This window comes from Methanofollis fontis, from assembly GCF_004297185.1.
Taxonomy (GTDB): domain Archaea; phylum Halobacteriota; class Methanomicrobia; order Methanomicrobiales; family Methanofollaceae; genus Methanofollis; species Methanofollis fontis.
This window is the reverse complement of sequence record NZ_PGCL01000001.1, coordinates 57,672-173,014: the sequence shown is the minus strand read 5'-3', so window position 1 is coordinate 173,014 and position 115,343 is coordinate 57,672. Positions and strand designations below refer to the sequence as shown.

Annotated in this window: 104 protein-coding genes and 4 tRNA genes (2 of these 108 cut by a window edge); 69 read left to right on the top strand and 39 right to left on the bottom strand. The window is 60.0% G+C overall.

Features of this window, described 5'->3' with window-relative positions; translation table 11 throughout:
• The 6 genes in view from CUJ86_RS00780 to CUJ86_RS00755 are tightly spaced (at most 6 nt apart) and all read left to right on the top strand, a layout consistent with a single transcriptional unit that may run on beyond the window.
• Positions 1-256 carry the 3' portion of an ABC transporter substrate-binding protein gene (locus CUJ86_RS00780; protein WP_130645662.1) on the top strand. 917 nt of this gene lie to the left of the window's left edge, so only the last 256 of its 1,173 coding nucleotides appear in the window; its start codon lies beyond the left edge, outside the window; the stop codon is at positions 254-256.
• Positions 253-1,125 (top strand): DUF4350 domain-containing protein, encoded by an 873-nt coding sequence (locus tag CUJ86_RS00775; protein ID WP_165394714.1) that lies wholly within the window; start codon positions 253-255, stop codon positions 1,123-1,125. Before CUJ86_RS00780 ends, CUJ86_RS00775 begins: the two co-directional genes overlap by 4 nt.
• Before the next feature lie 6 nt (positions 1,126-1,131).
• On the top strand, positions 1,132-2,100 hold the full coding sequence (locus CUJ86_RS00770) for an AAA family ATPase (RefSeq protein ID WP_130645660.1): 969 nt from the start codon (positions 1,132-1,134) through the stop codon (positions 2,098-2,100).
• Between the two features lie 3 nt (positions 2,101-2,103).
• A complete protein-coding gene (locus CUJ86_RS00765) occupies positions 2,104-3,393 on the top strand; it encodes a DUF58 domain-containing protein (RefSeq protein ID WP_130645659.1) in 1,290 nt (429 codons plus the stop codon).
• Positions 3,394-3,849, top strand: a complete 456-nt coding sequence (locus tag CUJ86_RS00760) for a hypothetical protein (RefSeq protein ID WP_130645658.1) — start codon at positions 3,394-3,396, stop codon at positions 3,847-3,849.
• A complete protein-coding gene (locus tag CUJ86_RS00755; RefSeq protein ID WP_130645657.1) occupies positions 3,846-4,610 on the top strand; it encodes a hypothetical protein in 765 nt (254 codons plus the stop codon). Before CUJ86_RS00760 ends, CUJ86_RS00755 begins: the two co-directional genes overlap by 4 nt.
• Here the strand turns inward: CUJ86_RS00755 and CUJ86_RS00750 are convergent.
• Together CUJ86_RS00750 and CUJ86_RS00745 are read right to left on the bottom strand one after the other, a co-directional pair.
• The gene (locus tag CUJ86_RS00750; protein WP_130645656.1) at positions 4,591-5,571 is read right to left on the bottom strand and encodes a DUF1616 domain-containing protein; all 981 of its coding nucleotides are present in this window, start codon (positions 5,569-5,571) and stop codon (positions 4,591-4,593) included. The two genes, CUJ86_RS00755 and CUJ86_RS00750, sit on opposite strands and share 20 nt — an antisense overlap.
• 15 nt (positions 5,572-5,586) lie before the next feature.
• Positions 5,587-6,765: a hypothetical protein gene (locus CUJ86_RS00745; protein WP_130645655.1), complete on the bottom strand. Its 1,179-nt coding sequence runs from the start codon at positions 6,763-6,765 to the stop codon at positions 5,587-5,589.
• Between the two features lie 191 nt (positions 6,766-6,956).
• Here CUJ86_RS00745 and CUJ86_RS12315 point away from each other — a divergent pair, with 191 nt between their 5' ends.
• Genes CUJ86_RS12315 through CUJ86_RS00725 form a run of 4 tightly spaced genes read left to right on the top strand, consistent with a single transcriptional unit; the run spans position 6,957 to position 20,431 of the window.
• Positions 6,957-12,227, top strand: a complete 5,271-nt coding sequence (locus CUJ86_RS12315; RefSeq protein WP_130645654.1) for a S8 family serine peptidase — start codon at positions 6,957-6,959, stop codon at positions 12,225-12,227.
• Between the two features lie 12 nt (positions 12,228-12,239).
• A complete protein-coding gene (locus CUJ86_RS00735; RefSeq protein WP_130645653.1) occupies positions 12,240-16,064 on the top strand; it encodes a PEGA domain-containing protein in 3,825 nt (1,274 codons plus the stop codon).
• Positions 16,065-16,073: 9 nt separating this feature from the next.
• Entirely contained in the window at positions 16,074-16,838 is a 765-nt protein-coding gene (locus CUJ86_RS00730; protein ID WP_130645652.1) for a hypothetical protein, read from the top strand.
• Positions 16,835-20,431: a PKD domain-containing protein gene (locus CUJ86_RS00725; protein WP_130645651.1), complete on the top strand. Its 3,597-nt coding sequence runs from the start codon at positions 16,835-16,837 to the stop codon at positions 20,429-20,431. Before CUJ86_RS00730 ends, CUJ86_RS00725 begins: the two co-directional genes overlap by 4 nt.
• Before the next feature lie 399 nt (positions 20,432-20,830).
• Here the strand turns inward: CUJ86_RS00725 and CUJ86_RS00720 are convergent, their stop codons facing one another.
• Entirely contained in the window at positions 20,831-21,523 is a 693-nt protein-coding gene (locus CUJ86_RS00720) for a metal-dependent hydrolase (RefSeq protein ID WP_130645650.1), read from the bottom strand.
• A gap of 153 nt (positions 21,524-21,676) precedes the next feature.
• Here CUJ86_RS00720 and CUJ86_RS00715 point away from each other — a divergent pair, with 153 nt between their 5' ends.
• The 5 genes from CUJ86_RS00715 to CUJ86_RS12235 all read left to right on the top strand — a co-directional run bounded on the left by CUJ86_RS00715 (position 21,677) and on the right by CUJ86_RS12235 (position 24,575).
• Positions 21,677-22,351 carry an ABC transporter ATP-binding protein gene (locus CUJ86_RS00715; protein ID WP_130645649.1) on the top strand — a complete coding sequence of 225 codons (675 nt, stop codon included), beginning with the start codon at positions 21,677-21,679 and terminating at the stop codon, positions 22,349-22,351.
• Positions 22,348-23,511: an ABC transporter permease gene (locus CUJ86_RS00710; protein WP_130645648.1), complete on the top strand. Its 1,164-nt coding sequence runs from the start codon at positions 22,348-22,350 to the stop codon at positions 23,509-23,511. Before CUJ86_RS00715 ends, CUJ86_RS00710 begins: the two co-directional genes overlap by 4 nt.
• Before the next feature lie 336 nt (positions 23,512-23,847).
• Positions 23,848-24,177: a hypothetical protein gene (locus CUJ86_RS00705; protein WP_130645647.1), complete on the top strand. Its 330-nt coding sequence runs from the start codon at positions 23,848-23,850 to the stop codon at positions 24,175-24,177.
• Positions 24,178-24,316: 139 nt separating this feature from the next.
• Entirely contained in the window at positions 24,317-24,445 is a 129-nt protein-coding gene (locus tag CUJ86_RS12240) for a hypothetical protein (protein WP_268878231.1), read from the top strand.
• A gap of 7 nt (positions 24,446-24,452) precedes the next feature.
• Complete coding sequence (locus tag CUJ86_RS12235; protein ID WP_268878230.1) at positions 24,453-24,575, top strand: hypothetical protein; 123 nt, start codon at positions 24,453-24,455, stop codon at positions 24,573-24,575.
• Between the two features lie 101 nt (positions 24,576-24,676).
• Here the strand turns inward: CUJ86_RS12235 and CUJ86_RS00700 are convergent, their stop codons facing one another.
• The 3 genes from CUJ86_RS00700 to CUJ86_RS00690 form a co-directional block, all read right to left on the bottom strand.
• The gene (locus tag CUJ86_RS00700; protein WP_130645646.1) at positions 24,677-26,827 is read right to left on the bottom strand and encodes a hybrid sensor histidine kinase/response regulator; all 2,151 of its coding nucleotides are present in this window, start codon (positions 26,825-26,827) and stop codon (positions 24,677-24,679) included.
• A 554-nt stretch (positions 26,828-27,381) separates the two neighbouring features.
• The gene (locus tag CUJ86_RS00695; protein WP_130645645.1) at positions 27,382-27,849 is read right to left on the bottom strand and encodes a chemotaxis protein CheW; all 468 of its coding nucleotides are present in this window, start codon (positions 27,847-27,849) and stop codon (positions 27,382-27,384) included.
• 18 nt (positions 27,850-27,867) lie between these two features.
• Positions 27,868-29,895: a methyl-accepting chemotaxis protein gene (locus CUJ86_RS00690; protein ID WP_165394713.1), complete on the bottom strand. Its 2,028-nt coding sequence runs from the start codon at positions 29,893-29,895 to the stop codon at positions 27,868-27,870.
• Between the two features lie 511 nt (positions 29,896-30,406).
• On the opposite strand from CUJ86_RS00690, the gene CUJ86_RS00685 reads away from it, so the two are divergent.
• Positions 30,407-30,607: a hypothetical protein gene (locus CUJ86_RS00685; protein WP_130645643.1), complete on the top strand. Its 201-nt coding sequence runs from the start codon at positions 30,407-30,409 to the stop codon at positions 30,605-30,607.
• A 104-nt stretch (positions 30,608-30,711) separates the two neighbouring features.
• Positions 30,712-31,740, top strand: coding sequence for an FIST signal transduction protein (locus CUJ86_RS00680; RefSeq protein WP_235855536.1), 1,029 nt, complete (start codon positions 30,712-30,714; stop codon positions 31,738-31,740).
• A 505-nt stretch (positions 31,741-32,245) separates the two neighbouring features.
• On the opposite strand, the gene CUJ86_RS00675 is transcribed toward CUJ86_RS00680, so the two are convergent.
• From CUJ86_RS00675 to CUJ86_RS00660, 4 genes are all read right to left on the bottom strand, one after another.
• A tRNA-Ser gene (locus CUJ86_RS00675) sits at positions 32,246-32,330 on the bottom strand.
• Positions 32,331-32,350: 20 nt separating this feature from the next.
• A tRNA-Ser gene (locus CUJ86_RS00670) sits at positions 32,351-32,435 on the bottom strand.
• A 65-nt stretch (positions 32,436-32,500) separates the two neighbouring features.
• Positions 32,501-33,427: an RNA-guided pseudouridylation complex pseudouridine synthase subunit Cbf5 gene (locus CUJ86_RS00665; RefSeq protein WP_130645641.1), complete on the bottom strand. Its 927-nt coding sequence runs from the start codon at positions 33,425-33,427 to the stop codon at positions 32,501-32,503.
• The gene (locus CUJ86_RS00660) at positions 33,420-34,112 is read right to left on the bottom strand and encodes a uroporphyrinogen-III synthase (RefSeq protein WP_130645640.1); all 693 of its coding nucleotides are present in this window, start codon (positions 34,110-34,112) and stop codon (positions 33,420-33,422) included. Before CUJ86_RS00660 ends, CUJ86_RS00665 begins: the two co-directional genes overlap by 8 nt.
• A 92-nt stretch (positions 34,113-34,204) precedes the next feature.
• Between CUJ86_RS00660 and CUJ86_RS00655 the strand changes: the two genes are divergently transcribed.
• Positions 34,205-35,413 (top strand): tripartite tricarboxylate transporter permease, encoded by a 1,209-nt coding sequence (locus tag CUJ86_RS00655; RefSeq protein ID WP_130645639.1) that lies wholly within the window; start codon positions 34,205-34,207, stop codon positions 35,411-35,413.
• On the opposite strand, the gene CUJ86_RS00650 is transcribed toward CUJ86_RS00655, so the two are convergent.
• Positions 35,410-36,327: a calcium/sodium antiporter gene (locus tag CUJ86_RS00650; protein WP_130645638.1), complete on the bottom strand. Its 918-nt coding sequence runs from the start codon at positions 36,325-36,327 to the stop codon at positions 35,410-35,412. The genes CUJ86_RS00655 and CUJ86_RS00650 overlap by 4 nt on opposite strands.
• A 71-nt stretch (positions 36,328-36,398) precedes the next feature.
• On the opposite strand from CUJ86_RS00650, the gene CUJ86_RS00645 reads away from it, so the two are divergent.
• Genes CUJ86_RS00645 through CUJ86_RS00635 form a run of 3 tightly spaced genes read left to right on the top strand, consistent with a single transcriptional unit; the run spans position 36,399 to position 38,590 of the window.
• Entirely contained in the window at positions 36,399-37,244 is an 846-nt protein-coding gene (locus tag CUJ86_RS00645) for an NOP5/NOP56 family protein (protein ID WP_130645637.1), read from the top strand.
• On the top strand, positions 37,241-37,846 hold the full coding sequence (locus tag CUJ86_RS00640; RefSeq protein ID WP_130645636.1) for a fibrillarin-like rRNA/tRNA 2'-O-methyltransferase: 606 nt from the start codon (positions 37,241-37,243) through the stop codon (positions 37,844-37,846). Before CUJ86_RS00645 ends, CUJ86_RS00640 begins: the two co-directional genes overlap by 4 nt.
• A gap of 21 nt (positions 37,847-37,867) precedes the next feature.
• Positions 37,868-38,590, top strand: a complete 723-nt coding sequence (locus CUJ86_RS00635) for a DUF1614 domain-containing protein (protein ID WP_130645635.1) — start codon at positions 37,868-37,870, stop codon at positions 38,588-38,590.
• 7 nt (positions 38,591-38,597) lie between these two features.
• Here CUJ86_RS00635 and CUJ86_RS00630 read toward each other — a convergent pair whose 3' ends face one another.
• The 3 genes from CUJ86_RS00630 to CUJ86_RS00620 all read right to left on the bottom strand — a co-directional run bounded on the left by CUJ86_RS00630 (position 38,598) and on the right by CUJ86_RS00620 (position 40,343).
• The gene (locus CUJ86_RS00630; protein ID WP_130645634.1) at positions 38,598-39,443 is read right to left on the bottom strand and encodes a TIM barrel protein; all 846 of its coding nucleotides are present in this window, start codon (positions 39,441-39,443) and stop codon (positions 38,598-38,600) included.
• Between the two features lie 50 nt (positions 39,444-39,493).
• Positions 39,494-39,566: transfer RNA gene (locus CUJ86_RS00625), tRNA-Gln, on the bottom strand.
• A 51-nt stretch (positions 39,567-39,617) separates the two neighbouring features.
• The gene (locus CUJ86_RS00620; protein WP_130645633.1) at positions 39,618-40,343 is read right to left on the bottom strand and encodes a thymidylate synthase; all 726 of its coding nucleotides are present in this window, start codon (positions 40,341-40,343) and stop codon (positions 39,618-39,620) included.
• A gap of 317 nt (positions 40,344-40,660) precedes the next feature.
• Between CUJ86_RS00620 and CUJ86_RS00615 the strand changes: the two genes are divergently transcribed.
• From CUJ86_RS00615 to CUJ86_RS00580, 8 genes are all read left to right on the top strand, one after another.
• On the top strand, positions 40,661-43,066 hold the full coding sequence (locus tag CUJ86_RS00615; RefSeq protein WP_130645632.1) for an MEMAR_RS02690 family S-layer glycoprotein: 2,406 nt from the start codon (positions 40,661-40,663) through the stop codon (positions 43,064-43,066).
• Positions 43,067-43,263: 197 nt separating this feature from the next.
• Positions 43,264-44,808: an AMP phosphorylase gene (locus CUJ86_RS00610; RefSeq protein WP_130645631.1), complete on the top strand. Its 1,545-nt coding sequence runs from the start codon at positions 43,264-43,266 to the stop codon at positions 44,806-44,808.
• On the top strand, positions 44,798-46,204 hold the full coding sequence (locus CUJ86_RS00605) for a carboxypeptidase regulatory-like domain-containing protein (RefSeq protein ID WP_130645630.1): 1,407 nt from the start codon (positions 44,798-44,800) through the stop codon (positions 46,202-46,204). The genes CUJ86_RS00610 and CUJ86_RS00605 overlap by 11 nt, the downstream gene beginning before the upstream one ends.
• A gap of 167 nt (positions 46,205-46,371) precedes the next feature.
• Positions 46,372-49,482: a hypothetical protein gene (locus CUJ86_RS00600; RefSeq protein WP_130645629.1), complete on the top strand. Its 3,111-nt coding sequence runs from the start codon at positions 46,372-46,374 to the stop codon at positions 49,480-49,482.
• Between the two features lie 341 nt (positions 49,483-49,823).
• Positions 49,824-52,799, top strand: coding sequence for an Ig-like domain-containing protein (locus tag CUJ86_RS00595; RefSeq protein ID WP_130645628.1), 2,976 nt, complete (start codon positions 49,824-49,826; stop codon positions 52,797-52,799).
• 266 nt (positions 52,800-53,065) lie between these two features.
• The gene (locus tag CUJ86_RS00590) at positions 53,066-55,948 is read left to right on the top strand and encodes an Ig-like domain-containing protein (RefSeq protein ID WP_165394711.1); all 2,883 of its coding nucleotides are present in this window, start codon (positions 53,066-53,068) and stop codon (positions 55,946-55,948) included.
• A 180-nt stretch (positions 55,949-56,128) separates the two neighbouring features.
• Positions 56,129-59,197: an Ig-like domain-containing protein gene (locus CUJ86_RS00585; RefSeq protein WP_130645626.1), complete on the top strand. Its 3,069-nt coding sequence runs from the start codon at positions 56,129-56,131 to the stop codon at positions 59,195-59,197.
• Between the two features lie 468 nt (positions 59,198-59,665).
• Positions 59,666-62,563, top strand: a complete 2,898-nt coding sequence (locus tag CUJ86_RS00580) for an Ig-like domain-containing protein (protein WP_165394710.1) — start codon at positions 59,666-59,668, stop codon at positions 62,561-62,563.
• 86 nt (positions 62,564-62,649) lie between these two features.
• On the opposite strand, the gene CUJ86_RS00575 is transcribed toward CUJ86_RS00580, so the two are convergent.
• Positions 62,650-62,721: transfer RNA gene (locus tag CUJ86_RS00575), tRNA-Arg, on the bottom strand.
• A gap of 125 nt (positions 62,722-62,846) precedes the next feature.
• On the opposite strand from CUJ86_RS00575, the gene CUJ86_RS00570 reads away from it, so the two are divergent.
• Both CUJ86_RS00570 and CUJ86_RS00565 read left to right on the top strand, forming a co-directional pair.
• Positions 62,847-63,287 carry a dCTP deaminase gene (locus CUJ86_RS00570; protein WP_130645624.1) on the top strand — a complete coding sequence of 147 codons (441 nt, stop codon included), beginning with the start codon at positions 62,847-62,849 and terminating at the stop codon, positions 63,285-63,287.
• On the top strand, positions 63,284-64,237 hold the full coding sequence (locus CUJ86_RS00565) for a DUF128 domain-containing protein (protein ID WP_130645623.1): 954 nt from the start codon (positions 63,284-63,286) through the stop codon (positions 64,235-64,237). Before CUJ86_RS00570 ends, CUJ86_RS00565 begins: the two co-directional genes overlap by 4 nt.
• Here CUJ86_RS00565 and CUJ86_RS00560 read toward each other — a convergent pair.
• On the bottom strand, positions 64,230-66,032 hold the full coding sequence (locus CUJ86_RS00560; RefSeq protein WP_130645622.1) for a tubulin/FtsZ family protein: 1,803 nt from the start codon (positions 66,030-66,032) through the stop codon (positions 64,230-64,232). The genes CUJ86_RS00565 and CUJ86_RS00560 overlap by 8 nt on opposite strands.
• Before the next feature lie 254 nt (positions 66,033-66,286).
• Between CUJ86_RS00560 and CUJ86_RS00555 the strand changes: the two genes are divergently transcribed.
• On the top strand, positions 66,287-67,276 hold the full coding sequence (locus CUJ86_RS00555; protein WP_130645621.1) for a 5,10-methylenetetrahydromethanopterin reductase: 990 nt from the start codon (positions 66,287-66,289) through the stop codon (positions 67,274-67,276).
• Positions 67,277-67,375: 99 nt separating this feature from the next.
• Positions 67,376-68,302 (top strand): galactose-1-phosphate uridylyltransferase, encoded by a 927-nt coding sequence (locus CUJ86_RS00550; protein WP_130645620.1) that lies wholly within the window; start codon positions 67,376-67,378, stop codon positions 68,300-68,302.
• A gap of 151 nt (positions 68,303-68,453) precedes the next feature.
• Here CUJ86_RS00550 and CUJ86_RS00545 read toward each other — a convergent pair whose 3' ends face one another.
• Positions 68,454-69,296: a F420-dependent methylenetetrahydromethanopterin dehydrogenase gene (locus CUJ86_RS00545; protein WP_130645619.1), complete on the bottom strand. Its 843-nt coding sequence runs from the start codon at positions 69,294-69,296 to the stop codon at positions 68,454-68,456.
• A gap of 131 nt (positions 69,297-69,427) precedes the next feature.
• Between CUJ86_RS00545 and CUJ86_RS00540 the strand changes: the two genes are divergently transcribed.
• From CUJ86_RS00540 to cmk, 28 genes are all read left to right on the top strand, one after another.
• Entirely contained in the window at positions 69,428-69,832 is a 405-nt protein-coding gene (locus CUJ86_RS00540) for a Tfx family DNA-binding protein (RefSeq protein WP_130645618.1), read from the top strand.
• Between the two features lie 581 nt (positions 69,833-70,413).
• A complete protein-coding gene (locus CUJ86_RS00535; RefSeq protein ID WP_130645617.1) occupies positions 70,414-71,427 on the top strand; it encodes a 50S ribosomal protein L3 in 1,014 nt (337 codons plus the stop codon).
• A gap of 6 nt (positions 71,428-71,433) precedes the next feature.
• Complete coding sequence (gene rpl4p / locus CUJ86_RS00530; RefSeq protein ID WP_130645616.1) at positions 71,434-72,174, top strand: 50S ribosomal protein L4; 741 nt, start codon at positions 71,434-71,436, stop codon at positions 72,172-72,174.
• Positions 72,175-72,179: 5 nt separating this feature from the next.
• Positions 72,180-72,428 carry a 50S ribosomal protein L23 gene (locus CUJ86_RS00525; protein WP_130646193.1) on the top strand — a complete coding sequence of 83 codons (249 nt, stop codon included), beginning with the start codon at positions 72,180-72,182 and terminating at the stop codon, positions 72,426-72,428.
• A 10-nt stretch (positions 72,429-72,438) separates the two neighbouring features.
• On the top strand, positions 72,439-73,155 hold the full coding sequence (locus tag CUJ86_RS00520) for a 50S ribosomal protein L2 (RefSeq protein WP_130645615.1): 717 nt from the start codon (positions 72,439-72,441) through the stop codon (positions 73,153-73,155).
• A 9-nt stretch (positions 73,156-73,164) separates the two neighbouring features.
• Complete coding sequence (locus CUJ86_RS00515) at positions 73,165-73,578, top strand: 30S ribosomal protein S19 (RefSeq protein WP_130645614.1); 414 nt, start codon at positions 73,165-73,167, stop codon at positions 73,576-73,578.
• 5 nt (positions 73,579-73,583) lie between these two features.
• Positions 73,584-74,045: a 50S ribosomal protein L22 gene (locus tag CUJ86_RS00510; protein ID WP_165394709.1), complete on the top strand. Its 462-nt coding sequence runs from the start codon at positions 73,584-73,586 to the stop codon at positions 74,043-74,045.
• A gap of 1 nt (position 74,046) precedes the next feature.
• On the top strand, positions 74,047-74,757 hold the full coding sequence (locus CUJ86_RS00505; protein ID WP_130645612.1) for a 30S ribosomal protein S3: 711 nt from the start codon (positions 74,047-74,049) through the stop codon (positions 74,755-74,757).
• Complete coding sequence (gene rpmC / locus CUJ86_RS00500; protein WP_130645611.1) at positions 74,758-74,970, top strand: 50S ribosomal protein L29; 213 nt, start codon at positions 74,758-74,760, stop codon at positions 74,968-74,970.
• Positions 74,967-75,245, top strand: coding sequence for a ribonuclease P protein component 1 (locus CUJ86_RS00495; protein WP_130645610.1), 279 nt, complete (start codon positions 74,967-74,969; stop codon positions 75,243-75,245). The genes rpmC and CUJ86_RS00495 overlap by 4 nt, the downstream gene beginning before the upstream one ends.
• 10 nt (positions 75,246-75,255) lie before the next feature.
• The gene (locus CUJ86_RS00490; protein ID WP_130645609.1) at positions 75,256-75,576 is read left to right on the top strand and encodes a 30S ribosomal protein S17; all 321 of its coding nucleotides are present in this window, start codon (positions 75,256-75,258) and stop codon (positions 75,574-75,576) included.
• A 1-nt stretch (position 75,577) separates the two neighbouring features.
• The gene (locus tag CUJ86_RS00485) at positions 75,578-75,976 is read left to right on the top strand and encodes a 50S ribosomal protein L14 (protein ID WP_130645608.1); all 399 of its coding nucleotides are present in this window, start codon (positions 75,578-75,580) and stop codon (positions 75,974-75,976) included.
• 10 nt (positions 75,977-75,986) lie between these two features.
• The gene (gene rplX, locus CUJ86_RS00480) at positions 75,987-76,352 is read left to right on the top strand and encodes a 50S ribosomal protein L24 (protein ID WP_130645607.1); all 366 of its coding nucleotides are present in this window, start codon (positions 75,987-75,989) and stop codon (positions 76,350-76,352) included.
• A complete protein-coding gene (locus tag CUJ86_RS00475; RefSeq protein WP_130645606.1) occupies positions 76,353-77,078 on the top strand; it encodes a 30S ribosomal protein S4e in 726 nt (241 codons plus the stop codon).
• Positions 77,078-77,587, top strand: a complete 510-nt coding sequence (locus CUJ86_RS00470; RefSeq protein WP_130645605.1) for a 50S ribosomal protein L5 — start codon at positions 77,078-77,080, stop codon at positions 77,585-77,587. The genes CUJ86_RS00475 and CUJ86_RS00470 overlap by 1 nt, the downstream gene beginning before the upstream one ends.
• On the top strand, positions 77,587-77,745 hold the full coding sequence (locus CUJ86_RS00465; protein WP_130645604.1) for a 30S ribosomal protein S14: 159 nt from the start codon (positions 77,587-77,589) through the stop codon (positions 77,743-77,745). The genes CUJ86_RS00470 and CUJ86_RS00465 overlap by 1 nt, the downstream gene beginning before the upstream one ends.
• Before the next feature lie 9 nt (positions 77,746-77,754).
• Complete coding sequence (locus CUJ86_RS00460; protein ID WP_130645603.1) at positions 77,755-78,147, top strand: 30S ribosomal protein S8; 393 nt, start codon at positions 77,755-77,757, stop codon at positions 78,145-78,147.
• 10 nt (positions 78,148-78,157) lie between these two features.
• Positions 78,158-78,682: a 50S ribosomal protein L6 gene (locus tag CUJ86_RS00455; RefSeq protein ID WP_130645602.1), complete on the top strand. Its 525-nt coding sequence runs from the start codon at positions 78,158-78,160 to the stop codon at positions 78,680-78,682.
• Positions 78,683-78,687: 5 nt separating this feature from the next.
• On the top strand, positions 78,688-79,119 hold the full coding sequence (locus tag CUJ86_RS00450) for a 50S ribosomal protein L32e (RefSeq protein WP_130645601.1): 432 nt from the start codon (positions 78,688-78,690) through the stop codon (positions 79,117-79,119).
• On the top strand, positions 79,112-79,564 hold the full coding sequence (locus CUJ86_RS00445) for a 50S ribosomal protein L19e (RefSeq protein WP_130645600.1): 453 nt from the start codon (positions 79,112-79,114) through the stop codon (positions 79,562-79,564). The genes CUJ86_RS00450 and CUJ86_RS00445 overlap by 8 nt, the downstream gene beginning before the upstream one ends.
• Before the next feature lies 1 nt (position 79,565).
• The gene (locus CUJ86_RS00440) at positions 79,566-80,093 is read left to right on the top strand and encodes a 50S ribosomal protein L18 (protein ID WP_130645599.1); all 528 of its coding nucleotides are present in this window, start codon (positions 79,566-79,568) and stop codon (positions 80,091-80,093) included.
• Between the two features lies 1 nt (position 80,094).
• Entirely contained in the window at positions 80,095-80,712 is a 618-nt protein-coding gene (locus CUJ86_RS00435; RefSeq protein WP_130645598.1) for a 30S ribosomal protein S5, read from the top strand.
• 1 nt (position 80,713) lies between these two features.
• Complete coding sequence (locus tag CUJ86_RS00430; RefSeq protein ID WP_130645597.1) at positions 80,714-81,175, top strand: 50S ribosomal protein L30; 462 nt, start codon at positions 80,714-80,716, stop codon at positions 81,173-81,175.
• A gap of 5 nt (positions 81,176-81,180) precedes the next feature.
• The gene (locus CUJ86_RS00425; RefSeq protein WP_130645596.1) at positions 81,181-81,606 is read left to right on the top strand and encodes an uL15 family ribosomal protein; all 426 of its coding nucleotides are present in this window, start codon (positions 81,181-81,183) and stop codon (positions 81,604-81,606) included.
• Positions 81,607-81,629: 23 nt separating this feature from the next.
• Positions 81,630-83,063, top strand: coding sequence for a preprotein translocase subunit SecY (secY, locus tag CUJ86_RS00420; protein WP_130645595.1), 1,434 nt, complete (start codon positions 81,630-81,632; stop codon positions 83,061-83,063).
• Positions 83,064-83,636: an adenylate kinase gene (locus CUJ86_RS00415; RefSeq protein WP_130645594.1), complete on the top strand. Its 573-nt coding sequence runs from the start codon at positions 83,064-83,066 to the stop codon at positions 83,634-83,636.
• A 2-nt stretch (positions 83,637-83,638) separates the two neighbouring features.
• Positions 83,639-84,238: a DUF106 domain-containing protein gene (locus CUJ86_RS00410; protein ID WP_130645593.1), complete on the top strand. Its 600-nt coding sequence runs from the start codon at positions 83,639-83,641 to the stop codon at positions 84,236-84,238.
• 1 nt (position 84,239) lies between these two features.
• Positions 84,240-84,767: a (d)CMP kinase gene (gene cmk, locus CUJ86_RS00405; protein ID WP_130645592.1), complete on the top strand. Its 528-nt coding sequence runs from the start codon at positions 84,240-84,242 to the stop codon at positions 84,765-84,767.
• A 190-nt stretch (positions 84,768-84,957) separates the two neighbouring features.
• Here the strand turns inward: cmk and CUJ86_RS11715 are convergent, their stop codons facing one another.
• Complete coding sequence (locus CUJ86_RS11715; protein ID WP_165394708.1) at positions 84,958-85,122, bottom strand: hypothetical protein; 165 nt, start codon at positions 85,120-85,122, stop codon at positions 84,958-84,960.
• A gap of 223 nt (positions 85,123-85,345) precedes the next feature.
• Here CUJ86_RS11715 and CUJ86_RS00400 point away from each other — a divergent pair, with 223 nt between their 5' ends.
• Positions 85,346-86,272, top strand: a complete 927-nt coding sequence (locus CUJ86_RS00400) for an AEC family transporter (RefSeq protein WP_130645591.1) — start codon at positions 85,346-85,348, stop codon at positions 86,270-86,272.
• Here the strand turns inward: CUJ86_RS00400 and CUJ86_RS00395 are convergent.
• Entirely contained in the window at positions 86,219-86,518 is a 300-nt protein-coding gene (locus tag CUJ86_RS00395; protein ID WP_235855535.1) for a YwbE family protein, read from the bottom strand. The two genes, CUJ86_RS00400 and CUJ86_RS00395, sit on opposite strands and share 54 nt — an antisense overlap.
• A 53-nt stretch (positions 86,519-86,571) precedes the next feature.
• Here CUJ86_RS00395 and CUJ86_RS00390 point away from each other — a divergent pair, with 53 nt between their 5' ends.
• Entirely contained in the window at positions 86,572-86,988 is a 417-nt protein-coding gene (locus CUJ86_RS00390) for a hypothetical protein (protein WP_130645590.1), read from the top strand.
• A gap of 176 nt (positions 86,989-87,164) precedes the next feature.
• Here the strand turns inward: CUJ86_RS00390 and ftsA are convergent, their stop codons facing one another.
• Genes ftsA through CUJ86_RS00370 form a run of 4 tightly spaced genes read right to left on the bottom strand, consistent with a single transcriptional unit; the run spans position 87,165 to position 90,754 of the window.
• A complete protein-coding gene (gene ftsA / locus CUJ86_RS00385; protein ID WP_130645589.1) occupies positions 87,165-88,514 on the bottom strand; it encodes a coenzyme F390 synthetase in 1,350 nt (449 codons plus the stop codon).
• Positions 88,441-88,812, bottom strand: a complete 372-nt coding sequence (locus tag CUJ86_RS00380) for a hypothetical protein (protein ID WP_130645588.1) — start codon at positions 88,810-88,812, stop codon at positions 88,441-88,443. The genes ftsA and CUJ86_RS00380 overlap by 74 nt, the downstream gene beginning before the upstream one ends.
• Before the next feature lie 53 nt (positions 88,813-88,865).
• Positions 88,866-89,888, bottom strand: coding sequence for a DUF3089 domain-containing protein (locus CUJ86_RS00375; protein WP_235855534.1), 1,023 nt, complete (start codon positions 89,886-89,888; stop codon positions 88,866-88,868).
• An 8-nt stretch (positions 89,889-89,896) separates the two neighbouring features.
• Positions 89,897-90,754 (bottom strand): DUF3089 domain-containing protein, encoded by an 858-nt coding sequence (locus tag CUJ86_RS00370; RefSeq protein WP_328590921.1) that lies wholly within the window; start codon positions 90,752-90,754, stop codon positions 89,897-89,899.
• Positions 90,755-91,216: 462 nt separating this feature from the next.
• On the opposite strand from CUJ86_RS00370, the gene dnaK reads away from it, so the two are divergent.
• Positions 91,217-93,037, top strand: coding sequence for a molecular chaperone DnaK (dnaK, locus tag CUJ86_RS00365; RefSeq protein ID WP_130645585.1), 1,821 nt, complete (start codon positions 91,217-91,219; stop codon positions 93,035-93,037).
• 61 nt (positions 93,038-93,098) lie between these two features.
• A complete protein-coding gene (locus CUJ86_RS00360; protein ID WP_130645584.1) occupies positions 93,099-93,719 on the top strand; it encodes a phosphoribosylanthranilate isomerase in 621 nt (206 codons plus the stop codon).
• Here CUJ86_RS00360 and CUJ86_RS00355 read toward each other — a convergent pair.
• The 3 genes from CUJ86_RS00355 to CUJ86_RS00345 all read right to left on the bottom strand — a co-directional run bounded on the left by CUJ86_RS00355 (position 93,670) and on the right by CUJ86_RS00345 (position 97,118).
• Positions 93,670-94,626, bottom strand: coding sequence for a flavodoxin domain-containing protein (locus tag CUJ86_RS00355; RefSeq protein ID WP_165394707.1), 957 nt, complete (start codon positions 94,624-94,626; stop codon positions 93,670-93,672). The genes CUJ86_RS00360 and CUJ86_RS00355 overlap by 50 nt on opposite strands.
• A 99-nt stretch (positions 94,627-94,725) precedes the next feature.
• Positions 94,726-96,543: a DUF2207 family protein gene (locus CUJ86_RS00350; RefSeq protein ID WP_130645582.1), complete on the bottom strand. Its 1,818-nt coding sequence runs from the start codon at positions 96,541-96,543 to the stop codon at positions 94,726-94,728.
• An 11-nt stretch (positions 96,544-96,554) separates the two neighbouring features.
• Positions 96,555-97,118 (bottom strand): LemA family protein, encoded by a 564-nt coding sequence (locus tag CUJ86_RS00345; protein WP_130645581.1) that lies wholly within the window; start codon positions 97,116-97,118, stop codon positions 96,555-96,557.
• A gap of 219 nt (positions 97,119-97,337) precedes the next feature.
• On the opposite strand from CUJ86_RS00345, the gene CUJ86_RS00340 reads away from it, so the two are divergent.
• Complete coding sequence (locus CUJ86_RS00340) at positions 97,338-98,306, top strand: DUF362 domain-containing protein (protein WP_235855533.1); 969 nt, start codon at positions 97,338-97,340, stop codon at positions 98,304-98,306.
• Positions 98,307-98,308: 2 nt separating this feature from the next.
• On the opposite strand, the gene CUJ86_RS00335 is transcribed toward CUJ86_RS00340, so the two are convergent.
• Genes CUJ86_RS00335 through CUJ86_RS00320 form a run of 4 tightly spaced genes read right to left on the bottom strand, consistent with a single transcriptional unit; the run spans position 98,309 to position 105,631 of the window.
• A complete protein-coding gene (locus CUJ86_RS00335) occupies positions 98,309-99,379 on the bottom strand; it encodes a WD40 repeat domain-containing protein (RefSeq protein ID WP_130645579.1) in 1,071 nt (356 codons plus the stop codon).
• Positions 99,379-101,358 (bottom strand): helical backbone metal receptor, encoded by a 1,980-nt coding sequence (locus CUJ86_RS00330; RefSeq protein ID WP_235855532.1) that lies wholly within the window; start codon positions 101,356-101,358, stop codon positions 99,379-99,381. Before CUJ86_RS00330 ends, CUJ86_RS00335 begins: the two co-directional genes overlap by 1 nt.
• Positions 101,355-102,938, bottom strand: coding sequence for a DUF4430 domain-containing protein (locus CUJ86_RS00325; RefSeq protein WP_130645578.1), 1,584 nt, complete (start codon positions 102,936-102,938; stop codon positions 101,355-101,357). The genes CUJ86_RS00330 and CUJ86_RS00325 overlap by 4 nt, the downstream gene beginning before the upstream one ends.
• Complete coding sequence (locus CUJ86_RS00320; protein WP_165394706.1) at positions 102,923-105,631, bottom strand: outer membrane protein assembly factor BamB family protein; 2,709 nt, start codon at positions 105,629-105,631, stop codon at positions 102,923-102,925. The genes CUJ86_RS00325 and CUJ86_RS00320 overlap by 16 nt, the downstream gene beginning before the upstream one ends.
• A 425-nt stretch (positions 105,632-106,056) precedes the next feature.
• Here CUJ86_RS00320 and CUJ86_RS00315 point away from each other — a divergent pair, with 425 nt between their 5' ends.
• From CUJ86_RS00315 to CUJ86_RS00305, 3 genes are read left to right on the top strand one after another with little or no spacing between them, the layout of a single operon-like run.
• Positions 106,057-107,004, top strand: coding sequence for a FecCD family ABC transporter permease (locus tag CUJ86_RS00315; protein WP_130645576.1), 948 nt, complete (start codon positions 106,057-106,059; stop codon positions 107,002-107,004).
• Entirely contained in the window at positions 107,001-108,266 is a 1,266-nt protein-coding gene (locus tag CUJ86_RS00310) for an ABC transporter ATP-binding protein (protein WP_130645575.1), read from the top strand. The genes CUJ86_RS00315 and CUJ86_RS00310 overlap by 4 nt, the downstream gene beginning before the upstream one ends.
• A complete protein-coding gene (locus CUJ86_RS00305) occupies positions 108,263-108,991 on the top strand; it encodes a sugar phosphate isomerase/epimerase family protein (RefSeq protein ID WP_130645574.1) in 729 nt (242 codons plus the stop codon). Before CUJ86_RS00310 ends, CUJ86_RS00305 begins: the two co-directional genes overlap by 4 nt.
• A 72-nt stretch (positions 108,992-109,063) precedes the next feature.
• On the opposite strand, the gene mtrH is transcribed toward CUJ86_RS00305, so the two are convergent.
• The 9 genes from mtrH to mcrA all read right to left on the bottom strand — a co-directional run.
• Positions 109,064-110,092: a tetrahydromethanopterin S-methyltransferase subunit H gene (gene mtrH / locus CUJ86_RS00300; protein WP_130645573.1), complete on the bottom strand. Its 1,029-nt coding sequence runs from the start codon at positions 110,090-110,092 to the stop codon at positions 109,064-109,066.
• 14 nt (positions 110,093-110,106) lie between these two features.
• The gene (mtrA, locus tag CUJ86_RS00295; RefSeq protein ID WP_130645572.1) at positions 110,107-110,838 is read right to left on the bottom strand and encodes a tetrahydromethanopterin S-methyltransferase subunit A; all 732 of its coding nucleotides are present in this window, start codon (positions 110,836-110,838) and stop codon (positions 110,107-110,109) included.
• Positions 110,839-110,848: 10 nt separating this feature from the next.
• Positions 110,849-111,052, bottom strand: coding sequence for a tetrahydromethanopterin S-methyltransferase subunit F (locus tag CUJ86_RS00290; RefSeq protein WP_130645571.1), 204 nt, complete (start codon positions 111,050-111,052; stop codon positions 110,849-110,851).
• Positions 111,053-111,059: 7 nt separating this feature from the next.
• Complete coding sequence (mtrA, locus tag CUJ86_RS00285) at positions 111,060-111,782, bottom strand: tetrahydromethanopterin S-methyltransferase subunit A (RefSeq protein WP_130645570.1); 723 nt, start codon at positions 111,780-111,782, stop codon at positions 111,060-111,062.
• Positions 111,783-111,791: 9 nt separating this feature from the next.
• Positions 111,792-112,076: a tetrahydromethanopterin S-methyltransferase subunit MtrB gene (gene mtrB, locus CUJ86_RS00280; protein ID WP_130645569.1), complete on the bottom strand. Its 285-nt coding sequence runs from the start codon at positions 112,074-112,076 to the stop codon at positions 111,792-111,794.
• Positions 112,076-112,936 (bottom strand): tetrahydromethanopterin S-methyltransferase subunit MtrC, encoded by an 861-nt coding sequence (gene mtrC, locus CUJ86_RS00275; protein WP_130645568.1) that lies wholly within the window; start codon positions 112,934-112,936, stop codon positions 112,076-112,078. Before mtrC ends, mtrB begins: the two co-directional genes overlap by 1 nt.
• A 3-nt stretch (positions 112,937-112,939) precedes the next feature.
• Positions 112,940-113,779, bottom strand: a complete 840-nt coding sequence (mtrD, locus tag CUJ86_RS00270; protein ID WP_130645567.1) for a tetrahydromethanopterin S-methyltransferase subunit D — start codon at positions 113,777-113,779, stop codon at positions 112,940-112,942.
• Complete coding sequence (gene mtrE, locus CUJ86_RS00265; protein ID WP_130645566.1) at positions 113,776-114,675, bottom strand: tetrahydromethanopterin S-methyltransferase subunit E; 900 nt, start codon at positions 114,673-114,675, stop codon at positions 113,776-113,778. Before mtrE ends, mtrD begins: the two co-directional genes overlap by 4 nt.
• Before the next feature lie 231 nt (positions 114,676-114,906).
• Positions 114,907-115,343 carry the 3' end of a coenzyme-B sulfoethylthiotransferase subunit alpha gene (mcrA, locus tag CUJ86_RS00260; RefSeq protein WP_130645565.1) on the bottom strand. Its footprint extends 1,270 nt past the window's final position, so 437 of the gene's 1,707 nt are visible here — the last part of the coding sequence; the start codon falls outside the window, past its right edge; it ends in the stop codon at positions 114,907-114,909.

The following is a 115,343-nucleotide window of genomic DNA, read 5'->3' as shown; positions in this document are numbered from 1 at the left end:
GGTCAGGAATGCGATCGGGCTCAGACCCGGATGGACGACCGTTCCGGCGGTCGACAGCGGGGCGGTCTACCTGATCCACTCCTCTGTCGTCGAGGGGCCTCAGTTCGGCATCGGTCTCCAGTATATTGCCCGCTGGCTGTACCCGGAGCGCTGCCGGTCCCTCGATCCTGCAGATCTCCAGGCCCGGTATTTCAGCGACTTCTGCGGTCTGGAGGGTGGGAGCGGTATGTATGTGTTCCCGGAGGCGGCGCAATGAGGCGAGAATCCGTGGCGGTCGCCGTCATCCTGCTCATCGTTGCCTGTTGCGCCGGCGTCCATCTCGCCACGACCTATGAGGATTACAGCCGCACGAATATCCAGTGGAACGGCACATCGGTGTTTTTTTCCCTTCTCGAGGAACGGGGGGCAGAGGAGGTCGTCGATCCCGCCGCTCTTGCCGGGTATGATGATGCGGTGCTGCTGGTCATCGCTCCCGAGGGACCACCGGGACCGGCCCGCATCAATGCCGTCCGTGATTTTCTCTCACGAAACACCACGGTCATCATCTGTGACGATACCGGGAGCGGCAATGCCCTGCTGGAGGGGCTCGATCTGCCCCTCTCCATCGGCGGGCTCAATCTCAGCTCGGTCGACACGGACTATGACACCCATACGGCCGTCAGGGGGTATCCGGTGGGCAACCACACCGCCACTGCAAATGTATCGGCGGTGCTGTTCAACCGTCCCGCCGCCGTGACGGGCGGTGAGACGCTGCTCCAGACGTCCCTCCTCTCATGGATCGACGAAAACGGGAACGGGCGGATCGACGGGGCCGAGGCGGTTGGTCGGTACCCGGTTGCCGTCACCGCCCTCTCGGGCGGCGGAGAGGTGATCGTGGTCGGCGATCCCGGCATCTTTCTCAATTCAATGAACGGGATCGGTGCCGACAACACCCGGTTTATCGAGAATATCCTCGATCTCCGCCCGGTCGTGCTCGTGGACACGGGCTGGAGCCGCACCGCCACCGACGGACCGCTGACTCTGGTCGTCAGGACGGTGAAGGGTTATCCGCTCCTCCAGGTGGTATGTGCGGGGCTCTGTATCGGTGCGGCAGCATATTATTTCAGAAAACGGATACACAGGTAGAAGGAAATGGTTGCGAACGAGTGTGATATTGATTTCATAGCAGATACCTACGAGGAGGTGGTCGAGACCACGCAGCGGTTTGTGGTCGGGAACAGACCCCTTATTGAACTGATCTTCATCGGTCTGCTCTCTGAAGGCGCAGTGCTCATTGAGGGTGTACCCGGCACGGCGAAGACCACCGTCTCGAAGATCATGGCAAAACTTCTCTCGTACTCGTTCAAACGGGTACAGGGTGCGGTGGACGTCCAGCCGGCAGACATCATCGGTGTGCGTATCTATGTGGCAGACGAGAGTCAGTTTGTCCTCCAGAAAGGCCCGATCTTCTCGAACTTTGTGCTTGTGGATGAGATCAACCGTCTGACCCCGAAGACCCAGTCGGCCCTGCTCGAGTCGATGAGTGAACATCAGGCAACAATCGATGGGAACACCTATCCCCTCCCCAAACCCTTCTTTGTGATCGCCACGCAGAACCCGTATGAGTTCGAGGGGACCTTCTCCCTGGTGGAGGCGCAGCGTGACCGCTTCATGTACAGCATACCGCTCACCCATCTCGGCGTCGAAGACGAACTCGAGATTATCAGGCGGGACAATGCCGGCGGTCTCAACTGGACGGACTACGAGGAATCCATACCGCCCCTTCTCACCAACGAGGACGTCGGGCAGATGATCACTGAGGTGCGGTCTATCCGCAGTGATGATGCGGTCATGCACTATATCGCCGATATCGTGGCCGCCACAAGGGAGCATGCCGATGTCCGCCTCGGCGCCAGTTCCCGCGCCTCCCTTGCCCTGTTGCGGGGTGCAAAGGTGCATGCCGCCATCGATCACCGCGACTATGTCATACCTGACGATGTCAAGTCGCTCGCCTCACCGGTGCTCCGTCACCGCATCCTCCTCGAGCGTGAGGCGATCCTGGGGCAGGTCTCGGTCGATACGGTGATCGCGGAGATCCTTGACAGTGTTGAGGTGTCCTGAACCGTGAGGCCCCGCCCGGCAGCAGAGGGGATCGCCGTCCTCGCCGTCTCCCTCGGCGTATATGCCCTGCTGTTTGACGATACTGCAGGTATGGCGGCTGCCGGCGTTCTCGCGCTTTTCCTGGTCTACCGTGCCGGATCCTTTTACCGGGAGTTTGCCCTTCTCCTGCCCACGGTGACGGTGAAAAGGACGACCGGAAAGCGGATTGCACGGCAGGGTTCGCGCATCCGGGTGGCGTCCGTGGTCGCCCATGATCCCGGAACCCCTCTTTCCGTGACGTTTGAGGATATCGCCCCTCCTGTTGCCATTGTGGAAAACGTCGATCCCCCCCGCCTTCAGGCGCCGGGTGAGACGGTGCTCCGGTCGGTGCTCCGCCTCATGGCGGCGGGCGATACCTCCTTTGGCGGTCTCGTCGTCCGGGCGCACGATCCCTTCTTCTCCGGGAGTCTCACTCTGCGGGGGGAGGGATTCTCGGCACCCTCTCTCAGGATCACGCCCGAGAGCATTCCGGTGGCGGGCGCAGGCAGGGGTGATGTTTCCGGTGAGATCGAGGGCGGCAAGAACAGGATCCTGCGGGGACAGGAGACGAGGGGCTACCGGGAGTATATCGTCGGCGATTCCCTCGAGATGGTGGACTGGAAACTCTCGGCGAAGTACGGGACGATGATCGTCAGGGAGGTCGAAGGGATAAGCGGCGGGAGACCATTTGTGATCGTCGACCTCCCCGACCGGCGCGATGCACCCGGGAAAGAGGAGTTCGCACGCTATTCCATGTCCGTGAATGGTGGGGTGGAGGGGACGTTCACCCGTTTCGGGGCGTGTCCACTCCTCATTGTCTCGGGCGCGGAGATCCTCTCCTACCTTCCGTCCGGGAGCGCGGAGAAGGAGATCCTGGATGCGCTCTCCGGGATCACGCCGACGGAGCGGGCGGTCCATCTCTACCGCTATCTCGATCCGGTGATTGCCCGCTCCCGGATCCGCGCCATCGAGCGGACCCCGGGGGAGGCACCGGAATACAGGCGGCGTCTTTCCGGCATCCTCTCGGCATATAGCGGGAATGCCCCGCCGCTTCCCTTCAGGGAGGGCGTGGGCCGGGCGATCCGCGCCTCAGGTGCGGCGACCGTCCTCCTCTACTCGACGTTCAGGGGTGACCCGAGTCATCTGGTCCAGATCGCCCTTGAGGCCCGGCGGCAGGGGATGGAGATGCAGGTCTATGCCCTGGGGGCGGAGGGTGCCGGGCGTGCGGCGCGGCTGCTCGCCCCCCACCAGATCGAAGCGGTGGAGGAGATCTAGATGGACGGGCGGATCTGGGCCGGTATCGCAGCTGTTCTTGGCATCGCCGCCGCATTGAGCGGTCCGGCATGGATCGCCGGTCTGGCCGGTGTTGCCGTTTTCGCCGCCGTTTTTCTGCTGTCTGCGGGGCGTGCGGACCGCTGGTTTCTGCTGCTGGCGGCAGGTGGACTCCTCGCCGTTGCCGCCGGTCTCTCCTCGCCGCTCTTCTCTCTGGCGATTCTCGTCGTTGTGCTCGGGGGGATGATCGATGGATGCGGGTTGTTCGGCAGACGGAGCGATTACTTCGGATTTCTTGCCTTCGCCGTGGCGGTCGCTTTCGGGATCGCTCCCCTTGCCATGATGCGGCATGTCTATCTTCCGTCGGTGCTTCTGCTCATCGGCGCTGCCGCCCTCGGCGGGGCGGTGCTCGTGCTCTGGTACAGGCTTGCCTGGACCTCACAACGGGGTGAACCATGAAACTCTCGGGAACCAATGATACTACACGTGCAGCGCTCCTCCTCCTCGGTGCGGCGGCGGCGGCGCTGATCCTTGCCGCTCTCACCGGCAGGGGGGATCTGACCTCTGCGACCCTTGTCCTTGCCGGTTTCGGCTCGTTTATCGCCGGTGTCTTCCTGCTCACCCTCTCCAAGGACGAACCGATGGACCCGGAGATCGCCGCCCTCCTCCCGGTCGGCGGAACCGTGGATGTGGCCACCCTCATCGCCGACCTGGGGGTGCAGGGCGATGCACAGTTTCTGCCCCCGCGGGAGGACGGCAGTGCCATGCAGGTGATCCCGGTCAGCGGGCGGGTGCCGACCGATATCCCGGAGGGCACCTCCTATATCACCGGGATTGAGGGGGATGCGGTTGTGATCCGGCCCCTTTGCGCCCCTCTCCTCTCTTATCTGAAGAACTACTGTTCATTTGAGGTGCCGTCCGACCCCGACCGCCTCTGCGAGGCGATCGCTGAGGTCTGTGCCGATGCACTGGAGATTGCGGACTCGGTCGCCGCCTCATTTGATGGCGAGAACCTGGTCGTGGACCTGAAGGGCTTCTCCCTCGGTGCCGGGTGTGCGGCGGTGCGGGCGGCGTCGCCGCGGTGCTGCACGATGGTCGGGTGCCCGGTATGCAGTCTTGTCGCCTGTATTATGGCAGAAGGGACCGGTCGCCCCGCACGCATTGCCTCGGCATCGCCTGCGGGCAGCGACCTTCACATTATTATTGAACCGGCGGCCTGACCCTGATCCAGAGGTGCAGGTCCCGGTAACTGGCGTTGACCCGGTCTGTGCCCCAGATGGCGTCGGCGGGCACGGTTTCGTTGAAGAGGAGGAACTGGAGCCTGTTCATGTCCGTCCGGTCGACGCTGAACGCATATGGTTCTTCGACCGTTTCGTTGTGCGGGATCTCAAGTGAAAACCGTCCGATACGCTCCATTTCATGCACCGTGCTGGTGTTTGTCGCCGTATCGAAGGTCTGGTTTGTGAGCAGCACCTCGACGGTGTAGGTCACGTTCCTGTACTCGTGGTTGCCCACGCCGATGATCAGGGACTGATTCGTCCCTGCAAAAAAGTCGGTCGGATAGTCTGCGGCCTTCCCACCGTCACCAAGAATGTAGAACTCGGTGAAGTGTTCGCCCTCCTTGGGGACGACGATCACATACACCGTCGTCGCCACGGCGGCGATGATGGCCAGGACGAGTATGGCCGAGAGCGCCCGGTCGAGGCGAGAGGCCTCTTCCGGGAAGAGTTCTTCACGCGCCTCTATCGCCATGGAGGCAAAGGGAACGACAAAGCGTTGTTCGGGTGGCAGCACCATTCTCCGCCAGTGCGCCACGGCGATCATCGCAAAGGTGAAGATCACCAGGGATGTCAGGATCGGATCGAGGCGGATGCCCCAGGGCGTGTAGTTGAGCGCCAGTCCGATGAGGGGGACGACGGCGATCGAGAGCCCGAAGGAGAGGGCGACCCGTTCGATACCGTCGAGATCGTCCTTTGCGGGAAAAAGTGCGGCGATGAGTGCATAGCCCGGGATGAAGAGGACCATGGGGAGGCCGAAGACCACCCGCAGCACGCTCTCGTTGAGCACCGGGAGATAGATGCAGAGGACGGTCGCCACCGTCCAGAGGGCGATGGCGAGGAGGTCCTTCTGGACCGCCCCGGGTTCAAGGGCCTCAACAATTGCGGGCTTTTCTTCACTCATATCGGTTCACCGGATTTATCGCCTGCCCACGATGATGGCGGCGGCCGCTCCAAGGGCACCCAGGGTGCAGATGAGCGGGAGGGGGGACTGTGCCGGTGTGGTGGTCGGTTCGGCGGTCGGTGCAGCTGTCGTCTCAATAATGGTGACGGTCTCTGCCGGTTCTCCTGCCGCCGGAGCGGTGGTCACCACCACGGGTGGGGTGGCGAGGGCAAACTCTCCGCCCTCATCGATCTCGGCGGAGATGACGTCGCCCTCTATCCTGCTCTGCAGGGGGTTCCAGGCCTGACCGTTCCAGGCGAGCAGGGTGTAGGCGGTCGAGGTGTCGTCCCCGACACCGTCCATGCTGATGGAGATGGTCGCCGACGGGTTAAAGGTTACGCCGTCGGGCAGGATCGCATAGGGGCCCTTCACGGCTGTCCAGCCTTCGGGAACGGCGCGGTTGCTGACCCATATCGAGAGATCGCCACTCTCTGCACCCTCGAGAGCGCCGCTCTCAAAGGACAGGGCACACCCACTGTCCGGGGAGGTGACGGTGACACTCTCCGGTTCGGGTTCGGTGGTGGTCACCGGGTCATCCCCTCCCCCTCCGCTGGAGGAGGGTGCGGTGGTCGTCGGTGTGGTCGGGACGAGGACACCGTCCACATAGACCTTCACATCGGCGCTGCCGCCGGTAAACCCGTTCACCGAGAAGGTGACCACGGAGTCATCGGGCCCGATCTTCTTTCCGGAGAGATCGACCGATGCCACCACTGGCGTGCTGGCGGCGAGTCCGACGCCCTCGAGGGTGATGTAGGAGATGAGGCCCTGCGGGATGTCGCCCATCTGGTTCATGTCCACGACGCCGTTTTCGCCGTCACCGAAGATGGTGATGGCTCGCCCACCCATGCGGGCAGTGAGGTTTGCGGCCTTGACGTTCTCTGCATGGATGGAAACGCGGCCGTCATCGAGCGCAAACGGCATCTGGAGGTTGTTGGTGCTCAGTTGGAACCGTCCGTCTCCGTCGAGGGGGATCGACGCCGAGACGCGTATCATAAAGGTACTGTTGTCTGCGAGGTCGTGCACCGTGATGGTGATAGGGGTGTCCTCCGTGATCGTGGAGGGTGACATGGTGACGGTTGCGGCAGAAAGGGGGGCAATCAGAAGAATCAGCCCGATAATCACTGCCAGCAGCCGGGGGGTGCTGGGCTGTACCATAGCAGAATATCAGGCTGGAAACTATATCTCCTTTGTGTCCTTGCTCTTTATTGCCCTCTGCTCCGATTCCCGGTCTGGAGTGCGGAGATGGCCCATAATATATAATAGTTTTTATTTAATTTTATGAGGAATATTCGGAATCTATAAATCATAAGGGTTTCTTCTCTTCTATAACCCCGGAGGTGGTATCTATGACGCGCGTTTGTACGCGGAGTTTTCTGACTGTTTTCATACTGCTGGTTCTGGTTGGCAGTGTCGCTGCCGGAGCCCCTGACGGTTCTGTTGTCGGAACAGATGACACGATGCCGTATATTGTGGTGCTCACAGACCAGCCGGACCGAGGAACGACGTATTCGATGATGAAGGCACAGGCGGCTGCCACGCAGGCGTCCGTGCTCTCATCCATCAGTGCAATCGACAGTGACGCCGCACAGTCGGCGGAACAGTTCTGGATCGTGAATGCGCTCCGTGTCGAGGCCGATAAGTCGACCATCGAGAGGATTGCCCTCCTGCCCGGTGTCGACCATGTGGAGCCCGATATGCGGGTGCAGGTGGACGACCCAGTATTTGAGGTCTCTGACACCGTCGATGCCCAGTACATGCGGAGCGGCGATGAGTTCATGCTGCCCTGGCATCTCGACTGGATCGAGACCCCGGCCGTCTGGGACGCCGGGAACATGGGCGAAGGTGTTCGGATCTCTGTGGTGGACACCGGTATCGACGGGACGCACCCGGCCTTCGGCGAGCGTGTCGTCGGCTTTGCCGACTTTGTGAACGGGGACAACACCTCGGCCTATGACGACAACGGCCACGGCACCCACTGTGCCGGCACGGCGGCCGGCGGCGAAGTGATGGTTTCGACCTATGATGGCATTCAGGCCCTCATACTGGGTACCGCACCCGAAGCCGAACTGATCGGTGCCAAGGTGCTGAACTCGGCAGGTTCAGGCTTGACCTCCGACATCATCAAGGGCATCGAATGGTCGGTCGAGAACGATGCCGACGTGATCTCCCTCAGTGTGGGAAGCTATGCGTGGGACGCAAACAAACAGGAGTACTTCTCTCTTGCGGCCGGTGAAACGCTCAACCTGACGCTTGAGGTGGGTGGAAATATCGCCTCGAACGGAGGACTCCTGGAACCCCAGTTTGTCGTCGGCGGCTACGCCCTCCAGCAGGAGTATGGTTATAATGACGCCGAACCCGCCAACCTCTCGATGACCCTCTATGCCCCCAACAATGTAACTGCGACCGGCGGCTACATCGACTGGAACGGCTTTGACCAGTCGTCGGATGTGGTGAAGTTCAAGGCGCCGTATGCCAGCAACAGCGGAAACTGGAACGGTGTCTGGCTCCTGCAGGTCACCAACAACGGAAACGAGTCGGTGATGTTCGAAGGAGCGGCTATCGCAGAGGCACGCCAGTCCGACGGCAACACCGCATATGACCTGACGCTAAACAACCTCGCCGACCTCGGCGTGGTGGCGGTCGTTGCGGCCGGCAATAACGGCGACGTCGGCACCGGCACCATCGGCACGCCGGGAACGGCCGAGGACGTGATCACCGTCGGCGCTACCGACTACTGCATGGACTACCGGGCAAGTTTCAGCTCTATCGGGCCGGTGAACCGGACGAACCCCTACATCAAGCCCGACCTGATGGCGCCTGGTGTGGGCATCCTCTCCGCCTATCCGAACGGCCAGTACGCCGTCATGGACGGCACCTCGATGGCAACGCCGGGTGTGGCCGGCACCGTCGCCCTGATGCTCGCCGGCAACGACACCCTCACGCCGGCACAGGTGAAGCAGACTCTGATGCAGACGGCCGTCCACATCAAGGAGGACGGTACGGCGATGGCGACCTATGAGGAGAACAACCTCTACGGTGCAGGCCGGATCAGTTCCTATCTGGCGGTCGAGGCGACCGACGGTCTGCACGGCACACTGCCCTCGCCCTATCTCACCGAGCTCTTCGGCGGTCCCTCATATGATGCTGACACCGACCCGAACACCGTGACAATGCTCGGCGTCTGCTGGAACGCAACAGCCGGCGCTCCGATTGAAGGAGAAACGGTGGAATTCAAGGTCTACTATAACTACTATAACCCGGTTTTCATCAACGCATCGGGCGTGACCGATGCCGATGGCAGGGCAACGGCCACCATCGACATCACCAGCTTCCCGGTGAACGCCTATTTCTATACCGAGGCGACCTGGCAGGGCCGCACCCTGAGTTCGCAGAAACTCAAGCCCTCTTCTGAGGGTGGAGGAAATGGCTACATCTATGTGCCGTTCTTTGAGTCGCAGTCGTTCATCGCCCCGCCGGACGGCGCCATCACAATGCGCTACCCGCTCCTTGACGTCGATGGATCGGCCTACTCCGATACGGTGCAGCTGAAGGTGGCGAATTCTACGACCACGTTCTTTGATGAGACCCTGACGCCGGTGAACGGCGTGGTCGAAGCAACGGTCGACTTTTCGAAATTCAATATAAATGTATATGGCTCGGATCTCAGCGTCACGATCGATGGTCGCAGGGCCGGGTCCGTGGCATTTGCCTATGAAGTCTGGTATGAAGGCATGTCCTCGCCCAAACAGGCGATCTGCCCTGCCGGCAGCACGATTGACATCGCCCTGCAGGTGGCAGAACCTCATGGCATTGGTGGGACGATCACTTCCAAGGACTATGCGGTGTACGTGACCGCCTTCACCGAGACAGAGATCCTCTCCCTGCCGGCAGAGGTCGGCGGAGCGCTCGCCGCCGGCATGCCGGTGGACGATGCCGCCCTGGTCGAGGCGACCGGCGGCATGGAGCCTGAGGAGATTGTCGGGACGGTGCAGGTGAGAAACGGCATCGGTGTCTATCAGTTCACGATGCCCGAGGACTGCTATGTGGCGGTCGTCAAGTTTGTTGACCCCGATGAGGAGTTTTACGGCAGCTATGACTCGTATATGGTCTCGGTTGTCTATGGCTCGATGTCGCCGTGGACCCTTCACCGGGTGACACCCACGGTGCCGGAAAGCGTCGAAGGGCTCGACAGCACCTACCTCGTCATCATGGACTATGAATGGGCTGCGACCTGGAGTCAGGGCGACTACCACTCGGTGCCAGCGGACACGGCCAGCCTCACCGCCTCGGTGATCACCGTGAACGGCACCACCGGCGAGGTGACCGATGATGCCGGAAAGACGGTTCGACTCTACACCGCTGACGGTGTGCAGACGAACACCACCGCTGCCGACGGCACCTGCACCTTCACGCTGAACGTGTCCGGGAAGGCATCCGAGGACGTGATCCTGATCACCGACGGCATCAGCTCCTCTGCCTGGGTTCTGGATTATATCCAGGGCTATCCTGTTAGGTTCAGCCGGATTGACCCCGGCATCATCACCGGATACCAGCAGACGGCGGCCGCCCTCAGGTGCCTCGAACCCGCCACCGAAAGCCGGTGGATGGAGGTCGACTATCAGGGCAGCGGTTCGTACATGGTCTCACTCTACTCCTACGGGCCGGATGACACGCCGATAGTCGAGCGCGGGGTGTTTACTGCAAGCCCGTACTTCAACTGGAAGACGCTCGGGACGGAATTTGCCGACACCCTTGCCTTTACCGGTACATGGGCGAAGAACGTCACCCCCTCACAGAACGGCACCTATGAGGCACATGCTTCGGTTCTGCAGCCAGATGGCTCGTTAATGGGTGTAGGTGTCTCTTTCTTTGATGTGCCCGGCGCCTGTGTCTCCTACACAGTGAAGCCTGATGTGCTCGTCGGGGAAACGGTGCCGGTGACCTTCACCGTCGCCGACAGTGACGGCAACCCGATCAGCAACGCGAAGGTCGGGTTCTTCCTTGGCGCTGCCGCAATGGATGCCTCGAGCACCTATAATGACGATGTGCGCCCGCTGAACATTGATCACCTGGCCATGGAGTATCCTGACCCCTACTCCGAGGTGCTGACCGGATACACCGATTCCAGTGGTCGGGCGACGCTGACCATCCATGCCCCCTCTGCGGCACTGAGAGAAGAGCGCATTATGCTCGGATTCTCTGACAATGTGCCCTACAAGGTGGTCTGCTATGACGGTGACGAGATCGTCAAATCCAATTCCTGGTATTATGACGGCACCTTCCGTCTTGCAACTGCTGCCCTCCCCGACTTCGTGCCATCGGTCAGCGCTCCCCACGTGGTGAAGCTGAACCGGGACGACTCGGTGAAGGTGAACGACCTCTATCTCTACATCACCAACCAGGGCACCGCCGACTTCATCTATACCGATGAGGAGATCGTGGTCCGGGCGGCGATCGGAGACAAGGACCAGTCCACCACCTATAACGGCAACATTCCGATGGGTGAGACGAAACAGGCCCTGCATACCAATGTCGAGGCCTATGCCTCCGACTATGGCATCAACACCAGCGATTATCACCTGCCGGTGGATGCGAAGGTGAACGTCACCGTCAACCCTGACCGCACGATCGATGAGATCTGTTATGCAAACAACAACATCGTCTACCCGGTGCGGATCACCGCCCCCGACCTGGCGGCGGAGATCATTGTGCCCCCGACGGTGGTCCAGAGCGGCACCGCCACGCCAATCGCCCTCGTGGTCACCAACCAGGGTGAGGTGGCGGCCGTTGCCACGACGATGGACTACCTGATCACCGGACAGGCGGTCGAGGAGATCGCCGTCCCGGCGCTCGGCGTCGGCGAGTCCTATACGGTCTGGCGGAACAAGACCCTCCTCGCCGACCCAGGAACCTACACCCTCGCCCTCGAGGTGAACCCGGACGGCGTCACCGACTACGAGACCACGTTTGCGAACAACCGGGTGACCAAAACGGTTCACTGCTACCTGCACCCGACCACCTCCATCGAACTTCCGACAGACCTGGTGCTCGTGCCCGGCACGACCTATGACCTGCCGATCGTGGTAGGGGGTGCGGAGAATCTCGCAACGTTCGCGATGACCTTCACCTTCGATCCCTCGGCGGTCACGGTGACCGGTGTATCTGCCGGTGATGTCGGTGCGCTTACCGTCAACCTGAATCATGTCGACGAGGGCTATGTCATCTTTGGCAACTGTCAGGCGGAGAGCTTCAGCGGCAACCTGACCGTGGCGACCGTCCACATCTCGGTGATTGGTTCGGGCGGCGATGAGACGGCGCTCGGTCTGGTGGATGTCGAGTTATTTGACGCCGACGAGTACCAGATCCCGGTCGAAGTGACGGACGGCAGCGCCGTCCTCCTCCTGTATGGCGATGCGAACGGCGATGGTTCGGTGAACCAGGCTGATACTCTCCGGGTGCTCCGCGAGGTTGTCGGGCTGGAGTCGAAGCCGACCGTCGGAACGACCTCCTTCCTCCAGACGGATGTCCACGAGAACCGTGCGATCGAGGTCGGCGATGCGATGTTCATCGCCCAGAAGAATGTGGGCCTGAGGGATCCCTACTTCAGGATCGTGTGAGGTGATTTGGAGATGAATACGAGAAAGATCCTGGTGGTGGGGTTCATCCTCACCGCCCTTCTGGTTTCAGCGGCATCCGCGGCTGACCTTATGGTCACGCCCCAGAATTCTACCAGTGCACTCGGTGATATCACCGATCTGACACTGCGGGTTGAGAATGTTGAACATCTCGGTGGGTTTGATATCGACCTGCGCTGGGACCCCTCGGTGGTCACCCTGGTCACCGAACCCGGCGGCGTGACGATCGGCCCGCTCTTCTCCGGCGACGTGAATGACACCGCCTACAACGCCCAGAGCGGGCGTATCCGCGTCGCTGCGGTGAACGCAACGCTCGATGGTGTTTCGGGCAGCGCCGACCTCTTCACGGTGCGCCTGCGGACTGCTGACGACACCGGCAAATCGACCGATGTTGTTGCGGTCGTGAACAACTACGGTTTCCTGAACTCGACGAGCGGCGACGACATCCCGGTGGACTCGATCACGAACGCCACGATCACCACGCAGCGGGTCAACCGCATCGTATCGAGAGTTGGTGTCCCGAGTGAGCGTGTGCCCGAGGGCGCAGAGACCCTCGGCATCTTCACAGTGGTGAACCAACGCGGCATCCCGACCTCGGCACTGACGATCAACACCACCATCTACGCCCCCGACGGTTCGGTCTTCAACACCACCGAGCGGAGCGGGGTCACGCTGGCGGCATATGGACAGGACGTGCAGCGGACCGCGTGGACGCCGACGGCGGGGGGCATCTACACCCTCAATGTGACGGTCACCTCCGATACCGGCCTCCCGGTTGTCGGCACTCCAGCTGCCGAACGGTCGGTGACGGCAAGGGAATACACGCTTGAATTCTACCCCTATGTCTATGGACCGTCCCGTGCCCAGGCAGAGCAGTGGTTCGGGGTGGCCTGGTACGTCAAGCCGAGTGAGAGCGGAAGGGTGCATTACAACCTGAGCGTTCCTGCCGGAATGGAAGTCTATAGCGATGCTGAAGGCGACCGCTGGATGGGTGGCGGCTACTGGAACTATATTGGCTTCTCTATGCGGACCTCGAGACCCGGCACCATTGCCGCCGATTCAATCAACCTGACCGTGTCGGCAAACGGGAAGACGGTCTCGAAGACCTCTCCTCGTGATGTCTTCATCTGGATCCCATCCATCCCGGTCAGTTCGGTGGATTCGGTGAACGCCAACAGCGACAGCACCTTCGGTATGACCTTCAACACCCTGCACACCAACAACACCTATGATAATGTCACCACCATCACCGTCCAGTCTGGCGCCCGCGGCCGAACCCTGACGGGGCTTGGATATCTCGTCCGCTACCCCTACGGCTGTGTCGAGCAGACCACATCACAGATGCTCGCCTCGCTGAATGTGAAGAACTACTATCTTGACCGCCCTGACAAACCGACCAACTACGCCACGATCCGCGACGATGCCAACGCCTCGGTGCAGGGCGGCATCAATGTCCTGGTGAACGGGGGGACGCGCGGCCAGCACTCTGACGGCGGATGGAGCCTCTGGGGCTACGGTGCCTCTGAGTCGTCCTCGAGTTCGTACGCCGCCTACACGCTGGCGCGGGTGAACGAGTCCACTGAGGACTTAAACCGCCTGCTGACCGGCAAGATCAGCACCGGCGATACCGTCTCCTCTGGCACCGTCAACTTCGAGAAACTCGTCGAGTGGTTCCACGAGAACCCGGACAACCCCTCGAGCGGCACCTGGACGTGGAGCGCCGGCGTCTGCCATGCCTGGACCCCGACCTCGAACACCGGGTTTGTGATGCTGATCCATGACATGATCAGGACGCAGGGCACGGTCTCCGAGCCCTATGCGACCTACATGACGGAGAACATGCAGAACGCCACCCGCTACTTCATTGAGAATCAGGCTGAAGACGGGCACTGGGGCGGCAACGACGATAAGGCAATGGCAACGGCGCTCGGCCTCTGGGGTCTGGAGTCCTATGGCACGACCTCTGTCGATGTAACACAAACCCAGATCGACAATGCAAAGGCGAATGCGACCGCCTGGCTCATTGCAAACCAGGACTCCGGCGACGGGCACTGGGATGCAGACTCGTACTACGGCTGGTACAGCAACGGCCGCAGGACCGAGAGCACCGCCTATGCCGTGCTCGCCCTGAACGCAACCGGCATCACTGCGGACAACGGGACGATCCAGAGAGGCGTGGGCTGGCTGATCAACCAGTACGATTCCGGCGGCAGCTGGGGCTACACCTGGGCCACCCAGGCGGCGATCGATGCCCTGATCCACTGTCAGCCGATCGTGGTGAGTTCGGGTACGATCGATGTCTCCATCGACGGCACTCCTATCTGCACCATCACCGTCGATTCAGACACCCCGAAGGAGACCTACACCCTCACTGCCGACCAGATGGCGGCGATGATGGCGGTCGGCAGTCTGAAACGCACGATCGATGACTACTCCACGGTGAAGGAGCACCAGGTCGAGGTGACCAGGTCCGGTGGCGGAACGGGTGCGATCCTTGTGTCGGTCGAGAACGACCAGCGCGCACCGATCAACGAGATCGATGACACGATCGAGGACAGCGGCACCATCCAGATGCTCGGCGACGGCTTCCCGGACACCGGAGCAACGGGTGTGCTCAGCGTATCCGAGAACATGGACCTCCTCGGCGATGCCCTGCCGCAGGCGATGCTCGACTCCGTCAGCCTCACCTCAAGTCCGTCCCCGCTGGTGGCGAACGAGTCCGGCGAACTGACCCTGCGGGTCGTTTCGGGTGAAAACGTTCTCTCGCCGCTGATCGAGGTTCCGATCGAGGGCTTCACCTTTGCAAACGGCACCATCACCGAGAACGGGGAGACGGTCTCCTATGAGAGGCTGAGCAGCTCGGTCAACGATGACGCCACCTCGATCTACATCGAGCCCGACCACTGGGAAAGCGGTTCGACCTATGACTATGTCTTCGACGTCACGCCCGAGCAGGTGGGCACCCTTGACTTCCAGCTCCGGTTCAGGCCGCTCTACGACGAGATGAACGTCACCCTCTCGGAGAAGAGCCTGAGCGTCACCGGCCGCGGCGCTGTGGAAGTCTCTGTCACCGATGAGGACAGCAACCCGGTGGAGGCGACGATCATTCTTGACGGCGAGAGCCAGACGGCATCGAGCCACACCTTCACCGGTCTGCTCGCGGGCACCTACCCGCTCTCGGTCTCGAAGGAGGGCTACATCACCGTCAACGACACCGTTGCCGTCACAGCGAACAGCAACACCAGTGTCACGGTGATGATGCCGACCGATCTCACGACGCCGCGCCTCATCCTCTCGCAGGGGAGCGGTTCACTGGGCGGTGTCTCCGAGGTTCCGGCCGTGCTTTCGGCGGGCTTTGCCGAGAACGCCACCTACAACGCGACACTTGTTGGCAACGGCGGAATGCTTGGGCTTGCCCTTGAGTTCCCGGAGCGCTTCATGCTGAACGACCCGGTGGTCACGCTGAACGGAGAGATTCTGAACTCGAGTGAATATGAGGTCAGGAATGGTTCGTTCTCCAATCTGGATCCGTATCAGGAGTTTGTAACCACCAATGCGACTATCGTCATTTACAATGCACCTGATGGCGTTTCTGAAGTCTCAATCAGGATCACCGGAGGTCTTGCGGGTCAGTCACTTGTCGGGGAGGACATTGTTGGTATCTGGGATGCCCTTCGTGTTGCCCAGTTTGATGCGTATATTAAGGGTGCCCCCGAAACCTATGGCTACTGTGATGTCACAGGTGACCAGATGGTCAATATTGCTGATGCACTCAGGATTGCCCAGTATGATGCAGGGCTAATCCCTGATCTCAACTAAGGAGGTAATATGAAAAAATCACCATTTTTGATTTTTCTGGCTGTTCTGACAATTAGTCTGGTTTCACCGACTATTGCCGCTTCTGTCATCTACGAGAACAATTCTCTTATCGTCGCCGGTGTGCCGGATGACGGCATAGGGCTTGGTGCGTTTGATATCGTCCTTCTCTATCCGGAGGATGTTCAGGTGTCGGGCGTTACACTCTCCTCCCCCTTCAGCGGGGCGGTCAATGATCAGCAGGACGGTATGGTGATTCTGGCCGGATTCCAGGTTTCTGAAATACTCACCGGGGATGTTCCTGTGGCCTCGTTGACGGTGACGGGTGATCCTGCTTCACTGGATATCAGGGTACGCTCTCTGCTCAACCAGAGATCTGATGAAATTCCGCGGACCAATGCTGATTATGCAGTGCCGGTTACCCCGACAGAAGAGGGTCCGGAAGACTCAGATGACTCTGCCGGTATTCAGACTCCCGGAGGTTCAGAAGATACAACTCCACAAACTACAGAAGTTGCTACATCTGGACCCTCGGTTCAGGAAGACAATGGTGATGACACCGGCGGCGCACCCGAATCCGACATAACTCCGATCGCCACAACAGCAGAGGAGATCACTGTTACAACGGGTATTTCGGCATCTGAGGCTTCAACTGTCGCTACGCAGACCTCTCCGCAGAAATCGCCCCTCTCGTGTTCCGGAATCTTTATATCAATTTGTGTTGCTGGTTTAATATGTTGGAGAAGACATCATAATACAATTGAGGAGGTGCAATGATGGATAAATCCCGATTATTGTTTATCTCCTGTTTTTTGCTGCTTTGCTGCCTTGGAACGGCGCAGGCGGCTGGAACAGGGACGGTCTATGTGACCAATGCGACAGACGTAACGCAGGCTGATCCTGGAACGGTTCATCTTTATCTGGATAACCAGTTTGATCCGGCAGCCGGGGCATATAATGTCCAGCTGACCTTTAATGATACGATCATTGCCTATGTAGATGGGGTGAAAAAGAATGCATCGAACATCAACCCGGTGGGCAATGTCATCACGATCAATGGTTTTGATGCATCCGGTTACCCGATTGGCCCAGTCTTGCTGGCTGATCTGAGGTTTGGAGCGGTCAAGGATCCTTCTGATGGAAGCATCTCTCCGATTACGATCAAGGTGAATTCGGTACGAGACACCGATCTCGTTGAGTTGAAGACGAGTGTCACCATCCAGAACGGCACGGTCGCCACCCTCGACCAGGTCCCCCCTGCCATCACCATCACCACGCCTGCCACGGTCTCCTCGACCTTCAGCATCACCGGCAGCATCATGGATGTCGGTGGCGTCTGGGGCAACAGTGCCACCGCATGGATTGACAACGGCACCTACAACCAGACTGTTGTACTCCCGCTGACGCAGACCGCCTCCGACACCTGGACCTTCGACACCCAGGTCACCTGGCCGGTCTATGAGGCCGTGACCCTCAAGGTGATGGCCAGCGACCCGAAAGGAAACCGAGACACCGTGGAAAAACTGATCGAGGTTTCGCCGGTCGGTTTCTCGAGGCCGTACCCGACAGGCGCCAGCAATGTGCAGCCTGTGCAGATCTCTGCCTTTGCCCAGCAGATCAATCCGGCCACCTTCACCATGACGCTCTACGGGGCGCAGACCATCCCGCTGGATTTCGATTATATTGAAGGCTATGTTGTTAATATGACACCGCCGGCGATGGCCGACGGGGTCTGGTACGTGAACGTCACCGGCACCGACCTCCTGCTCCCGCCGTCCGATCGCTACCTCAACTGGAGCTTCACGATCGACACCGTCCCGCCGGTGATCAACGCCTTCGCCATCGCCGGAACCGATGGTGACGACTATGTCGAGGCCGAAGAGACGCTGAACTTCAACTGGAACGTCGCCGGTGCGGACACCGTCCGCCTCATGGACAACGACACACAGGAGATCTTCTTCACCTCGACCGACGCCGTCGGTGCGGGGAGTGTCAGCATTTCGGTCGGCAACCGGAACATGGTGTTTGCCGCCCTCGACGAGGCGGAGAACGTCGCCTATGTGCCCTTCCACCTGTATTACAACTACATGGCCTGGATAAATTCGACAAAGATGGGCACGATCTCAGGCATCGACACGAACTTCACGGCGATGCGGCAGCTTGACCTCACCGCACAGGGGTCGGTTACCCTCTACAATGCCCGCGAGGTGCCCTTCCCAACGCTCGGCGACATCGCCCGCTCGGTGACGCATGTGGGTCAGGTCACGAACGACACCTATGTGGATGTCGATGACACCGCCAATGCGACCTACACCGGTGCCGACACCTATGACAATATCTGGACCTATAACCCGGGCAGCGTGCTCAACTTCCAGGTGCAGGCACCCTACATCGACGGAGCCAACCTCCTGATCCTCGAGGCGAACGAGAGTTATCTTGCCCAGATGGCAAACGAGGGCAAATCTGCCGAGGGTGACGTCGACTACAACAAACTGATCCAGCAGAACGCCTGGTTCTTCATCAACGGCGGCTACTGCAAGTATACGGTCAACGACATCGGCACCCTCTCTGAGGTGCCGGGCACCCAGCAGGGCAATGCCATCACCATCCCGGCCTCCGGGAAGATCATGGACACGCTGGCGCTGTCTGCCAACCAGGTGAACCTGAGCACCGGTTACCGCCTCAGCACGCAGGCCCTCCCGGACCTCGTCTTCCCGGCCGGTGACTACATCATCGCCGCCATCAGCGTGGACGACGACCGCATCGGCTTTGTTGAGGCGATGCCGTTCACCGTGATGAACACCAACGAGGTCGGGACGGTGCCCGCATCCGTCAACCGCGGCACCGACTTCGATGCCTCCTTCACCACATCCGCCCGGCGTGTTTCGGCGGTCGTGCTCAGGGACGCCACCTGGGATGCGACGGTCGGTATCGACGCTAGCGCCCTCAATGTGGACATGATCCGCGCCAACCTGACCTATGACGGCATCCCGGCGACAAAGAAACTCTACGGCAACATCTATGCAAGCCCTGACGCCGCCGGGTATGCAGTCGCCTCGAACACCACCACCGTCTCGGTCCCGACCGACGGTCTGCTCGCCGGCACCTATGGTGTCTACCTGGTGGCCGAACATGTGAACGGCACGGTCCAGGCCTTTGGCGTCCACCAGATCCAGGTGCGCACCCCCGGTGCCCCGGTGGCAGACTTCAACATGACCCCGACGACCGGGTTTGCCCCGCTGGCGGTCACCTTCGCCGACGAGTCCACCGGGAACATCAACACCTGGGCATGGGAGTTCGGCGACGGCACCACCTCCACCGTGCAGAACCCGCCGACCCACACCTACGCCGCACCCGGCACCTACCTCGTGAACCTGACGGTGACGGGCTTTGGCGGCAGCGACACCACCCAGCAGACGCTCGTCGTCACCTCACCGGTGCCGGCGGCAGTCTTCACCGCAACCCCGACCACCGGCACCGCCCCGCTGACGGTCACCTTCACCGACCTCTCCACCGGGAACATCACCGCATGGGCCTGGGACTTTGGTGACGGCGCCACCTCCATCGAGCAGAACCCGACCCATGTCTATGTCAACGCCGGCACCTATGTGGCGAACCTGACGGTCACCGGTCCGCTCGGCAACGACTCGGCGGTCGCCACCATCACCGTGAACGCCCCGAGTGGCGGCGGTGGCGGCGGCGGCAGCTCCGTGACCACCTCCACCTCGACCGGTTCGGCCGAGATCCTCACCGCCTCCTGGGGCGGTGTGCTCAAGCCCTACATGGTCTACTCTCAGGAGAAACGCGCTGACCTCTACCTGAATACGGGTGTGACCGCCCTCGACGCCGACGGCAATGCCCTGAAGGAGATCGAGATCAGTGAACTCGACGATGTGCCGGCGGTCCCGTCCGGTGTCTCGTTCGCCTTCCTTGGGTATGCGGTGGAGTGTTCGCCGGCAGGCGCCACCTTCGCCCCGGCAATCGACCTCACCTTCAACCTGAGCGATGAGGAATGGGCCACGGCGCTTGCAGAGGCAGGCGGCAACCCGGACAATCTTGTCGTGAAGTGGTACAACCCGACGACCCAGGTCTGGGAGAACGTCCCGACGGTCGTTGACGCCGCCACCCACACTGTGACAGCGTCGATCACCCACTTCAGCACCTACGGTCTCTTCACCGACGCTGCAGTCGTGACCCCGGTCACGCAGGAACCGACGACCCCGTCGACCACGGTGCCCCCGGTGACGACCGTTCCCTCGACCACTGCAGCACCGTCCGGTGAGGGCGGTCTCCCGATGACCTGGATCATCCTGGTCATTGTGATCGTGGTCGTGGCCGCCGGTGCATACCTCTACATGCAGCGGCGTTAAAACCCCATTTTTTCTATTTTTTGCTCTATTGGGTCGTGGATTTTACTTTAAGAAAATTGATGTTCCTGTTTCTCTCGCTTTCCCGCTCCTCCCCCTGCCATGAGGAGAGGGCGAAGACGGTTCTCTCAGGCAACTGAGATGAGGGGTCTTCCCCGTGTAAATCGTCGCAGGCTGAATGGGGGTGAGGTCAATACAACAACGCTGACATCATCTCCCCCGGTGATGTCTCAATCCCGGTGCCTCTCCACCTGAACGAATGGCACTTTCATGCGATCACGAAACCTGCCGGTGCGAATCTGGAGTGGGTGGATGAACCTTCCACAGGAACAGGGTGGGGAGATCACAATGGAGGGTGCCCCGGCGCCACACTCTCCCGGCGGTACACTCTGGTTTGCGCCCTCAGGGGTTCGTCCCGGATCCGTTCGTCCTGAAAAAGAGTGCCGCACACCCCGAAAGGGCGATCACCGCCCCGCAGAGGATGTTGTCCTCGGCGCTCTCCCACCCGGTGAGGGGTGCGGTGATATCCAGCACGCCGGCGCCTGCCGTCCAGATGCCGACGAGGATGAGCAGGATGCCGAGGGGGGGGAGGATCCGTTCAAGCGCCCTGCCCCCGATGATACTCTCCCCCCGATAGAACAGGAACAGGCAGAAGATTGCTGTCGCAACGAGGAGGAGCCATTCGCTCGGTGCCGAAATTTCGGAGATCACGAGGTCCATGAACGATGTGGTGTCGCCGGAGCCGCTGAAGGGCCCGAGAAATGGGTAATACCAGTTTGTGGGTTCGCGCCACATGGCATCCAGCACCTGGTGGGAGGCGATGCCCGCTCCTGCGGCGAGCACAAGCACGTTTCTGGAGCGCCAGAAGATCAGGGCGCCAATCGCCAGCACGATGACCAGGAAGAGGAGGGTATGCAGATAGATCCTGCCGTATCCGAGCGATTCCGCAAGGAAGATGTGGCCGAGGGGTTTGTCGACGATGTCGGGGATGAGTGCGCCGAGGGCACAGGCGGGGATGGCCCGGCGGTCCCCGCATGCCCGGGCAATGATGATGCCGATGACAATCCCGGCGATGAGGTGGCAGGCGAGAAACATCCGTATGATCACTTAGAGTCGGCGCATATGTAGCTATCCGGTGCGGCAGTCGGCAAATATATAGTGAGGGGTGAGATAAGTATGAGAATACGCCCCGCACCCCTCCCTCCGGGTGCGGGAACCCCATACCACTGAGACAGGAGTTTTTCTGCGATGGCCATGCCGGTAATCGAGATGAAGGATGTGAGAAAGGTCTATCCGCGTCCTGCTGGGGACGTGGTCGCACTGGATGGTCTCTCCCTGGAGATTCTGGAGGGCGAGTTCGTTGCGATCATGGGTTCCTCGGGGTCAGGCAAGTCCACGCTCCTGAACCAGATCGGCTGCCTGGACGTCCCGACCTCGGGCAGTCTGCTGATCGACGGGCGGGATGTTGGTTCGATGACCGATTTTGAACTGACTGAGCTGCGTCGCGACGCCATCGGCTTCATCTTCCAGAAGTTCAACCTCATCCCCCTCCTCACCGCATATGAAAATGTCGAACTCCCCCTGATCATGAAAAACAGGCACCGGAGTGCCGCGGACCGCCCCATCGATCTCCTGCGGCAGGTGGGGCTTGAAGGAGAGGTGATCACCCACACCCCCCCCGAACTCTCGGGCGGGCAGCAGCAGCGGGTGGCGATCGCACGGGCACTCGCAAACGATCCCCGGATCCTGCTCGCCGACGAACCCACCGGCAACCTGGATTCCCGCACCGGCGAGCAGATCATGGACCTGCTCGCCGACCTCCACCGGCAGGGCAGGACGATTGTTATGGTCACCCATGACCGGCAGACTGCGGACTACGCCGACCGGATCATCACCATTCTGGACGGGAGGATCGTCGGATGATCTTCTCTCGCATCCTCTTTGACCTTGCACGCCGGAATGTCAGGCTGCACTTTCTCCGCTCCCTGCTTGCGGCGGTCGGCATCGTCATCGGCGTGCTGGCGATCACGGCCATGGGGATCATGGGTTCGACCCTGCAGCTCAGCGTCTCCTCGCAGCTCTCCGAGGGGGCCAATGCCCTGGTCATCTACCCGAAGGCGGTCTCAGGGGACGACGGCGGGATCACCGAGCGGCAGGTGCGCGATATCAAACTGGCGGCAGGTGCAAACACGGTGATCCCCATCCATGCGGGGTCCGACCGGATTGCCGTCGGATCGACCTCCGGGTATGCGGCGATCTATGCCCTTGACCCCGGCGATATCGAAGACATCGCCGAGGTCGCGGATGGGGTCTCTCTCCGGGGGGGAGAGGGGGCGCTGGTCGGACCGACGCTGGCGAGCGAATATGATATGCGGGTGGGGTCCAGGATTGCCGTGGGGCGGGAGGACACCCGTATAAAGACGGTGCGGGTTGTCGGCATCCTGGAGGAATCGGGTTTTTCCGGAACCATGATGACCGACAGCGGAATCATCGTCTCTGACACCTGGTTTACCTCGACCTATGGGGATTCGGGCTATGATATGGTCCAGGTGGTGGTGGACGACATCAACGACATCGACCGCGTCAAGGATTCGATCGAGACGAAAATGAACCGTCGTGAGGAGACGGTGACGGTCTGGGACTCCCGTGCGTTTCTGGACATGATCAACGAGGCGCTCGGGAACATCTCGCTGTTTGTCATGGCAATCGGCGGGATATCCCTGATTGTGGCGGCGGTGAGCATCTTCAACGTGATGCTGATGTCGGTCTCCGAACGGATCAAGGAGATCGGGATCCTGCGTTCCATCGGCGTCCAGAAACACGAGATCAGCCTGATATTCCTGTATGAGGCCGCAATCCTTGGTGTGGCGGGTTCGGCGGTGGGGGCGCTTGTCAGTCTGATCGGCGGATATGCCCTCGTATCGGTGATGTTCCAGGACACCACCTATTTCTTCGCCCCGCAGACCCTGCTCTATGCCCCCCTCGGCATGGCGATCGGGATCATCGTCTGTGTGCTCTCCGGTGTGTATCCGGCGATACGGGCGGCAAAACTCAATCCGATCGAGGCGCTCGGGGCCGAGTGAGGTGTGTGTCCATGCAGGGGACGGATGCCGGGGCCGTGTCATGGCCATCTTTTTGGCAATATCTGCTCTGCTGTCAAAATAGGTCATTAATTTGGGCTATTTTCGTTATTATTTCCCAATTAAATCATATTTTTCTATTGAACATGAAGGATAAAGTCGAAGGGTATTTATCTGGGTCTGTTGCATTCTGAGTGGGAGATCCGGTGCCGGTCGATGCCGTAGCGTTGTGATCCCCGGGGTGATGCCTTGAGCGACATCAACATCCGTATTCCATTTCCTTTTGACGATGATGGGTATATTGCACGGTCCTGCCCCTCATGTGAGCGGACCTTCAAGATGCAACTGACTGAGCAGGAGATCGGGCGCATCTCCAGAGCACGTCTGAATTCCTTCAATGTACTGAACTCCAACCGCCTCTACTCATTTGAAGAGGATACGGTGACCGACAGTTCCTGCCCGTACTGTGGGTATTCGGCTCCGGTCAACCGATGGTGGACCCATGAGCAGCGCAGTTATATTCAGGTGTATGCAAGCATGGTGATCCGGGAGATACTGCTCCGGGATCTGGCGGAAGGACGCGTATCCGGTGCCGGGCACTCGGCGGGACGCTATACGACCCGTCTGGATTTCCAGGCAAAACAGGAAGTATCGCTGTCCATCCCCTGATGGATCTTTTTTCCGTGTGCCCGACCGAGACCCACGATCATGATCTCTGGATAGATCTGAAGCGTTTAGGTTGCAGTCCGGCAAATGGCCCTTTCTCCATGATCTGGCTGGAATAATCGATCCTGGCAGATCCATCCGGTTGCAGCAGGCACCGGAGGCCTCGGGCCGCCAGACCATTGAGAAGGGTGGTCCTGACTACCCCCTCAAAGATTTCGGGGTTTTTATCGACCGGCAGAACATGGTGGAGGAGAAGGGCGACTGTTTCTGAACCCGTGATGCTTGCCGGGGTGCGCGCCGGCGAGGTCTTCAAGATGCCTGTTTGTCCAGATGATCCGCCCGTCCTGATCAGAGATGGCGATTCCCTCGCTGAATTCTTCGAGGAGTTCGTAAAAGGGTGAATATCCGATACTGCACTATTCAGTCTGTGCCTGTGCCGTTGCGCAGGTGTTGTCCGCAGGGCGGATGAAGATTCTCGATTGACTATTTTGGTGACCGCGGCTCAACGGTGTGGTCCGGACAACGGCGTCAGGGGATCCCCGGAACCCGGTCGGGGATTCTGTTCACGCACCCGCCGATGCCTTCCCGCCGGCACGCTGATCACGAACCGCGCCCCCTGCCCCTCCTCACCCTCCTCGATGATGCCGCATCCGGTGATCCCGAGCACTTCCCTGGCAAGGTACAGCCCGAGACCGGTGTTCCGCCCGTATCCGCGCGCAAAAATCCGTTCTTTCTCTGCCGGCGGGATGCCGGTGCCATTGTCCTCCCAGGTGAGGATGAGCGTTCCCTCTTCATCCCGGCATCCGACCCTGACCTCTGTCACATGCCCCCCATGACGGATGCTGTTGTCCATGAGGTTCTCAAAGACCTTCCTGAGGAGGGGGTCTGCATACACCTCAACCCCTCCGCATTCCACCTGCAGTGCGACGCCGTCGGTCCGGAGGCGGGTGAGCAGCGGTCTGAGGCCCTGCCAGACTGGAGCATGAACCCCGAGGTCCTGATAGGTCCGGGTGAATTCGATCTGGTTCCTGATTGCCCCGGCCGCCTCCTCACTCTTCTTCAGGTAGTTGAGAATCGCCGGTTCTTCGGTCTCGTCCTCTATGATCTCGAGATAACCATGGAGAACGGTCAGGGTGTTGAGAATATCGTGGCGGGTAACGCTGCTGAGCAGGTTCAGCTTTTTGTTCACCTGAACAAGACGGATCTCGCTCTCTTTCAGTTCTGTGACGTCGCGTGCAAAGCAGAAACACCCTTCCTCACCCTCGAAGCTGGTGTGAGTGCAGGTAATCTCCATCGGGATCATTAGACCATGCCTGGTACGGAAACTGCTGTCGACAGCGATAGATCCCCCCTTCTGGATGGAGGCGAGATGGCGCCCCCACTCCTCAGGGGTGAATTCCGGGTCGATATCCCAGATGTGCATCCCGAGCAGTTCCTCTCGCGAATACCTGAGCAACCGGAACGCTGCCTCGTTGATATATACGATGCGTCCTGTGCTGTCCAGCCAGCAGGCGATGTCACGCCCCTGTTCCACGCCATACTGCACCAGTCGCATCGCCCGATCCGCCCTCAGGCGGTCGCTGATGTCCCGCGCCACAAAGAGGACGCGCCGTTTTCCGTTGAGTTTCGCCTCCCTGAATGTCGCCTCGATCCAGAAGGGGGTGCCGTCCCTCTGGCGGACGTGCCACACCACAACCTGCGGCCCCTTCTCATGTGCCCGTTCTGCCAGACCGATCACGCCCTCACGGTCGTAGGGGGGGGTGCCTGTGCTGAGGTCGCCCAGGCGCAGATTGTGAATCCTGCCCTCCCCCATGCCGAACATCTCCCGTGCACTCCGGTTTGCATCGATGTACTCCCCGGTTTCCGGATCGGCCACCAGGATCGCCTCTCCGGTGGCGTTGAAGATCTCCCGGTAGGTCTGTTCGCTCTCCAGCCGTTCGGAGAGGTCGTGGACTACCCCCTGGATCACCTGTCGGCCGCCGAGATCGAATCTGCTTGCGGAGATCTCGGCAGGAAAGGTCTGGCCCTCTCTGTCGATGCACCTGATCTCAAATATGATCTGCTCGTTGCCACCGATCCTCCTGAATGCCTCTTCGGAGAGGTGCCGATCTCCTTCCGGATGAATGGACCGGACATCCATTCCGATCATCTCGTCGTGGGAGTAGCCGAACACGTCCAGAGCCCTTTGGTTTGCTTCGATGATACGGCCCTCCATATCATGGATGAAGATGGGATCGCTGGCATGGTTGAAGATACGCGAGAATTTTGTTTCTGCACGTCTCCGGAGTACCGCCTGCCTGACCTTGTGAGCAAGTTCGGTGAACTGGGCCTCCGGGGCCCCGCCCTTCTGGAGATAGAAATCGGCCCCGTTGTTGAGGGCCTCGATCGCCACCTCCTCCCGTCCCCGCCCTGTAAAGAGGATGAAGGGGAGGGAGTCGGACCATCCTCTGATCGCCTTTAATAGCCCGATCCCATCGGTCCCCGGCATCTGATAGTCAGAGATGACGATGTCATATCTCTGGTCTGTCAGCTTCTGGAGGGCCTGTTCTGCCGATCCGGCGGTATCGACAGAGAAATCGTCGTTCATTTCGAGAAAAATCTTTCCGATCTCAAGCAGGCCTGGTTCGTCATCGACATACAGGATTGATATCATTGGAGATCGCCGGCTTCAGGGTTCTTCATCTGGTAAGAGTGGATAGGGGGGAAGGGTCATATAAAGATGCGCCCTTTTCCCCATGCCGCCGCACCACCCCACATCGGCGGGATGACGGTGCGTTCTGTCACCATTCTGGGGCCGTATATCGGATGATGAGACCGCCGCCGATCTTGAAGGCGGGATGGAGATCGGGAGAACGTCCAGGATGATCCTGCCGAAGAAGGATCGGGGGTTGGTGAGGTGACCTGTCAGTCAATACTGTCTGGTCTGATATTTATTTATGGATGATCTGGGCTGAAAGGGACAAAATTGGCGTAAAAGGAGGTATTATGGAGCGATGCTGCCAGGTCGTTCGGGTGGGGCTCCGGGGCGTTATTTTAGATCGAGTCCTGCCTGATTGAAGTAGTCCTCAATTTTTTCCGATAACTGCCGGTGAAGATCCCGGAATTCCCTGATTGAATCCCTTGGGGTCGCATCCATGTCCTGATGCGGGGTGTTCTGTGTCTCTTTCACAAGACGTGTTTCATAATTGCGTGACATCTTTTCAACCTCTATGATTCGTTTCTCTCAACCAGTTCCTGAAGCACTCTCTGTATGTCTATCCAGATGATCAGATCGCCGGATTCGTCTCCTTCTGGGCCGTTTTTCTCGATGGACTTGATGATCCCCTTGATATATGACTCATCTGACAGCGTCCGGTCGACCTCTGTCTCGGCTGCCTGGATGACACTATGCACATCGTCTACAATCATCCCGACACTGGAGCCATTTGAGGCCTCTGGAGCAAGAACAATGATTTTTCGATTTTCTCTGGTGTTATCAGCCTCAAGGCCGAGTGTTTTGTTGAGGTTGATAATTCTGGTAATCTCGCCCCGGAGGTTGACGATACCTGCCAGATGGGGGGGTGCACGGGGCACCGGTGTGATCGGCAGCATCTCGACGATCTCCTGTGCGAGATGGATATCCAGGGCATAGAGTGAATCGCCAAGCTGAAATTTTACGACATCGACTGTTGCCATACTGTCCCTCTCTTCTGTTCAGACCTCGAACTTCCCCATGGTTTCTTTGAGACGTCCTGTGATGGTGCTCAGTTCATATGTCGCTCCACCAATCTCCTCGGTCGAGGCGCTGGTTTCTTCGGAGATCGCCGCCAATTCCTGGATATTGTCCAGGTTTTCACGGTTCAATGCCGTCCCGTTCTCCATTGCCTGCATGATCTGGTTTGCGACACTTGCCTGTCCATCGATCGCCTTGGCAATCTCGCCGATATCGCAACTTGCCGCTTCTGCACCACTGACAATATTGTTCAATGCCTCGATGGTCCGGTTTACACTCTCCACCCCTATGGAGATCTCATAATATCCCTTCTCCATATTTGCCGCTGTTTTGTTGGTGTTTGCAATGATGGATGCGATCAGGTCCTCGATATTCTGACTGGCTTTTTTGGACTCTCCTGCCAGGTTCCTGATCTCTCCGGCGACAACGGCGAACCCGCGCCCGTGTTCACCTGCACGGGCAGCTTCAATTGCGGCGTTCAATGCGAGGAGATTGGTCTGACTGGCGATGTCGTTGATCAACTTGACAATCTTACTGATCTCGGTCATCTGGGCGTTGAGTTCAGATATGTCCCTCACGCTCTGCTGGGATATCTCCTCGACCGACGCCATCTTTTCTCTGGTCTCCTGGCCCAGTTTTACGCCGTCTTTTCCATGGAGGACTGTCTGTTCGGTTCGTTCAAGCACTTCTATCGATGAACTGGCGATCTCCTCGTTGGATGCGGACAGGTCGCTGATCTGCCGCTCAATCTCCTCTATTTTCCCCATAAATTGGGCATTCAGTTCGGCACACTGCTGGCTTGTTATGGCCACTTTCTGGGTGGCCTTTGCAATTTCGGCCGTCCCTCTGCCGGTTTCACGTGTGCTGGAATCGATATCTGATATTGCCCGGTTGATCTCGCTGTAGGGGCCTGTTAACATGTCCAGGGCGGTGTTGATGCTCTGTACAATTGTCCTGTATCTGCCCTGATGGTGCGCCGTGTCGATCCGTGTAGTGATTTTACCGGCAGCGATCGCATCGGTGAGCAACTCGAAATCGATATTCATGTTCTCGATCACCTCCATCATCCTGATAAGTGCCGGTGTGAAGGTGCCATCCTCTGAGTGGTTTCCGTTGGTTTTTAGGCTCTCGAGATCGCTGAGGTCCCCGTCTGCGATCCTCTCTATCCGCTCGACTGTGTCCCTCCCCTGCTGCTGGATCATGCTGATGCTCTCTGCAATTTCAGCGATGATGCCTGGATACCGGCCATTGAGGGGGCAGGTATAGTCATTGACGGCAACCTGCCGGAGTGCTGATGCTACGGTGTCCAAGGCTGCATACCCGTCTCTGCAGCGGTTGATATTATTCACCAGTGTTGCATACTGGCCCTGATATTCTGTAGAGATCTCTTCGAGCATCTGTCCATTGCTGATCTGTCCGGTAGAGGTGATGGCGATATTCAGGGGTTCGGTGATCGCATCCAGGGTTGCATTGATCTCCTGCACCATCCGCTGAACGGTCTCGCCCTGGAAGAGGAGGGGTTCAAGGCGGGCATGAGTATTTCCTGCCTGGATCTCCTCTTGCAGGTTCATCATCTCAGACAATGCCAGATATTCGTCTGCAATTTCGGTGATGCTTCCGACGGTACCGATAAGGTCTCCTTTCTGGTCTGTGTATGGTGTGGCTGTATAGCGTATGGGGTTGTCCCCGGATGGAAGGCGGGCAACCGAATCTGTGTGTACGGTGAGATTTTCCTCAATCGCACGTGAAAGGGCACACTGTGGGGTGTTGCAGAGTGGGGTGCAGAAGAGGTCATAGCATTTCTGACCGATGCATGCCTCTCTGGGTTCTCCGATCAGATTGGCACCCGCATGATTGATGAACCGGACCGTGTAATCGGTATCGGTTACAAGCACGGGCGTCGGGATATGGTTGAGGTGGTGTTCCCCCTCCGATGGTGGCGCATGATCGGTGATACCCTCCAGGTCAATCGGTGTCTCTTTTTCCTCCAGATGGACTTCAGATTCCATAATTTGCCTCTTTTCGCCGTATTTCACTTCAAAATCAATTGAAATCATATGAAGGCCCATATTTCATTTTCATTCGAAATGCGCTCTCCATGAGATATCGTTCTGGCAATACATCTCGATATTATAAAAAGATTTTGAAAATTTTTACATAATAATGTTTGATGTATGTTAATCCGCTCATGGGGGTTTTCTGTCATCAGGATGCATCAGAGTCCGTGTATTCTATTTAAATGGATTTTGAAACCTTATCTGGATAGAAAATATGATTGAAGCGTTTCAGGGGGATAACCATTATATTCTGAGATTCCTGAACGACGTGTCCGGACAACTCCTCCGGCGGTGCAGATGGAAAACCATCCGTTTCTTGCTGTCCCCGGCGGGAGGATCTGGTTTGAATCAGAGTATCTGGCTGCCATTTTTAATATGTGTCACAATAATATAATCTATTAAAAATTTATCATCTTTATAGGATCAAAATGTTTATATATAAAATTATATTATTCGTTGTACCATGGCAGGGCAGATCAACAGGATGATCGAACAGATTATCGATCAACGTTCTCAGGGTGATGAGATCCTGAAAACAACAACAAAGACAAAATTGATCCTCAAAGGGATCAATCCAGAAAAATTCACGAGCGCATCCCCCGATGACCCCGCAATCATTGCCAAACTGAATACCATCGCCGGAGAGATGGGAGTGCGGTTGTAGACTGAACAGTTAATCAAGGTGAAAAAATGAGTGTCAAAATTGCATGTTCTCAAAATACGTCTGTTGATGGTGCTGTTTCTGAAATCAAGGATTCCTTTGCAGGCATGGATCCGAAAGCGGTGGTCTTTTTCTCGTCGTCGGTGTTTGATCCCGCATCGATCAGTGCAGGAATGAACCAGGGCTTTGCGGGCGCCCGTGTTTTTGGTTGCACAACTGCAGGAGAGATTATCAGTGGAAAAATGCTGAAGAACTCCCTTGTTGCCATGGCTCTTGATGCAGAAACTGTGGAGGACATCGATCTCCAGGTCGTCGAGGACCTGAAGGATCCAAACAGCGTTTATGCCGCTTTCACCCGGTTCAAGGATCACTTCGGTGTTTCGATGAAGGATCTTGATTTCCAGAAATATGTCGGGATGATCCTGATCGATGGCCTCAGTGGTGCCGAAGAGAGGACGATGGAGAAGATTGGCGACCTGACCGATGTCACCTTCATCGGCGGTTCTGCAGGGGACGACCTCCAGTTTTCTTCAACTCATGTGTTTGCTGACGGGAAGACCTACACAAATGCTGCAGTCCTTGCAGTGATCCGGCCCTCAAAGGGATTCGGGATTATAAAGACCCAGAGTTTCGTCACTCTTGACAACGTGCTCACTCCGACAAAGGTGGATGAAGCGAACCGTGAAATCCTAGAATTTGATGGAATGCCTGCATCACGGGCATATGCCGAGGCCCTCGGGACGACGGTGGAGGATGCCGTCAACCACTTCATGCGCCATCCGGTTGGTCTTGTCGCGGGCGAAGAGATCTATGTCCGGAGTCCGCAACAGATCCAGGACGGGAAGATACGGTTCTACTGTAATGTCAATGAAGGTATGGAGCTCTCCCTCCTGGAATCGACCGATATCATCGAGGACACGGCGTCTGCGTTAGACGGGAATGTGTCCTCGATGGAGGGGGTGTCGGCGCTGATCAACTTCAATTGCATTCTGCGAACCCTCGAACTTGAGGCAAATGGAGCGACAGATGACTATGGCAGGTTGTTTGCCGAGATCCCCACAATCGGGTTCAGCACCTATGGCGAGGAGTATATCGGTCACATAAACCAGACGGCTACAATGCTGCTCTTAAAATAATTTTTCAGGTCCATCCAATTTTTACCGGCGGTGCTTCTGCATCGTGAACCGCGGCAGGTCCGGACCATGGGAAGGGTGGCTGAAGAAATCTCATAATCGCCTCTGAAATCCGGTATCTGCCACATTCCCCGCCATATCCTCTTCGAGAAAGGCGGCTTATTTCGACACTTCTCCTGTCCCGTGTGCCTCCCCGCTGATCCCCTGTCGACCGTTCCCCCCTCTCTGCGGAAAATGGGCTCTCGTTTTTCCATCAAACCGCATGGATGTCGGTTTATTCGGCCTGATCCCTCCAGGATGTCCATTCCTGGAGATCTCCTCGTATATTCGAGATCCGGGCGCTCGGAATTGGGAAAATGCGGCTGGAATGTCGGTTTTTTCACACCGGGGAGGGGGTGCCGGGCTACCTGACCGAAGAACGCTCCGGCCCTGCTGGTCCGGCATGTGTGTGCCCGGTAAAATGGCGATATTTGAAGATTTCACTGGAGAATTGAACTTAAATTGAAAACGCCGGGGGGGAGATTTGAACTCCCGAGGTGCCGAACACCAGTAGCTTTCGAGGCTACCGCCTTCCCGGACTAGACTACCCCGGCACAGAAGATGTATTTACGAACGCTGAGGGGGAGATTTGAACTCCCGAGGGGCTCAACGCCCCACGGGCTTTCCAGGCCCGCGCCCTACCACTAGACTACCTCAGCAGTCGTGCCTTAAACTATTGGCGGCGTGGTTTTTTAATTCTATCTCTCTGGAGTCGGCGGGGTCTTCATGCCCGGGTCGTCGGTTCCGGTCGCTCTCTGGATCGCCACCCCCGCGGATAGGTGCCCGGCGCCATCATCACCGTCCGGGGGGCGAGCACCAGTCCGGTCTCACCCGGTGCGTAGGCATCGCTCGCAGAGAGCGCCTCGCCGAGACAGACAAGTTCGTCCTTTTGCGAGAGGACGGCGACCGTCTCTCCTTTGCGGTACTTTGTCCGGGAGACCACACCCACGCCGGCAAGGCGCGCCCCGTGGCAGAGGGCGTCGATCGCCGCATCACGCACCACGATCCTGGGCATGTCCCCGATCCCCCGCACCGGCGGCAGGATGATCCGGGAGAGGGGCGCCGGATCCCCGCCCTCGGTGGCGACAGCGGCATCCCTGATATCATGGAGGCTGACCGCCTCATCCTCGGTGAACGACCCCGAGCGCGTCCGGCGGAGCTCCTGCATATGGGCGCCGGTTCCGATGGCCAGACCGAGATGGTGGCAGAGGGACCTGATGTAGGTGCCTGCATCGCAGACGACGCGGAAGAGCACCAGCCTCCCCTCGATGTCCAGGATCTCAAGGTCGCGGATCTTCCTGATCCGCAGCGTCCGCTTCACGGCGCTCCGGCGGGGCGGGCGCTGGTAGACCCGCCCAACAAAGGTGGCGGCGGTCTCCTCGATCCGGGTGCGATCGGCGTCCCCGTGGAGGCGCATGGCGCAGACATACTCCTTCTGTTCGCGCAGGAGCACCGGGGCGAGGCGGACCGCCGGACCGGTCATGACCACGAGCACGCCCGAAACCTGCGGGTCAAGGGTACCGGCATGCCCCACCGGCACGCCGAGCATATCGCCGACCCATGCAGCGACCTGATGGCTCGACGGTCCTCGCGGCTTGTCGACGACGATCAGGCCGGCGGGCGGCACGCCCGGCAGGCGGCGCTCAGACATCGGCCGCTCCTGTGTGGGTGTTCAGGGCCTCCAGGGTTCCGGAGAGGGATCCGTCCCCCACCACGTCCGGGACGACATCGCCCTCCTCCATCGCCCGCGCCGTCACCCGTCCGATGGCGATGACGATCTGCCCTGAGCGGCGACTCCAGCGCGCCTCCCTGAAAGAGGAGGCGCTCGTGAACAGCACGGCGTCTGCCCGTCCGGTGTCCAGGTCCTCCCCGGAGGGTATGAGGTCATAGCAGGGGTACTCGCAGGCCTCCCCCCCCGCCGCCCTGATGGAGGAGAGCAGGTCAGGGTTCGGGACCGCCGCCCTCGGGATGCCCACCCGTTTTCCTCGGAGCCATTCCCCGATATGGGGGGCGAAATCGGCGGAATAAAAGGACGGCAGGGTTTCGGGCGACAGACCGAACTCAACAAGTGTCCGCGCCGTTTGCGGACCGATCGCCACAAGCCTGACCGGGTGGGGCAGGTCAAGCAGCGGCGCCACGATCGCTGCGGGGAGGGCGGATGTGAAGAAGATGCAGTCGAATGCTCCCCGGTTTGCCTCCTCTACAAATCGCTCCACCTCGTCCCCGATGACCTCGGCCCTGAGGGGCGAGACGGTATAGCATGTGTGCCCGAATGCCGCGCAGACGCCGGCGTCCTTCCCTGCCTTCTCGGCCAGACGGGTGATCGCGATCAACATTGGAGGAATGGTCGGTGCGGGTGTGATATCACCGTTTCCCCCTCTCTCGCATACCGGCACCTTTTATGAGTGGCCGGGACGATCCTCCCAGTGTGATCGCCCCCCTCATCGCCGGCACGCTGGCCGGCGCCGCCCTCGGTGCCGTCAGCGGTCTTGTCCCCGGCGTTCATGCGAATACGATGGCCGGCCTCCTCCTCTCGGTATCCCCCCTGCTCGTCGGGACGCTCGGCACGCCTGTTCTGGCGGCAGCGCTCGTCGCCGCCCTGGTCACCCATACCTTCCTGGACTGCGTCCCCTCCACCTTTCTCGGGGTGCCGGACGCCGATACGGCGGTGATGGTCCTCCCCGCCCATGCCCTCTGTCTCGAGGGGCGGGCGTCCGAAGCGGTGCGCCTCTCGGCCGTCGGCAGCGCATGCGCCGTTCTCTGGGCGCTCCCCCTCTCCGCCCTCTTCATCCTTCTCCTGCCCTCCCTCCAGCCCGCCATCGACTGGGGGATTGGTCTGATCCTGCTGGTCGTCGCCTGTTACCTCGTCGTCTTCTCAGAGTCCCCCTCGTGGTCGGCGGGGATCTTCTGTGTCTCCGGGTTGCTCGGGTTGTTTGCCTTCCGCTATTCATATCTGGCATGGAACGGCGGGAGTTCGGTGCTCATGCCCCTTCTCTCCGGTCTCTTCGGCGTCGCCGTCCTGCTATCGGCGGCAGAAGGGAGGATGCCGCCGCAGGAGCGGATTGCCTCCCTCCCGCCCGTTCGCTCCCTCGTCCGCACCTCCCTTGCCGGTTCGGCGGCGGGCGCGATCGTCGGTTGGCTGCCGGGCCTCTCCAATGCCGCGGCAAATGCCGTGCTGGCATCGGTGATCGACTACGGGGACGAGCGGCGCGGTTATATCGTGGCAACGAGTGCGGCGAACACGGCGAACGCCTTCATCGGGCTTGCTGCCCTGTATGCGATCGGGAGGATGAGAAACGGGGTGATGGCGGCCCTCGGCACCCTCACCCTCCCGTCCTATCCGATGCTGCTCCTCGCCGGCGTGCTTGCCGCCGCCGTCGCCTTCGGGCTGACTCTTCTCCTCTCGGGGACGGCTGGAATCTTCTCAAAAATGCCGCTCCGTCACCTGAACCGCATCGTGATCCTGTTTGTGGTCGTCCTTTCCTTTCTGCTCTGCGGCCCCTTCGGGCTCTTCATCCTGGGCGCCGCCACCCTGATCGGGCGGGTGCCGGCCCTTGTCGAGGTGCGACGCGTCTCCTGCATGGGAGCGGTGATGGTGCCGGTGATCCTCTCCTCCCTGGGCGTGGCGGTGCTCTAGAGGAGGTTGAAGATCAGGGCGATATACCCGGCATAACCGACCAGAAGTCCGGCCGACCAGATGCGGGTGAAGCGTTCGCCCCCGAGAAACAGGGGGACGACCGCCGCCGAGAAGAGGGCGGTGGCAAGGATGTCAGCCGGGCTGATGACCGGGATAGGTGCGATGAGGGCGCCCACGCCGATTACGAACAGCAGGTTGAAGATATTGCTCCCCAGGATGTTGCCGACCGAGATCCCCTCCTCCCTCCGCATGATGGCCATGATGGAGGTGGCGAGTTCGGGCAGGGAGGTGCCGACCGCCACCATCGAGAGCCCGATCACGATCGTCGGTATGCCGAAGGATGTGGCGATCGCCGTGGCGCCGTCGACGACGAACTGTGCCCCGATCACCACAGCGGCGAGACCGCCGACGGTCATCAGGATATCGCGGCGCCCGTGACTGCGGATACCCTCGCCATCATTCTCCACGCCGCCGCGCTGCCAGAGGACGGTGAGGATGACGACGAAGGCCGCCAGCATCACGATGCCCGCGAGCGCATCAAAGACGCCCCTGAAGGCACAGATGATGAAGAGCGCCGTTGCAAAGAGCATCAGCCCGATCTCGGTCATGTCGGCGCCTCCGCTCCCCACGAGGGTGGGCCTGATAAAGGCGCAGATGGCCAGCACAAGGGCGATATTGGCGATGTTGCTCCCGAGGACATTGCCGAGGGCGATGCCGGGATCGCCGGCTGCGACGGCGTTGACGCTCACCACGAACTCGGGGAGGGAGGTGCCAAAGGCAATGACCGTGAACCCGATCGTGGCCGCCGAGATGCCGAAGCGGGAGGCAAGACCGCTCCCGCCGCCGACAAAGAGGTCCGCACCCTTGACCAGAAGGGCGATTCCCACAAGAAATATGATTGCTTCAAGGATCATGGAGTCGTCCGCTGGAGATCAGGTTGAGCGCGTCCCCTATGTTAATGGTCCCTGCCCGCCCACGGGTTCTGATGGAGCGCTACTGGTTTGGGGATGTCGAAGGAGGGACGTGCACGCCCCCCGGAAAGGATCCGGCAGCGTATGTGCGGCGGATAGAGGAGATGGGGCCGTCGCTCCGGCGACCAGACCCGGAGACGGCGCGGATCTGCGGGGTGGCGGCGGACCGCGCTGCCTATCTCTCCCTGCTCAGGGAGGTCTGCATGGAGCGCGCCCGCCGGGCGGTGGCCGGTGCGCTCGCCGGACCGGACGTCGAACTTCTCCAGATGGTGCGCACCCTCGACGAGGCCGACCACGTGATCAACCTCCTCCTCGAACGCGCCGTCGAATGGCAATCGGTGATCGATCCCGGCTTCACCCGCAAGTACCGGCGCGGCGGCAAGGCGCTGACCGGACGGATCCGGCGCAGCCCCTCCCCCGGACTGCGGGGGGTCGGGGCGGAGATCGAGGCCCTCGGGGAGATGCGCTCCCGTCTTGCCCGTGAGGTCTCCCGTCGGGCCGATGCGGTGCTCCCGAATACGAGCGCCCTGGTCGGCGGGCTGGTGGCGGCGCGCCTGATGGCCGAGGCGGGCGGCCTCTCCTCCCTGGCCCGCATGCCGGCCGGTGCCATCCAGGTGCTCGGTGCCCGTACCGCCATCTTTTCCCATATCCGCGGTGCGGCCCCCTCCCCCAAGCACGGGATCATCTTCCAGCACCGCCGGGTGCACAATGCGCCAAAGGAGGTGCGGGGACGTGTTGCCCGCGTGCTTGCGGCCAAACTCGCCATTGCGGCCAGAATCGATCATTTCCGGGGTGAACCGGATGCCGGCTTCCTTGAGGGGGCGCAGCGGCGCATCGATGCGGCGGGAGGCAATCCATGATCCGGATCCAGGGCGTGCTCGTATCCCCGGGTGAGGGGGGAGTCTACGGCGAGCGGACGATCGGGGACTACCGTGTCTGGGATCCCTACCGCTCGAAGTGCGCGGCGCTCCTCCTCCTCGGGGGGGAGATCGATCTCACCTCCTCGATGCGGGTGCTCTACCTGGGTGCGGCGAATGGCACCACCGTCTCCCATGTCGCCGACTACGTGGAGGTGGTGTATGCGGTGGAGTTCGCCCCGCGCCCGATGCAGGACCTGCTCGAGGTCTGCCGGCGCAGGAAAAACATCATCCCGATCATGGACGATGCGGGTCGCCCGGACCACTATGCCTGCATGGTGGAGGAGGTCGATCTCGTCTATCAGGACGTGGCCCAACCGGACCAGGCGGGGATCGCCCTGAAAAACGCCATTTTCCTGCGTCCGGGCGGCACCCTGGTGCTGATGCTCAAGACGCGCAGTGTCGATATCAGGCAGAGTCCGCAGGACGTGCTGGACAGGACGGTCGAGGTCCTTGAGGCCGGGGGGTTGTCAGTGCGGGAGGTGCGCTGGCTCGAGCCCTATCACCGTGATCATGCGGCGATCATCTGCGAAGCCCTGAAATAACATCTCATCCCTCTTTTCTCCATGGGCAGATGCGTCTTCAACCCCTTCAGCCTCATCATGATGGCGTTCCTCTTCGTCGTCCTGGTGATCCTGATCCCCTTCCTCTTCCTGAGCGTCATCGGCGGGGCCTTTGCCAAACTCGGGTTTTCGACGGGGACGGTCCTTCTCCTGATCGTTCTTACCCTCATCGGGAGTTTTGTGAACCTCCCGCTGACGACGGTGAAGAGCGGGCCGGTGCGGATGGAGAAGGTCTACAACCCCTTCTACGGATGGGTGTATAAGATTCCCGAGATGGCGGCCGAGACCACGGTGGCGATCAACCTGGGCGGCGCCCTCATCCCGCTCCTGATCTCGCTCTACCTCCTGGCCGAGTCGGTGATCGTCACGGGGGCCTATACAGTGCTCGTCCTGTCGCTCGTCGGGGTGCTGATCGTCACCTTGGTCACCAACCGCGTGGCCCGTCCGGTGCCCGGACTCGGCATTGCCACGCCCTTCTTTGTGCCCCCGCTTGTGGCCCTCCTCGTTGCCCTGGTCCTCGCCCTGTTTGCCGGCGGGGGCGATGCCTCGATCATCGCCGCACCGGTCATCGCCTATATCTCAGGCACCCTGGGCACCCTCATCGGCGCTGACCTCCTGAATCTCAACCGTCTCGGCGAACTCGGGGCGCCGATGGTGAGCATCGGGGGAGCGGGCACCTTCGACGGCGTTTTCCTGACCGGCGTGCTCGCCGCATTCCTTGCCTGAAAAATACCTATTCTTTTTCCGCCGTTCCCATCACTGAATGGTAGATGCGGTCGAATGCCCGTACCTGCTCGTCATAAACCGCCGGATCGTTCTGTTTATACTCCAGGCTGACGTCGATGGCGGGTCGCTGTGCGATGAAGGGGATGACCTCGGTGAAGTCGAGTCCCCCGTCCGGGTGGTCGAGGGGGAGGTGCTCGTCGGTGATCGAGCCGCGCCTGCTGTTGGAGAGGTGAAAGAGGCGGAGCGGAAGATCGGCGAAGGGAGCGAGGAGTTCTGCAAAAGGGCGGTGGAGATAATTGGCGGTGCAGTAGAGGTGGGGGAAATCGAGGCAGTAACCCCTGATGCGACCCCCGCCGAGTAGGACGAGTTCTTCGGCGGTGTTTCCGAGGAGGGGATAGTCCGCATAGACCGACGGCAGGTTTTCCAGGATGAAGCGGGGGTCGAAGTGTTTGTCCAGGAAGGCGGCGAAGGTTGTCTCCGCCTCTGCCCGCTCTCCCGGCAGGTAACGGCCGGTATGGAGCACGATCCGGTCGGCGGTGGTGATGTCGGCGGCCTCCAACGTCTCTGCGAGGGCCGATTCGGTCCATGCCTGGATTTCAGCCGCCGGTCGGTCGTCGTAGGCAGACGGAGCGCAGGGGTTGACGCCGTGGGCATGGTGCGGGGCGTGGATGACGATGGTGATCCCGGCATCGGCGATTCTCTCGATGTGGCGGTGGAAGAGGGGTGCGGGTTCGGGGATCACCTGCACCTGGACATGGTCGATCGTCCCGACCTCATACATCCGGGCAAGCACCGGGAAGGTGCGTTCGTCGTCGGACCGGACACCGGCGCCGATGCGGTAGCCTCGCTTCATGGAGAAGAATGGCGCAGGCTTCTGGCATCAGTCTGTCGGAAAAGAAGATATAGCCCGGAGCAGATTCGAACTGCTGTCGGGGGATCCAGAGTCCCCCATGATTGACCGCTACACTACCGGGCTGTGTGCCTTATTCTGTTCGCTCTTCGGGCTTAAAAGGCTGACGGATTGGTGTCAGTCTCCCTGAGATCGGGGGCAGCGCCCGCAGGCCCGGCATACTTCAGGTATTGGCCGGATTTCAGAGCCTTCTTTGCAGAACGGGGGGATGTCGGCGGCATCCCTGATATAGTAGATATGTGGCACCAGGGAGATGTGGGTGTACGGGCCGCAGGGGAGACCGAGACTGTCGGCGACCTCCTTCTGGAGATGGGCCAGTGCATACATGTTGGCGCCGGCGGCGCTGAGCATATCGTTGCTCCTGAAGACCACCTTCATGGCGAGCGCCCCGTCCCGCACGACACACTGGACGAGCTGGAGGCAGGGGCAGTCCCGGAGGCTCTCGTCCACCGGCGGGTTCCAGGTGACAGCGACGGCGCGCCGACTCTCCGGGGAGGCGGCCAGCTTCTGTTTGATGTATGCGACCTGGTCGGCGTGGACCTCGGTGCCCTCCATCCCGAGGCCCTGGCCCCAGTCATAGAGTCTGCCGTGGTAGTCGTACTCGAAGATCGCCTCCGAACCATGGAGGAGGGCGTCGGCATAGGACCGGAGGAAGCGTGTGCCGAAGCGGGAGCGGTCGCTTCCCATCGGTTCGGCAAAGGGGTTTTCGACGGTGATCGCCGTCTCCTCGAACTCCACCGTCGCCTCCCCCTCCTCGGTGTCGAGTACATATCCCTTCTCCAGGATCATCTTCACCACCAGTTCATGCGCCCTCGCCAGCGTGGGGGCCCGGATCACTCTCATGGTGATCAGATGGCGGGGCTGGAGACTTGATTGTTGTGACTTTTTCCGGGGGGCAGGGGTGGATGCTGCCGTGTCCGCCAGAAAATTGTGTGATGATACGGGTTATCTCTTGAATGTGCTCTCAATTATGGATTATCTCTCTGCTCTGTGGCTGGAACGCCGCCTTAGCGGGCGCGCAACCACAAAGGATATATTAAGTGTTACACTAATAATGTCGTATATTCCGGCAATCGGAGTATTGGGCATGGTGAATCCGATTTCGACACCTGTCGAAGAGGTTTGTCTGCTCACCACGTTTACGTTAAAGGAGGAATTGAATGAAGAGTACATCCAGAATGATGGTTGTCGCCGCCGTGCTGCTCGTAGCCGCCGCCGCATTTGTCATGCCGGCCGCTGCCCGTGCAGTCGTCAATGGAGACACCATCTTTGACTATGAGTCTGGTCTTGACCTTACTGCCTTCGCGGCGAACGGCAACCAGCTCGCAAAGTACACCGACGACGATCCGGCCAAGGGTCAGATCTTCTCGATCCCGATCGCCAACGCGGCTAGCCTCGATCTGACCGCGATCGACCTGCAGGGTAACTACGGTACCTACTTCCTCGTGCAGAACACGTTGAACAAGGTTTATATCCGTGACCCGACGGTTGTCTTTGGTGCGGTTCTCGAGAACGACATCACCTCGTCCATCGCCGGCAAGACCGTGACCAAGAACACGCCCATTGCCTTCCAGTTCGATGCGACCGAGGTCGGTACCTATCTCACGACCGCAACCGTGAAGGTCGAGCTCAAGACCCCCGGCGGTGGTGTCCTCACTGAGATCCCCGACAGGTTAGGTGTTCTCCAGTCCTTCACAAACCACGCTCTGAACGCTCCGAGGACCTACATCCGGAACATCGACATCAGCCAGCTCGAGGCAGGCACCTACTCCGCTCAGGCGAAGTGGCAGACTCCGGGCGGCTTCTCTGACTACGCAACCAACTCCAACTCGGTGAGCTTCACTGTCGCCTCCAAGGAGATCGCCATCGAGTCCAACAAGGAGAACGTCGTCAGGAACAACCCGTTCGTCGTGACCGTCACCGGTGACTCCAAGACGAACTACTACCTCTACATCAAGGACGCCAGCGTTGCAGCGGCCCAGTACCCGACCATCAAGCCGGGTCAGCCGTCCGTGACCATCACCAACGTTGCCTTTGCAGGCGCTGTTGACCCCGCCGCAGACACCCTCGCCAACGGTGAGCGTGCAACTGTTGCCGGTGTCTACGTCGCCTCCACCGCTGCTGTCGTCGCTACCGACGCAGGCGGCAAGCGCTCCATTGAGTTCGCAACCACCTCCCAGACCGACGACAAGACCTTCACGATCAAGGTCGTCGACCCGTCCGACGCCTCCAAGTACGATGAGGTGAAGGTCAAGATTGAGGAGGGTGAGGTCACCATCACCGCCGAGGGCGCAGGTTCCTACTACCTCGGTGAGGAGGTCAAGCTCTCCGGTACCAACACCGACTCCGACAACGTCTACCTCTTCATGACCGGCCCGAACCTCGGTGACGGCAACGGTGTGCAGCTTAACGACGTTACCAAGCCCGCCTCTGGCGGCAACTACGTCCAGCGTGCTGTCGAGTCCGACGACACCTGGGAATACCGCTGGGACACCGCCGCCCTTGCAAACACCGGCTCCGTCCTTGACGCGGGTACCTACACCGTCTACGCTGCCTCCAACAACGTTGACAGCAACGGTGTCAACGTTGACAAGTCCCACCTCTCCGGCGTGAAGTACCAGACCTTCTCGGTCGTTCTGAAGTCCCCGTACCTCTCGCTCGATGACATCGGTGCAGTCGTTGCAAAGGGCGACAAGCTGAAGCTCACCGGCGTTGCCGAGGGCAAGCCCGACCAGGTCCAGATCTGGATCTTCGGCAAGAACTACCGCCTGCTCGGTGCGACCGCCTCTGTTGAGGACGACGGCACCTTCGAGTACACTCTCGAGCGTGCGGACACCCAGAACCTGGCTACCGGCCAGTACTACGTGGTCGTCCAGCACCCGATGACCGACGGCGTCTTCAACGTCTTCGCCGTCGCCCCGGGCTCGACCACCGTCTTCACCATCTCCAACGACTGGTCTCTTACCGTCGTTGACCTCGGTGGTCTGTCCGCCTCTGAGGGCGCAACCGCTCTCGTCGACATGATCAACTCGCCGAACTGTGACGACACCTACCGCAAGGTCTCCTTCAACCTCGAAGAGGCCTGGATCAGGATCGACTCCATCGGCGACAAGGCAGTTGGCGACAAGTTCACCATCTCCGGCACCACCAACCTGGCCGTCGGCGATGACCTGACCGTCGACGTGACCTCCGCGTCCTTCCAGCCGACCTCCAAGGATGAGGCAACCTCCTTCTCCGGTGCGTCCGGCACGGTGACCGTCGCTGAGGGCACTGACTACAACACGTGGTCCTTCGACGTCGATGCATCCAACTTCAAGGCTGACCAGTACTCGGTTACCGTCGAGTCCGTGGATGCCGATGTGACCCAGAGCGCCACCTTCAACGTGCTCGAGGCCCCGGCAACCACCACCGCTCCGGTGACCACCGCCCCGGTGACCACCGCTCCGGTGACCACCGCCCCGGTGACCACTGCCGCCACCACCCCGGTCACTCAGCCCGGCTTCGGTGCGCTGATCTCCCTGATCGGCCTCGGTGCAGTTGCAGTCCTGGTTATGCGCAGGAACTAAACCCCCCTTTTTTTCGAACGCTATCCGTCTGTCTTTTCTTGCCCATCCTTCTGCCCGCCTCCCGTTCGTCTCTGTTGTTCGGGGTGTTCTGGCCTTTCACCCATACCTTGCGGGTCCCTTAAGGGCATTGAGCATCAAATAGGTGGCAGAAGAAAAACGCGAATTTTTCATAGGAGTAAAGAGGAGTATCACTATCCATGAAACTCACAACGAGGCTGATCGACATCGAGCACCGCGGTGTCCTCCTCCATTCAGCCGATGCGAGGGAGATCAGTGTCAGGGGCGGCGACCGGGTTGAAGTGAAAAACCGGGTCACCGGTGAATCGATATCTGCCTTTGTCGATACCACCGCCTCGCTCATTGACCCGGGCGTGATCGGTGTCTACCGTCCGACACAGGTGCAGATCGATGTGCTCGAGGCGGCGGAAGTGGAGGTCCGGGCGGCCGATCGACCGACGACCCTTGATTATATCAAGAAGAAAATGGATGGCGGGCGTCTCACCAAGGACGAGACCTATGCGATCATCAAGGACGTCGTTGCAGATGTGCTCTCGCCGAGCGAACTCACTGCCTATATCATCTCCACCTACATCAACCCCCTTGATATGGACGAGGTCGAATACCTCACGCGTGCGATGGTCGATACCGGCGAACGTCTCCATTTTCCCTCCTATCCGATCGTCGACAAGCACTCGATCGGTGGTGTACCGGGCAATAAGATCACGCTCCTGATCGTACCGATCGTCGCCGCCGCCGGGTTGAAGATCCCCAAGACCAGTTCGCGGGCGATCACCGGGGCGGGGGGAACGGCGGACCTGATGGAGGTGCTGGCGCCGGTGGAGTTCTCCGCCGCCGAGGTGCAGCAGATGACCGAGCGGGTGGGCGCCGTCATCGTCTGGGGCGGGGCAACGAACATCGCGCCTGCCGACGACCGCTTCATCACCATCGAGTATCCCTTCAAGATCGACGCGAGGGGACAGATGCTCGCCTCGGTGATGGCAAAGAAGTTCGCCGTGGGGGCGAACGTGGTGGCGATCGATATCCCGGTCGGCGAGCACACCAAGGTGCCCACGATCGAAGAGGGGCGCAAGCTGGCGCGGGAGTTCATCGAACTCGGCGAACGCCTGGGGATGCGGGTGGAGTGCGCCCTCACCTATGGCGAGTCCCTGGTGGGGCATACCATCGGGCCGCGCCTCGAGGTGCGCGAGGCGCTCTCTGTCCTTGAGGGGGCGAACGAACCCAACTCGCTCATCCAGAAGAGTCTCTCGATTGCAGGCATCATCCTTGAGATGTCGGGCAAGGCGGCACCGGGGGAGGGCTACCGGGTGGCCGGCGAGATCCTGGAGTCGGGCAGGGCGTATGAGAAGATGCGGCAGATCATCGAGGTCCAGGGGGGGGACCCGGATGTGAAGGCCGCGGATATCCTCCCCGGTCAATTTTCTTATGTGGTGAAGGCGCCGGGGAACGGTTATGTGATCGAGCTGAACAACCGCGCCCTGATCTCGATCGCCCGTGCGGCGGGTGCGCCGCAGGACGCCGGTGCGGGTATCTTCATCCATGCAAAGAAGGGGACGCAGGTCGAGGCCGGCGAACCGATATTCACGGTGTATGCCGACCGGCAGTGGCGTCTCCAGAAGGCGCTGGAGGAGGGGAGACGGTTGATGCCGATTGTTGTTGAAGGAATGCTCCTTGATCGCCTGCCCGGTCGGCACTGGGGCGGCGGAGGTTCGTATGGGGAATAAACCGCGGTTTGCGCTGCTGTTCGTTCTCATCGCCATGATGCTCCTGGTCGGGGCGGTGCAGGCGCTCGGCCTGACGATCACCGTCCGGGACGGCGATGACAACGCCTATGTCCAGGGTGCTTCGATCTATGTCGACGGTGCCTATGAGGGGATCACCGACTCGTATGGCGAGTTTTACTTCTACCACACCTATGATTCCCGGTTCTCCCTCCGGGTGGTCAGGTCAGGCTACGAGGACTGGTCAGATACGATCGATGAGGACGACACCTCGGTCACGGTGCTGCTTGAACCAGATACAGTGGACCTGGAGGTGGTGGTCTACGACGCCGACTCTATCGAACCGATCAGCGGTGCATGGATCGAGATCCTGGCAGGGGGGGGCAGTGTCGTCGAATCCGGGCGGACGAACTCCCTCGGGCTGGCATCATTCGATGTGGATGCGGAAGGAGAGTATGTGGTCGAGATCGAGGCCGATGACTATGAGGGCATCACGCGCGATCTCGAGATGGACGGTGAGGCCAGAACGGTGCAGTTCTGGCTCTACCCGACCGGTCGGTTCGCCTTCAGGGTGCTCGACGCCCAGACCAGTGATCCAATCGCCAATGCCACGATCACAGTTGGGGGGACGGTGCGGGGAACGACCGGATCTGAGGGGACGCTGGCAACGGTCCTTGATCTGGGGCGTTCCTACCTTGTTGGCGTGACCCATCCGTCGTACCGGGAATACGCGCAGGAGGTGTATATCGCAGAGGACTCGGTCGTCACCGATGTATTCCTCTCGAAGTCCACCTATCCGCTCTTCATCTCGGTCTTCGATACAGAGAAAAAGCCGATCGAGGGAGCGACGGTGACGGTCGATGGTTCTGTCGCCGGCACGACCGATGCATACGGGCGGTTCAGTCTTGGTTCGGTTGTGGCGGGCAGTCATGCGATCGGGGTGAGCGCCGACGGCTACGCCTCCTGGCAGGGGACATGCACCTCGTTTGACCAGAAAAGCGACATTGTCGCTGAACTTGCCCCTATACCGGTGCCGGTCTCGGTGCTGGCCGAGGACAGTGAGCACCGTCCCCTGCAGGGTGCGGCGGTGGCGGTGGACGGTGTCGTGAAGGGTTCAACGGCAGTGGACGGCAGCATCGCCCTCTCGCTCACACCCGGTGTCTATAATATCTCGGCCTCGCACGAGGGGTATCGCACGGCATATCTGGACCGCCAGATCGCCGTCGGGTCGTCGGGCGAGTCCCTGATGATGACCCTGGATGCGGACGGGATCCCCCTCTGGATCCTGGGGGCGGTCGCCGGTGTGCTGGTGGTGGCAGTGATCGTCGTCCCGGTCGTCCTCGGGAAGGCGAAGGGCCTGACCCTCCGCCGCAAAAAGCCGGGTCGGCGGAGCTTCTGAGGCGCCTGTCCTGCTGCCCTTTTAATCTTTTTCTTACTGTATTCGGGATTATTGGCAGAAAAAATCATATTTTATGCTAAAAATCTTTTTTTCAGATTTCTGAAAAAATAGGAATCTATATATATTATAACTCAATTATGTTTCATGTAACTGAGAGGGGAGTAGTCATGAAAATGCATAGTGTTCTTGCAGCCTTTGTCCTGGTCCTTTTTTTCTGTCAGGCGGCGACTGCGTCCGATAGCCCTGAGGTCACGATATCGGCCGATCCCCTCTGGAGCGTTGCCGGCGATGGGGGGTCCGTTTCGTTGCATGTCCTGGTCGCCGATGGTGGTGCCGGGGTGAACGCCGCCGCCGTCGATCTCTCCTGTGATCCCTCCTGCGGCACGATCACGCCGGCGCACCCGGTGACAAATGCCCATGGCACTGCGACGGCGACCTTCCATCCGTCCACCGTTGCGGGTCCGGTTGAGATCACCGCCTCGGCAATCTGGGACGGGCAGGATGTGCCGGTCACCGGTAGCGTGGTCGTGCACATCGACCATGACGACCCCTATGCGATCACGCTTCTCGAGTTTCCCGAGGGAGCGACGGTGGGGTCTGATGTGACGATCACTGTCGGTATCGAGGATTGCTGGGGCAACCCGATCGATGACGCCCTTGATGTCGAGACGGTCAACCTCTCGGTGGGTTCGCCGGGCAATGCCGCGGCATTCGTGACTGACGGCGGTACGGGTGATGCGATCACCCTCCCCCTCGACAGCGCCGGTCAGGCCGCGGCCACCCTCCGCCTGGACACGACCGCCGGTGAGAACATCGTATTTCTCGACGCCCCCGGCACCGTCGCCGATGTCTATATGACGATCGAGGGCGTGGCGAACGGGACGCCGGTTTCCATCACAAGTGCCTATGCCTCCGCCTCCTGCCCGGCAAACGGTGAAGACACAGTGCTGATTGCATACTCTCTCCTCGATACATACGGAAACCCCTGCTCTGGCGCCGATGTGCGGATTGCCTCCAGCCTGGGCGAGACAGCGACGGTTGCGACCAACAGATTTGGCAGTGCGCTCGTCCGTTATGGCCCGAAGGTGACGCCGGTGGATGTGGTGCTCACGGCGACGGCGGTCGGAAACGGATCGGTCACGACCTCCGATACCGTCTCCTTCACCTCGACCGCCCCGGTGAATATGGCGCTGACCGCCTCCCTCCTGAATATGAAGAGTCTGGACGTCGATTCCTCATCGACGGCCGCGGTCACCGCCCGCATCACCACAGAGGGCGGCACCCCTCCCGATGAGGAGGTGGAGGTGACCTTCTCGATCACCGATGAGGAAAGGGGGGGAGGCACTGCCCCCTCGCTTAATCTCGCCACCGTCACCACGTCCGGAGGTGTGGCGACCGCCACCTTCATCCCCGGTGAATTTTCCTCGAGCGATCCCTCGACCGGCACGTGCACGCTGACGGCGACAGCGACGCTGAATGGCACCCCGGTCACCCGGAGCCTGGACCTTGCCTGGCGAAACTACCCCTCCGTCTCGGTTTCGGTCTCTGCAGAACCCGAGACACTCGTCGTCAACAATACGGCGGATGTGACGATCTCGATCCGGGGCGATGGGTGGGAGTTCGCCCCCCCTCCGGCCGATGTGATGATGTGCATCAGCCGCACCCCCACGATGCTGCGCGGCTATCCCGACCCGATGGTCATCGCCATGAACGCCTCGATGTATTTTGCCGGATTGATGGATGAGGACGTGGACAGTCTCGGACTGGTGTCGTATGGTGAGGAAACTCCGGCTGGACTAATGGCAGATCTCCGCGAGATGAATTCAGGAAACACTAAGAGTGTGTATAATGAGATTGGCTATGATCCTGGTGGTGGGAGTGGCGCTGAAGCCTACATTACAACACACTATACAAAAAGCGGGACGGTTCGCTTTGACGAAGAAGTGACACTGGATTTACCACTCAGTACTTCGTATGGCTCTTTCAATGATTCTGTTCAATGCCTCATCCCCTATTCGAGTCTTTCAAAGGGGCAGGGCAAACATAGCGGTGACGAACTGAGGTTGGCGCTGTATAAATCAATCACCGAGATCGTCGACAATGGGAGTGCTGATGATGCGCGTGCCGTGGTTGTTCTTCTGGACGACTTCTGGAACAATGGCGGGGGCGGGAAGTTTGGCACTCTGTATGGTAACCCTCTCGGTCCGGATGGCACATATGAAAAAGAGGATTATTATATATTTCCGGACGATGGGAGGGGCAACGGACATATGTGGGGTTCCGGGGGTCGCTGGCAGAACCTTGCGAATTATGCCTCTGATAACGATGTGAGGATCTATGTCCTGCTCATCGACACGCATAATGGAAACGTCAATGGTAAGATTGGGAGAGATCTCTCTACGCTTGCGGATCAGACTGATGGGGAATACTGCTACGTTGAAAACGAGGACTTTGAGTCGGATCTTGAGGGATTTTTAGAGGATATCAAGGATGACCTGAGGGTGGCGTCGGTCTTCAACACTGCCCTGGACGCCAGTCTGGCTGATGTCACCGTCGATGGCGAGAGCGTCTCCAGCGCCGGCGTGCTCTCCTATGAGTATGTGGAGGGTGTTTCGACCTGGATAACAAACACCTCTGCAACCGGTGACGACCTCTACAGTGGTACCGTCGATGACACAGGCGACTGGGCCGACGACCGGGTGCTCTCCTTTGGCATCGGGACGATCGAATACAATCAGGTCTGGACCGCCACCGTCCGCCTGAATTTCTCCAGTGCCGGGTCCATCGGTCTTTTCACCGACGAAAACTCGGTCATCAGCCTCTCCGATGGTGAAGGGAATGACTACGAACAGGTTCTCCCTCCGCTTTCCATCAGCGTTGTCGACCCTGACGATGTCGGGGCCTTCAACACCACCGCCTTTGATGTGACCTATCTCACCCCGACCGGCAACAACGAGACCGGCAGCATCGAGGTCGAATGGGGTCTGGCATATGAGGGGGCGAACCCGGAGAGTGTCACACAGCACCTCTCCTACCAGTACAGCCCGGACAATATCGTCTGGGACAACGTCTGGATCCCGGTCCCCGATATTCCTGCCGTATATGAGGGTGTCGACGGCGTCTATTCGGCAGATTTCAGCACGAGCGGAAACAATGGATGGTATAAAATCCGTGTTCGCGCCAGGGAGGCGATCGACGGCGGTGCCGAGGCCTGGAGGACGGCAGACTACCTGGTCCTCGTCAACAGCGGCAACAAACTCGTGATGCGGATACTGTAGGCGGCAGGAGGGACCACAACCCCGGAGGGGGGTGGGGCCCTTCTGTTGGTTCTTTTTCCTCCGGTGCCGGTGATTCTTCTCTTTTGTTCGTTGTTTTCCCCCTGTCTATGCTCTTGAGGTGTGCCGGGTCTCTCTGGCTCCGGGGGGAACCTTCTTATTCTGGCATTTTCGGTAATCTTTCATATATATTGATTATGATTTAATCTTCCGCCTTTATCTTGCATTTTTTGATAAAATTTGCCTATATGGTTTATAATTGCAAATAGGGCCGCATAAAACGTTATTAAAAAAATGAAATCTTTAAATATTGGATTTTTGTTTACGCGTAGTGTGAGGGGTTGATGATGTCGACAGCACGCACGGGTTTCCTCCTGATCTGCCTCCTGGTCCTTGTCCAGGTTGCGGCAGCGGAACCCTATGAGATTACAGTAACAACCGACACCGAATGGTGTGTCGCCGGTGCTCCCGCGGGATCGCATATCACCGCCACTGTCACCGATGGGGGCGTGCCAGCCCCCGCTGTGACGGTCACCTTCTCGTGCGAACCAGGCATGGGAACGTTGAGTGGCGCCACGGTGGACACCGACAGGGAAGGAAGAGCGACGGTAGCGTTTGTGCCGGGAACACAGAGCGGGACGGCAGTGATCACGGCAACCGCTACCCTTGGAGAAGGTGAAGAGACACAGGTCCATGCCGCCTCCTGCGAACAGTCGATCGATCATGCAACGCCCTATTCGCTGAAAATCAGGGAATATCAGAGTGAGGTCACCGTGGACTCGGTGACCGCCCTCAGTCTGGCCATGCAGGACCGCTATGGTAACCTGATCGATGCCCGCTATCAGACCGAGACGGCCCGGTTCACCGTCGGGTCACCGTCTGGCGATGGCGGCATCGCCGATCCCTCCACCGGCCTCTATACCGATGAGGTCGCCCTCCCGGTGGGCATGGATGGTTACATCCGCACCACCCTGAAGGCCGACCGGATTGCTGGAGAGAATATCATATATGTCGACTTCCCGAACCCGGTGCCTGACACCTACGTCACGGTCTACGGTATCGCCGATGGGGTTCCGGCCACGATCTCCTGCACCATCAGCCCGGACGGTTCGCCCGAACCATGGCTTCCTGCTGACGGCATCAGCAAATTTTCCGTTCTCTATGTCCTGGAGGACGGCTACGGGAATCCTGCCGGCAACCGTTCCGTGCATCTCACTGCCCTGCCGGGTGAGGACCGGACCGTCACCACCAACTCGGACGGGCGGATCATGATCACCTATGGCCCGAAGGACACCACCGGCACGGTCACCCTCACGGCGACGGCTGCAGACAACGACTCGGTCACCTGCTCTGCCCTGGTCCGGTTCACCAACACCGAACCCGTGGAGATGATCCTCTCGGCAAACCCCCAGACGATGCCGAGTCTGGATGCAAACCCGGATGCCGTCTCCTCGATCCGTGCAAAGGTGCTCGATGAGAAGGGCAACCCGGTGTCCGGCGAGACGGTGGCGTTTGCGATTGAAGCGATCGATTTCCAGGGCAACGACGCAGGTACGTCGCCCGTGCTCCTCCAGACCGGCGCCACAACCGATGGAGACGGGTATGCCTCCGTAACCTTCGTGCCCGGTTCCTTCCCGCTCCCCTCCCAGGAGGGCTACAATGCCAGTGCGTCGGCCACCTGCAGCGTGCGCGCCACCTGGGGGAATACCAGCCGTTCCATTCCCCTCTCCTGGAAGAACTACCCCTTCCTCTCGGTGCTGACCTCGGTCGATCCCGAGACCGTGGAGGTGAACGACACCATTGCCGTGAACGTCACGCTGCGGGGCGACGGATGGGCCCTGCAGCCCGACCCGATCGATGTGGTGCTCGCCATCGACCGATCGGGGAGCATGCTCAAGGACTATCCCGACCGGATGGTTTCGACAAAGGATGCGGCGAAGGTGTTTGTCGAGAATATGAACCCCCTCAGGGACCGGATCGGTCTCGTCTCCTTCGGGGTCAACGGTAAGGCGGACATCTATGATTATGGCTACAAGTACTGGGCAGGGCGGGATTACACGAGGGACGACGATTACCGGTATATCTCCGACCACTATCCGGACAACGGGAAGGTCTATGCCGGATATGCCACCCTGGACCATGGCCTGAGCTATGACCATGCCGCCGTCGCCTCCTCCATCGACACCCTGGTGCCCTACTGGGGAACGCCCATGCGCCCCGCCCTGTATACTGCCATCACCGAACTGATCGACAGTGGCACGAGTGATGTGCAGGCGGTGATCCTGCTCTCGGACGGTGACTGGAACACCGGCGGTGACCCCCTGGCCATCAGCACCTATGACTATTACGGCGACCTGAGTCCGGCGGAACAGAACATGGCGGTCTATGCGCAGAACAACGGCATCGTCATCTACTCGATCGCCTTTGCCGAGGATATTTCGTATTCCGGAAAGGCAACGCTCAGGACGCTGGCCGAGTCCACTGGGGGGATTTATTACGAGGCCCCGGGCGGGGACGATCTTGCGGCGATTTACTCTGAGATCGCCGGCGAACTGAAGACCGAGGCCGGTGTGGACACCCTGATGGACCTGCGCTTCGATCATGTGCAGGTCAACAACCTCACCGTCCCCAACACCGCCGCCGATCCGGTGCTCGACTATCTCTACCTTCCGGGCTCGTCCACCCTGATCGGGAGCTGGATCGAGAATGAGAGCGGGCACTTTGACATCCTTCCGCTCGCCACCTATGACAACACCACAGAATGGAATGCCGGGAGGGGGCTTGCATTCGATGTCGGCACCGTCTATCTGAACCAGACCTGGACGGCCCGCTTCAGCCTGCAGGTGCTCAAAGAAGGCAACATCAATATCTTTGGGCCGGGTTCGGCGATCACCTTCAATGGCGGAGCGGTATCTCTGCCGCTTCCTGACACCTTCGTGACCGCTGTGCCCGACCTGAACAACAGCGGCCTCAACTCATCGGGGCTTGACGTCTGGAACCTCTGCCGGGAGGGGAGCGGACCGGTCGGGGACTTCCTGCACTTCGGGTGGAACCTGAATTATACGGGCAACGAGAGTGTGACCCAGCGCCTCTACTACTCTACCGACGATCGCCACACCTGGACGCGGTTTGACACCCTCACCGCCGTATCTGCAGGAAACGTGACGCAGAGCGGTGCACTGGACCTCAGGGCCCTGTCCGAGGGGTATTACTGGATCCGCGTCCGCGCCACCGCACCGGACGCCCGTGATGCGATCGCCGAGACCGATGCGGCAATCCGCGTCGGACTTACAGAAACCCCGAAAATCCGAATTTCGTAGGGGATATTGGGCATCGGCCCTCTATTCTCTCCAGTATTCCCTATTTTTTAGTATGTGGGCATTTGGCTGCCTGTCTGGTCCCTGATGTCTGATAAAAAAATTTTATATCGAAATATTCTTGTACAAAATTAATAATAATATTTATATATTATTGTGATTTCATGGAGTGATTGCTGTGACCCCCCATGGTATCCCCGCGGTGTAGCATTATAGTATTATTCGGTGCTCTCATCCTGTTTCCGGTGGTTTCAGGAACCGGTATCGTTATGACGATCGAATCGGACACCGAATGGCTTGTTGTTGATGCTCTGGAGCAGTGCTTTATTACGGCGACAGTCCTCGATGGCGAGGGCGATCCGATCAGAGGGATCGACGTCTCCTTCTCAGTTGAAGATGATATGGGGATATTGAGCCCTGAAATAAAAAAGACCGATAACAACGGCAAAGCAAAGGTCAATTTCCACTCACTGACCCGGAGTGGACCGGCGGTGATCACCGCAACCCTGGGAAACGACGATGATGATGATGACGACGATACGCTGGTGACCGCCTCCTTCGTCCAGCAGATCGACCATGGTGATCCCCGTATCCTCTCCACCTGCGAGTATGATAGTGAGATCACCGCCGGGTCGGAGACCCTGATTGTGCTGGCGATGACGGACATCGACGGTAATCCGATCGATTCTGACAGGTCGACAGAAACGGTCGGATTCTCCGTGGGTTCATCAGACGGCATGGCGGGTTTTTATGACGGCGAGGGTTATATCAGCGACATTGTGGTGCCGGTGGACGGGAGCGGTCAGGTCACCACCCGCCTTCGGACCGACCCTCAGGTCGGTGAAAATATCATTCTGGCAGATCTTCCCTCGCCGATGAGCGACTGCTATTTCACTGTCTATGGGATTGGCAACGGTGTTCCTGCCAGCATATCCTGTTCGGTCACTCCGGACGGCACCCCGAATCCCCGGGTGCCTGCCGATGGGTTATCGCAGTTCTCGATCACCTATACCCTGACGGACCGTTACGGCAACCCCGCCGGCGGGCGTGACGTCCGGATCACCGCCCTGCCGGGTGAAGAACGCACCATCACCACGAACTCCGATGGTCTGGCCATGATCACCTATGGGCCCAAGGAATCGCCCGGCACGGTCACCCTCACGGCAACGGCGGTTGACAACGCCACGGTCGCCTCTTCGGAGATCGTTGAGTTCATCAACCGGGCGCCGTCGAATATGGTGCTTACGGCCAGTCCACAGACGATGGCCAGTCATGAGGTCAATCCGGGCTTCACTGCCACTATCCGGGCCAGGGTCGTGGACGAAATGGGCAACCCGGTCAGCGGTGAGGAGGTCGCCTTTACCATTGAAGAGATCGATGGTGGGGATGCGGCCGACGGTGCTCCTGCCCTCCTGAGCGAGAGTGCTGTCACCGATTCGGGGGGGTATGCTGCCGTCTCCTTCGTCCCTGGCGGGTTCATCCTGGAACCCTCAGATCCGGATTACGACCCCATGGCCACCGGTACCTGCACGGTGCTGGCGACCTGGAATGGAATGGAAAGCCGCGTCGATATGACCTGGAAGAACTATCCCTATCTGAGTGTCATTGCGTCGATCGATCCCGAGATCGCCGAGGTGAACGATACTGTGAGGGTGAACGTCACGGTGCTGGGCGACGGATGGGCGCTCCAGCCCGATCCGATCGATGTGGTGCTGGCCATCGATAGTTCGGGCAGCATGGATGATGAGGTCCAGCCTGCAGGAACAAAGATGGAGGCCGCAAAGACTGCGGCGCTGACCTTTCTGGGGGAGATGGACGATAGCAGGGATAGAGTTGGCGTAGTGCCCTACTCCACCGCCTCGGCGCCCGTAGCCGTGTCCCTATCAAATGATCATGCGAGGGTTCGCACTGTCATCGACGCCCTTTCGCCGGATGGATATACCCCGACGCGACTGGCCCTGAAAAATGCGATCGAGGACCTGATCATGAACCCCAATCCAGAAGCCGATGCGGTTCGCGCCGTTGTCCTGCTATCGGATGGCGCGTATAACTATTTCGGTGATCCACTCGGGCGCGGTGAGGGTTCGGAGGATGTGTATCTCAGAGATGGGGAATCTAACCTGAATTACCGGGAATTCGGCTTCTGCAGCGGTGCCTCTACCTCACCGCCCTATGATTTCACCACCCTCACGGATCAGAATCTCGCCGGTTATGCACATGCGAACGGGATCCGGATCTACTGCATCTCTTTTGGCGATGGCATTGCTGAGGGGGACAATACCTATGACACCATGACGATCCTTGCAGAGTCGACCGGAGGGTTCCATGAGCATGCTCCCGATGCCGAAACCCTGGAGGAGATCTATGTCCGGATCTCCGGCGAACTCAAGACCGATGCAGGTGTGGACACCACGATGGATCTCTGCTTCGACACCCTCCAGATGAACAACCTCACGGTCCCGAACGCCGCCGCAGATCCGGTGCTTGAATACCGTTTCGTCCAGGATGAATCGACGCTCATCGAGAGTCATATCGACAACACCACGCCATCGTATGTGATCATCCCGCCAACGACCTGTGACAACACCACATACTGGGAGGCACACCGCAGTCTTGCCTTCGATCTCGGGACGGTCCGTCTGGATCAGGTCTGGACGGCGAAATTCAGTCTTCAGGCGTTCAAAAATGGAAATATCAATATTTTCGGGGCAGGGTCGATAATCGCCTTCAATGAGGGTGCTGATATTCTCCCCCTCCCCCCCACCTTCGTCACGGTCGTGCCTGATCTGAACAACACCGGCATGGACGCCTCGACCCTCGATGTCTGGGACCTCTGCCGGCAGGGCAATGGCACGATCTCGGGCTTCTTGCAGTTTGCATGGAATCTGAACTATACGGGCACCCAGAACGTAACCCAGCGCCTCTACTATTCCAACGACGACCGCCACACATGGATCTGGTTTGACACCCTCTCGCCGGTCCCGCCAGGAAATGTGACACAGAGCGATGAACTGGATGTCAGGGAACTTGCTGAAGGGAATTACTGGATCCGGGTCCGTGCCATCGCACCGGACGCCCCGGATGCGATCGCTGAGACTGATGCGGCGATCTGTGTCGGTCCTGCCGATAAGCCGAAGATCCTGATTGAATAAGGGGATATTCCGGGTCTGCCCGCCATGTGCCTCTTTTTGGTCCATGCTGAGGGGCGTGCTCTTTTTTCGAGTCGGTTCAGAAGTCCAAAGGAAAAAAAGAAATCAATTATTTTTCAGATAAATATTATAATAATGTATATATATTATTGCGATCTCAAGGGGAGATCGCTGTGACCCCCCATGACATTCCTACGATGTAGCCTACTCGTGGTTGGCACCCTCCTGCTGCTCCAGGCGGCATCGGCAGCCGACATTGTGCTGAATGTTGAGTCAGATACCGAATGGCTTGTTGCCGGTGGATCTGACAGTACCATAACGGCGACAGTCCTCGATGCCGGAGGGGACCCGGTCAAAGGCATCTCTGTGGAGTTCTCGGTTGAAGATGGAATGGGGTCATTCAATCGGGATACACGAAAAACCAATGCCGGGGGGATTGCATCGGTCAATTTCCGTCCCGGTTACAGGAGCGGATCGGCGGTGATCACCGCAACGGTGAGTGCCGGAGGTGGCGACCCGGAAGAGGTGAGCGCCTCCTGCATCCAGCGGATCGATCACGCCACCCCGTTCTGGCTCGTCTATCTCGACTATGAGAATGAGGTACCGGTCGGATCGACGACTGCGATCACGCTCAGGATGTGGGACTTTTATAGAAACCCGATCGACTCCCTCCGGACGGCTGAAACGGTCCACTTCTCTGTCGGTTCCCCGGAGGGAAATGCCGGTTTCATCGATGGTTCCACCTATGTCGAGGATATCATTGTGCCGGTAAATGAATCCGGCTATCTGAGTATCCTCTTGAGGAGTGATTATCGGACCGGTGAAAATATCGTGTACATCGATTTTCCGGGCTATGTCGGGGATAGATATATCGTCATCTATGGTGAGGGGTGCGCCCTGCCGGCGGAGATCGCCTGTTCGATCAGCCCGGACGGCACCCCGAACCCCTGGGTGCCAGCTGACGGCAGATCGAAGTTCTCTATCACCTACACCCTGAGGGACACCTATGGCAACCCCTCGGGAGGGCGTGACATCCGGATCACTGCCCTGCCGGGTGAGGATCGGACCATCACCACCAACTCCAATGGTCAGGCCATGATCACCTACGGCCCCAAGGAGTCCACCGGAACCGTCACCCTCACGGCGACTGCCGTGGACGATGCCTCGGTCACCTGTTCGGAGGTCGTCGAGTTCATTAGCCGGGCAGCGACCGACATGATCCTCTCCGCCAGTCCGCAGACAATGGCCAGTCATGAGGTCGAACCGGCGTTCACCGCCGATATCAGGGCCAAGGTCATGGACGAGAAGGGCAACGCGGTCGCCGGCGAGACAGTCACCTTTGCCCTTGCAGAGATCGACGGCGGAGACGCCGCCGACGGCGCCCCAAACCTCCCGAGCGGGAGCGCCCTCACTGATTCCTGCGGCTACGCCATTGTCCCCTTTGTCCCCGGGAGTTTCATCACCGATCCCGATGACCCGGACTACGATCCAATGGCCACCGGCACCTGCACGGTGGTAGCGACCTGGAGTGGGGTGGAGCGCCGCCTCGAGATGACCTGGAAGAACTATCCCTATCTGAGCGTGTTTACCTCGGTCGACCCGGAGACCGTGGAGGTGAACGGCACCGTGAACGTGAATGTCACAGTGCGGGGCGACGGATGGGCGCTCCAGCCCGATCCGATCGATGTGGTGCTGGTGATCGACCGTTCCGGGAGCATGGGAGGCACCGACATCAGTCCGAACCGTATTACTGCTGCTAAGGCCGCTGCAATCGATTTTGTGGACCAGATGGATCTTGAAAAGGATAGAATCGGGCTCGTCTCTTTTTCATGGGGTGCATATATCGACCAGGGACTGACAGACAACAGAGAGGATATTGTTTCGGCAATCAATGCGTTGAGCCCTTCCGGCGGGACGAATATGAGACGGGCATTTTATGATGCCATTAAAATCCTCAAGACGACAGGGAGGAGTGATGCGGTAAAGGCTGTTATCCTGATGTCTGATGGTGACTGGAACCTTCATGGTTCTCCTCTCGCTGTTGGACCGGGCTATCCGGACGATGACCCCTATCTCTCAAGCTACCATCCAACATATCCTGAAACATTCGCTGGATATCCCTGGAGCGGTTATATTGGCACATATGATTTCAGTAACGAAAAATATGAGTGGTACTATGACATCCCGGAACCCAGAGGGACCAAAAATGTAGAAACGTCCTGGTACAGGAGATATCCCTACTATAGCACAATCACGGGCTCAGTATGCACTGACGGCCAGCACACCAACCAGAACATGTCGGTCTATGCCAACAGTGGGTATCCTTTTGAACGAGTCCAGGTCTACACCATCGGTTTTGTAACCGGTCTGGATCCCAATGTCGAAAATGCCCTCACGATCCTCTCCGAATCCACGGGTGCGGCCTATACCTGGGCAGGCAATCAGGAAGAGTTAGAACAGATCTATCAGGCGATCGCCGGCGAACTCAAGACCGACGCCGGCGTGAACACCACGATGGACCTCCGCTTCGATACCCTGGAGGTGAACAATGTAACGGTGCCGAACACCGTCGCCGATCCGGTGCTTGAATACCTCTTCGTCCAGAACGAATCAACCCTCATCGAGAGCCATATCGACAACACCACGCCGGCATATGTGGTCATCCCGCCGACGACCTGCGACAACACCACCTACTGGCAGGCGCACCGCAACCTTGCCTTCGATCTCGGGACGATCCGCCTGAACCAGACATGGACGGCGCGGTTCACCCTGCAGGCGCTCAAAGACGGGAATATCAATATTTTCGGGGCGGGATCGGTGATTGCCTTCAACGAGGGCAGCGATCTCCTCGCCCTGCCCGACACCTTCATCACCGCCGTACCCGACCTGAACAACACCGGTCTGAATGCCTCGACCCTCGAGGTCTGGAACCTCTGCCGGGATGGAACCGGACCGATCGGCGATCTCCTGCAGTTGACGTGGAACCTGAACTATACGGGCAACGCCAGTGCGACCCAGCGTCTCTACTACTCCACCGACGACCGCCACACCTGGACCCGGTTTGACACCCTCTCGCCGGTCCCGCCCGGGAACACGACGCAGGGCGGCACACTGGATGTAAGGGGGCTTCTGGAAGGGTATTACTGGATCCGGGTGCATGCAACGGCGCCGGATGCCCCGGACGCGATCGCCGAGACCGATACCTCGATCTGTGTTGGACTTGCAGACACGCCGAAGATCAAGATCGAATAGGGGGCAGGGGTGGGTCGCCCCCTGTAGTGTTTACATCCGCCGCTCCGCACTTTTTATGAGTTTCATCCGAGAATCCCTCTAAACCTCTTTTTTACGGGGAATGGTGGGTTGAACTTCTTCTCACCGGTGTTTGGATACAATGAAAAGGGATGCACAACCCCGATGAGATGAAAAAACCTTCATCCCGTATAGTTGAATCTCAGGGCTCGTGTGTGATGGACACTTCATCGTATCGTCTGATGTCATTATTCTGCCCTCCCTGTATTCCGGGGGTGTATGGATGTGTAAATATCGATTCTGTCAGATGGATTTCCTCCTGTTCTCTGAATGGCGCCGAAAATATGCGTTTTTATGTCGAAATAAATTGAAATATGGTTGATTTCTCCTTTGCCGATGCCGAAATATTTATATGTGTTGCTTGTATCTATCCCTCCTCTGGGGGGCGTGGAGATTACGCGATCTATCCTGATGATAGTGATAGGTCTCCTGATCATGGTGCCGGTGGCGATGGCCGCGGATACGCCGGTCGTCTCGGTATCGACCGATCAGGAGTGGTTGACGGCAGGGAGCAGCGACTATGGGAGGGTCACGGCGACGGTCACCGACAGCGGCGGCGCCCCGCTGAAGGGGGTGAATGTCCGGTTTTCCTGTGACGACGGCACCAGCTCCTTCAGCCCGCGCGAACAAAAAACCCGGTCCGACGGGACGGCAGTGGTGCTCTTCAGGCAGGGCACGTGCAGCGGGGAGGCGGTGATCACGGCGAGCGTTAGCATGGACGACGATGCCCGGGTCTTCCAGGCCGAATGCGTCCAGAGGATCGACCACGCAGCACCCTGCCGGATGTCGGTCCAGGCGTATGAGAGCGAGGTGACTGCTGGGGGGACGACGGAAATCACCCTGCAGATCACCGACCGCTTTGGCAACACCGTTGACCCGGAACGCGAGACGGAATATATCCACTTTTTCACCGGTTCCCCCTCAGGGGAGGCCGGAATCTGTGACGGTGGATCCTGTCTGGACGATGTCCTCCTGCCGATCGGCGCAGACGGTCGGGTGACCGCCGTCCTCCGCACCGATCCGGTTGTCGGCGAGAACATCGTCCTGATCATGCCGCCCGCGCCGGTGCTCTCCCGATATTGTATCGTCTACGGGATCGGCAACGGTGTCCCCGCCTCCATATCGGCCTCTGTCACCCCTGATTCCTCTGTGCCGGCAGATGGAATCAGCGCGATCTCCATCACTTTCAGGCTCTGCGACCGGTTCGGGAACCCGTCATGCGGCCGTGACATCCGCATTTCTGCCCTTCCCGGCGAAGAACAGACACTCGCCTCCAACTCAGACGGCACGGTGACGCTGACCTATGGCCCCAAGCAAACGGCCGGAACGGTGGACCTGGTTGTGGCGGCAGTGGACAATGCCTCGGTCTCCCTTACCGTGCCCCTGCAGTTCACAAACCGTGACCCCGTCGATATGATCCTCTCGGCGAGTCCCCAGTGCATGCCGGCTCTGGAGGTGAACCCCGGCGCCCACTCTGAGGTCCGGGCGAAGGTTATCGACGAGAAGGGCAATCCGGTGGCCGGGCAGAGGGTCGATTTTTCGATCACCGATCCGGTGGGGAGCGCCATGACGGTGGCGCCCGCCCTCTCCGGTTCGTCGGCGCTGACCGATGCGGACGGGTATGCATCAGTCCGGTTCGTGCCCGGTGCCTTTCCCGGTCCAGGGGATGCCGGATATGATCCGGCATCCGTGGCCACCTGCACCGTCCGGGCTGTCTGGGAGGGGGTGAACCGGGAGATCGACATGAACTGGATGAACTATCCCTATCTGAGCGTTGTCACCTCGGTCGACCCTGAAACGGTACGGGTGAACGATACGGTGGATGTGACCGTCACGCTGCGGGGTGACGGATGGGCGCTCCAGTCCGACCCGATCGATGTGGTGCTGGCGATCGACCGTTCGGGGAGCATGAATGATCCCATCCTTCCTGCCAGCACAAAGATGGATGCCGCAAAAAACGCTGCTCTGGCATTTGTGTGTCAGATGAACAGTAATCAGGACAGGATCGGTGTCGTTCCCTACTTCACCACCTCGGCCCCGGTGGCGGTCTCGCTCTCCTCTGAGTATGCAGGGGTCTGCGACGCCATCGAGGGCCTCTCGCCCGGAGGGTGGACGCCGACGCGCCTGGCCCTGAAGAACGCCATCGACGATCTCGTTCTCCACCCGAACGAGAACCCGGACGCCGTTCGTGCAGTGATTCTGCTCTCTGATGGCCAGTACAATTATTTCGGCGACCCGCTTGCACGCGGTAATGCATCCGACGCCGTCTACAATGACACAGGAACCGACGACGACTGCTATCGGTGGTATGGCTACTGTGGGGGTGCCGCGAGTTCACCGCTCTATGATTTCACCTCTCTTCCCGACCAGAACCTCGCCTCCTATGCTGCCTCGCACGGGGTCAGGATCTACTGCATCTCCTTTGGCGACGGCATCGCTGCCGGTGACACCACCTATGACACCATGAGCGTATGTGCCGAATCCACCGGGGGTTTCCATGAACATGCCCCGGACGCCGCAGCTCTCTCGGAAATCTATGCTCGTATCGCCGGTGAACTGAAGGATATCGCCGGCGTTGACGCCTCGATGACCGTTTCGCTCTCCCGCGTCTCGGTCAATGATGCGATCGTCGATGGCGCCGGTGTGCTGGACTATGTCCCGATCGATGGACGTTCAACGCTCCTGAGGAGCTGGATGGAGGGAGAATCGGTGACTGTCGAGATCGAGGCGCCCCATACCGTGGACCAGTCTGCGGACTGGGCCGATGACCGGACGCTGCAGTTTGATATCGGGACCGTTCACCTCAACCAGGTCTGGACCGCATCCTATACGCTGAAAGTCGGATGCAGCGGCAACATCAACCTCTTCGGCCCCGGTTCGCTTCTTTCGTTCAACAACGGTTCCGATACGCTTGCACTCCCTGACACCTATGTCACGGCCGTAGCCGACCTGAACAATGCCGGTCTTGGCGCCGCCGCACTCGATCTGGAAAATCTCCGGACCGAATCGGGCGGTGCAGACACACTGCACGTCCAATGGGATCTTGGCTACAACGGGAGTGCCGCTGCCACCCAGCGCATCTCCTATTCCACCGACGACCGCCAGACATGGACACTCTCCGGCACCCTCCCGCCGCTTTCAGCGGGAGAGTATGCGCAGGAGACGTTCCTTGACATGAACGGCGCGGCAGGGGGTTATTACTGGGTCCGGGTCCGCGCCACCGCCCCGGATGCCCCGGACGCCGTCGGGGAGATCGCCGTCCCCGTCGGTCCAGGAATGTCCGGTGGCCCGAAGATCAGGCTTGAGTAATCCCGGCAAGAGCGGATCAGAGGACAGAAATGCTGGAATGGTCCAATCACCATCCGCACCACCAAATTTTTCCCGGAAAATGTGAACGGACCCAGCGGGAATCGAACCCGCGTCCCCGGGTTCGAAGCCCGGAAGGATATCCTCTACCCCATGGATCCCCGGCATCGGATTGCGGCCAGAATACCGGCCACACCACCATAAACGGAAGGAATGGATGAATTGTACTGTGGTATATATCATATCACAAGTTATTAAGCATTTTCCGATACCACCAGATATTGATATGATCCTCTCTTCCGCCCAGATCCTGTCTCGTCGTCACCACGATCCCGAAGCGAGAGGGCGACTCGTCATCGAACCCTTCGCCGACACCTCCCTTCAACCTGCTTCCTACGATCTGCGGGCCGGACATGACGCCGTTCTTCAGCCTGCGGCATGCACACTCGTATCAAGCCTTGAACGAGTCGAAATCCCTGTGGACCTGGCGGCGACCCTTCTTTGCCGCTCCAGTTTTGGCCGCAGGGGTGTGCTGATCGGCGGGGGTTTCGTCGATCCCGGTTTCCGCGGGAACCTCACCCTCTGTCTGGTCAATATGGGCGGCGAGGCCGTCCATCTCAGGCAGGGCGACCGGGTGGTCCAGATGATCCTTCATGAGGTCGCCGACGGCGCTCCCCTCTATGAGGGGCGCTACCAGGACAGCGACGGGGCGGTGGGTGTCCGATGAGCGGTGTCAAGACCGAACGAAAGCTCGTCGAGATCCTGCGGATCCTGAAGGAATATCCCGAACCGATGGGTGCGAAACGCCTCTCCGAACTGATGGCCGAGCATGGTTTTGTCCTCTCCGATCGCGCCGTCCAGTACTATCTCCGCTCCCTCGATGATATGGGCTTCACCCGGAAGGTGGGCAACCGCGGGCGCGTCCTCACCCAGAGTGGGATTGCCGAGATCGAGAGCGCCCTTGTCGGGGAGCGGATCGGGTTCATCATCTCGAAGCTGGAACGCCTGGCGGTCAGGACCACCTTCAATCCGGAGAGCGGCACCGGGGATGTGGCCTACAACCTCTCATATGTCCCATATGAGGCAGAAGATGTTGTGATCCGGGCGTTTGATCAGGTGATTGAAGCAGGGTGCAGTTTTTTTTCCCGCTACCGGATCATCGATGACGACCCCCGGATCCCGGCCGGGCACGTCGGATTCATCACCGTCTGCTCGGTCACCATGGATGGCGTCCTCCAGAGGCAGGGCATCCCCGTCGAGATGAAATATGGTGGCAGGATCACGATCAAAGGGGAAGAAACACCCTCGTTTGCCGACCTTGTCGCCTACCGCGGTTCGAGCATCGACCCTCTCCAGCTCTTCATCTCGGCCGGTCTCACCTCGATCCATGACTACGTCACAACCGGCACCGGAACAGTGCTTGCAAATGTCAGGCAGGTGCCGCTGCCGGCACGAAAAAGTGTGGAGGAGATCGCTGCCGCCATGCGAGAGGAGGGCTTCATCTTCCCCCTTCAGGCCGGAGAGCGGGTCTTCAACCTGTCCCGTGAACCCTACCGTCTCTCGATCGTCTCATTCTCCGGCATGAACCTGATCGGTCATGCCGTAGAGATTGGATGCCCGATCCGGACGGAGATCGGGGCCGGGAACATTCCGTTCTCGCGCATCCTCTCTAGGTAATCCAGTCGATATGCTCTGAATCGCCCTTTTTCTTTTTGGTGTCGCCTTCGGAGACGGATATCTTCCTCTTTCCGGGTTCGACCTCTTTTGGCTGCTGTTTCGGGGCGATCCGACTGGGGCCCACAAGCACGTCGTCTGCCGGTGCCACGCTGCCGTCACGCATCCGGACGCTCTCCCCGGTGAATATGTCGTCCTTCGCTTTTTTCACCGTTGATTTCATGCTTATGGCCCGATCAGAGAGGAGATCGTCCCTGGTTTCCGGGAGGTTGTCCACCTTGATGTGGGTGAAGTCTGCCTCCTTCGGCTTTTTCATCATGCCCCATGAACTGCCGGTGCCGAGTGAGGCGTCCTTCGGGGCCTGCGGGCCGCCGATAGAGGTCTTCCGGGTGATGTCCCGGGGGGCCTCCGATTTGACGCCCGGAACAATGATGGCGTCTCCCTCTTCAACCCGCCGTTTCAGGCTGTCGCTTGAGAGGTGGAGGCGCATCACGCCGCTCCCTTCATTTTTCTCTGTTCCCTGTTGTTTTGCGCCTTCGATCGAGATCATCTCGTCGTGTTCGCCCTCGTCTTCCGGTTCGGGCGGCGCCAATGGATCGTAGGATGGATGGTCTCCGGCGGTCACATCCTCCCCCTCGACATCGCCGGCATCTTCCCTGTCCTCGCACTCAAGGAGATACTGCTCACGCAGGATCTTCAGCTCCTCGATACGCGGGATATTCTCCACTCCTGAGAGCACGATGATAATCCCGACATAGTTCGTGCTCTTTACCGGATAGTCCCCTGACCTCACCTCGAGTCCGGCAATGCTCCGGTCGATCCATTTTCTGACCGTAACAAACCCCTTGATCGAGAGTTCGTAACTCGGGCCGGCGATGAGAACCAGTGCCTTCTGGGCGCTGGTCAAGTCGCACGGCACCGATATCTCCTCATACACCGCCTTTTTGGCAAGAGAAACGATCCGTGCCGCACGGGTCTGCGATCCCTCCATGAAGCGGCGTGCCGAGTTCCATTTGGTCAGGAAATCGAAGGTCCCGGAAGGGAGGCGTTCGACTGCATATCCTACGGCCACGGTGCCCATGCCGTTGAGGGTGTTGAGTACCTCCCCGGCGTCCAGCACCAGTTCGCCCACTTCAAGCCCGTTGTCACTGAACTCTCCTGCCCGGAGAAGCAGCCCGATACGGCGAGCTATATGTTCATTCAGGACAGTGTTGACTTTCTTTGGATTGCTGGAATAGGTCAGGCCCGGGTCCCGTCTGCCGCCCTTTTCACGCACCGGTCCTGAGGTTTCCTTGAGGCGGAGTTTCCGGTACCAGGTGTCGTTGTCAAAGACGATCGTCGAATCGACCAGGGCCTCGACCATTTCGAAATCATCTGCAGCCTTTGCCGCCCGCCGTTTGCCTTCACCGTTGCAGGGCAGGGTGACGACGGCGAAGATCGGTTCGATGAAGGACTTCCGCAGTTCGGGTACGATGAAGGGTACGGCATTGACCATCGTCCCGCCGAGTCCGGCACAGATCATGATCGCATCGATCTCCACCGTATCGACCTTCTGGATGCGGGTCATCACCTCCTCGATATCGATAGTGGTCTTTACGTCGAAGGGATGTGCCGGATCGATCGGCGGAAAAAACACCTTCGACTCTTCGGGGAGGCGTTCAAGCTGGATGAGGGAGTTCGAATCGAGATCGATGGTGAGGGCGTTCATACAGAGGATCTTGCTCCGGCGGTCGTGGTCATAGAGTCGGTCCACTATCCTGCTGCCTGCACCCCCAAGTCCGATTGCCAGAACCCGCATGTATCATCATCCTGCCCGGTGCGGCATCATATTTGCCTTCCGGGTCTTCTGTCCATTGTGGGTATGTCTGCGGGGGATCATAAATACTTCTGCCGCCACCGGTGCGCCTCTTTCCCGCCTCCCGGGGCTCCCGCCCATGCCCGACCCTTTATGGCGCTCCTATTCGAGATATGACGGTTAATACGTGGTTTTCCGGGGCAAAACATAATACTTTTATCTTTGTGCGATAACTACTCTCTCTGAGGTGAAATGCCTTGAGTTATGGAATTGAATTTGTCCCGGGCAACATCAGCGTAAAGCAGGTTGTCAACTACGTCAAACTGGCGGAGTCCAAGGATATCGACTACGCGTGGATTACCAACCACTATAACAACCGTCACTGCTACCCGACCCTGGCCATGATCGCAGCCAACACCGACTCGATCAAGATGGGTCCGGGTATCATGAACACCTTCACCGACACTCCTGCGGCGATTGCGTCCTTCATGTGCACCCTGAACGAGATCTCCGACGGCCGCGCCGTGCTCGGCATCGGACCCGGCGACCTCTCGACCCTTCCGAAGCTTGCCATCGCCGGCGGAAAGCCCGTGGCCCGCCTGAAGGAGGGTGTCACCCAGATCCGCCGCCTCTGTGCAGGTGAAGAGATCAAGAAGACCGGCGAGATGGAGTTCTTCGACTACGACGGTGCAAAGCTCACCGGCGTCCAGCTCCCCGGCAAGAAGGGCATCCCCGTCTACATCGGCGCTCAGGGCCCCAAGATGCTCGAGCTCGCCGGTATTGAGGGTGAGGGCTCCCTGATCAACGCCTCCAACCCGAAGGACTTCGAGATCGCCATCCCCATCATCAAGAAGGCTCAGGAGGCCGCAGGCAGGAAGAGCCACGATGTCGGTGCCTACACCGCCATGTCCATCGACCAGAGCGAGAAGAAGGCCCGCAACGCCGCCAAGATCGTCGCCGCCTTCATCGCCGCCGGCTCCCCGCCCCCGCTGCTGGAGCGCCACGGCCTCGACCTGGGTAACGTCGCCAAGATCAAGGAAGCCCTCGGGCGCTTTGACTTCAAGGCCGTTGGTGGCCTCGTCGGCGATGCCGAGATCGACGCCTTCACCATCGCCGGTACCCCGGACATGGTCAAGCAGAAGTGCGAGGACCTCATGGCAGCCGGTGTCACCCAGATCATCTTCGGGTCCCCGCTCGGCCCGGACATGACCAACTCGATCCGTCTGCTCGGCAAATACGTCGTCTGAAGAGGGCCGGACGGTCCTCATCATTTTTTGGGAGGGAGATCCTCCTCCCCCTTTCGGGTGTCTTTATACCCCTGTCCGTCCCATGGTGAATTTGAAGGCATGTTTTCGGTCGAGCACTATGTGGACGGCAGACTCCAGATCCGGCGGGAACACCTGACCGGCATCAGGTGCCGGATCTCTCCCGAGCGGATCAGGCGCAATATCAGCAGCGAATATCATCCGCCGGCGACGGACGAAACCTGCCCGTTCTGTCCGGGGCGAATCGAGAGAGAGACCCCCACCTTCCCGGACGGCACGAGAATCCGGTGCGGCAAAAGCCTCACCTTCCCCAACCTCTATCCCTTCGCCCCCTGCCATACGGTGACGGTGATCACGCCCGAGCACTCGACCACCACCTTCACTGCAGGCGAGATCAGGGACGCCCTGACCGGGCAGGTCCGTTCCCTCATTCCTGCCGGCGGCTATCCCTCGATCAACTGGAACCTCCTTCCCTCTGCAGGGGCGAGCATGGTCCACCCCCACCTGCAGGGGATTGCCGGTCCGGAACCGACATGGCTTACAGGGCGCTATATCGACGGCAGTCGGCGGTATCTCAGCCAGAGCGGGCGCACCTTCAGAGACGACCATGTCGATGCCGAAGCCGCATCAGACCGCCTGCTCTTCGAGGACGGCGCGATCCTCTGGGCCGCCAGTCCGGTTCCGATCGGCGAATACGAGGTGCGGGGATACCTGCCGGCAGCGTCCCTGGAGGGGGCGGTCCCCCATATTCCGGCACTCTCGCGAGGCATCGTCCGGGTGACCGAGTTTTATCATGCCCTGGGGGTGTATGCGTTTAACATGGCGATCCATTTTGACCGGCAGGGGGATGAGAATGGTTTTGGTGCCTTCTGCTCCATCATCGCCAGGATGAACCCGAACCCGGAGTCGCGCAATGACTCTGCATTCATGGAGCGCCTGCACCTTGAACCCGTGGTGCTCACCCTGCCCGAGGACCTTGGAAGGGCCTTCCGCGATCACACCGTCTGAGCGGCGGGACGGGCCCCGCAGGGGCGTCTATCCTCTCACGTTTCCCATCATCGCGCCTGCCTGACCGGTGCCGAGATTGCATGGATCCGCAAAGGCTCCTGCCCCGGGCTGATGGCCGAAAATTACGTTAAAAAAAGGAAACAGGGTATTTTTACTCGGGCTTGGAGATGAGCGCCGTCTTGGAGACGATGACGCCATCCTTCTTGTGGGGCATGCGGATCACGCCGTCGCCGGCCTTCTCGATCTCGCGGGCCTCGTCACAGAGCACAGCAGCCTGGCGCATCATCTCGTGGGCCGAGGTGACGATCGGGATGTACTTCTCCCACTCCTTCGTCATGAAGCAGCCCTTGACGTTGACGCCGGCAACCGCCGAGGCGACCTCGTAGGCGGCGCGGGCCTTGGCCAGTGCGTACGGGTTGGTGAACTCACCGTCGACGGCCTTGTCGGAGGTCATGACGACCTTCGGGAGCACGAGGTCGGCGCCCTTCTTGCCTTCCTTGACCTGGTCGACCACCTTGTCAAGCTCGAGCTGGAGCTTGCGGAAGGCGCCGGTCAGGGCGAGGACCTTGACGAGGTTGCCGTTGTAGTCCGCCATCTCGATGGGGTCGAGGAACTCACGGCGGGCACCGATCATGGAGTCGGCCTTCATGATGATGTAGCCAAAGGCGCTCTCCTTGAGGGCGGCGAAGTCGTCCTTCTTGGTGGTGATGTCGTCGGTGATGACGACGCACGGGATGCCTGCCTCGGCCAGGGCCTCGCGTGCGCCCTTCGGTCCGGGGAGGACACCGTTCGGGGAAACAACAATGCAGAAGTCAGGTCCCCATGCCTTCATGTTGGTGACGACACGGTCGATGTCTTCGGGCTGAAGCTTGGTGCCTGAGGTGGCCATGAAGGTCTGCATGTCTTCACGGTCCGCACGCTCGTCAAGGAGCAGCTCTGCCATGACACCGCTGGCAATGTTGCCCAGTTTGGCAATTCCTACTTTAACTACCATCTATACACCTCTCAAATTTGAGAACAGAGATACTATCGGCGAAATCTCATATAAAGATTGTGAAAGCGGGCCCGGGGTCAGGGGGTGTTAAATAATAGTGTTTAAGTGCCATCAGGTTAAATTACAATGGTATGAAACAGGGGCTTCTCACCGACCGGCAGAAGGAGGTCCTCAGATACCGGAAAATGGGGCTCACCCAGCAGCAGGTGGCGGACATCATCAAGACGTCCAAGGCGAATGTCTGCACCATCGAGAAGGCGGCATATGAAAATATCGAACGGGCGCGGGAGACGCTGGAGTTCCTCTACACTCTTGATTCAGAGCACCTCTGCACCATCGCGGCCGGGACCGATCTCATTGATGCGGCGTCCGATATCTTCCGCGAGGCCGAAAAGATGGGGATCAAGGTGAAGTACAACACCATCGAACTGATCAACCGGATCCATGACTCAAACCCCGAACGCTTCAGGGCTCGCTATGTCCGGGAGAATGTCGAGGTCTACATCAATAAAGAGGGTGACCTCTTCTTCGGGTGAGGTCTGGCGACGCCAGCAGATGAGAAGGTTTATATTCATTTTTGTAGAATTATTAAAGAACCGGAGACGATGGCATCCTGCTCAGCCGGACACAGTATAATGGCCATATGGTGGTAAAATGGCCATTCTGTAACCGTTTGTGCGGATGATCATGTCCGACCCCCATGCGGGGCGGACTGCGATGCCCCGGCTGCCCCCTCGGGGGGCACAACCGAGAAGGACTGTACCCAGTCCAAAGGAGCTGACAGACGCTGGATCTGATCCATGCATGGGCCTCCGTCAGTGCAGACGAGCCCGGCCGGTGATACCGCCGGCATGCAGATGGTCAGGATCTCTTCGCGAGACATGGTATTCCGGTGCACGCCGGAATGTTCTCCATATCTGGAGACCGACCCACGGTACATCGCTCCCGACACCACCGCAGCAGACGTATTTGCTGTGCGGAGAGCGGGCCCGATCGTCCCCGCCCCCTGTGGGTGCGTGGAGTGGGTTGGTCAATGGTTTCGCATGTGTTTGCTAAAATCCTGTAGCGGGAACCAGGGATTCTCGGAGAAGACCAAACGCAGAGGATTGATTGGAACATGCCGAATATACACAGACCGCGCAGGGGTTCCCTCGCGTACAGCCCGAGAAAACGGGCAAAGAGCCAGGTGCCGAAGTACCAGTCCTGGCCTGTACACAACGGCGAGCCCGTGCTGCAGGGTATTGCAGGATATAAGGTGGGGATGACGCACGTCATCATGGTCGACGACCACAAGAGCAGCCCGACCGAGGGGCGCGAGATCATGGTGCCGGTCACCATCGTCGAGGTGCCTGCCCTCCGTGTCGCTGCTGTGCGCGCCTATGCCTCAGACACCTATGGACGCCACCCGATGACCGAGGTCTGGGCCGAGAACCTCGACCCCCTCCTCGCCGGTCGGGTCACCCTTCCAAAGGAGCACGACCGCGACGCCACCCTTGCCGCAATCCGCGAGGGTGTGGCCGAGGATCGCGTCACCGACATCTTCGCCCTCGTCTACACCATGCCCGCGGCCACCACCGGTGTCCCGAAGAAGGTGCCCGAGCTGATGGAGACCAGGATCGGTGGAGGATCGATTGAGGAGCGTCTCGAGCACGCTCTCGCTCTTCTGGGCCAGGAATTCGACCCGCTCTCCCTCGTTTCTGAGGGGCAGTACATCGATGTAACCGCCATCACCAAGGGCAAGGGCACCCAGGGTCCGGTCAAGCGCTGGGGTATCATGGTCCGGAAGAGAAAACACTCCCGCGGCGGCAAGAAGCGTCATATCGGGAACCTCGGGCCGTGGAACCCCCACCATGTCAGGTGGCAGGTCCCACAGATAGGCCAGATGGGTTACCAGCAGCGGACGGAATTCAATAAGCGGATTCTCCGTGTCGGTACCGACGGCGCTGAAATCGTGCCAGAAGGCGGTTTCCTCCACTATGGTGTGGTCAGGAATCCATACATCATGATCAAGGGCTCGATACCGGGTCCGGTCAAGCGCATTGTCCGCATCCGCCCGGCCATCCGCCAGGGTGAACATGCGGTCCGGGCGCCGGCCGTGAACTTCGTCAGCCTTGAGAGCAAGCAGGGGTGATCAGGGATGAAAGCAAATGTCAGATCAATCGACGGCTCGGTTATGCGTGAAATCGACCTTCCGGCTGTCTTCGATGAACTTTATCGGCCTGACCTGATCAAGAAGGCCGTTCTCGCAATCCAGAGCACGAGACTCCAGCCCCACGGCACCCATCCGTATGCGGGCATCAGGAGTTCGGCTGTCGGCTGGGGCTCGGGCCGTGGTGCCTCCCATGTGCCGCGCCTGAAGAATGGTTCGCGCGCCGCAAAGGTCCCGCAGGCAAAGGGCGGTCGTGCGGCGCACCCGCCGGTCACTGCCAAGGTGCTCGAGAAGAAGATCAACAAGCAGGAACGGTGGGCGGCCCTGCGTTCGGCAATCGCCGCCACCGCCGTCCCCGAACTCGTGACCCTCCGCGGCCACCGCTTCGAGGGCGAGGTGCCGGTCGTTGTCGACGAGGGCTTCGAGAACCTCACGAAGACCGCTGACGTGATCGCCGCACTCGGGGCACTCGGGCTGTATGCCGACGTTGAGCGTTCCAAGGCGAGCAAGAAGGTCCGGGCCGGCCGCGGCAAGATGCGCGGTCGCCGCTACAAGCAGCGCAAGAGCGTTCTGATCGTCACCGGCGACGAACCGCTCCGTGCCGCCCGCAACCTTGCCGGTGTCGACGCTGTCAGCATTTATGACCTCGATGCAGAACTGCTGGCGCCGGGCACCCATGCCGGTCGCCTGACCGTCTGGTCTGAGAGCGCACTGAAGAGGATGGAGTGATGATGATGGTGCTCAGGCATCCGTATGTAACAGAAAAGGCGATGATGATGCTCGAGAACGAGAACAAGATCCAGGTTCTCGTCGACAAGTCAGCCTCCAAGGACGATATCAGGCGCGATATCGAGCGGGCCTTCGACCAGAAGGTCGCCTCGGTGCAGACCATGATGACGATGAAGGGCCAGAAGAAGGCAATCGTCAGCTTTGAGAATGACAGGGCTGCTGAAGAGATCCTCAGCAGACTCGGCGTAATGTAAGGTGGTGGAGATGGGACATAGAATTATCAGCCAGAACCGTGGACGGGGCGGCCCGACCTACCGGGCACCATCCCACCGCTACAAGGCCGAACTGAAACACGCCTGCAGGAACAACGAGGGTGTGAATGGCAAGATCATCGATATCGAGCACGATCCTGCACGCCACGCCCCGATTGCCCGGGTGGAGATTGCGGACGGAAAGAAGATCTACATGCTCGTGACCGAGGGCATGGGCGTTGGCGATGAGGTCGCCTGGGGCGCCGGGGCAAAGGTCCAGAACGGCAACACCCTGCCCCTCCGCGACATCCCGATCGGTGCCTATGTCTGCAACATCGAGTCAAAACCGAATGACGGCGGCAAGTTCGTTCGTTCAAGCGGTGTCCAGGCAATGCTCGTCGGCAAGAATGCCGGCCGCGTGGCCATCTCGATGCCCAGCGGCAAGCAGAAGTGGTTCAACGATATGTGCATGGCGACCATCGGCATCGTTGCCGGCGGCGGACGCGGCGAGAAGCCCTTCGTCAAGGCAGGCAACAAATATCATAAGATGAAGTCGCAGGCGCAGAAGTGGCCCAGATCGTCGGGTCTGAAGATGAACGTCATCGACCATCCGTTCGGTGGTGGCGGTCACCAGCACACCGGCAGACCCAAGACCGTTGCACGCGGCACCTCGCCGGGTCGTAAGGTCGGAAGCATTGCTGCCCGCAGAACAGGCAAATTAAAGAAGTGAGGGGATTGAATGGCAAAGAAAATGCAGAGGCGGCTACCCAGACGGCGTGAGGAGTTCACCTACCGGGGCTACAAGATCGAGGAGCTCCAGCAGATGGGGACGAGCGAACTCGTGCCCCTCATGCCCTCACGGGCGCGCCGCAAGTTTACCCGCGGACTGACGAGAGAGCACGAAAAGCTCCTCGCACAGGTGCGGGGCGGGGATGACAGCATCAGGACCCACCTGAGGGACATGGTCATCATGCCCGAGATGATTGGAAAGACGATCCAGATCCACAACGGAAAGGACTTTGTTGCAGTCGAGCTGCAGCCGGAGTCGGTCTTCCACTATCTGGGGGAGTTCGCCCTGACCAGAAGGAGAGTTTCCCACGGAACGGCCGGTATCGGTGCGACCAGGTCCTCCAAGTATGTACCCCTGAAGTGATGGCAATGGCACGAACCGGATATTCACTGCAGATCGAGGGGGACAACCTCGCCCGCGCTAAGGCGAACGAGTTGCATGTCTCCCCGAAACACTCCATTGAGATTGCCCACTTCATCAGGGGCAAGAACGCCGATGTCGCCCTTGCATACCTTGAGGATGTGGTGGCGAAGAAGAAGGCGATCCCCTTCAAGCACTTCAACAGGGACGTCGCCCACAAGCGCGGCCTCGAAGGCTGGGACGCCGGTCGCTACCCGGTCAAGGCCTCGGCCGAGTTCATCCGCCTGATCAACCAGGCAAAGAAGAACGCCGAGTATGCAGGGCTTGACACCGAGCAGCTTGTCATCGTGCACGCCTCCGCCAACCGCGGCCGGTGCATGCGCGCCATCTTCCCGCGTGCGATGGGACGGGCGACGCCGAAACGGCGCGAGACCGTGAACATCGAGCTGATCCTGAGGGAGGAGGAGTAATATGGCGATTGAGCGCAAATTTGTCAGCGAGGGAGTAACGAAGGTCAGAGTCGATGAATTCCTCACCCGTGAGCTGAAGCGCGCCGGATACGGCGGCATGGACATCGTCCGCACTCCTCTCGGGACACAGATCACGATCTTTGCCGAGAAGCCCGGTATTGTGATCGGTAAGGGCGGCAAGATCGTCCGCCAGCTCACCCAGGACCTGGCGACGAACTTCAACATCGACTCCCCGCAGGTCGAGGTGCAGCAGGTGGCCAACCCGTCCGTGAACGCCCAGATCATGGCCGAGCGTCTTGCCACCGCCCTTGAACGCGGCTGGTACTTCAGAAAGGCCGGTCAGAGCACGATGCGTCGCGTCATGGAGTCCGGCGCACTCGGGTGCGAGATTGTCCTCTCCGGCAAGCTGACCGGCGCCCGTTCGAGGGTCCAGAAGTTTGTCGAGGGCTATATCAAGCACTCCGGTGAACCCAGCGAGACGATCGTCGAAACCGGGTATGCCGTTGCGATCAAGAAACTCGGCACCATCGGTGTCCAGGTCAGGATCATTCCGGGCGACGCCAGACTCCCGGACAAGTTCGAGGTGCTCGAGCCCAAGAAGGTCGTTGCCGAGATCGTCGAGGAACCGGAGGATATCGGTGACGATGTCGACGCCGAACTCGAGGAGTTCGAGGAAGAGGTCCCTGAGGCCGCCGTGCCGGAGGAGCAGTAGATGGCGATCTTCAGGGCACACGAGGTCCGCCAGCTCTCGGACGTTGAACTCTCCGAACAGCTCGACAAAATGCGTCTCGACCTGATGCAGGCGCGGGGAAAGGTCAGCGCCGGCGGCGCCCCGGAAAACCCCGGGCACATCCGTGAGGTCCGGCGGACCATCGCCCGCATCCAGACCGAGCAGAACGCACGGAGGTCCGGCGACCAGGCATGATCACACCGCAGACCCTGATCCGGCACGAACTGATAGGATTGCCCGTCTCTGTGGTGAAGGCCCGGAACCCTGCATATTGTGGGATTTCTGGCCGGATTTTGGATGAGACTCGCAATATGCTGGTAATCCTCGCATCGACGGGGCCGAAATGGGTGGAAAAGAAGGGGACAACCTTTCTGTTCCACCTCCCCGACGGTGCTCGCGCCGAAGTGGACGGGTCTGCCCTTGTGGCACAGCCTGAAAAGCGGATCAGCATGCGCAAAAATAATAGATAGAGGATAGACAATGGCGAGAAACATTGGGTTAAACGTCCCACTGCCCGAAAGGGAGTGCAGTGACGTGAATTGTCCGTTTCACGGCACCCTGCCGGTGCACGGCCAGGTGATCACCGGCAAGGTCGTGAGCAACCGTATGAACGGTACGGTGGTCGTCGGACGGGAGTACCTTCACTTCGTGCGGAAATACAACCGTTACGAGAAGCGCTCCTCGAAGTACCACGCGCACCTTCCCCCCTGCCTCGACCTCCAGGTCGGGGACACGGTGAAGATCGCCGAATGCCGCCCGCTGTCCAAGACGACCAATTTCGTCGTCGTGGAGGTGGTCTGAGATGAAGGCAAAGCTCTCCCGGATCCCGAGGGCGGTCCACACCGGCACCAGACTGGTCTGTGCCGACAACACGGGCGCCAGGGTCGTGGAGATCGTCTCGGTCGACGGTTATCACGGTGTCCGGCGGCGTCAGCCGAAGCTCGGTATCGGTGACATGGCGACCGTATCGGTCAAGAAAGGCACCCCGGACATGCGGCGGAAGCTGATCAAGGCGGTCGTGATCCGGCAGCGCAAGGAGATGCGCCGGCCAAACGGTCTTCGCGTCGGCTTTGACGACAACGCTGTCGTGATCGTGGATGAGCGCGGTGAACCGAAGGGCACCGAGATCAAGGGTCCGGTCGCCCGTGAGGTCGCAGAGCGGTTCCCGAAGATCGGGTCGACCGCAACAATCATCGTCTGAGGTGTGGCTCATGGTACGAATCGCAAGCAAACAGCCGAGAAAACAGCGCAAAGCGCGCTACAATGCAGCCACACACCAGCGGAGCATGTTCCTGTCGGCGCCCCTCTCAGAGGACCTGCGCAGTGAATACAGCCGCCGCACCGTACGCGTCGTGACCGGTGATACGGTCCTGGTGCTCCGCGGCGATCACAACGGCACCGAGGGCGTCGTCGATGGCGTGAACTCCAAGAAGGGCACGCTCATCGTCCATGGCGTATCGGTCACCAAGGCCGACGGCACCGATGTGCCCCGTCCGGTGAACGCCTCCAACGTGGTGGTCACCAAATTGAACACCAAGGACCCCCGCCGTGTGGAGAAGCTGGAGGAGAGGAAGTAAATGTCACATCACCTGAAGAGACTGACGGCTCCGGTTTCCTGGCATATCGCCAAGAAAGAGGAGAAGTTCATCACAAAGACCTGCCCCGGTCCGCACGGTGCCCATGCCATGCCGATCGCCGTCTGGCTCCGCGACAAGATGGGGCTTGCCGGCAACATGAAGGAGGTAAAACGGATCCTCAACGCACGGCAGATCATCGTCAATGGCAGGCCGGTAACAAACCCGAAGATCGGGCTCGGCATCTTTGATATCATCTCGATCCCGCGGACCGACAAACACTACCGGATCCTTCTGGACAAGGTCGGACGCCTTACCACGATCGAGATCGACGCCGAGGCGGCAAAAAGCCGTCTGTGCAGGATCCGCGACAAGCGCTATGTGCGCGGCGGGAAGATCCAGCTGAACCTGATGTACGGCGCCAACATCCTTGCCGACAACACCTACAAGCCCAAGGACTCGATCGTCCTCACCCTCGGCGAGGGAGAGGAGCGTTTCAGAATTGTCGACCACTTCCCGTTTGCCGTCGGCAACATGGCGATGGTCATCGGCGGCAAGCACTCGGGCAAGGTTGGTCGTATCACCGAGATCAGGGTTGTTCCGGGCTCGGTTCCGAACCGTGTCTTCTTCGAGGACGCCGAGGGCGCCACCTTCGAGACGATCGAGGGGTATGTGTTCATGATTGGCCGGGATACTCCGGCAGTAGCAGAATGGGGGATTGAGGCCTGATGGCGAACCCGATGCAGGACGTCCACATCGACAAGATTGTTGTCCACATGGGTGTCGGCGAGAGCGGTGAGAGGCTGGTCAAGGGTGAGGACATCCTCCGGCAGATCACCGGCGGGAGCCCGGTGCGCTCGATTGCCAAGAAGACCCAGCCGGCCTTCGGTATCAGAAAAGGCGCCCCGACTGGAGCGAAAGTGACGCTCAGGGGCAAGAAAGCCGAGGCATTTGTGCAGACCGCCTTCGATATCGTCGAACGGAGGCTTGCCGACCGGGCCTTCGATCAACAGGGGAACTTCTCCTTCGGCATCGAAGAGCACACCGATTTCCCGGGCCAGTCCTACGACCCGCAGATCGGCATCTATGGCATGGACATCAATGTCGTGCTCGAGAAGAAGGGCGTCAGGATCGCCCGCAGGCGTATCGCTCCCCGGAAACTCCCGACGAAGCAGCGCGTCACCAAGGATGAGGCGATCTCCTTTGTCAGGGACAGCTACGGCATGGAGGTGCTCTGATGGCAGACAAAGATATCAAGAAAAAATTCGGACGCGGTGCCAACCAGTGCCAGATCTGTGGCCGGAAGCAGGGCCTTGTCCGCAGGTACAATATCATGTTCTGCCGGCAGTGCTTCCGCGAGTGGGCGCCGAAGATGGGCTTTAAAAAGATGAACTGAGGTGGAGCAATGGCACGACTGAATACAATTGCAGATGCGATGAGCGCCATCAAGAATGCCAGCGATGGCGGCAAGTCCTCAGTGGTCGTTGAGCCCGCAAGCAAGCTGCTTGGTTCCATGCTCGGGATCATGCAGGAAGCAGGCTATATCGGCGAATTCGAGTACGTCGAGGACGGACGGGGAGGCCGATTCGTGGTCTCTCTGACCGGTCGGATCAACCGGTGCGGTGCGATCACCCCGCGGTTCTCCACCACCCTTGAGGAGATGGAGACCTGGGAAACGAGATACCTTCCGGCAAAGGGCTTCGGCATCCTGATCCTCTCGACCTCACGGGGTGTTATATCACACGAACAGGCACGCCGCGCCGGTATCGGTGGCGAACTGCTGGGGTTCGTCTTCTGAGGTGAGAGGAATGGTTGTTGAGAGAAGAGTTGCCATCCCGGACGGAATTACGGCAAACCTCGAAGGGACGGTCCTGAAGGTGAAGGGTCCGAAGGGAGGACTCGAGCGCGACATGCGCTACCCCGGCATCACCATCACCGTCGAGGACGGTGAGTGCGTTGTCGCCACCGAGTTGGGGCGGAAGCGCGTTGTTGCCATGGTCGGCACCTATGCCTCGCATATCGCGAACATGATTGAGGGCGTCACCAAGGGCTTTGAGTACAGGATGAAGGTGGTCTACTCCCACTTCCCGATCCAGCTCAAACTGCAGTCCGGCATGCTGGAGATCAATAATTTCCTCGGGGAGAAGCAGGCGAGGCGCGCCACGATCCTGCCGGGTGTGACGGTCAAGGTCGGTAACGACGAGGTGACCGTGAGCGGCATCGACAAGGATCTGGTCGGATCGACGGCGGCAAAGATCGAGCGGGCGACGAAGGTTCGCAAGCGCGATACGCGGGTCTTCCAGGACGGAATATACATCGTAGAGAAGGCGTGATGCAGATGGCAGACGAAACAGTCCGTTTAATCCGTGTCCGGTCAGCGAAGACCGGGTGCAAATTCCAGCGCCAGTGCCTCCACGCAAAGAAGAAGCTGAAGGATACCTGGAGACGCCCCCGCGGTCTGACCAGCAAACAGCGCAGGCAGTACAAGGCGAAAGGCGCTCACCCGCAGGGAGGTTACAATGCTCCTGTGGCGGTGCGCGGCATGCATCCGTCCGGCTACTTCGAGGTACTGGTCTACACCCCCTCCGATCTCGAGGGGCTTGATGCGGCGGTCCAGGCCGTTCGCATCGGAGGAAGCGTCGGAAACAAAAAGCGCGCCGATATCCAGCAGCGGGCACTTGAGGCGGGCCTCAAGGTGCTGAACGCAAAGGATCTTGCCCCGGCAGCGGCGCCGGAGACCGAAGCGGAGGAGGCTGAGTCCGATGAGTGACCTCGCCACCCAGAAGCGCGTTGCCGCCGCCGTCATGAAGTGCGGTGTCAACCGCGTCCGCTTCGATCCCGAGCGTCTCAGTGACATCGAGAACGCGATCTCGCGCAGTGAGATCCGCGAACTTGTCGCCGACGGTGCGATCGGCGCCGCCCCGATCAAGGGCAACAGCCGCGGCCGTGCCCGTATCCGTACCGAGAAGCGGAGCTACGGTCACAAGAAGGGATATGGTCGCAGGAAAGGTCGGGCGGGTGCCCGGACGCCTTCCAAGCGGCAGTGGATCCTCAGAATCCGTGCGATTAGATCCTCGCTGCGCGAGATGCGTGAGGACGGTTCCATTGACCGCCGCACCTACCGGAAACTCTACCGGCGTGCTGCAGGTGGACAGTTCAGGAGCCGCGCCCACATGAAGGCCCATGTTGATATGACGAAAGGGAGGAATGAGTGATATGGCGACCGGAGCACGATATTTTGTTCCGTTCCGCAGGAGGAAAGAGGGCAGGACCGATTACTATGCGCGCATGAAGCTCCTGCTCTCCGGCACGCCGCGGATGGTCGTCCGCAAGACCAACCGCCAGATAATCTGTCAGCTCGTTGTACCTGGCGAACAGGGAGATGAGACTCTGATTTCGGCCTATTCTGCCGAACTGAAGGCGCTTGGCTATGAGGGTTCGACCTCGAGCACACCGGCGGCCTATCTGACAGGAATGCTGTTTGCGACGAAGGCCCTTGAGGCTGGATACGATGAGGCGGTCCTTGACATCGGGCTTGCTCGGGCGCAGAGGGGAGCACGGGTCTTTGCAGCCCTGAAGGGCGCTGTTGAGGCCGGGCTCGAGATCCCGTTCGGTGAGGAGATCCTCCCCGACGATGAGCGCACCAGCGGGGCAGTCATTGCTGAATATGCTCCTGAAAAGGCCGGAAATCTCGTTGAGAATGTTGAAAAAGTGGCACAGGCCATCATGAAGGAGCAGGAGTGACATGGCATTCGAACAGGAACCCTGGATTCCGCTGACCGGTCTTGGCCGTGCGGTTGCCGCCGGCGAGATCACGAGCATCGACGAGGTGCTCCAGAGCGGAAAACCGATCCGGGAGCCCCAGATCGTTGATGCGTTCCTCCCCGACCTCACGGACGAAGTGATTGATATCTCTATGGTCCAGAGGATGACCGACTCAGGCCGCCGTGTGAAGTTCAGGGCCGTGGTCATTGTCGGAAACCGGAACGGATACATCGGTTTCGGGCAGGGTAAGGACGCACAGGTTGGAAACGCGATCCGAAAGGCAATTGGGGATGCAAAGACCAACATCATCAAGGTTCGCCGCGGCTGCGGGAGCTGGGAATGCGGGTGCGATACCGAGCATTCCATCCCGATGCGGGTAAAGGGCAAGGCTGGTTCGGTCAGTGTCACCCTGATGCCTGCACCGCAGGGTATCGGACTTGTGACCGGTGAGATCGGCAAGAAGGTGCTGGATCTTGCAGGCGTCAAGGACGCCTGGGCGTTCTCGAGCGGGAACACCCGGACGACGATCAACTATGCCAAGGCGACCTTCTATGCGCTGAAGGCGACGAACATGATCCGGACCGGAGGAGCGGAATAATATGTTCGCAGTCGTTCAGGTTCGCGGGGTTGTGAATACCCGCCGCGATATCAAGGACACGCTGAAGATGCTCCGCCTCCACCACATCAACCACTGTGTCCTGATCCCGGACACGCCGGCATATCTCGGCATGATCCGGAAGGTCAAGGACTATGTTGCATATGGTGAGGTGGACGAGCGGATCGTGGCGACGGTCCTCGCCACGCGCGGCCGTCTGACCGGGAACATCCGGCTCACCGACGAGTATGTGCGTGAAAATTCGCAGTACTCCGGCATTGAGGAGTTTGCCTCCGCACTCTGCCGGAGCGAGGCGAGGTTCGAGGACATTCCGGGTCTCAAACCGGTCCTCCGTCTCCACCCCCCCAGAAAGGGATACAGGACGATCAAGCGCACTGTCCAGCAGGGAGGTGCGCTCGGCAACTATGGTGAGGAGATCAACGATCTCCTCTACAGGATGAGGTGAAACTGATGCCCACAAACACACGTTCCAAGTACCGCGGATCCCGGACCTGCGGCGGCGGCACCCATAAGAACCGCCGCGGTGCAGGCAACCGGGGCGGCCGCGGCAGGGCGGGTCACCGCGACCACCGGTGGTCCCACTTCCTCCTTGCTGGTCAGATCCACAACGGCAAGAATGGTTTTGTCAGCGCCCGCAAGGTGAAGGTTCCGGTGCTGGACATCGGAGAGATCGACCAGATCGCCGAGTATCTGGTCCAGGCCGGCATTGCCGAGACCGAAGAGGGTGCAATCCTCCTCGATGCCGCAGATATCGGTGTCGAGAAGGTGCTCGGCGGTGGTCAGGTCACCCATGTCCTGAAGGTGACGGCAGCCTCGTTTTCTGCGCAGGCAAAAGAGAAGATTGAGGCGGCAGGCGGTCAGGCGCTGACCATCTGATCACCTCGTTTTTTGGTGAAACCATGGGGAATCTGCTGGATAGAATGGAGCCTTTGCTTGCGGCGATGCCGTCGGTAAAGTCTCCGGAAGGCCATGTCCACTTCAAGAACAAACTGCTGTGGACCGCTGCAATTTTGCTGCTGTACTTTTTCTTGACCAATATTCCTGTGTTCGGTCTTGATCCCAGTTCTCAGGACGTGTTCCTGTACTACCGTGCACTGCTTGCCGGGGCGAACGGGTCGATCGTGCACCTGGGTATCGGACCGATCGTCACCGCGTCCATCGTTCTCCAGCTCCTCAAGGGTGCGGACCTGATCCCGATCGACACCAGTGAGGTCAGGGGACAGGTCATGTATATGGGGCTCCAGAAGCTGCTCATCGTGGTGATGATCATACTGGAAGCGGCGCCGAACCTCTTCGGCGGTTTTCTCATCCCTGATCCGACCATTGCAGCAGCGTTCTTCGGCGGGAACACCTTTACGCTCTCGTTCCTGATCTTCCTGCAGATCTGTCTGGGTGGTGTCCTCATCGTTCTGATGGACGAGGTCGTCACCAAGTGGGGTCTTGGCTCCGGTGTCGGACTCTTCATCATCGCAGGCATCTCGCAGAGTCTGGTGAACGGATTCCTGAACTGGACGGCGGTCTCCGATCCCTATCCGGTGGGTTTCTTCCCGCGCCTCTTCGCCATCGGCGTCTCGGGCGGCAACTATCTGCAGTACTTCGGGACCGATCTGCTCGCCTTCGTGACGACGATCGCCATATTCCTGATCGTCGTCTATGTGGAGTCGACGCGTATCGAGATCCCGCTCGCCCATGCCCGCGTGCGCGGTGCGCGGGCGAGGTTCCCTGTGAAACTGATCTATGCAAGTGTCCTGCCGATGATCCTGGTCCGTGTGCTCCAGGCAAATATCCAGATGATCGGCATGTTCCTCTCGAATACCGGCATCACCATCTTCGGCAGGTTCGACGGGCAGACCCCGGTGGACGGTCTGATGTGGTATCTCGCACCGGTGAACGGGCCCACCGACTGGATGTGGTGGGTGCAGGACCTTGGCCACGCCCCCTGGGAGATCATTCTCCGCCTCGGCATCGACATGTTCTTCATGATCGTCGGCGGCGCCATCTTTGCCCTGTTCTGGATCAAGACCGCCGGTCTCGACTCGAAGGACGTCGCCCGGCAGATCCAGCTCTCCGGCATGCAGATCCCCGGTTACCGCCGGAACACCCAGGTGCTGATTAAATACCTCGACCGCTATATCCCGAGGGTAACCGTTATCGGTGGTGTCCTGATCGGGCTGTTGAGCGTATTTGCAAACCTCTTTGGTGTCATAGGTGCAGTGAGTGGTACAGGACTGCTGCTGACGGTCAGTATCACCTATCGTCTCTATGAAGAAGTGGCCAGTGAGCAGATCATGGAGATGTATCCGTTCATGCGACAGTTCTTTGGGAGAGAGTAGATGTCAGGTAAGAGAGTGGTGATCACCGGTGTTCCCGGCGTTGGGAAGACCACGGTCATCGAAGAATCCATGAAGCGGTGTGCAGAGGAGAATGTCCTCTACACCGCCGTCAATTTCGGCTCATTTATGTTCGAGACGGCAAAGGCCGAGGGTTTTGTCCAGGACCGCGATGAGATGCGCAACCTTGGCCGCGACGTCCAGAAGAACCTCCAGCGCCTTGCCGGCGAGCGGATCGGTGCGATGGAGGGCAATATTATCGTCGATACCCATGCCTCGGTGAAGACGCCGGCAGGATACCTCCCCGGTCTGCCTGAATGGGTGCTCACTGCAATCAAGCCGGACACCGTCGTGCTCGTCGAAACCGACGAGGACCAGATCCTGATGCGCCGGATGGGCGATGAAACCCGGCGGCGCGATGCGGAGGGCGGCCGCGGCATCGCCGACCATCAGGGGATCAACCGCGCCTTTGCAGCATCATATGCGATGATGACCGGGTGCACCGTCCAGATCGTCCGCAATGAGAACTTCCTCCTCGAACACGCCGTCGAGGCGATGGTCCAGGTCCTGAGGTGAGCATGGCGCTGAAGGATCATGGCGGCACGATTGCGATTGTCATCACGATGCTGATGATGTTCTCATATGGCATTCCGTTTGTGCGTGATGGCGTCGGTGGGGCGATGGACGTGATCTTCGGTCCGCTGGTGGATGACCTGGGCATTCCGATCTTTGTGCTGATTATGATCCTTTCCGCGATCACCGGTCTGTACTCCTCGCTGATCCAGAAATATACCATCGACTATGAGAAGATGCAGCGGGTGCAGGCGCGGATGAAGGAGTTCCAGGCAGAGTTCAGGGAAGCCCAGCTCGGCGGCGACGAGAAGAAACTGAAGAAACTGGAGACGAAGCGGGACCGCATGATGCAGGAGCAGATGGAGCTCTCCAAGCAGCAGTTCCAGCCGATGGCCTATATCCTGCTGGTGTCGGTGCCCATCTTCTTCTGGCTCCTCTACCGTCTCCCGGGTGTCACCCAGACAATGACGATGCCGTTTGCCGGGATGATGACCTTCCAGGAGACGGTGCTGCTCTTCTTCCCGCTCTGGATCCTCTGGTATATGATCTGTTCCCTGACAATCAGTCAGGTGATCCGGAAGTCGCTGAATATCGGGGGGCTGTAGGGTGCGGATCACCATCAGCGGACCCCCGGGCAGCGGCACCACCTCGCTTGCGCGGTATCTGGCCACCCGTCATGGCTACAGGACAATTTCGGCCGGAGAGTTCTTCCGTGCGCTTGCAGCAGAGCGTTCGATGTCCCTTGGCGATTTCGGGCGGCTTGCAGAATCCGATCCCTCGGTCGATAAACTCATCGATGCCCGGCAGAAGGAGACGGCGGAGTCCTCGGATGATATCATCGCCGAGGGGCGTCTCTCCGGGTGGATGGTGGAGAACGCCGATATCAGGATCTGGCTCGCCGCCTCGATCGAGTGTCGGACAGGGCGCATCTCAAGCCGTGATGGTGAGGACGAGGCAGCAGCACGTCTCCATACCGAGGAGCGGCAGGCCTGCGAACGGGCACGCTATCGGACCTATTATGGGATCGACATCGATGACCTCTCGGTCTATGATCTGGTGCTCAGTTCCGAGCGGTGGGATGTCGATGCCCTCGGGGCGATCGTGGATGCGGCGATTGCCGTTTCCCGGCGCTGAATATTTTTTTGTTCTCTTGATTGTCTCGCATGGTATAACACCGGGTACCGCGCCCGATCGATTCTGTATGGGAAATCATTTCAGAAGAGTGAAAGGGTGGTGGGACCGGCGGGGCACCGGTCCGGATGATGGGAGTTTCTTTTAGAGTAGAATTGATTGACCCGTGTTACGGTATGTATGCCAACACATTTCAGCGGGCAAGACCGCCAGCGCTGTATCTGATCTGCTCCCTGATCAGGGGGTGGATCATGGGGGCGTTGATGAGTTCCCTGAGTGCCGTTGCCGCCTCGCTGTTGCCTGAGCGTGCCTTGTCGACCAGGATCTCAATCGCATCGCGCTGAATTTCGTTGATCATTGGTTCGTTGGCGTCCTTTACTGAGAGATAGAGGTGAAGTACAGTCTCATCTTCAAAGTAATGCGTGGTATCACCCGGGATCAATGTCAACGCAAATGCACTTATTATTTTCTATTGTTAATGCTTATGGGTTGACTCATTGGGGCATTGAGGAGGTATTATGCCTCTGACGTCCAACCTATACACTCATCTCCCGGTGTTCGGTGCCGGTTTCAGGTGGGTCATGGAATATTTCGGTGTTTTCAATCAGGTGCTGACGCTGTTTCTTCTTGTCTGCGCCGGGTATGCGGCCCGCCGCTCTGGCGTGATCGACGATGCGATGACGACCGGCACCTGTCGTTTTCTGGTCAACTGCGCCCTTCCGGCCCTGATCATCTCCTCAATGATGGTCCCCTTCAGCGCCGATCTCCTCTCTGCCTGCGGGGGGATGCTCGTCATCACCGGCATCTTTTATGGGGTCTCGCTCGTGATCGCCCTGCTCCTGCCGCTGCTGATCCGGGCACCCCTGGCAGAGCAGGGCACCTACGCCTTCCTGCTGCTCTTCTCCAATACCGGTTTCATGGGTTTTCCGGTGGTGCAGACGATCTTCGGGGATGAAGGCCTCTTCTATGCGGCGATCTTCAATCTGCCCTTCAACCTGCTGGTGTTCTCGGTCGGGATCATCCTGCTCACGCGCCACCGCGGCGGTGATGAGGGTCGGTTCGATCCGGTCATCCTGCTCAATCCCGGCATTATCGCCGTCCTGATCGGGTTCCTGATCTTCGTCATACCGATCTCCCTGCCGGTGGCCGTGAGCGGTGCGGTCACGGCGCTGGGATCGGTGACGACCCCCCTCTCGATGATTGTCATCGGGGCAATGCTGGCACGGATCGAACCCTCGGAGATCTTTGCCGGGTGGCGGGTATATGTGGTGAGCGGGGCCCGCCTTCTGCTCCTCCCGCTCGTTGTCTGGGCGGTCCTGTCACCGTTTATCCATGACCCCTACCTGCTCGGCATCCCGGTGGTCATGGCGGCGATGCCTGCCGCGGCCAATGCGGCAATCCTTGCCGAGGAGTACCGGGCCGATACGCAGCTGGCGTCGCAGGGAGTGTTCATCTCAACGCTCTTCTGCACCCTGACGATCCCCTTTGTCGCCGTCCTGCTCGTCTGAAGGGATGATGGCACAGACCCTGCCCACTCGCCCGTCACGCAGTCTCACCTTGATGCCGTGGGGGTGGTGTGCAGACCTGGTGAGGATGGTGGCGACGACCCCCCGGGTCCTTTTTCCGGAGCGCTGATCGGCCTTCAACACAATGTCCACCGTCATGCCGGGTGAGATTTCGCGTCTCCACTGTCCGTTCATCCCGATCTCTCTGTCGGCCGCGGGGATGAAGATGCGGATCGGTCCGGCGTTCATTGAAAAATGCTTTTAATGTTGCCTGTGGAATAGGTATTGAGAGTGAAATCACAATGGGTGCGTGTAAGGAAGGTTTTTACAATTCGGTTGAGCGCGACCTGAAGAAGGCGTACCGGGCCGATGAAGGATGGATCCTGGAACAGCAGCCGTCCCTCGATGGTGCAGAACCCGATTATGTCCTGGTCCGCAGGCTCCCCGGCAAAAAAGAATGCATTCTGGTGAATGTCAGGATCGCAGCAGAAATCTCGGACGCCGAGATTGATCTCATGAATTCCTGGGCCAATGCCCTTTCCTCCAAGAAAATGGCAGTGAAAAAGGCGCTGCTGGTCGTCCCGCAGGACGTTGTTGCCCCCGCAGACCTGAAGGGCGTGGAGCTCTTCTATCTCAGGTCCTATGCGGTGAAGGCCAGCGAGGTTATCTGGACCCGGAGCAGCCTGCGCGCAGAGGACGGTAAGCCCATCCTGGCGTAAATCTGAATCCAATCTCTTATTTTTGTGGCTTAAAAAAAGGAAACGATGGTGTCTGTGCCAGAAATTGGGCCGGGAGGAGGTCCACGATGGGGTGCCCCGCGCCTCCGGCTGTTCATGGTGTTGTCGCCGCCGATATTAAATCTGTCTATTTAACATTTTCCCGCAGGTAATGTCATCTACCTCCGGTCAACCAGCCGTTTCGGGCGGCCCCGGATGCTGGCGAGTTCGAGTCCGCCGGGGGGGGTGAAGTTGAAGATGATGGCGATCTGTCCGTCCTCGTAGATCTCCTGCAGGTCGCTTCTTTCGGAGAAAAGGGCGTTGAGGAAAGAATTTTTAATGGATGTTCGGTCGATCCCCGACGGATCGGTGCATTCCATGCTGACGCGCACCGTCGTCTCGTTCTCGTCGCCATAGATGAATGCCTCGTACTCGCCGGTGATGCTCTTCATGTGTTCGGGCTGGAAGACGGCGCCCTCGATCTCCATGCGGTTGAGGCTGCAGCCATGGAGGAGGACGCTCTCGGCCTCGCGCCAGGGGGGATGGATCTTCATATGCGTTCGTCCGCAGGCACAGGTGCCGCGGTCCACCACCCGGCTCCAGTCCTCGGTGTCGTAGTTGATGAGAAGGGTGCCTGTTTTTCCGCCCGGCGGGATGAGCGTGGTCAGCACCAGCCGACCGTCCTCGCCGTCCCGCACGAACCGCCCCAGGGAGGGGTCGTAGAGATCGACGTGGACGAGGTCTTCAGGGCAATGAAGTCCGGTTTTTACCCTGCACTCCCCGCACATCGTACCTTCGGTGGAGCCGTAGGTGTTGTAGACCGGGCACCCCCAGACCTCCTCCAGGTAGGCGCGCGCCTCCTCGGCAAAGCTCTCCCCGCCGATGACAAGGCGGCGCACGCCCGAATCTCTGGGTGCGATCCCCCCGGCATCGAGGCGCCGGGCCAGCCTGAGGAGCTTGAACACGCTGCCGACGATCGCCGTCGGGCGGTAGGAGGTGATCACCCTGACCGGGAAGGTGCACTTCCCTTCCGGGATGACCGAGAGGCCCATGTCATGCGCGGCAAGCGTCATGGTGTTCGCCCCGACGTTCATGCCGTAGGAGGCGCAGACGACGAGACGGTCGCCGGCCGTCAGCCCCTCCATGGTGAAGGCCCGGGCGTACTTCTCTGCGTAGCGGGTCCAGTCGTCCCAGGTGAGAAAGAAGGATTTCGGCACCCCGGAGGTGCCGCTTGTCTCGTGGATGGTGTAGACGTCCGCCCAGTCCGCCGAGCGGAAGGCGAACTCGTCCATGAGCGGGGGCTGGTTGTCCCTGATCGTCTGACCCGAGACGATCGGGAGTTCGAGGAGGTCCTCGTGGCAGGTGACGGATAAGGGGTCGATGGCGTGGGCGGCAAACCACTTCCTGTAGAATGGGGAATGCTCGGCGGCGTAGCGGACCGTGGAGCGCACCCGTTCATCCACGAGGGCGTCGAGGTCTGAGCGATCCATCGTCTCGATCTCCGCCTTCCAGTAGGTGTCCTCTCCCATATGTTGTCTGGAGGACGGCGGGGGTGATAGAGGTTGTGCGGGGGATTGACGGATCATAGGGGGGTGGGGGCCTGTGCCGCTCCGCGCACCGGTGTCCGTCGAGCGTCCTGTCCTTCCGTGCATGCACGTCCCACACCTCCCCGGCATCGATCCCCTTCGCCTCCATCAGCCCCGAGATCACCGCATCGGCAAACACCCCTGCGGTGGTCTCGAAGAGGGTGCCCCCCTCCTCCACACACTGCCGCCCATACAGGCATGCCGGTGATCCCGGGGTCCGGTCCTGCACCGCCATTCTCATGGCGGAGCCTCCATCGTCGGAAGGGATAAAAAAATATGGTTTAAAAGGGGTGTTCAGTTCCGTTCCCTGAAATAGGCGCGGATACGCTCTCCGACATTTTCTCTCAGGTTCTCGTAGAAGATCGCATAGTCGTACATATGATAGACCCCCTCCGGGAAGGTGACACTCGTCGCCGGCAACTCTTCGGGATGGGAGATGTCCGTGATCACCAGGGCGTTGTCCACCACCTGTGCCGCCGCAAAGTTCCGGTATCTCACGGGTTTTGCTGGATCCTCGTGCCTGAAGAATGCCGCCTCGATATTTGCCGATGCGGGTGCGAATGCGGTGTCGGTCCTCCAGGTCAGGGGGTTCACCACCACCGATCCCTGTCGCACGGTCGGCGCCTCCCGCTCCTTGCCCTCTGCGTCCGAGATGGTGTTGTAGGTGATAAAGCACCCCGTCTCGCCCGCACTCCGGGCGATCCGCATGAGCGGGTTTGTGTCCAGGTCGGATCCGGTGATGGAGTAGCCGATGACATATGCCGCCACGAGTTGTTCGAGCGATGCCGGATCGCCGGTCAGGAGTTCTCCGGCCTTCGAGAGTTCGACGACCCTGACCGACCCCTGACTGTGGGCGGCCAGGATGATCGGTCGCTCCCCGCGGTTGAAGTGCTCCAGAAAATATCTGAAGGCGGCGATGAGGTCCCCCTGCCCCAGGTCGAAGATCGGCGCCGCATCGGTCAGCATCAGGGGGTTGATCTTCACGTTGTTCTGCCGGTAATAGGGGGCGTAGATGTTCGCCTGTCCGTCGAATATGCTCGCCTGCTCCACCAGGGTCCAGGACGCCTTTTCTCGCAGGACGGGATCGGCGGTATCCATCAGATAGGTTGAGGTATCGGAAAGAACGGTGGGATAGACCCAGAACACGTCCACGGGCTGTTGTTCCGTGCTGAAGTGCGCGGGCAGGCTGATCCAGGTCTTCGGGTCGGCGTAGTCGGGCGCCGCCGGCACGTCCCTCTCCGGGATGAAGGGGGGAAGGGTGACCGGCACCCCGAGCTCCCGTCCCCGCAGGTCTTCAAGCGTTGGTGTCTCCGTCATCTGACCCCTCATGCCGTGGTGTTCAGGTATGCATCGATCCTGTCGCCGACATTCTCTTCCAGGTTCCGATACCAGAAGGCGTAGTCGTAGCGGTGGTAGACGCCCTCTGTATACGGACCGATATCCAGGTCTTCGCCCTCTGGTATCGTCGTTTGAAGCGCTCCCGTTTTGGCGTTGATCCGGGCGTCCGAGTAGTGTTCGACCTCGCGTATGAACTCGCCGGTGGTGTCGTTGTAGAAGCGTGCACCCAGGTTCATTGAGGCGGGGGCGTATTCGTCATCGGTGCGCCAGGTGAGCGGGTTGATGCAGTGTGCGCCCTCCATCAGCATGGGACCGCCTTCAGAGGTCGGAGACTGCGTGTTGTAGGTGATCACGACGCCTGTATCGTTTGCGCCCATTGCCGCCGTCAGTCCCGCCTTTTCAAGGTCGGCGTCTGTGACGGTGTATCCAATCAGGTAGGCGGCAACCAGGCGGGTGCGGAGGTCCTCGTCGTCCCCGAAACGGTTTTTGATCAGTTCGATCAATGCCATCGTCCCCTGACTGTGGCCCGCGATAATGAACGGACGTCCCTGGTTGAGGTTGGTGATGTAATAGTCAAAGGCCCGCTCCACGTCGGCGGCGCCCCGCTTGAACTCCTCGGTATCGGTCGCAAGTTCGTCGGGTCCCATCGTCACCTGCGTCGACATCTGCCGGTAGTACGGGGCGAAGACGTTGGCATGCGATTCGTAGACGCTTGCCTGTGCCGTGAAAATCCCCTGTGCCAGCGCCCGCTCTTCTGTGCTTTCGATGTCCATGAAGCCGCTTGAATTGCTGCTGACCGTCGGGTAGACGTAAAATACGTCCACTTCATTGTCTATTGAAGGCAATGAGAGCCAGTTCCCGGTGTCTGCATAATCCGGTTCCTGGGGGGTATCTGCACCTTCCGGTGGAATGGTATCTCCATCCTGAGGTGAGGAATCCCCGTTCGTACAGCCGCATGTGAGAATGAAACATATGCCCAGAATGGCACACAGGTAGATCAGAGAGTGATTGTTCCGTATCATCGCAGATCCTCCACGTATATTTGATGTACACGCTGCAAATGTCTATTCGCAGCCTGAACTGCCGTGCGGGCGACTGAATCGCGCCTGGAAAAGGCTCTATAAGGGCCTTAATCGGCAGTGGTGTACTGTGATGTCCCTCAATAGAAAAAATATTCGATTTTTCTCTGTTTTTAGGATTTATGCTGCTGTTTGGGGCGCTTTTGGGGGGGGAGTCCGGCGGACAGCAACCCTTATCTCCCTGCACACACCGATGGTGCGAAAACACAGGAATGTGGGGAGAGGTTCATGCAGAAGGAGAAGATCATCGGGATAGACCTGGGCACCTCGAACAGTCAGGCGGCGGTGATGATCGGCGGGAAACCGACGATCATCCCCTCGGCAGAGGGATCGACCTATGCGGGCAAGATGTTCCCGTCGGTTGTCGCCTTCACGAAAGAAGGAGGGATGCTCGTCGGCGAACCGGCACGAAGACAGGCGCTCACCAACCCTGACGGGACGGTGATGGCGGCGAAGCGGCGGATGGGCACGGACCACCGCTACCGCATCTTCGGGAAGGACTACACCCCCCAGCAGATCTCCGCCTTCCTCCTCCAGAAGATCCGGAGGGACGCCGAGGCCTATCTCGGCGAAACGGTGACAAAGGCGGTGATCACCGTCCCCGCCTACTTCAACGACAATCAGCGTACGGCCACAAAGGACGCCGGCACGATCGCCGGGCTTGAGGTGGTGCGCCTCATCAACGAACCCACCGCCGCCTCGATGGCCTATGGGCTGGACCGGGGCGGGGAGCAGAAGATCATGGTCTTCGACTTCGGCGGCGGGACGCTGGACGTCACCGTCATGGAGTTCGGAGAGGGGACCTTCCGCGTCATCTCGACCGCCGGCGACACCCATCTCGGCGGCACCGATATGGATGCGGCGCTCGTCGACTGGATCGCGGAGGATTTCAGGAAGCAGGAGGGGATTGACCTGCAAAAGGACACCCGGGCGATTGGACGCCTGCGAGAAGCGGCCGAACAGGCGAAGATCGAACTCTCGACGGCGCTGGAGACCGAGATCACCCTCCCCTACATCACCGGCACGGCGAGCGGTCCAAAGCACCTCTCCATGAAACTCTCCAGGGCGAAACTCGAACAGATCGTCGCCCCGGTCATCGACCGTTGCGCCGCACCCCTTGATCAGGCGCTTTCAGACGCAAAAATCGCGAAGGACGGGATCGACAGGGTGATCCTGGTCGGCGGCCCCACCCGTATGCCGTGCGTCCAACGCTTCATCGAGGAGCATACCGGCAAAAAACCAGAACGGAGCGTCGATCCCATGGAGTGCGTCGCCATCGGTGCGGCGATCCAGGGGGCGATCCTGGCGGGCGAGATCACCGACATGGTCCTCCTGGACGTCACCCCCCTCACCCTGGGCATCGAGACCCTTGGCCATGTCACGACCGCCCTGATCCCGCGCAACACCACCATCCCCACGCGGGCCAGTCAGGTCTTCACCACCGCCGCCGATCTCCAGACCTCGGTGACGATCAACGTCCTCCAGGGAGAGCGCCCGATGGCGCCCGACAACACCAGCCTTGGTCAGTTCAATCTGGTCGGTCTCCCGCCGGCGCCGCGGGGCGTGCCGCAGATCGAGGTCGCCTTCGATATCGATGCCTCGGGGATCCTGAACGTCTCGGCACGCGACCTCGCCACCGAAAAGGAGCAGCGGATGACCATCACCGCCTCCACAAAACTCCCGGACGCCGAGGTGGAGCGGATGATCCGGGAGGCGCAGACCTTCGAGGAGAAGGACAGAAAACGAAAGGAGGAGGCTGAAGTGCGCAATGATGCCGATTCCCTCATCTACACCACGGAAAAGACCCTCGCCGACCTGGGCGAGAAGATGGGGGGTGCGCAGAAGGACGCCCTCGATGCCGCTCTCGCCTCCCTGAAAGAGGCCGTGGCTGGCACCGATCTCCCTGCGATACGCTCGGCCACCGACCGCCTCAGGAAGGTGCTTGGCGAGGCCGGGGCGTCGATCTATGGGGGAACGGCCCAGCGCCCTGGAGGGCCGCAACAGGGGGAGGAGTATGTGGATGCAGAATACCGGGTGAAGGAGGACTGACCCCTCCAGACCTCTTCTGCGGTGCATCCGCATGTTTTTGGTGCGCGGCGCAAGAGAAGTAATGATTGAAGAGGTGCGTGAGATGAGGGTGAAGATCTGCGGGCTGACCTCCCCTGAGGATGCGGCGTTTGCAGCCAGGGCGGGGGCGGACGCCGTCGGTGTGGTGATGTATTCGGATTCGCCCCGTTCGATTGACGAACGGCGGGCGCGGGAGATATTTGCTGCCGTCGGCCCCTTCACGGCCACGGTGGTCGTCACCCACACCACCTCGGCGGCAGACCTGGCGGCCATCATCGCCCTCCGTCCGACGGCGGTGCAGATCTTTTATCCTCATCAGGTGGATGAGGATGCGCCGGTGCGCGTGATCCGGGCCGTGGGAGGGGGACGGATGCCGCCCTTCCCCGGAAAAACGGATGCATACATTGTGGACGAGAGTATGGGGCGAGGGAGGGCCTTTGACCCCATCGTCGCCCGGCGGTTTCTGGAACGCTGCCCCCTGCCGGTGGTCCTTGCCGGCGGTCTCACGCCCGGGAACGTGGGGTCGGCGGTGTCGCTGCATCCCTATGCGGTCGATGTGTGTTCTGGTGTGGAGGTCTCCCCCGGCGTCAAGGACCGGGCGAAGGTCCTCGCCTTCATCCGTGCGGCGAAGGCTGATCCGGTGCAAACCGGCAGACCTGCCTGAACCCATACCCCTCCTTTTTGAAGGCGGCGTTCAGGAGTTCGGCCCGTTCGGGGTGGACCCGGATCACGTTCAGGTCGATATCGAGATCTCCTGCTGTGATCCCCCGCACCCTGAGTGCCTCCTCGTGTCCCGGTTCGCCGGGCCTGAGGATCCGGGCCGTTCCGGTGACCTGCAGACCGCTGACATCCTCCCTGCCGGTGTGGTCGTCATAGACGGCCAGGCCCACAACCGGGTTGCAGAGGAGGTGGACGAACTTCTCGCCCCCTTCGCTGAAAATGGTGCTCTCGTCATCGGCGAAGAGGTAATCGACCGGCGTCGCCCGCACCCGGTTGTTATGGGCGGTGCAGATCACGCAGGTGCGGTGCGTCGCCAGATAGGTCCGGACCCGTTCCCTGATCTCCCCCTCTCCCATCTGCCCCTCCCTTTCGCCCCGCTCCCTGAGGGCCAGGGCAAAGGCGGTGACCGCATTCATGTCGATGAGGTCGCGGTCGGAGAGGTCCCATCCGGTCTTTCTGGCATACAGGGAGAGGGCGGTGCGGTCGTCGCGGCTGAGGCGGTCCACCCGGAGGCGTCCGCCGAATGCCACGAGAGGCGCCTCCGGGTCGACCAGTTCCCGAACCTCCTTCAGGTAGTCCCGCCCACGTGCCGGGTTTAAGGCGGTGCAGAAGAAGGCGACCGGTTTGTGCGTCAGCCAACCGGCATTGGCCCTGACAAACTCCCGGATGAGGGGGGAGAGATCGCCGTTGTAGATCGGGGTGCCGATCACAAAGCGGTCGAATTCCCGCATCGCCGCCGTGAATTCCGTTGTCCGGACGGTGCGTGCGGGGCCGAGGACCATCGCAATCGCCCCGGCGACCTCCTCCGTCGAACCGTAGGTGCTCTCATAGATGACGCATGTCCGTTCCATGGGCCCCCCTCTTCCCTCCGGTTTCATAATACTATGTGAGGGGGGAGGGGGATCTGGCCACTGGGATTACAATATAAAAATGAGGTTGTCCTGACCGGGTCAGCGGCCGCCCACACCGCCGCCGCCAAACCCGCCGCCTCCACCGAATCCTCCTCCGCCGCCGAATCCACCGCTCCCTCCGCCCGACGAGGGTGGGGAGAAGGCGATGATCGGTACGAAGGCGAGGTGCATGCGGGAGTACATCGGCATCCCGACCGCGGCCATCGGGACGTTGAGGGATTTCATCGCCGCCTCCACCTGTTCGCCGACGCCGAGCGCCGTGCCATAGACAAGCCATTCACCCCACATCGAGAGATCCGACGGGGTGTATTTACTGATCATCGCCATGTCGGAGAGGAAATGCCCGAAGGCGTCCCACTCCAGTTTTTCACGGTAGTGGTCGCCCCGCCAGTGCCCGAAGAGGGTGGAGGGGAAGAGGAGTGCGATGATCACCTCGGCCACGGAGGCCAGAGAGAGCACGATCGCCGGGAAGGCGATGGAAGCGGTCGCCGGGGCGATGACCGCCACCAGTATGGAGAGCCCGAGGAGGATCGCACCCGGGAAGAGGAGGAGTGCGATGGTCGTCCGCCCGTCGGTGGCGTACTCGGCTGAAAGCCGGAGATCCGCCTGGGTGAAGAGGGCCTTCATGCTCCCCTGGATGCTGAGCGCCCGCCTCTCCGCTGCCCCGCCATGCCGCCCCTCTGCGGCAAGACGCTCCAGCGTCGAGGTGTCGAACGTCCCGCCCTCCGCCATCCCGCCCAGGGTGTTGAGCACCCGCTGCTCATAGGGATCGGCGGCGCTCTGCCGGTTCACGGCGATCAGCACCCCCTTACCATCCGCCTTTTCGGTGACGGTGAGGGCGCCCTGCCGGTGGAGGTCGAGCACCGTTGCATAGAAGCCGTTCTCATCGAAATCGATCACATCGCCGTTGAAGAGGAGGTTCACCTGCCAGGGCTTCTTCGAGGGATCCGGGGTGGTGCTGAGGTATTCGGGCACGGTAAACCCTTTTTCAACGCCCCATCGCCGGTAGACGGCAAAGAGCACAAATGGCATGGCGAGGGCGAGGAGGGCGGCGAGGGCATGGAGGAGGGATGCCGCCGTATAGGGCAGGGTATACCAGAAGGCCCCGGCCGCGGTCCGGCCGCGCACGTCCTCAACCGGAGACGGGAAACCGGGGATGCTCTCCCATGCGCCGGCCGGGAGGAGGAGTTCGACGGCAACCGTATCGTCAGCCGCCGCCGCCCCGCTCAGGCGAACGGTCCCTCCCTCCCGTTCGACCGAGAGGTCAGGCGGATAGGCATAGACCTCTTCGATCGCCCCCCAGTCAGGGAGGGTGATCGAGAGGGAGCGGTAGGGGATATGCTCCCTGACGAGTTTGAGGTTGATGTGGGTGGCGGTTTCGTCGTACTCTACCGGTGGTGCGACCTCGAAGCGGTAATCGACGGAATAGGTGCCGGCATCGAAATAGGCGGGGTTGTAGATGCCCACCTCGCTGGCAAACGCCCGGTCCATGATAAACGATCGTTCTGCCTCTGTTGCGTCGCCTGAGACCGAAATACCTCCTGTGCTGTCCTTTGCATACCCGATCATTCCCGGCGGCGCCGTCATATCCAGGTAACGGATATGTGGATAGGAGACCGACGTGAAGGTGAGGGGGTCGTCGAAGTAGCGGAAGAGCATCCGGTATTCGCCCGGTGTCTTCACCTCATAGACATAGTGTTCGAGCAGGGTGCCGTTCTCGTACCAGACCGCCTCATACGTATCGACGACAAGGTCGCCCTCGAAGAGGGTGGGGAGGGCGAAGGTCGCCAGAATGGCGATCAGCCCGAAAAACAGGGTGACGGCTATGACCGTAGCGATCTGCCGGTTTTCACTCACTGCATCACACCTCAGAACTCGATCTTCGGCGCCCGCTGGATCTCTTCCTCAAACTCCAGATAGTCGAGTTTCTGCATGTGGATCAGGGATGCGACGATGTTTGAGGGGATGGTCTCGGTCATGGTGTTCAGCTGCTGGGCGATGTTGTTGTAGGTGTAGCGCTGGCGGGCGATCTCGTCCTCGATACTCTTGATCGAAGACATCAGGTCCGAGACCGTGGCCTGCGTCTTGAGGTCGGGGTAGGCCTCGGCCACCGCCAGCAACCTGCCGAAGATGGAGCGGGACTGCCGTTCGACCTCGTTCAGGTCGCCCGGGCCTGCTTTTGCGACGTTCGCACGCATCTCGGTGACCTGTGTCAGGGTCTCCTTCTCAAAGGCGGCATAGCTCCGCACCGCACCCAGGAGCTGCTCGATCTGGTCGAGACGTTTCTTCATTGCGACCCGGATCTGCCCGATGGTGGCCTCGGCAGAATTTTTCAGGCTCATGAAGCGGTTATATATGGAAACGATCCAGCCGATCAGCGCCAGCACCACGATAACGATGACGGCAATCAACACGAGTGTCAGGATATCCATGAATGCACCACGTTGGAATCATCGTGGAAAAATATCAAGATAGTGATCACTCCGAATATATGATCATCGTTTTATATTTTTATGGTGTATTGCGTGCAGTATATGCATAACGCTGTCTCAATCGTAGGATGCCCATCATATGGGGTGGATGACGTCTCTCTTTCTATTGGGGCGTCTTTACATCCGATTGGCGGTATCGGGGCAGTGGTGAAACCTGGAATGCGGACAATCGTCATCCCTGATCTCACCGGCACCCATTCCCGGGTGGTGCGGGCGGTTGTGGAGGCGGTGGAGGGTGCCGGGGGTGCGCCGGTGATTGGATATTCGCCGGACGGCGGCGCTGGAACCCTTCGGCGCCTGCTCGCAAAAACCGGAATTCAGGATGTGATCGATGAGTGCGGGTGTGAATCTGTCTGTCTGGACGATGACACGGAGATGATCCCGGCGCCGGGCGCCCTCACCTTCCGGCGGTTGATGGTGGCACGAGAAGTGCTCGACGCAGATGCGGTGATCTGCCTCCCGACACTGAAGTCCACCTGTCTCAACGGGTATTCAGGTGCGGTCTCCTTCCTCTGCCATTACATGCCGCGTGCGGCGCGGATCGCCTATCGCCGTCATGTCTGCAGCGATCCTGCCCTGTATGCCGACCTCCTTCTGGACGTCCATGCGACCGTCCCCCCGTCCCTGTCGATCATGGAGGGCATCGCCGGGATCCGGGGTCCAGACGGTCCCGGTTTCATCATGGCCTCAACGAGTTCCACCGTGCTGGACTATACCGCCGCGGCGGCGGTTGGATTGGATCCCCTCTCCGTCCCCACCATCGGCCGCGCCTACGGGCGGGGAGAGGGTCCGGGGAGTCTCTCGGAGATACGGGTGTTCGGGACGCCTCCACCCGGATTTTCTCCGGGTGATGGTGTGGTGCACCCGGCAGGGAGGGAAAAGGGCCCCTCTCTTGCAGTCCGCCTTGCCGACCGGACGCTCGCCGCCCGTCCGCTGATTGATGCGGAGCGGTGCACCGGATGCGGGGTGTGTGCAGATCTCTGCCCGACCGGTGCAATCCGTATGAAGGCTTCAGCCCTTCCCCGCATCCGGGTGGCGGAGTGCATCCGGTGCCTCAGGTGTCAGGAGCGCTGCCCGGCAGATGCAGTGGTGGTCGGGCTCCCGCTGTTGGCACGCCTGTTCAGGTGATATTATCGCCGTTTGAGGGCCAGCAGCACCGCGCCGCCGAGTGCGGCAACGATGAGTGCGGGTGAGGGTGCGGCATCTGTCGGCGGTATGGCGTCTGTCTCTGTCCTGGGAGGGGTTGACGGAGTGGTCTCTGTCCTCCCCTGCGGTGTGGTGACGGCAGGTGTGCTCTCCTCTCCGATGGTGACGAGAGCAACGCTCCTGTTCTCGAATGCGGCTGCCATGCCCGATCCATCGGCGGAGAGGGAGAGGGCGGTGACACCCGTTGTTCCGACGGACTCCTCCGTGTCTTCCGAGATCGAGTGCACGGTGATCCCGTCTGCACCGATTGCGGCGACCGTTCCGTCTCCGGCGATTGCCACGGCGGGCATCCGGTCGCCTGCCGTCTGTTTCCATGCCTCCCTGCCGTTGGCGGTGAGCAGACCGACCACACCATGGTCCATGCCTGCGATGATCCTGCTCCCGTCGTCGGTGATGACAAGGCTGAGCAGGTCGCTCCCGGTTTTATAGGACCACAGAAGACGGCCTTCACCGGTATAATACCGGATGAACCCTTCCCTGTCACCGGTGACGATGTGGGAACCATTCATTGCCAGGTCGAGTGTGGTCACGTCGGCAGGCGTGGTGAGGATATGGGCGGCTTCAAAGGATCCGTTGCTGTCCTGACGGAATATCATCAGGCTGGAGTTGTCAAAACCGGCGGCGATTGTTGAACCGTCCGGTGAGATGCCGCTTCCCAGGGCGAAAAAACCGGTGTCGTGCCTGAACGCAATCTCTCCGTCCCGGTGATATGCCCGCAGGTTCTCTCCCCCTGCTACGATGAGGGACCCGTCCGTGCTGATATCCACCGATCCGGCATGGGATGCCGGTGCCTCCCAGAGCAGACTGCCGGTGGCATCATAGAGCGTCAGGGCTGGTCCGTTGAGGACGGCAACGGTTCTGCCGTCCCCGGAGAGGGCGACGTCGATTGCCGCCTCCGCCGTTCCTTTCTGCCACGCTGTGGTCCATGGCGCTGCACCGGCGCCTGCCGCCATGACGGAGAGGAGAAGGAGGACGATCCCCGCTGTTCGCCTCATCAGGTTCTCCTCAACAGGATGACGGCGCCTGCAAGAGCGGTGAAGGCCGCTCCTATTCCGAAACCGGGAGTCTGCGGTGTGCCTGTCGTCGGTGCCGCCTTCGCCCCGAAGAGGTCGGGATGGATGTCGGCCGCCACCTCTTCCAGGGCGTCGACCAGGCGCGGCCCGCCCCGGTCGATCAGGTCAGACTCGATGACATAGACCCGATCGTTTTTTATCGCCTTCAGGTTCTTGAAGCGCGGTTCCTCCATGAAGTAGTGGTAGATGAGGTCGGTGCCCCCCTCGCCCATTCCGGTCCCGGAGTTGACGATGATCACGTCCGGGTCGGTGGTGATGAAGCGCTCCATGGTGACGATCTGCCAGCCGTCAACGTCCGGGAAGGCGTTGGTGCCGCCGGCGAGATGGATCAGTTCGTCCTGGAAGGTGGCGTTCCCGCTCACCCAGATGGGGTCGTACCAGACGGCGTGGACGACCGTCGGCGGATCGCTCACGGTCCGGGTTTTTTTGGTCACCGCACCGATCCGCTCCTCCATCGACGCTGCCAGGTGCTCCGCCTCCGCCGTCCTGCCGGTCGCCTCACCGACGAGCCTGATGTCATGGAGCGTCCCCTCCACTGAATCCGGGTTCAGCGATATCACGGTCAGGCCGAGGTTTCTGAGGTGGTCGACGACCTCTTCGGTGTTACCGAAGGCGGCGACGACGAGATCGGGTTTCGCCGCCACCACGCGCTCGATGTTCACGGTTGAATACCCGCCGACCTTTGGCTTCTCTTTCGCCTCAGCCGGATAGTTGCAGTAGTCGGTCACGCCGACGATCTGCTCGCCGAGATCCAGAGCATACAGGATCTCGGTGTTGGCCGGAGCAAGGGAGACGATACGCATCGGCATCTGCTCGATGGTGACCTGATCGCCGAAGTCATCGGTGATGGTAACGGCCTGCCATTCGGCTGGTATTTGGGTGGTTGTCACGGTTGTTGCTGTCTGTGTGGTCTCTGATGCCGCCGGAACCGATGTCTCTGGTGCCGACAGGTCGGATGGGGTCTGTCCGGGGAGGACCGGGTAGGGTCTGCCGAGCAGGGCGGGGATTGCTCGCGCCGTCATGCCGCAGGGGTTGTCGGTGGTGTAGGTCGTCCACCGGAACGATCCGTCGGGCTGCTGCAGGTCTGCAAGTGCCGAGACCACGTCGTAGCCGTTCTTTGACCATCCGGAGGGATCTTCGCCGGCGGCGACGATCGCCTGGATCACCCATCCCGCCGAGGCGGCATTCGAGGATGACGACCCGCCGTAGTTGAAGCCGCCGTCCTCCATCTGGTGTGCCCTGAGGTAGTCGAGGGCCCCTGTGACCGATGGATCGGTCTTCGGCACGCCTGCGGCAACGAGGGCCATGACCACGGCGGCGGTATCGTCAGAGTCGCTCTCGGCACCCGGCATCCAGCCGTAGCCGCCGTCGTCGTTCTGCTGGTCCTTCAGCCAGCTGACAGATAGGGCGACGTCCTCGCCGGCAGAGACGAGTCCGAGGATCCCCCAGTAGGTCGTGTAGATGAAGTCCCCGAACTGGCCGTTGGGGTTCATCCGCCCCCTGAGTGTGGTGAGATAGTCGTAGCCGCCGAAGTCATGCGGGTTCTCTCCTGCCGCCGAGATCACGGTGACCATCTTACCGAGTTCGGCCGTGCCGTCCGGGTTGACGGTGTCATCTGAATATTTCCAGTAATCGATCGCTGAAGTGCCGTTCACCGCCCAGTCATGCGGGTCCTCGCCGGCGGCGACGATCGCCATCACCGCAAACCATGAGGTGCCCGGGTTCGTGCCCCTCCCGGCCTCGGCAAATCCGCCGTCGTCGTGCTGGCAGGACCTGATGTAGTCAAGCCCGCTCTTGATGGCCGGATCGCCCCTGTCATAGGGATAGGCTGTTGCAACCGTCACACAGGCGATGCAGAGCAGAAAAATGAGTATTGGTTGTATTGTTGGTTTCAGAGTCATCCCTCCTGTCTCCTGATCAGGTGGGCGCCTGCTCCGATAAGGGCAGCGGCGATCACCGTCGCCTCGCCGATCGGTGCCTGCGCCGGGGGTGTCGTTTCAGGTGCGGACGCCGGTGCGGTGGTCATGCCTGCGGTGGTCGTTGTCGCCACTGTCCCCCCCTCTCCGAGGGCGACGAGGGCGAATCTGGAGAGTCCGTCCGGGGAATCCGCCTCGAAGATCAGGTCGCCGTCGTCGTCCACACCGACAAGGGAGGTCTGGAGGATGGTGACCGTCCCGTCCGCTGTGATGTCGGCGATGCGGATCGCAGTGGCACCGCCATGTGCGTTCACCCATTCTGGACTCACATACAGCCTGATCGTGGCGCCCTGGATCTCTTCCGCCTCAAATCCGTTTGTTTCGATATCGGCGGCATACGCGAATGCCTCAATGCCCATTTTCTCTTCTCTTGCCGCCAGGTCAAGGGCGGAGCGTTCGCCGGGGGTGAGGTCGTCTGTATAGGTGACGGTCAACCGGGCATCGGCAGGCATGCCTGCGAGTATCAGGGAGGCGGTCGTCCGTACAGGACCTACCCCCGGGATTTCGCCGCCTGCCGGGTCCAGGTCAACCTCTACGCTCCTGATGAACCCGGAGGCGATGCCGTCACGTTCGGTGATGTCCTCGGTCATGACGGTCATGGACATGCCCGGACGGTAGATGATGATGCGGTCGCCCCTGACGATGACCTGCTCCCCGTCGTGGTCGGCGCTCAGGTCCACCGCGATTCTGGTCTTTCCGCCCACGATCGAGATGGTGGTGCCTGCAGGCAGACCGACCGGAATTTCGGGTTCATTGGCCTGACCAAAGGTATTTTCATCGTTGGTCGTGCTTGTTTCATCATTCTCGTCCGAACTGCTGCCATAGACGACCTGCAGCCTGATCACCTCTTCGGAGGTCTCAGGGGTGGAGGACATGCTCTCACTCCAGTAGAAGACAACCCGGTCGCCGTCCTGCACTCCCTTTACATTGGCGCCGACTGATGGGGAGACGCCGTTGACCTGGAACATCCAGCCCCTGGCTCCATCATTTGTCCGTCCATTGACGGCAGTGACGTAGAGGGTGCCGTACTGGTCATACCAGGTGTCATCGATTGCATATGCCGCTCCGGATGCGTCGAGTGCGCCCAGTGCGGTGCGGCGGTTCACCGTGTAGGTGGTGCCGCTGTTGGCGGAGGTGAGGCTGAAGTTGCCTGCCGTGAGGGTCACAGACTGGTAGGTGTCGTCGTCATCGTCGTCTCCGTCGCCGCTGCTACCGCCGCCGCTGCCGCTCGATGAGATAGTGACGCTCCCGGTTGCCGATTCGTTCCCGGCACTCGCCACAATCGAGAGGGTGCCGGTGGTCTGCGGGACGTACCTGACGGTTGTGCCCTGTGCGAACACCGGGGTGCCGCCATTCTCCTGAAAGATGATGAATGCCTCCCCGTCGCAGGTGACCACCACCGGGGAACCGGCAGTGTTTCCCGAGACATCCATGCTCAGCGCTGCCGCCGGCATGCTGCAGGCGGCGGCGAGCAGCAGGCAGAGCAGCGTCAGGATACGACGCATTCCGAACCTCCGCTGTGGGAGATCAGGCCCTCCGGATATTCATCCAGGTGGTAGATCCCGGCATACAGCGTGTAGGTGCCCGCACTCGCCTGGGCGGGGACCGAGACCAGCACCGGCACCTGGACCGTCTCGCCGCTGTTCAGGCGGACGGTGCCGGTGCCGGCGATCGCTTCTCCGCTGGCATCGGTGCCGCTCACCACGACCACATACCACCCGCTCTCCTCTGCGGTGGCGTTAATCTCTGCCAGGACGAAGCCGCCGCGTGTGCCGTCGGCGAGTGAGGGGGTATCGACCGCCGCCTCGGCGATGCAGACATCGATGGTGACGATATAGGTGGCCTGGTCGATGAGTGGCGCCCATGTGACAGAATCGGTGGGGCAGTAGTAGAAGGTGATTGTGTCCCCGTTCTGGATGTCGTTTGCCCCGAATCCCATCGGTGCGGCCTCACCGTTGATGAAGATGCTCCATGCGTGTGCGTTCTCCTGTGTCCAGTCCTGGTTTTCGATGCCGTTGATGTCCTCCAGGAGGAATGACCCGAAGTCAGCGTACCATGCATCCGACGCATTGTAGGTGAACCCTCCGTCTGTTGCCGCCCGGTCGAGTGCACCGATATCGGTGGTGCGGTTCATCTCATAGGATGCTGATTCGTTGTTTGAGGGCACGAAGGTGAAGATCTCGCCCTCCGTGATGGCGACCGCCCCGTCCCAGATCACGGTTGCGGTGGTGACCTCGACATCGATGGTGACGATATAGGTGGCCTGGTCGATGAGTGGCGCCCATGTGACAGAATCGGTGGGGCAGTAGTAGAAGGTGAGTGTATCCCCGTTCTGGATGTCATTTGCCCCGAATCCCATCGGTGCGGCCCCACCATTGATGAAGATGCTCCATGCGTGTGCGTTCTCCTGTGTCCAGTCCTGGTTTTCGATGCCGTTGATGTCCTCCAGGAGGAATGACCCGAAGTCAGCGTACCATGCATCCGACGCATTGTAGGTGAACCCTCCGTCTGTTGCCGCCCGGTCGAGTGCACCGATATCGGTGGTGCGGTTCATCTCATAGGATGCTGATTCGTTGTTTGAGGGCACGAAGGTGAAGATCTCGCCCTCCGTGATGGCGACCGCCCCGTCCCAGATCACGGTTGCGGTGGTGACCTCGACATCGATGGTGACGATATAGGTGGCCTGGTCGATGAGTGGCGCCCATGTGACGGAATCGGTGGGGCAGTAGTAGAAGGTGAGTGTATCCCCGTTCTGGATGTCGTTTGCCCCGAATCCCATCGGTGCGGCCTCACCGTTGATGAAGATGCTCCATGCGTGTGCGTTTTCCTGCGTCCAGTCCTGGTTTTCGATGCCGTTGATGTCCTCCAGGAGGAATGACCCGAAGTCTGCGTACCATGCATCCGATGCATTGTAGGTGAACCCGCCGTCTGTTGCCGCCCGGTCGAGTGCACCGATATCGGTGGTGCGGTTCATCTCATAGGATGCGGAGGCGTTGTTTGAGGGCACGAAGGTGAAGATCTCGCCCTCCGTGATCGAGACCGCTCCGTCCCAGATCACCTCGGGGCTGGACGAACCCTCGCCGAAGGCATACAAACGGTTGTTTTCAGCGCCGATATAGAGCACACCGTCTGATATGGCCGGAGATGATGTATAAAACGCCGCGTAGGTGCCGTCGCCGGAGTCAGGCAGCACATATGACCAGACCTCGATGCCGGTAGCGATATTCACCGCATACACCCTTCCTGTCTCCTCGTTTGTGCCAGAGTAGACGATGTCGTCGGCGATTGTCGGGGAGACGCTCACCCGTGCACTCGCAAATGTCCAGAGTTCGGCACCGGTTGTGGCATTGTAGGCATGGAGTCCGTTGGATGAACCGGCGATGACGATATCGTCTGAAATGGCCGGTGTCGAATAGGTGCCGGTGAGGGCGGCGTTCCAGGCTTCGGTGCCGGTGGTCGCATCAAGGGCGTAGAGATGGTCTGCCGTGGTCGCATATACCCTCCCGTCACTGACGACCGGGGTCGATTTCACGGCCTCGGGGAAGGTAGCGTTCCAGACGGCGGTGTGGGTGCCGGCATCGATGCAGAAAATCTCGTTCCCCTTCCCGGCGACATAGACCTTCCCGTCTGCGGCAGACGGCGAAATATAGTAGCCGATGGCGCCGCCGGTCTGGAATGTCCAGAGTCCGGTACCGTCGGTCCCGAACGCGTGGAGGACACCGTCGGAGGCCGAGAGGACGTACACCGTTCCATTATAGACAAGAGGCGAGGACGAGAGCCCGAAATAGGCGGTGGTGTCGATCTGTTCGCTCGACCAGAGGGTGACGCCGGTGTCGGCGTCGACGGCGTACACCTTTCCGTCGGTGCCGCCGATATAGATATGACCATCGGCGCCAGCGACACCGGAAACCGAACCGACCGCCTGACCGCCGAGTTCGTTTGTCCAGAGAACCTCGCCGCTTGCGGCGTCACAGCAGACAAGCCCCATCGGATCGGCATCGGTGAAGTTCATATCGGGCCAGGTCGGGAGGTACACTTTCCCGTCATGGACTGCCGGTGCGCCGTCAGGGAACTCATCGATCTCTGCCGACCAGAGGAGGGTGTCGTTCAATGGTCCTGGTGTCGATGCCATCCCGGTGCGCGCCGGATCGGCGTGGAACATCGGGTAGTCGGCCGCCGCGGGTGCGGCCAGAATCATCAGGAATACAAAACATATCCCTATAGAGGAAAATTTTCCGGTCATTCAGTTCGCTCCATTTTTTTGGGACTATGACAATATTTATTTTTTAAATTATGTGGTCTTACTTCAAATATACTTTGTTTGGCTGACGCTTCCCCCCCGCTCCCTCTTCCCCCCTTCTTCACGATCATCCCGGCATGCACAGGAATCGCGCATCATGTGATGGGAGCGCCATGATCTGTATGGTTTCTGTGCCTCTTTCTCCAGAACAGGCGGAGAAGGTGAAAACTTGTGAGAAGGAAATGGGTGTGATGCTCTGTGTGTACGTAAAAAGACCGCCCTCCTGTATCAGGTGACGATTGGGGGCGGTACGGGCACAACTACACCCTTTTTTAAAAAGCGTAAATTTATTTGTTTTAACATGCCATTTTGAAGGGGAATCCATGCAAACAAAGAGCTGGACGATGCCGGGTTTGCTCTTCTTATTCCTTATCCTGAGCATCGTCCTATCCACCGCCATCGGGGCGAGCGGCCTCTCCCTCCTGGACCTCGATCCCGAGACGATACACATGCTCCTCTTCGACGTCCGCCTGCCGCGGGTGCTCGCCGCCCTGCTGGTGGGTGCGGGTCTTGCCGTGGCCGGTGCGGCGATGCAGGGACTCTTCAAGAACTCGATGGCCGACCCCTATATCATCGGTACATCCTCGGGCGGGGCACTCGGCGCCTCAATCGCCATTGTCCTCTTCATGGGGTTTGCCCTTCCGGTCTTCGCCTTCATCGGCGCCACCGCCTCCACCGTTCTCGTCTACCTGATATCCCGGCGGAACGGGCGGGTGGCGGTCGAGACCCTGCTCCTCTCCGGCATCGCCGTTTCGATGTTCCTCTCGGCCCTCCTCTCCTTCATCATGTTCATGTCTGGAAAAAGCCTCCACCAGATCATGTTCTGGCTGATGGGCGGGTTCTGGAACATCTCGTGGGGCGATGTCTGGGTCGGCGCTCTCATCCTGCCCGCCTGTCTGGTGCTGTTCCTCTTCGCTCGCGACCTCAATGTGATCTCCATCGGTGAGGAGGACGCCGTGCACCTCGGTGTTGACGTGGAAAAGGTGAAGTTTGCCCTTCTCCTCCTTTCGTCGTTTATCACCGGCATCGCCGTCTCGGTGGCCGGTTCGATCGGGTTCATCGGGCTGATCGTCCCCCACCTGATGCGCATTCTGGTTGGGCCCGACCATCGCCTCCTCATCCCCTCGGCGATGATGGCGGGTGCTGCCCTCCTCATGTGGGCCGACACCCTGGTCCGCATCCTCCCGACCGAGATCCCGGTGGGCATCGTCACCTCGTTCTTCGGGGCACCATTCTTCATCTATCTTCTCAGGAGCCGGACACGCGCATGACAGGGATCATGATCAGAACAGAGGAACTTGACGTCTCCTACGGCACAAAACCGGTGCTGGAGGCGATCTCCATCGCCGTTAAAGAGGGGTCGTTCATCGGCATTCTCGGGCCGAACGGTTGCGGAAAGACGACGCTCCTGCGCGCGCTCTCCCGGATCATCGATCCTGATGCCGGGAGCGTGTATGTTGGCGACAGAGAGATCGACGGGTATTCTATCCGGGAACTTGCCACCATCGTCGGTGCCGTCCCGCAGGAGACGGCGGTCACCTTCGACTTCACCGTCGAGGAGATCGTCCAGATGGGGCGTCACCCCTATCTCGGGCGCCTCTCCTCGATGAGCGAAGAGGACTATGCAATCTGCCGGCATGCAATGGAGATCACCAATACCGCCTATCTTGCCGGTTCACTCATCACCGAGATCAGCGGGGGCGAGCGGCAGCGGGTGCTCATTGCCCGCGCCCTCGCCCAGACGCCCCGGGTGCTCCTGCTCGACGAACCGACCTCCCACCTCGACATCAACCACCAGATCGAGGTCCTATCGATCATCAGGGGCCTGGTGCCTGAGGTGACGGTGATCGGTGTCTTCCATGACATCAATCTCGCCGCCTACTTCTGCGATACCGTCGTCCTGATGGAGCGGGCGCATATCGCCGCCGTCGGGACGCCCGCAGCGGTGATCACTGACCGGAACATCAGGGAGATCTTTGGCGTGGACATGATCGTCCGCACCCACCCCATCACCGGACGCCCCTATGTGGTGCCGCGCTATGACTCCGGGCCACCCGTCGATCACCCGCTCAGGGTGCATGTGGTCTGCGGCGGGGGAACCGGTGGAGAAACCCTCTATGCCCTGCGCGCCGCCGGTCATGAGGTGACTGCCGGTGTGCTCTCGGCAAACGATTCCGACTGCACCGCTGCCGAAGGTCTCGGGATCAGAGTGATCCGGGAACCTCCCTTCGCCCCGATCTCGCACCATTCTCTGGAGGAGTATTCTGCGATTCTCAGTGCGTCGGATGCGGTGATCGTGACCGGGATGTCGGTTGGCCCCGGCAATATCGACAACCTGCGAGAGCTCAAATGTCATGCCCGCCCCAGAATTTTCCTGCTCTCTTCTGATGGAACGGGTGGAGCCGACCAGGACTACACCGGCGGCGAGGCGACGGCAATCCTCGATGGGCTTCTGGAAAACGGCGCCGAACGGATCGGGAGCGTCCCTGACCTCGTGAACCGCCTGGCGGCGCTCAGGGCAGATCCGGCATGAGGGGGATCGGCGCCTCAACCTACTGCATGATGGAGCAGAGCCTCAGCGATGCTCTTGAAGCGCTCTCCGTCTGGACCGACTGTGTGGAGATCCTCTCCGACGCTCGCCACTCCCTCTTTGATCATGCGGAGATCGCCGCCTCATTTGACCTGCAATATACGGTCCACGCCCCCACCGCCGACCTCAACGTCGCCAGTGACATCGAAGCGGTGCGGAGGGCGACGCTCCGGGTGCTTGCCGACCTGGCAGAGGTCTGCGATCAGATTGGGGCGGGTGTGCTCGTCGTCCATCCAGGGATCTGCCTCGAACCCCACCTGATGCGGTTATCTGAACGGGCGCTTCGGCGTTCCCTGTACGACCTCTCCCGCCTCCAGGAGGAGTGCGCCGTCACTCTGGCAGTCGAGAATATGGGGTCATGGCCCTGCTGCCACTTCCGTGACACCGCCCTCCTCCCCCTCCTTGCAGACCTGGACCTCGGTTTTGTGCTGGACGTCGGTCATGCCCACCTCAACGGCAACCTGGAGGAGTTCTGCCGCCTCGGCGATCCCGTTCACCTCCACCTCCATGACAACGATGGCAGAACAGATCTCCATGCCGCCTGCGGCATCGGCGGGATCGATTTTTTGGCTGTTATGGAGGCGGTTCCCTCCCGCGCAACGGCGGTGGTCGAGGTGGGGGATGCCCGCGCCGTCCGCCCGAGTCTGGACTACCTGAATCGGCTATAGTCAGGATTGACCGGATCTCTCTGATCGACAAACGGACGCACGGTTTTTCGTGCGAAAAAAAGTATGGGGGGTTTAGACGAGCATCAGGAGGGGGTGCTTGTCGACACCCTCGCCGAGGTCGCCGCCGAGTTCACGGAATGCCTCGGCAAGCACGATGTCGGAGAATGCCGCAGCCGTGGCGATACCCTCGCAGTTCTCGATCGGACCGAACATGATCAGGTCGGCGCCGAGGGTCATGGCCATGATGTTGCAGCCGATATCAGGCGAAGCCCATGCGGTCTGCCTGATGCCCTCCATGCCGCCGAAGTGGTGGTGTGCCATCTGCTCGAGCAGGACGTCCTTGCCCTCGTACTGGGAGGCCAGGACGGACTTGCGCCAGCGCTTCAGCCAGGTCCAGGAGACGGTCATGTTGTGGTAGGCGCCGCCGGTCGGCAGACCGTGGATCGCCTTGCAGGCCAGGATCTCGCGGAACGAACCGCCGGATCCCATGCCGAGCGGGGTGGCCGCGGTGTCCAGGATCGGACGGGTGATGCCGCAATCCTCGGCGATGCCGATCATGGACTGCGCCTGACCGGCCACACCGCCCTCGGCGAGCACCTTCTCACGGCCGGCAACCGTCGGGTCGCCGGGGTTGAAGGCGAGCACAATCGCCGAGTTGACGTCGGACTTCTTCAGGGCCTCGATGCTCTCGGGCAGGATGGAGCCGTTGATCGAGTTGTAGATCGCACGGTCGGCGATGCCGACCTCGGTGACATACTCGCAGGCGTGGATGAGCGCCTCCGGGGCGGAGGAGTCCATCAGGAACGGAGTCTTGTCGTCGATCGAGCAGAACCAGTCGAAGTAGCTCTCGAAGGCCTCGCCGTACTCAGCGATGATCTGGCAGAAGTACGGGTTGCCGGTCTGGTCGTAGAGCTCCTGGCAGCGGTTCCAGAGGGCCTCTGCCTTTGCCTTGTCGATCTTTCCTGTGTGGTCGTCGAGCACGGTTTCGTGCTTGTTGTAGAAGATGGATGCGCCGAGGACGCGGGGGTACTCTCCCGGCTGGCCACCGATCTTAATGCCGTTGAAGTCGAATACGGCCTGTTCCTTCTCAAATTTGAACATACTGCTTATCCTCCTTACATCAGTTTCGGGAGCAGGAAGACCAGGATCATAAAGACCGTCAGTCCTGCAACCAGTCCGTAGAGTATACCGATGTCCCTGCCGATCTTGCGACCGACGCGCTGGGCCACCTCGGCGTTCACGAACTCAATCTTCGTCTCGATCTCGTCGAGCCTCTTCTCGATCTCAAGGAACTGGGGGTTTGCACCGGCAACTGCCGCGCCGGCAGCGCCTCCCTCGGCTTCCTTGACCTCGATGACCATGGGCGGTTCGCCGAATGCTCCCGGGTCCTTCCCGGCGAGTTCGTTGATCTTCGCCTTGATCGCCCCGAGGTCTTCTGCCTCCATGATATCGACGAGTTCGACCTGCGCCTGGAAGCGCTTGATCGCTGAGTCGTCGAGGTTCTCGATGAAGGGGATAGCGCCCTTGGATCCGACGACCTTACCGCCCTCGACGCCGTTTGCGTGGAGTGCGATGAGGGTCTGTCCGGAAAGGTGCCCCTTGACCTCGGTACCGCAGGTGATGACAAACCTGATGTTCGGGTTTGAGATGACGTTTGCGATGACCTTCTCAAGGCCGAGGTTCTCGGTCTTGCATGAACCGCAGAGTGCGGCGCCTGCGTCACAGATGGCCTGCTCATCGAGGTGGGAGCCCATGGTGACGACTGCGACACAGGAGTTTGCGTCGCCCGAGTGGAAGTCGCCCTTGATCAGGGGCCATCCGCTCGCCGGTGATGTCTTGTCTGCCATGTTTTCTACCTCACATCAGCATGACCGGCACCACGACGAGGATCAGGGCGATGGCAGCGCCTGCCACAAAACCCGGAATGCCTGAGTCCATGATGCCGGACTCGAGTTTGTTGGTCCTGGCCATGATCTGGGCCTTGTATTTGATGTCTGCCATGATGTTGTCGATGGCGGCCATCCTGATGGCTCCAGATGTCTTCTTCTCTTCTTCTGCCATGTTCACTTCACCCCACCAGCAGGAAACCGAGGATGATAAATGACACAATCAGGCCGATCATCAGGCCTTCAACCTTGCCTGAATACACGCCCGCCGCCAGGCGGTCGTGGTAGCCGATGTCGGTTACCATCTTCTCAATGATCTTGAACCGGGAATGGATGAGCGCAAGGTCGCCGTTCATCTCAACGACTTCGCCGGAGACCTCTTCAGCGCCTCCCTCGGCTTCCTTGACCTCGATGACCATGGGCGGTTCGCCGAATGCTCCCGGGTCCTTCCCGGCGAGTTCGTTGATCTTCGCCTTGATCGCCCCGAGGTCCTCTGCCTCCATGATATCGACGAGTTCGACCTGCGCCTGGAAGCGCTTGATCGCTGAGTCGTCGAGGTTCTCGATGAAGGGGATAGCGCCCTTGGATCCGACGACCTTACCGCCCTCGACGCCATTTGCGTGGAGTGCGATGAGGGTCTGCCCGGAAAGGTGCCCCTTGACTTCGGTACCGCAGGTGATGACAAACCTGATGTTCGGGTTTGAGATGACGTTTGCGATGACCTTCTCAAGGCCGAGGTTCTCGGTCTTGCATGAACCGCAGAGTGCGGCGCCTGCGTCACAGATGGCCTGCTCATCGAGGTGGGAGCCCATGGTGACAACCGCGACACAGGAGTTTGCGTCGCCCGAGTGGAAGTCGCCCTTGATCAGGGGCCATCCGCTCGCCGGTGATGTTTTGTCTGCCATTTTTTCACCTCACATCAGCGCGAAGACAATGATCCCCGCAATGAGCAGTCCTACAGCCATACCATACCAGAGCGCCGTAACGCCGCCGGCAAAGACCAGTGATTTTTCCCTGCCCGGATATGAGGACTGGAATGCACCCTCGCCCGAGAGCATGCCGACAAGGTCGTCGGCGACCAGCTCAAGTGCTGCCACCTGGTCGATCACGGGCTGATACGAGACGCCCGCCGTGGTGACGACGCCGACCATCGGGTCGACGACCAGCCCGAATTCGGGAAGTACCTGTACGTATCCCATCAGGCCTCACCCTTTGGTTCCAGAATCGGCTTTGCATTCAGCCATGCATATGCATCGCGCCTGGAGAGCTCGATGTACTTTGCATAGGTGTAATACCAGCCTGCAATGGCGACGATCAGGGAGATCACGGCTGCAAACATGCTGACGAAGGCGAACGAGATCGCAGCGACGACAATCATGGAGAGGAAGCCGCACTCGGCTGCGAGCATGAGCGTCCTGTCCTGCTGCTCGCCGGGGCCGAGACAGGCGTTGAACGGGTGCTGGAGAGCGATGCCGCCGAGCATGAAGGCGACTGCAATCAGGCATCCGCCGAGGAGCGAGGATGCATAGGACGTGGCCTCCAGGGGTCCGAGGATCTGAACCATCGTGACCGAGAGGGCGTCGAAGCCGAATCCGCCGGCCATAACGGCCGTCAGGCCCATGATCACAATGGCGCCGATGATGGCCATCTCGGTGAGCGAGCGGATCATGACCGGGATGTTCATGTTCATGACATTGTTCGCCAGGAAACCGGCGACAAAGCCGACGATGGCGCCGATGACGACCGCCATGATCGGGGCAAGATACATGCCATCGAACTGGGTTGCCAGCAGCATGGCGATGACGCCGGTGCCGAAGGCGATCATGCCTGCGGACGGAACGCCGGTACCGATACCATAGCTGCAGAGGTGCTTGATCGTGTCCGTGCCCCAGATGAGGGCGAAAACAGCAGCAAGCCCGCCGAAGAACGAAAAGACGTCCGTACCCGTTGCACCGTTGAGGTAGGTCAGGTACAGGCAGACGATCGAACCGATCAGCCCGACCGCCATGAGCGTGTCGTGCGGGATGCCGCCTTCAGATGCGGTTATTTGTACTGACATCTCTTACACCACCACAATCAGAATTGCAAACAGGCCGCAGACCGCCGAAGCGACGGCACACCCGATGATCGCACGGGGGAAACGCTTGAACTTCGGGTCGTGCGGGCCCTCGATCGTACCCGTGATGTTGTACGCTGCAAGCACAGCGTTCACCAGGAACATGCCGATGGCAAAGATGCCCGCGAGCGAGACCGCAACAGGCAGAACCTCAGCGGCCTCTGCGTTGAAGAGTGCGGGCAGCGCTGCCGAGTAGACCTGCAGAAGCTCATAGTAGATGAGCGTACCGCCGGCACCGCCGAGCAGACCGCCGATCACACCGCCGACATATGAGATGAACGGCAGACCGTGACCCTCGGTACCCTGAGACTTGTACTCGGGCTGTGAGTCACCGGTGATCGGGTCCTTGTCGACCTTACCGGATGCGGACGGGATACCCATGCCGAAGACATAGATGATGTTCACCATCAGACAGGTGATTGCCATCATCAGACCGCCGCCGACTGCGCCGGCCGCGATGACGATCGCAATACCGAACGCCGGGTTCGCCGCTGCCCATGCACCGCCGAAGAGACCGGCAAGACCGGCACCGGCCGCGAGCATTGCCACACCAGTGGCGATACCCGGTGCCTGACCCATGGCCGCCGGCGCACCGCCGACCGGCACGAAGTGCACACCGAAGCCGATGAGAAGGCCGCCGATGATCACGCCGATGATGGCTCCGAGGGCTGCTGGTGCCATGATTGCGGTGATGGCAACCGCTATGATGAGAACGACGATACCGATGGCAGACCCCATGGGGTTGATGCCTTCTCCGCCTGCTGCTGCTCCACCAAGGGCGCTCATGCAGTTGCCTCCTCAGCCTTCACGTACGGGCCGTAGTTCTTGCGGGCCCAGACCTCAACGTAACGGTCGATGATCATGAAGACCAGAATAATGAGTACGCCGGCGATGATCGCACCCCAGCCTCCGGCGATCTCCTCAAAGAGGACGGTCCTCCAGAGTTCGAGGAACACGATCAGCCCGAAGCAGACGCCCGATGCCGGGCCGCCAAGCTTGCCGGTGAACCAGCCATTGTCGAGTGAGCTGCGCTGCCCTGCCTCGGCATAGCGGACGATGTTGCCGGATGCCGAGATCGGCACGCCCGCGCCGAACTTCTGGGACTGGTACTGCCGCTCCTTTCCATAGAACGGGTTTCCGGTCGCAGAACCGGCGGCACCGAGGGCAATACCCCAGACGATACCGAGAAGAGCCAGCGGGAACGGGTGGCCAAGGGCCGCGTTCAGAAGATAGCACATCGATACCGTCGTAAACACCGCTACAAAGGCATGCGCCATCGTGACGGTGGTGACCGACTTCAGGAGGTCGATGTACACCGGCTGTTCAAATTTGTTCAGACTCGCCGTCCGCCCGAGATAGGCGGTCGTCGCATACGCCCCCTGCACAAAGATCGCAAGTGCGGATGCAATAACAATCGCAAGCACCGGATTCATTCCGGTGACCATAAATGCCCAGGCTACGCCAGCGCCGATAGTGACCCACAGACCGTATGCGGGCGGTTCACCGGATACTGCCTTGTTGTAAATCCGGTGAATATAGCCCATCTGCGGTGCCAGCTGGACCTGAGAGTTCGGGTCACCCTGTGATCCGATGTTAGACTCAGTGTCCTCGGCAGCGCCGGCAACAGTAGCAAGAGCACCTGCCAATGCTGTTACTCCTACGCCTAATAATATGCTTTCCATTCGTCTCCCTCCCAGCGCACTACGATGCACGAGAGATTTCACTTCGCGTTACCACACAGATGGAGTACAAACTCTTTGTGGTTCATTTAACAGTCGTTTATGATTTAATTAAATGTTTCGGAAAGTATTGGCAATACTCCCATTATTTTGTTTAAAATACCCAAAATGGGATAATACTGCGTTTTTTGGAATACTGTCTTGCAGTAAAGAAAAAAAAATTGTGTTGTTGGATTATTTCGCCGGGATGATCAGCGAGCGCTCGCCTGCCGGCATGAACTCCCTGATCGCACCCTTTGCGAACTCGCGGCGAGGTTCGGCGAAGTCGAACTTCAGCGAGGGGTCCGCGAAGGCGATCTTGATCAGCGGGTTCATCGACCAGGCATCGCCGCGAGTGTAGTGGGCACTGCCCACAATGGCGGCGTACTCGCCCTGGTGGCCGACGTTCATGGCGTAGTTCGGGTAGTTCGGGCCGCGGAACTCGCCGATCGCACCCTCGTCCGGACGGACGGAGAGCGAGTTGGTCGAACCACACTGGTCCTGCAGGTCGTAGCCGAAGAAGCCGAGACGGCTCCAGCCTTCCTTGTGCATGAGCATGGAGAGGTACCAGCCGTTGAGACCGGCGTTGGAGTTGCCGGTTGCAATGGCGGATGAGAGACCGGACGCAGCGG

Excerpts from the sequence above, each read along its gene's own strand:
- CUJ86_RS00565 (WP_130645623.1), top strand. The coding sequence starts at position 63,284 with ATGAGCGGTGTCAAGACCGAACGAAAGCTCGTCGAGATCCTGCGGATC.
- CUJ86_RS00310 (WP_130645575.1), top strand. The coding sequence starts at position 107,001 with ATGACAGGGATCATGATCAGAACAGAGGAACTTGACGTCTCCTACGGC.
- CUJ86_RS00335 (WP_130645579.1), bottom strand. The coding sequence starts at position 99,379 with ATGAGGCGAACAGCGGGGATCGTCCTCCTTCTCCTCTCCGTCATGGCG.
- CUJ86_RS00560 (WP_130645622.1), bottom strand. The coding sequence starts at position 66,032 with ATGCGGGTTCTGGCAATCGGACTTGGGGGTGCAGGCAGCAGGATAGTG.
- CUJ86_RS00290 (WP_130645571.1), bottom strand. The coding sequence starts at position 111,052 with ATGGCAGAAGAAGAGAAGAAGACATCTGGAGCCATCAGGATGGCCGCC.
- CUJ86_RS00610 (WP_130645631.1), top strand. The coding sequence starts at position 43,264 with ATGAAACTCACAACGAGGCTGATCGACATCGAGCACCGCGGTGTCCTC.
- CUJ86_RS00410 (WP_130645593.1), top strand. The coding sequence starts at position 83,639 with ATGGCGCTGAAGGATCATGGCGGCACGATTGCGATTGTCATCACGATG.
- CUJ86_RS00520 (WP_130645615.1), top strand. The coding sequence starts at position 72,439 with ATGGGACATAGAATTATCAGCCAGAACCGTGGACGGGGCGGCCCGACC.
- CUJ86_RS00640 (WP_130645636.1), top strand. The coding sequence starts at position 37,241 with ATGATCCGGATCCAGGGCGTGCTCGTATCCCCGGGTGAGGGGGGAGTC.
- CUJ86_RS00415 (WP_130645594.1), top strand. The coding sequence starts at position 83,064 with ATGTCAGGTAAGAGAGTGGTGATCACCGGTGTTCCCGGCGTTGGGAAG.
- CUJ86_RS00620 (WP_130645633.1), bottom strand. The coding sequence starts at position 40,343 with ATGAGAGTGATCCGGGCCCCCACGCTGGCGAGGGCGCATGAACTGGTG.
- CUJ86_RS00320 (WP_165394706.1), bottom strand. The coding sequence starts at position 105,631 with ATGATTCTGGCCGCACCCGCGGCGGCCGACTACCCGATGTTCCACGCC.
- CUJ86_RS00750 (WP_130645656.1), bottom strand. The coding sequence starts at position 5,571 with ATGAGTGAAGAAAAGCCCGCAATTGTTGAGGCCCTTGAACCCGGGGCG.
- CUJ86_RS00465 (WP_130645604.1), top strand. The coding sequence starts at position 77,587 with ATGGCAGACAAAGATATCAAGAAAAAATTCGGACGCGGTGCCAACCAG.
- CUJ86_RS00375 (WP_235855534.1), bottom strand. The coding sequence starts at position 89,888 with ATGACGGAGACACCAACGCTTGAAGACCTGCGGGGACGGGAGCTCGGG.
- CUJ86_RS00470 (WP_130645605.1), top strand. The coding sequence starts at position 77,078 with ATGGCGAACCCGATGCAGGACGTCCACATCGACAAGATTGTTGTCCAC.
- CUJ86_RS00355 (WP_165394707.1), bottom strand. The coding sequence starts at position 94,626 with ATGGAACGGACATGCGTCATCTATGAGAGCACCTACGGTTCGACGGAG.
- CUJ86_RS00705 (WP_130645647.1), top strand. The coding sequence starts at position 23,848 with ATGCAACTGACTGAGCAGGAGATCGGGCGCATCTCCAGAGCACGTCTG.
- CUJ86_RS00315 (WP_130645576.1), top strand. The coding sequence starts at position 106,057 with ATGCAAACAAAGAGCTGGACGATGCCGGGTTTGCTCTTCTTATTCCTT.
- CUJ86_RS00455 (WP_130645602.1), top strand. The coding sequence starts at position 78,158 with ATGGTTGTTGAGAGAAGAGTTGCCATCCCGGACGGAATTACGGCAAAC.
- CUJ86_RS00660 (WP_130645640.1), bottom strand. The coding sequence starts at position 34,112 with ATGTTGATCGCGATCACCCGTCTGGCCGAGAAGGCAGGGAAGGACGCC.
- CUJ86_RS00340 (WP_235855533.1), top strand. The coding sequence starts at position 97,338 with ATGCGGACAATCGTCATCCCTGATCTCACCGGCACCCATTCCCGGGTG.
- CUJ86_RS00590 (WP_165394711.1), top strand. The coding sequence starts at position 53,066 with ATGACGATCGAATCGGACACCGAATGGCTTGTTGTTGATGCTCTGGAG.
- CUJ86_RS00505 (WP_130645612.1), top strand. The coding sequence starts at position 74,047 with ATGGCGATTGAGCGCAAATTTGTCAGCGAGGGAGTAACGAAGGTCAGA.
- CUJ86_RS00535 (WP_130645617.1), top strand. The coding sequence starts at position 70,414 with ATGCCGAATATACACAGACCGCGCAGGGGTTCCCTCGCGTACAGCCCG.
- CUJ86_RS00570 (WP_130645624.1), top strand. The coding sequence starts at position 62,847 with ATGATCCTCTCTTCCGCCCAGATCCTGTCTCGTCGTCACCACGATCCC.
- CUJ86_RS00515 (WP_130645614.1), top strand. The coding sequence starts at position 73,165 with ATGGCAAAGAAAATGCAGAGGCGGCTACCCAGACGGCGTGAGGAGTTC.
- CUJ86_RS00390 (WP_130645590.1), top strand. The coding sequence starts at position 86,572 with ATGGGTGCGTGTAAGGAAGGTTTTTACAATTCGGTTGAGCGCGACCTG.
- CUJ86_RS00695 (WP_130645645.1), bottom strand. The coding sequence starts at position 27,849 with ATGGCAACAGTCGATGTCGTAAAATTTCAGCTTGGCGATTCACTCTAT.
- mtrA (WP_130645570.1), bottom strand. The coding sequence starts at position 111,782 with ATGGCAGACAAAACATCACCGGCGAGCGGATGGCCCCTGATCAAGGGC.
- CUJ86_RS00490 (WP_130645609.1), top strand. The coding sequence starts at position 75,256 with ATGGCGAGAAACATTGGGTTAAACGTCCCACTGCCCGAAAGGGAGTGC.
- mtrE (WP_130645566.1), bottom strand. The coding sequence starts at position 114,675 with ATGGAAAGCATATTATTAGGCGTAGGAGTAACAGCATTGGCAGGTGCT.
- ftsA (WP_130645589.1), bottom strand. The coding sequence starts at position 88,514 with ATGGGAGAGGACACCTACTGGAAGGCGGAGATCGAGACGATGGATCGC.
- mtrD (WP_130645567.1), bottom strand. The coding sequence starts at position 113,779 with ATGAGCGCCCTTGGTGGAGCAGCAGCAGGCGGAGAAGGCATCAACCCC.
- CUJ86_RS00585 (WP_130645626.1), top strand. The coding sequence starts at position 56,129 with ATGACATTCCTACGATGTAGCCTACTCGTGGTTGGCACCCTCCTGCTG.
- CUJ86_RS00615 (WP_130645632.1), top strand. The coding sequence starts at position 40,661 with ATGAAGAGTACATCCAGAATGATGGTTGTCGCCGCCGTGCTGCTCGTA.
- CUJ86_RS00360 (WP_130645584.1), top strand. The coding sequence starts at position 93,099 with ATGATTGAAGAGGTGCGTGAGATGAGGGTGAAGATCTGCGGGCTGACC.
- CUJ86_RS00580 (WP_165394710.1), top strand. The coding sequence starts at position 59,666 with ATGATAGTGATAGGTCTCCTGATCATGGTGCCGGTGGCGATGGCCGCG.
- rpl4p (WP_130645616.1), top strand. The coding sequence starts at position 71,434 with ATGAAAGCAAATGTCAGATCAATCGACGGCTCGGTTATGCGTGAAATC.
- mtrB (WP_130645569.1), bottom strand. The coding sequence starts at position 112,076 with ATGGGATACGTACAGGTACTTCCCGAATTCGGGCTGGTCGTCGACCCG.
- CUJ86_RS00525 (WP_130646193.1), top strand. The coding sequence starts at position 72,180 with ATGGTGCTCAGGCATCCGTATGTAACAGAAAAGGCGATGATGATGCTC.
- CUJ86_RS00605 (WP_130645630.1), top strand. The coding sequence starts at position 44,798 with ATGGGGAATAAACCGCGGTTTGCGCTGCTGTTCGTTCTCATCGCCATG.
- CUJ86_RS00715 (WP_130645649.1), top strand. The coding sequence starts at position 21,677 with ATGGCCATGCCGGTAATCGAGATGAAGGATGTGAGAAAGGTCTATCCG.
- CUJ86_RS00650 (WP_130645638.1), bottom strand. The coding sequence starts at position 36,327 with ATGATCCTTGAAGCAATCATATTTCTTGTGGGAATCGCCCTTCTGGTC.
- CUJ86_RS00345 (WP_130645581.1), bottom strand. The coding sequence starts at position 97,118 with ATGGATATCCTGACACTCGTGTTGATTGCCGTCATCGTTATCGTGGTG.
- CUJ86_RS00450 (WP_130645601.1), top strand. The coding sequence starts at position 78,688 with ATGGCAGACGAAACAGTCCGTTTAATCCGTGTCCGGTCAGCGAAGACC.
- CUJ86_RS00430 (WP_130645597.1), top strand. The coding sequence starts at position 80,714 with ATGTTCGCAGTCGTTCAGGTTCGCGGGGTTGTGAATACCCGCCGCGAT.
- CUJ86_RS00425 (WP_130645596.1), top strand. The coding sequence starts at position 81,181 with ATGCCCACAAACACACGTTCCAAGTACCGCGGATCCCGGACCTGCGGC.
- CUJ86_RS00665 (WP_130645641.1), bottom strand. The coding sequence starts at position 33,427 with ATGTCTGAGCGCCGCCTGCCGGGCGTGCCGCCCGCCGGCCTGATCGTC.
- CUJ86_RS00735 (WP_130645653.1), top strand. The coding sequence starts at position 12,240 with ATGAATACGAGAAAGATCCTGGTGGTGGGGTTCATCCTCACCGCCCTT.
- CUJ86_RS00690 (WP_165394713.1), bottom strand. The coding sequence starts at position 29,895 with ATGGAATCTGAAGTCCATCTGGAGGAAAAAGAGACACCGATTGACCTG.
- CUJ86_RS00400 (WP_130645591.1), top strand. The coding sequence starts at position 85,346 with ATGGAATATTTCGGTGTTTTCAATCAGGTGCTGACGCTGTTTCTTCTT.
- CUJ86_RS00700 (WP_130645646.1), bottom strand. The coding sequence starts at position 26,827 with ATGATATCAATCCTGTATGTCGATGACGAACCAGGCCTGCTTGAGATC.
- CUJ86_RS00485 (WP_130645608.1), top strand. The coding sequence starts at position 75,578 with ATGAAGGCAAAGCTCTCCCGGATCCCGAGGGCGGTCCACACCGGCACC.
- CUJ86_RS00635 (WP_130645635.1), top strand. The coding sequence starts at position 37,868 with ATGGGCAGATGCGTCTTCAACCCCTTCAGCCTCATCATGATGGCGTTC.
- CUJ86_RS00600 (WP_130645629.1), top strand. The coding sequence starts at position 46,372 with ATGAAAATGCATAGTGTTCTTGCAGCCTTTGTCCTGGTCCTTTTTTTC.
- CUJ86_RS00745 (WP_130645655.1), bottom strand. The coding sequence starts at position 6,765 with ATGGTACAGCCCAGCACCCCCCGGCTGCTGGCAGTGATTATCGGGCTG.
- CUJ86_RS11715 (WP_165394708.1), bottom strand. The coding sequence starts at position 85,122 with ATGATCAACGAAATTCAGCGCGATGCGATTGAGATCCTGGTCGACAAG.
- CUJ86_RS00395 (WP_235855535.1), bottom strand. The coding sequence starts at position 86,518 with ATGAACGCCGGACCGATCCGCATCTTCATCCCCGCGGCCGACAGAGAG.
- CUJ86_RS00330 (WP_235855532.1), bottom strand. The coding sequence starts at position 101,358 with ATGACTCTGAAACCAACAATACAACCAATACTCATTTTTCTGCTCTGC.
- CUJ86_RS12315 (WP_130645654.1), top strand. The coding sequence starts at position 6,957 with ATGACGCGCGTTTGTACGCGGAGTTTTCTGACTGTTTTCATACTGCTG.
- CUJ86_RS00540 (WP_130645618.1), top strand. The coding sequence starts at position 69,428 with ATGAAACAGGGGCTTCTCACCGACCGGCAGAAGGAGGTCCTCAGATAC.
- CUJ86_RS00680 (WP_235855536.1), top strand. The coding sequence starts at position 30,712 with ATGGATCCGAAAGCGGTGGTCTTTTTCTCGTCGTCGGTGTTTGATCCC.
- CUJ86_RS00495 (WP_130645610.1), top strand. The coding sequence starts at position 74,967 with ATGATCACACCGCAGACCCTGATCCGGCACGAACTGATAGGATTGCCC.
- CUJ86_RS00645 (WP_130645637.1), top strand. The coding sequence starts at position 36,399 with ATGGAGCGCTACTGGTTTGGGGATGTCGAAGGAGGGACGTGCACGCCC.
- CUJ86_RS00460 (WP_130645603.1), top strand. The coding sequence starts at position 77,755 with ATGGCACGACTGAATACAATTGCAGATGCGATGAGCGCCATCAAGAAT.
- CUJ86_RS00550 (WP_130645620.1), top strand. The coding sequence starts at position 67,376 with ATGTTTTCGGTCGAGCACTATGTGGACGGCAGACTCCAGATCCGGCGG.
- CUJ86_RS00440 (WP_130645599.1), top strand. The coding sequence starts at position 79,566 with ATGGCGACCGGAGCACGATATTTTGTTCCGTTCCGCAGGAGGAAAGAG.
- CUJ86_RS00630 (WP_130645634.1), bottom strand. The coding sequence starts at position 39,443 with ATGAAGCGAGGCTACCGCATCGGCGCCGGTGTCCGGTCCGACGACGAA.
- CUJ86_RS00770 (WP_130645660.1), top strand. The coding sequence starts at position 1,132 with ATGGTTGCGAACGAGTGTGATATTGATTTCATAGCAGATACCTACGAG.
- CUJ86_RS12235 (WP_268878230.1), top strand. The coding sequence starts at position 24,453 with ATGCTTGCCGGGGTGCGCGCCGGCGAGGTCTTCAAGATGCCTGTTTGT.
- mtrH (WP_130645573.1), bottom strand. The coding sequence starts at position 110,092 with ATGTTCAAATTTGAGAAGGAACAGGCCGTATTCGACTTCAACGGCATT.
- CUJ86_RS00325 (WP_130645578.1), bottom strand. The coding sequence starts at position 102,938 with ATGCGTCGTATCCTGACGCTGCTCTGCCTGCTGCTCGCCGCCGCCTGC.
- rpmC (WP_130645611.1), top strand. The coding sequence starts at position 74,758 with ATGGCGATCTTCAGGGCACACGAGGTCCGCCAGCTCTCGGACGTTGAA.
- CUJ86_RS00510 (WP_165394709.1), top strand. The coding sequence starts at position 73,584 with ATGGCACGAACCGGATATTCACTGCAGATCGAGGGGGACAACCTCGCC.
- mtrA (WP_130645572.1), bottom strand. The coding sequence starts at position 110,838 with ATGGCAGACAAGACATCACCGGCGAGCGGATGGCCCCTGATCAAGGGC.
- CUJ86_RS00545 (WP_130645619.1), bottom strand. The coding sequence starts at position 69,296 with ATGGTAGTTAAAGTAGGAATTGCCAAACTGGGCAACATTGCCAGCGGT.
- CUJ86_RS00380 (WP_130645588.1), bottom strand. The coding sequence starts at position 88,812 with ATGAGAATGGCGGTGCAGGACCGGACCCCGGGATCACCGGCATGCCTG.
- CUJ86_RS00435 (WP_130645598.1), top strand. The coding sequence starts at position 80,095 with ATGGCATTCGAACAGGAACCCTGGATTCCGCTGACCGGTCTTGGCCGT.
- CUJ86_RS00710 (WP_130645648.1), top strand. The coding sequence starts at position 22,348 with ATGATCTTCTCTCGCATCCTCTTTGACCTTGCACGCCGGAATGTCAGG.
- secY (WP_130645595.1), top strand. The coding sequence starts at position 81,630 with ATGGGGAATCTGCTGGATAGAATGGAGCCTTTGCTTGCGGCGATGCCG.
- CUJ86_RS00730 (WP_130645652.1), top strand. The coding sequence starts at position 16,074 with ATGAAAAAATCACCATTTTTGATTTTTCTGGCTGTTCTGACAATTAGT.
- CUJ86_RS00445 (WP_130645600.1), top strand. The coding sequence starts at position 79,112 with ATGAGTGACCTCGCCACCCAGAAGCGCGTTGCCGCCGCCGTCATGAAG.
- dnaK (WP_130645585.1), top strand. The coding sequence starts at position 91,217 with ATGCAGAAGGAGAAGATCATCGGGATAGACCTGGGCACCTCGAACAGT.
- CUJ86_RS00595 (WP_130645628.1), top strand. The coding sequence starts at position 49,824 with ATGATGTCGACAGCACGCACGGGTTTCCTCCTGATCTGCCTCCTGGTC.
- CUJ86_RS00755 (WP_130645657.1), top strand. The coding sequence starts at position 3,846 with ATGAAACTCTCGGGAACCAATGATACTACACGTGCAGCGCTCCTCCTC.
- CUJ86_RS00305 (WP_130645574.1), top strand. The coding sequence starts at position 108,263 with ATGAGGGGGATCGGCGCCTCAACCTACTGCATGATGGAGCAGAGCCTC.
- CUJ86_RS00685 (WP_130645643.1), top strand. The coding sequence starts at position 30,407 with ATGGCAGGGCAGATCAACAGGATGATCGAACAGATTATCGATCAACGT.
- CUJ86_RS00725 (WP_130645651.1), top strand. The coding sequence starts at position 16,835 with ATGATGGATAAATCCCGATTATTGTTTATCTCCTGTTTTTTGCTGCTT.
- CUJ86_RS00775 (WP_165394714.1), top strand. The coding sequence starts at position 253 with ATGAGGCGAGAATCCGTGGCGGTCGCCGTCATCCTGCTCATCGTTGCC.
- CUJ86_RS00475 (WP_130645606.1), top strand. The coding sequence starts at position 76,353 with ATGTCACATCACCTGAAGAGACTGACGGCTCCGGTTTCCTGGCATATC.
- rplX (WP_130645607.1), top strand. The coding sequence starts at position 75,987 with ATGGTACGAATCGCAAGCAAACAGCCGAGAAAACAGCGCAAAGCGCGC.
- CUJ86_RS00720 (WP_130645650.1), bottom strand. The coding sequence starts at position 21,523 with ATGTTTCTCGCCTGCCACCTCATCGCCGGGATTGTCATCGGCATCATC.
- CUJ86_RS00760 (WP_130645658.1), top strand. The coding sequence starts at position 3,394 with ATGGACGGGCGGATCTGGGCCGGTATCGCAGCTGTTCTTGGCATCGCC.
- mtrC (WP_130645568.1), bottom strand. The coding sequence starts at position 112,936 with ATGTCAGTACAAATAACCGCATCTGAAGGCGGCATCCCGCACGACACG.